This is a genomic window from Thermus sp. FJN-A (genome assembly GCF_054655095.1).
On the sequence record NZ_BAAHSC010000169.1, the window covers coordinates 1 to 107,390 of the forward strand.

Sequence of the window (107,390 nt, forward strand, 5' to 3'; positions counted from 1 at the left end):
AACGAGCGTGACAAGTCCCGCGGGGACAGCCTCTCCCGTGAGCTCAAGAGGGCTCAGGGGTCCCTGTCCCTGCTCTCAAGCCTTCAGGGCTCGCCGGGCGGCCGGGACGGGTTTACCGGGGGAAGGAAACGTCCCGGTACCAACGCCTGGAGGGTCCTGAGGGTAGGCCTCTTCCTTCCCCTCCTTGGGAAGACGGTGCCCCGTGACCTCTCCCCGTTGAAGGTCTTCCTTCACCTGGGAGCGTGGGAGGGGTGGAAGCCAGGCCTAGGTCCTCCTCCTGGTGGAGGGCTGGAGTGCGCTAGTGTGCGCTCTGTTTGACCAGGCAAGGACTAGTAACGGGCCAGAAGCTTAAAGGTTTCCAGATTTTTCTGAAGGATCTCCCGCATAAGGTCTTGCGCTTCCCTTTCTTGTAGGCCCTTCTTCTGCTGAAGGGGGAGCTTTCTTGCCTTCTTCTTGCTCTTGGCTTCCTTCATCGGGGTTTAGTATAGCACGACTTGGAGTCGGCCAGCTTCCCGGTATGGCGGGGCAGGTTAGGGCTTGGAGGGTTGGTTGGGGAGGAGATGATTTGCACAAGCCTGTTAAATCGTGATAAATCTCACTTGCGCCTGCCAAACCCATAGACCAGCTCATCCCCCTTCCGCACCACCAAGAGCAACGCCGCCCGGCCCAGGCTGTCCTTGAGCACGTACTTGGTGCGCACCTCCCCGTCCACCACCTTCTCCTCCTGGCCCTCTACGAAGTAGCCGGCGGCGGCGAAGGCGGTGAGCACCTGTTGCACGAAGGCGGCGTGGAGGCGGCTTGCGATCCCCTTGGCGGCGAAGGCCTCGAGGGCGTACCCCTTGGCCTCAGGGAAGCGGAGGAGGAGGGGGTCGGGGCTCCTGGCCCGGTAGCTTCCCGCGGGCAGGCGCACCGCCGGGTCCAGGCTCGAGGCCAGGGCCACCGCCCCGGTCACCTCCACCAGGGTCTGGGCGAACCCGCCGCCGGCGAGCACGGCCAGGGCCAACCACAAGGCCTTGAGCTTTTTCATAGAGATCATCTTACTACCCTTCCCTTCGCCCCGTTGCCCCCAAAACCCCCCAGACCCTCTTGCCGGGGCCCCCATGCGGGCCTGCGTCGGCATGGGGTGGTATTAGCCCACCAGGAGGTCCCGTGCCCGGAGGGCCAGGTGGATGCGGGCCAGGACCTCGGGGCGGGCCAGCGGCCCCAGCTTGGCCTCAATGCGCTTCAGGCGGTAGCGCAGGGTGTTGGGGTGGACGTGAAGGGCGGCGGCCGCCGCCTCCACCTGGCCCGAGGCCATGTAGACCTCCAGGGTCTTGAGGAGCTTGGGGGGGAGGGGCAGGTAGCGTTCCACCAAGGCCTTCAGGTCCTCCGGGGACTGCTGCAGGAGGACGAAGGCCACGGGGTCAAGGCCCGTAAAGGACAAGGCCTCCCCGGGGCGGGCCGCCTTGAGGGCGATGAGGGCCTCCCGGTAGGCCTCCTGCACCTCGCCCCCCGCGTGCACCGCCGAGTACCCCAGCCGGCTCCCCGGGGGAAGGGCTTCCAGGAGGGATTTAGCCTCCTTTTGGGGGCTGTGCACCTGCCACATGGCCGCCACCCGGTTCCCCCGCACCGCGAGGAGGTAGGGGACCCCCAGCCGATCCAGGTAGGTGCCGACCCGGCGCCAGAGCTCCAGGGTGGCCTCCCGCCTCCGCTCCTCCGCCAGGCGGTGGCGGCCCGGCACCTCCGGGGGCTCCACCAGGGCCAAGACCCACTCCACCCCCTCGGTGAAGCCGAAGGCGAAGAGGCGTTCCGGCTCGGCCTCGCCCAGGATGAGCCCCTCCAGAAGCGCCCCGCCCAGGGACTCCTCCCGCATCCTCTCCAGGGAGCGTTCCAGGGCCCGCACCTTCAGGAGGCGGGCCGCCACCTCCAGAAGCCCCCGGGCCTGGCGGAGGGTTTCCTCGTCCCCGTAGGCCACCAAGACCCCCGTCCCCGCCTCCAAGGCGAGCCAGCCCCGGCCCTCCCCGGCCTCCTTGGGGTGCTGCGGGGGAACGGGGCCGGCGAAGCCCAGAACCTCCCCCCAGGGGGCCACCCGGGCCAGGGCCAGGCCGGTGGCCTGGTAGAGGACCTCCAGGAAGGGGCGCTCGGGAAGCCTCAGGAAGAGGTCCAGTAGCCCCGCAAGCCCCAGGCCGGGACCCAGGGCGAAGAGGCGCAGGGCGATGGCCTTGGCCAGCTCCTCGCGCCGTAGCCAGGGGGGGTAGAGGGCCACCCCCAGGCCCTCCTGGCGGGCGAAGGCCTCCACCTCCGGGTCAGGGGCGGAGAGGAGGAAGCCGCTCGCGGTGCGGTAGCGCCAGAGGTTGCCCTCGGGGCGGAAGAGGAGGAGGGCCCCCTCCAGGGGGAGGAGAGGCCTGGCCTCCTCCAGCAGGTAGAGGACGGGGCGGGGGGAGGGGACCCGGACCTCGAGGCCAAGCCCCTGGGCCAGGGCCGAGAAGGCGTTGGAGCTTTGGGCAAAATCCTGCGGAAGCATCGTTTTGTTTTACAATAAACCCCCGGCAGGCCGGAGGCAAGGAGGGAGGGTTTGTAGCTTAGAACAAAGAAAGGCCATCTTTTGGTATAGCCCACGCTTGCCCCCTGGCCCCCCGGGGGCCATCCTGGAGGCGAAAGGAGCAGCATGTTCCGCGGGTCCATTCCTCCCTTACCCACGCCTTTTCTGCGGGGCCAGTTGGACGAGGAGGCCCTGAGGCGCCTGGTGGAGCGGGCCATCCAGGGAGGCTCCCACGGGCTGAGCGTGGGGGGCACCACGGGCGAGCCCGGCACCCAGACCCTGGAGGAGCGCAAGCGCGCCATAGAGGTGGTCCTGGACCAGGCGGCGGGCCGGGTGCCCGTGATCCCGGGGACCGGGGCGCTTCGCCTGGAGGAGACCCTGGAGCTCACCCGCTTCGCCAAGGAGGCGGGGGCGCAAGGGGCTTTGGTCATCGTCCCCTACTACGTGAAGCCCAACCAGGAGGGGCTTTACCGCTACTTCGCCGAGGTGGCGCGCGCCGTCCCCGACTTCCCCCTCCTCATCTACAACATCCCGGGACGGGCCGGGGTGGAGATCGCCCCCAAGACCGTGGGGCGCCTGAGGCGGGACTTCCCCAACATCGTGGGTCTGAAGCACTCCTCCAAGGACCTGGAGTACCTCTCCCACCTCTTTTTGGAGGCGGGGCGGGACTTTTTGGTCTTCTGCGGCCTGGAAAGCCTCACCCTTCCCATGATGAGCCTGGGGGCGGTGGGGACCATCGCCGCCACCGCCAACTGGCTCCCCAAGGAGGTGGCCCTCCTCTGCGAAAGGGCGTTGGCGGGGGACTACGGGGGGGCGCGGGAGATGCACTTCTACCTCCTCGAGGCCAACGAGGCCATCTTCTGGGACACGAACCCCATTCCCCTGAAGACCGTGCTCTCCTGGATGGGGCTATTGGCGAAGGAGTGGCGGCCCCCCTTGGGCCCCACCACCCCGGAGGTGGAGGAAAGGCTTAGGCGCATGGCCGAGCGCTACGGCCTCATCCCCAAGGAGGCGGCGTGAAGCTCGCCCGCTTTCTCGCCAAGGGCAGGGCGCACCAGGGGGTCTACAGGGACGGCCTCCTCCTGGACGAGGCGGGGGAGGCCCACAGGCCCGAGGACGTCACCTGGCTCCTCCCCTTCACCCCGGGGAAGATCCTGGGGGTGGCCCTGAACTACCAAGGCCACGCGGAGGAGCTTGGCCTAGCGCGCCCCGAGGAGCCCGCCCTCTTCTGGAAACCCAACACGAGCCTCCTCCCCCACAAGGGGGTGGTCCTCTACCCCAAGGGGGCCCGGTTCGTCCACTACGAGGTGGAGCTCGCGGTGGTGGTGGGGCGGCCCATGAAGCGGGTGAAGGCCAAGGACGCCTTGGACTACGTGCTCGGCTACACCATCGCCAACGACCTGGTGGCCCGGGATTACGTAACCAACACCTTCCGCCCCCCCATAAGGGCCAAGGGGCGGGACACCTTCCTCCCCTTGGGGCCCTTCCTCGTGGTGGGGGAGGTAGAAGACCCCCAGGACCTTTGGCTTCGGGCCTACGTGAACGGGGAGCTCAGGCAGGAGGGGCACACCTCGGGGATGCTCTACTCCGTGGCCGAGCTTCTGGAGTTTATTTCCGAGTTCATGACCCTGGAGCCCTACGACGTGCTCCTCACCGGCACCCCTAAGGGCATCAGCCAGGTCTTCCCGGGGGACGTGATGCGTTTGGAAATCCAAGGCCTCGGCGCCCTGGAGAACCCCATAGAGGAGGAAGCATGAGGTACGCGGACCAGGTGGCCGGAATTCCCTGGGAAAGGATCGAGGAGATCCGGCAGCGCCTCAAGGAAAAGCCCGCCCTCCACTTCATCGCCGGGGAGTTTTCCCCCTCGGAAAGCGGAGAGACCTTCCCCTCCCTGGACCCCGCCACGAACGAGGTCTTGGGCCATGCGGCGAGGGGCGGGCCCAAGGAGGTGGACCGCGCGGCCAAGGCGGCCCACGAGGCCTTCCAAAGGTGGAGCCGCACCAAGGCCAAGGAGAGGAAGCGCTACCTCTTAAGGATCGCCGAGCTCATTGAAAAGCATGCCGACGAGCTTGCCGTGATGGAGTGCCTGGACGCGGGGCAGGTCTTAAGGATCGTGCGGGCCCAGGTGGCCCGGGCGGCGGAGAACTTCGCCTTCTACGCGGAGTACGCCGAGCACGCCATGGAGGACCGCACCTTACCCGTGGACCGGGACTGGCTCTACTACACCGTGCGGGTCCCCGCGGGCCCCGTGGGCATCATCACCCCCTGGAACGCCCCCCTCATGCTTTCCACCTGGCGCATCGCCCCCGCCCTCGCCTTCGGGAACACCGTGGTGCTGAAGCCCGCGGAGTGGAGCCCCTTCACCGCCACGAAGCTCGCGGAGATCCTCCAGGAGGCGGACCTGCCCCCTGGGGTCTTCAACCTGGTCCAGGGCTTCGGGGAGGAGGCGGGGGCGGCCCTGGTGGCCCACCCCCTCGTCCCCCTCCTCACCCTCACCGGGGAGACGGAGACGGGAAAGATCGTGATGCGAAACGCCGCGGACCACCTCAAGCGCCTCTCCCCGGAGCTCGGCGGCAAAAGCCCCGCCCTGGTCTTCGCCGACGCCGATTTGGATAGGGCCCTGGACGCCGTGGTCTTCCAGATCTTCTCCTTCAACGGGGAGAGGTGCACGGCAAGCTCCAGGCTCCTCGTGGAGGAGAAGATCTTTGAGGACTTCGTGGGGAAGGTGGCGGAAAGGGCCAGGGCCATCCGGGTGGGCCACCCCCTGGACCCCGAGACCGAGGTGGGGCCCCTGATCCACCCCGAGCACCTCCAAAGGGTCCTGGGCTACATCGAGGCGGGGAAGCGGGAAGGGGCGAGGCTCCTCGTGGGCGGGGAGCGGGCCAAGGTTTCCTTCCGGGGGGAGGACCTCTCCCGGGGGAACTACCTCCTTCCCACGGTCTTCGTGGGGGAGAACCACATGAAAATCGCCCAGGAGGAGATCTTCGGGCCCGTTCTCGTGGCCATCCCCTTCAAGGACGAGGAAGACGCCCTCAGGAAGGCGAACGACACCAAGTACGGCCTCGCCGCCTACGTCTTCACCCGGGACCTGGAAAGGGCCCACAGGCTCGCCTTGGAGCTCGAGGCGGGGATGGTCTACCTGAATAGCCACAACGTCCGCCACCTGCCCACGCCCTTCGGCGGGGTGAAGGGAAGCGGGGACCGGAGGGAGGGCGGCACCTACGCCCTGGACTTCTACACCGACCTCAAGACCGTGGCCCTCCCCCTCCGCTCCCCGCACGTGCCCAAGTTTGGGAAATAGGAGGTGCCCGATGGCAAGGACCGGAGCGGAGTACATCGAGGCCTTGAAGACGCGTCCCCCCAACCTCTGGTACAAGGGGGAGAAGGTGGAAGACCCCACCACCCATCCGGTCTTCCGGGGGATCGTGCGCACCATGGCCGCCCTCTACGACCTGCAGCACGACCCCCGCTACCGGGAGGCCCTCACCTACGAGGAGGAGGGGAAGCGGCACGGGATGAGCTTCCTCATCCCCAAGACCAAGGAGGACCTGAAGCGAAGGGGAAGGGCCTACAAGCTCTGGGCCGACCAGAACCTGGGGATGATGGGCCGGAGCCCCGACTACCTGAACGCCGTGGTCATGGCCTACGCGGCGAGCGCCCCCTACTTCGGGGAGTTCGCCGAGAACGTCCGGAACTACTACCGCTACCTCCGGGACCAGGACCTCGCCACCACCCACGCCCTCACCAACCCCCAGGTGAACCGGGCCAAGCCCCCTTCCGCCCAGCCCGACCCCTACATCCCCGTGGGGGTGGTGAAGCAGACGGAGAAGGGCATCGTGGTCCGGGGGGCCCGGATGACCGCCACCTTTCCCCTGGCGGACGAGGTCCTCATCTTCCCCTCCACCCTCCTCAAGGAGGGCCCTGGGGCGGAGAAGTACGCCATCGCCTTCGCCCTGCCCACCTCCACCCCCGGGCTCCACTTCGTCTGCCGGGAGGGCCTGGTGGGGGGGGAGAGCCCCTTCGACTACCCCCTCTCCAGCCGCCTGGAGGAGATGGACTGCCTGGTGATCTTTGACGACGTCCTCGTTCCCTGGGAGAGGGTCTTCATCCTGGGGAGCGTGGAGCTCTGCAACAACGCCTACGCGGCCACGGGGGCCCTGAACCACATGGCCCACCAGGTGGTGGTCCTGAAGACGGCGAAGACGGAGGCCTTCCTGGGGGTGGCCGCCCTCATGGCCGAGGGCATCGGGGCGGACGCCTACGCCCACGTGCAGGAGAAGATCGCGGAGATCATCGTCTACCTCGAGGCCATGAAGGCCTTCTGGACAAGGGCGGAGGAGGAGGCCAAGGCGAACGCCTACGGCCTCTTGGTCCCGGACCGGGGGGCCTTGGACGGGGCCAGGAACCTCTACCCGAGGCTCTACCCCAGGCTCCGGGAGATCCTGGAGCAGATCGGGGCTTCCGGCCTCATCACCCTGCCCTCGGAGAAGGACTTCAGAGGGCCTCTTGCCCCCCTCTTGGAGAAGCACCTGCAGGGGGCCACCCTGGAGGCCAAGGAGCGGGTGGCCCTCTTCCGCCTGGCCTGGGACATGACCCTTTCGGGGTTTGGGGCCAGGCAGGAGCTCTACGAGCGCTTCTTCTTCGGCGACCCCGTGCGCATGTACCAGACCCTCTACGGGGTCTACGACAAGGAGCCCTACAAGGAGCGCATACGGGGCTACCTGAAGGAGGCCCTGCGGGTCTTCGCGGAGGTGGAGGCGTGAGGGAGGAGAAGGCCCTCTTTAAGGAGGCCATGAGCCGCTTCGCCGCCGGGGTCACGGTGGTCGCCGCCCGCCACGGGGAGGAGGAAAGGGGGATGACCGCCACCGCCTTCATGTCCCTGAGCCTCGAGCCCCCCCTGGTGGCCCTGGGCATCGCCGAGGGGACCAGGCTCCTGCCCCTTTTGGCGCGGGCGGGAAGCTTCAGCGTGAGCCTCCTCCGGGAGGGGCAGGAGGCGGTCTCCGAGCACTTCGCCGGGAGGCCCAAGGAAGGGGTAGGCCTGGTGGAGGGGAGGGTGGCGGGGGCCCTGGCGGTCCTCAGGTGCCGGGTGGAGGCCATGCACCCCCACGGCGATCACCGCTTGGTGGTGGGCCGGGTGGAGGCGGTGGAGCTGGGGGAGATGGGAGGGCCCTTGCTGTACTTCGCCCGTGGCTACAGGAGGCTGGTATGGCCATCGTGAGGGTGGGGTTCATAGAGCTTTGGGTGCGGGACCTGGAGCGGAGCCTGGAGTTCTACCAGGGGCTTTTGGGCTTCCGCCTGGAGCGGCGCGAGGGGAAGACCGCCTACCTGCGGGGGTACGAGGAGCTGGAGTGGAGCCTCAAGCTCACCCAGGCGGAGGGGGCGGCGGTGCGGACCCTGGGCTTTAAGGTGGACGCCGAGGCAGGCCTGGAGCAGGCCCTGACCTGGGCCCGGCAGGAAGGCCTTCCCCACCGGCTGGAGTCCGATTGGGGGAGGCCGCGGGTGCTCAGGGTGCAGGACCCCTTCGGCTACCCCTTGGCCTTTTACTTTGCGGCCGAGAAGCTCCCCCGCGTCCTACAGGACTACCACGAGTACCGGGGTCCAGGGGTTTTGCGCCTAGACCACGTGAACGTCTTTTCCCCGGTGGTGGGGGAGGCCACCCGGTACTACCGGGAATACCTGGGCTTCCGCCTCACCGAGTACACGGAGGACGACCAGGGAAGGCTCTGGGCCAGCTGGCTCCACCGCAAGGGGAACGTGCACGACATCGCCTTCACCAACGGGGAGGGGCCCAGGCTCCACCACTTCGCCTACTGGCTCCCCGACCCCCTCGCCGTGCTGAGGGCGGCGGACATCCTGGCGGGGGCGAGGCGCACGGACCAGATAGAGCGGGGCCCCGGGCGGCACGGGATCTCCAACGCCATGTTCCTCTACCTACGGGACCCCGACGGCCACCGCATAGAGCTCTACACCTCCGACTACCTCACCGTGGACCCCGACCTGCCCCCGGTGCGCTGGAGCCTCAACGACCCCCGCCGCCAGACCCTCTGGGGGCACCGCACGCCCAGGAGCTGGTTCCTGGAGGGGAGCCTCCTTCTGGACCTCGAGGACCGCCCTGTGCCCACCCGGCCCTCGGCCCTCGAGGGGATTCCCGAGCACGTGATCTAGGGGCTTGGCGCCCGGTTCCACCCCGGGCCTTGACGGGACAAAGGTCCCTCCCTAGACTGGAAGGCGAACCGAACGGCCGTTAGTTAGACCCGATCCGGGTCCATCCCGGTGGGAAAAGGAGGTAGAGCATGAAGCGTTGGTTGGCGATGGCGTTGGTGCTGGGCCTGGCAGCCTCGGCCCAGGAGGTGCTGAAGGTGGGCGTGGTGGTCTCGGCCACGGGGCCCGCCGCTTCCTTAGGCATCCCCGAGCGGAACACCTTCCTCATGCTCCAGGAGACCCTGGACCGCACCAGGGGGGTGGCGGGCCGGAAGGTGCAGTTCGTCATCCTGGACGATGCCTCGGACACCACCCAGGCGGTGCGGAACACCAGGAGACTCGTGGAGGAAGGGGTGGTGGCCGTCATCGGCACCACCACCACCCCGGCCTCCTTGGGCATGATCCCCGTGGTGGCCGAGGCCAAGGTGCCCATGATCTCCCTGGCGGCCAGCAAGGACATCATCCACCCCGTGGACGCCCAGCGCTTCTGGGTCTTCAAGACCCCCCAGACCGAGGAGCTCATGGCCCGGGCCATCGTGGCGGACATGGTGGCCAGGGGAGTGAAGACCGTGGGCTACATCGGCTTCAACGACGCCTACGGGGAGGGCTGGGCCCGCTTCTTCGAGGCCGAGGCCAAGGCCAAGGGCCTGCAGGTGGTGGCGAGCGAGCGCTACGCCCGCACGGACACCAGCGTCACCGGCCAGGCCTTGAGGATCATCGCCCGCAGGCCCGACGCGGTCCTCATCGGGGCGAGCGGCACCCCGGCGGTCCTTCCCCAGCGCACCCTGAAGGAGCGGGGCTACGCGGGCCTCATCTACCAGACCCACGGGGTGGCCAACCCCGACTTCCTCCGGGTGGGCGGCAGGGACGTGGAGGGCACCCTCCTCCCCGCGGGGCCCATCCTGGTGGCCGAGCAGCTTCCCTCCGCCTACCCCACCAAGCGGGTGGCCCTGGACTACATCCAGCGCTACGAGGCCAAGTACGGCATCGGCAGCTACTCCACCTTCGGGGCCCACGCCTGGGACGCTTGGCTCATCCTGCGCCCCGCCCTGGAGCGGGCCCTGAGGCGGGCCGATCCCGCCAAGGACTTGGCCGCCTTCCGCGCCGCCCTTCGGGACGAGATTGAGGCCACCAAGGGCGTGGTGGGCACCCACGGCGTCTTCACCTTCAGCAAGGAGGACCACCTGGGCCTCCGCTTTGAGGACGCGGCGGTGATGGTGCGGGTGGAAGGGGGCCGCTGGAAGCTGGAACGCACCTTCCGATAAGCCATGGACGCCACCATCCTCGGCTTCCTCCTCCTGGACGGGCTGCAGAACGGGGTCGTCTACGGCCTCCTGGCCCTCTCCTTGGTCCTGGTCTTCGCCGTGACCCGGGTCATCCTGGTGCCCATCGGGGAACTCTTGATGTTCGCTCCCCTTTCCCTAGTGTGGCTCCTCTCCGGCAAGCTCCCCGGCACCCTCTGGCTGGCCTTGGCCCTGGGGGTGGCCTGGGCCTTCCTGGCCCGGGGGCGGGGGGCCGCCCTGCCCCTCCTGGGGGGGCTTGGCCTTCTTTTCCTCTTCCTTCTGGCCCTGCGGATGCCCCCGCTGGCCCACTTGGCCGCGGTGTCCCTGGTGGTCTACCTGGGGGTGGCCACCTACCGGGTCTTCTTCCAGCCCATGCGGGAGGCCACGGTCCTGGCCTTCCTCATCATGGCCGTGGGCCTGCACGTGGCCTACCAGGGGCTTGGGCTCGTCTTCTTCGGTCCGGAGCAGTTCCGCCCCGAGCCCCTCCTGAAGGGGGAGGTGCTTTTGGGCCTTTCCTGGCAGGGGGTCTTGGTGATCGCCTTTGCCCTGGTGAGCGTTTTGGGCCTCTACCTGTTCTTCCGCCTCTCCCTCTTCGGCAAGGCCCTCCTGGCGGCGGCGGAGAACCGGCTTGGGGCCAGGCTCTCGGGGATCCCGCCCCAGGAAGCGGGGATGGTGGCCTTCGGCATCGCCAGTTTTCTGGCGGCCCTTTCCGGCCTCCTCCTGGCCCCCCTGATCAACGCCGCCTACTTCATGGGCTTCATGCTGGGCCTGAAGGGGTTCGTGGCCGCCATCCTGGGGGGGCTCATGAGCTACCCGGTGGCCCTCCTGGGGGCCTTGCTGGTGGGCCTCTTTGAGAGCTTCGCCAGCTTCTACGCCAGCGCCTACAAGGAGGCCTTGGTCTTCCTGCTCCTGGTGCCCGCCCTCTTCTACCAGAGCTTCAAGGTGCGGACGGTGGAGGAGTGATGCGCTACCTCTGGTTTGGCCTGCTCTTGCTCCCCTTGGCCCTCTCGCCCTTCCCCTTCTACCTGACCCTCCTCAACTTCTTCGCCCTCTCGGCCATGGTGGCCCTGTCCCTGTACGTGCTCACGGGCCTGGCGGGGATGACCAGCTTCGCCCAGGCGGCCTTCATGGGGATGGGGGCCTACGCCACCGCCCTCCTCACGGTGAGGGCGGGGCTTTCCCCCTGGTTCGGCCTGGCGGCGGGGCTCGCCCTTTCCCTGCTCCTGGCCCTGGTCCTGGGCGCGCTCACCGTGCGCCTCAAGGGGCACTTCCTTCCCCTCTCCACCATCGCCTGGCAGGTGGCCCTCTACATCCTGGCGGGGAACCTGGTGGGGCTCACCGGGGGGCACACGGGGCTCACGGACCTCCCGGCCCTGAGCCTTCTGGGCCTCCCCCTGGACACGGGTTTCCGCTACGCCCTCTTCTCCCTGGGCCTTTTGGTCCTCCTCATCCTCACCCTTTACAACCTGCGGCAAAGCCGCCTGGGGAGGGCCCTTTTGGCCATGCGGGGGGACGCTTTGGCCGCGGCCAGCTTTGGGGTGGACCCGGCGCGGCTGCGCCTGCAGGCCTTCCTCCTCTCCGGGGCCATCGCTGGGCTTGCCGGGTTCCTCTACGCCCACTTCCTCCGCTTCGTGAACCCCACCCCCTTCTCCCTGGAGGCCTCCATCAAGTACCTGGTGATGGCCGTGGCCGGGGGCGTGGGGACGATCCCCGGGGTGGTGCTGGGGGCGGCCTTCTTCACCGGCCTGGAGGACTGGCTGAAGGACCTCCTCCCCTTGCTTTTGGGCCGGCAGGGCAACTACGAGACCATCGGCTACGGCCTGGTCCTGGCCCTGATCCTCATCCTGGCGCCCCAGGGCCTTTGGCCCCTTTGGGAGAAGCGGCTTCCCCGGGGGGCCTTGCGCCTGCCCCGGGCGGAGCCCCTGCCCCGGAAGGCCCCGGAGGGCCGGCGGGGCGAGGTGGTGTTGGCGGCGGAGGGGCTCAAGAAGGCCTTCGGGGGGCTCCTTGCCGTGAACAGCGTCTCCTTCCAACTAAGGCGGGGGGAGATCCTGGCCCTCATCGGCCCCAACGGGGCGGGCAAGACCACCACCTTCAACCTCATCACCGGGGCCATCCCCCCGGACGGGGGCCGGGTGTGGCTTTTGGGGCGGGAGGTCACCGGCCTTCCCCCCCAGCGCATCCACCCCCTGGGCCTGGGGCGTACCTTCCAGCACCCCCACCTCTTCCCCCAGCTCACCGTGTTGGAGAACGCCGCCCTGGGCACCTACGGCCGGACCCGGTCCGGGCTCTTGCGGACCCTTCTGGGCCTGCACCGGGAGGAGGAGGAGAGGGCCCTCGCCAGCGCCTACCAGGCCCTGAGGCGCGTGGGCCTGGAGGGCCTGGCCTTGGAGCGGGCCGAGGGGTTGCCGGTGGGGCAGCAAAGGCTTTTGGAGATCGCCAGGCTCCTGGCCTCGGGGGCGGAGGTGCTCCTTTTGGACGAGCCGGGGGCGGGGCTGAGGGCCCGGGAGAAGCGGGAGCTGGCCTCCCTCCTGCGCTCCTTGGCCCGGGAGGGGTACACCATCCTCATCGTGGACCACGACATGGACCTGATCATGGGGCTCGCGGACCGGGTGGTGGTGATGAACTACGGGGAGAAGATCGCCGAGGGGACGCCCGAGGAGGTGCAGAAGAACCCCCTGGTCCGGGCCGCCTACCTGGGGGAGGAGGCGGCGTGATGCTTCAGGTGGAGAGGCTCACCGTGCGCTACGGCCCCCTGGAGGCGGTCCGGGAGGTGGGCTTCGCCCTGAAGGAGGGGGAGGCCCTCACCCTCATCGGCCCCAACGGGGCGGGGAAGACCTCGGTCCTGAGGGGGCTTTTGGGGCTGGCTCGGGCCGAGGGCCGGGTGGTCCTGGAGGGGGAGGAGCTCAAGGCGCGAAGCCCGGAGGGGCTTCTGGAGCGGGGCCTGGTCCTGGTCCCCGAGGGCCGGGCCCTCTTCCCCGGCCTCTCCGTGGAGGACAACCTCCTCCTGGGAGGCTTCGCCCGCTACCGCCGGCGGGGCCACCTGCGGCCGGACCTGGAGCGGGTGTACGCCCTCTTCCCCCGGCTTTTGGAGAGGCGGCGGCAACCCGCGGGCACCCTCTCCGGGGGGGAGCAGCAAATGTTAGCCATCGGCCGGGCCCTCATGGCCCGGCCCCGGATCCTGCTTCTGGACGAGCCCTCCTTGGGCCTCGCCCCCCTGATGGTGCGGGAGATCTACCGCATCCTGGCCGAACTCAAGCGGGAGGGCACCACCCTGCTTCTGGTGGAGCAGAACGCCAAGGTGGCCCTCTCCTTGGCGGACCGGGGGCTGGTCCTCGAGGCGGGGGAGGTGGTCCTGGCGGGCCCGGCGGAGGCCCTGCGCCAGGACAGGCGGGTGGTGGAGGCCTACCTGGGCCTGGCCCGGGAGGTGGAGGAGGGATGAGGGACGCCTTCATGGAGGCCCTGGGCCTTTCCCTCCGCCACCTGGGCCCGGGGGAGGCGGTGGTGGCGGGGGTGGTGGGGGAGGCCCACCTGAACCTGCACGGCACCGCCCACGGGGGCTTTCTCTACGCCCTGGCGGACAGCGCCTTCGCCCTGGCCAGCAACTCCCGGGGGCCCGCCGTGGCCCTCTCCTGCCGCATGGACTACTTCCGGCCCCTTAGGGCGGGGGCGCGGGTGGAGGCCCGGGCTAAGGAGGTCAGCCTCTCTCGGCGCACGGCCACCTACCAGGTGGAGGTGGTCTCCGAGGGCAGGCTCGTGGCCCTTTTCACGGGAACGGTCTTTCGCTTGGGAGGTGAGGGGGATGATGTACCAGCCGGAACTGGAAACCCTGCCCAGGGAGAAGCTTAGGGCGCTTCAGGAAGGAAGGCTTCGCCGCGTGGTGGCCTACGTCTACGGGCGCGTTCCCTTCTACAGGAGGCTTCTGGACGAGGCCGGGGTGGACCCCAAGCGGTTTAGGGGCCTGGAGGACCTCCCCAGGCTCCCCTTCACCCGCAAGGACCACCTGCGGGAGAACTACCCCTTCGGCCTCTTCGCCGTGCCCCGGGAGGAGGTGGCCAGGATCCACGCCTCTAGCGGCACCACCGGCAAGCCCACCGTGGTGGGCTACACCAAGGGCGACCTCAAGGTCTTTGCCGAGGTGGTGGCCCGCTCCTTGGCCGCGGCCGGGGCGAGGCCCGGGATGATGCTCCACAATGCCTACGGCTACGGCCTCTTCACCGGGGGCCTCGGCCTCCACGGGGGGGCGGAGGCCTTGGGGATGACGGTGGTGCCGGTCTCCGGGGGGATGACGGAAAGGCAAGTCATGCTCATCCAGGACTTCCGCCCCCAGGTCATCTCCTGCACCCCCTCCTACGCCCAGACCCTGGCGGAGGAGTTCAAAAAGCGGGGGGTTTCCCCGGAGGCGCTCTCCTTGGAATACGCCGTCCTGGGCGCCGAGCCCTGGACCGAGGCCATAAGGAAGCAGGTGGACGAGGGGCTTGGGGTGAGGAGCACCAACATCTACGGCCTCTCCGAGATCATCGGCCCCGGCGTTTCCAACGAGTGCGTGGAGGAGCGCCAGGGAAGCCACGTCTGGGAGGACCACTTCCTCCCCGAGGTGGTGGACCCCGAAACCGGCGAGCCCCTCCCCGAAGGCCGGGTGGGGGTCTTGGTCTTCACCACCCTCAGCAAGGAGGCCATGCCCCTTCTCCGCTACTGGACGGGGGACCTCACTTACCTCACCTACGAGGCCTGCGCCTGCGGCCGCACCCACGCGCGCATGGGGCCCATCCTGGGCCGCACGGACGACATGCTCATCATCCGGGGGGTGAACGTCTACCCCACCCAGGTGGAGGCGGTCCTTCTGGGCATCCCGGAGGTGGAGCCCTACTACCAGATCGTGGTGCGGCGGGAGGGCACCCTGGATGAGGCCGAGCTCAAGGTGGAGGTCGCGGAGGCCTTCTTCCGGGAGATCGGCCAAAAGGCCCTATCCGACGAGGTGATTGAGGCGGACCACCGCCTGCACGCCCTGAGAGAGAAGGTGGCCCGCAAGGTCAAGGACACCATCGGGGTCAGCCTCAAGGTCACCCTCCTCCTCCCGGGGGAGGCCCCGCGGAGCGAGGGGGGGAAGCTGAGGCGCGTCCTGGACCTGAGGAAAGCCTAGCCATGCGCCCCATTCCCCCCGGGTTCCAGGCCGTCTTTGAGACGGTGGTCACGGAGGCCATGACCGTGGACTTCGAGGAGCTGGGCCCCGTGCACCCCGTCTACGCCACCTACTGGATGGCCAAGCACATGGAGCTGGCGGGCCGGAAGATCATCCTGCCCTTTTTGGAGGAGGGGGAGGAGGGGATCGGGAGCTACGTGGAGGTGCGGCACCTGGCCTCGGCCCTTCCCGGGATGCGGGTCAGGATCGTGGCCCGCCACGAGCGCACCGAGGGCAACCGGGTCCACGCCAGCATGGAGGCCTTCAACGAGCTGGGCGACCTGATCGGGCGGGGGCGCACGGAGCAGGTGATCCTCCCTAAGGCCAAGGTGGAGGCCCTCTTCCGGCGGCTCAAGGAGCGCTGGCAGGCCCGGCGTTAAAGGCGCAGGGGCCTGCCCGCCACCAGGAGGTAGACCTCCTCGGCCTCCTGGGCCAGGCGGGCGTTGACCTGGCCCAGGAGGTCGCGGTAGCGCCGGGCCAGGGGGTTTGGGGGGACGATGCCCAGGCCCACCTCGTTGGAGACCGCGATCACCCGCTTGCCGCTCTCCCTGACCGCGGCCAAAAACCGCTCCACCTCCAAGAGGGGGTCCAGGCCCCGCTCCAGGAGGTTGGCCACCCAGAGGGTGAGGCAGTCCACCACCACCGTGGGGTGGCGGGCCCGGGCCAGGGCCCCCGGCAGGTCCAGGGGCTCTTCCAGGGTCTCCCAGGTGGGGGGGCGCTCCTTTTGGTGGCGGGCGATGCGCAGGGCCATCTCCTCGTCCCGGGCCTCGGCGGTGGCGATGAGGGTGGCGAAGGGGCCCGCCATCCTTTGGGCCTGATGGCTCTTGCCGCTTTTCGCCCCCCCCAGGAGGAGGACGAGGCCGGGGGGAGGGGCGGGGTCTGGGGCCTTGGGGTCCCCTGCGGGGAAGGCCCTCCCCGTAAGCCCCAGGGCGCGATGCAGGGTCTTGAGGTCCAGGTGGCTCTCGAGGGCGTCCGCCAGGGCCTCCAGGCCCTCCTCCAGGCCCTTGGCCTCCCGGCCGAAGAGGGCCCGCTGCACCCCCGGGTCTTCCAGAAGGCCGTGGACCCAGGTGGCGAGGAGGGGGCCTTCCTGGTGGAGGAGGGGGAGCCCCTGGCCGTGGTGGATCTCGTAGCCCTCGGCGGCGAGGCCGTTCAGCCTGGCCCAGAAGCCCTGAAGCCCGGAAAAGCGCACCCTGGCCCGCCGCACCGTCTTCTCCCGGGCCATGCGGACTTGGAAGGGGAGGAGGCCGAAGCCGGGGAAAAGGCCCTTTTCCTCCACCCCCTCCTCGTCCAGGAGGGCTTCGGAAAGCATCTCCGCCCCGCCGCAGACGGCGAGGGCGGGCTTGCCCGCTTCCAGGTGCCCCTGGATCACGGGGAGAAAGGCCCGAAGCCAGGGAAGGTCCCGCGCCGGAAGGCGGCTTCCCGGGAGGATGAGGAGCCACGCCCCTTCCGCCTCCTCCGGGGTGGTGGCGTAGACGGGCCGGGCGACCTCGGAAAGGGGCCAGAACTCGTCCAGGTTGGCCGCGTGGGGGTAGCGGAGGATGGCCACCTTGGGGCCCTCCCCACCCCTTAGGCGGTGGCGGAACCCGTCCTCCTCGGGGAGGGTGAGGGGGAGCATGGGGAGGGTGCCCAGGACCGGAACCCCCGTCCAGCCCTCGAGGAGGCCGTGGGCGGGGCGGAGGAGGGAGAAGTCCCCCCGGAACTTGTTGAGGACCAGGCCCGTAAGCCGCTTCCGGTGTTCGCCCAGGAGGGCCCAGGTGCCGTAGATGGCGGCCAAAGCCCCGCCCTGGTCCACGTCCGCCACCAGGAGGGCCTTGGCCTCTGCCCACTCCGCCACCTTTAGGTTCGGGAGGTCGGGCCAGAGGTTCCGCTCCACCGGGCTTCCCGCCCCCTCCAGCACCAGGAGGTCGTACTCGGCGAGAAGCCCTTCCAGGGCCTCCCGCACGGGGGCCTCGAGGAGAGGCCTCCTCTCCTGCCAGGGGAGCCGGGAAAGCCCTGGGTCCACCTTCCCCCACACCACCACCTGGGCTCCCTCCTCCCCGAAGGGCTTCACCAGGACGGGGTTCATCCGCACCTCGGCCTCCACCCCGGCCGCCACCGCCTGGAGCCACTGGGCGCTCGCCACCTCCCCCCCCGCCACCACCCGGGCGTGGTTCGCCATGTTCTGGGCCTTGAAGGGGGCCACCTTCAGGCCCAGGCGGCGGAAGTGGCGAAGAAGGCCCGCCGTGAGGAGGCTTTTCCCCACCCCGCTCCCCGTGCCCCAGACGGCGAGGGCCTTAGCCCTTCCCAAGGCGCACCTCCACGGCCTTCAGGATCGCCTGGGCGTCCTCCAGGGCCTTCTTGGCCTCCTCCTCCGTGTACGCCTCCTTGGGCGTGAGCCCGGGGAGGGCGTCGGGGTAGCGGGTGGGGATGTAGAGCTTGTCCAGGGCCAGGGCCTGGGGCAGAAGGGGGTGGAAAGCGGGGGCTTCCTCCGGGGGGAGGTCCCGGAGGAGCCGGGCGAGGCTGTGGCCCCAGGGGTCCAGGCCCAGGGCGATCCAGAGGGCTTTCAGGGCCTTTTCCCCGGCCTGCTGGGCGAGGAAGGCGGCCTGGGCGTACTTGCCCCTCTCCAGGAGGGCTTTCCCCGCCTCCCAGTCGTCCCAGGCCTGGGCGAGCCAGCGCTGGGCCTCAAGCCGGCGCTTTTCCACGCTCATAGAGGGGTTTCGCCTCCAATAGCACCCCCTTGAGGAAGGGGAGATCCCGGCGCTCTTGGAACTCCTCAGGGGTGAGGACGATGGCCTCCACAGGGAGGGGGGCGTCCTGGAGGAGCTCCAGGACAAGGCCGATGCGCTCAAGGGGAGGAAGGGGGGTGCGGGCCACCACCAGGAGGTCCAGGTCCGACCGCCGGTCCGCCGTCCCCCGGGCCAGGGAGCCGAAGAGGTAGAGGGCCTCCAGGTCCAGGGCCGCCCGTAGCCGCCCCAGGGCCTCCTCCAGGTAGCGGGCAAGCTCCGGGGTCATGCCCTGAGTTTACCCGCAAGGACCTCCTCCAGGGCGAGGAGGAGGGCCCTTATGGCCTCCTCCCTCTGGGCCGAGAGCCTGAGCCACTCGGGGAGGCCGAAGCTGGTGGCGTCCCGCACCCGGATGCCCCTTTCCCTCAAGGCCCTCGCCACCGCCGTGGCCCTTCCCACCCGCACCAGGAGGAAGTTGGCGGGGCTTTCCCGGACCTCGAGGCCCATCCCCCTTAAGCCCCCGGCGAGAAGGCGCCTCAGGCGGAAAAGCTCCCTTTTGCTCCCCTCGAGCCACGCCTGGGCCTCGGGGTCCAGGTGGCCCAGGAGGAGGGCCTCCCCGTGCACGGAGACCGGCCAAGAGGGGGCCAGGTGCTGCAAGGGGGTGAGGTCCAGGGGGGCCACCAGGTAGCCCGCCCGCACCCCGGTGAGGCCGTGGGCCTTGTTGGGGCTGTGGAGGCGCCAGGCCTTCTCCGGCAAGGGGATGGGGGCCTCCAGGAGGTCGTGGTAGGCCAGGTCCAGGACCAAGGCCCCGCCCGCGCGCCTGGCCGCCTCCTCCAGGAAGGGGTAGACCTCCCCCGTGGGGTTGTTGGGGACGCAGAGGAAGGCCAGGGTGCTCCGGGGCAGGAGGCGCAGGAACTCCTCGGGGCTTCCCGCCTCCCAAAGGGGCATGTCCAGGGCCCGCGCCGCCCGGGCGTACTCCCCGAAGGTGGGGGGGAGGAGGAGGATGGGGCCCCGCAGGAAGTTCCAGCGGGCCAGGCGGTGGATGAGCTCGCTGGTGCCGGTGCCCACCGCCACCTGTTCCGGGGCCACCCCATGGGCCTGGGCCAGGGCCTGCCGCACCTTGCGGTAGAGGGGGTCGGGGTAGCGGCTGGGGTCCGCCCGCCGGATGGATTCCAGGACCACGGGGTTCGGGCCCAGGGCGTTGGCGTTGGTGGAAAAGTCGTATAGGGGTTCCGGCCCCCCGTCGGCCCCCCCGTGGATGGGCCTCAAGGCATCGTCCCACATGCCCTTTAGCTTAGCCGCCCCCGCTCCGCCCCTTTGGGCGGGAGGCAGGGATTTCGGCCTTCCTCCCCCGCACCAGCCAGGCGGCCCAGGCCATGCCCGCGGTGAGGCAGAGGCTGGTGGCGGCGAAGGCCAGGCCGTGGTGGGGGAGAAGGGCGTGGAAGAGGGCCAGAAGGCCCCCGGCCAGGGCGCTGCCCACGGCCTGGCCCAGGGCGCGGGCCACGGAGAGGGCGCCCGAGGCCAGCCCCTCGAGGCCTCCCGGGGCCAAGGAGAGGACCTGGGCGTTGTTGGCGGCCTGGAAGAGGGCCCGCCCCACCCCCAGGAGGAGGAGCCCCAGAAAAGCCCCCCAGATGGGGTGCCAGAGGGGGAGAAGGGCGAAGCCCACCCCCGCCCCCACCAGGAGATAGGCTCCCTTCAGGGCCATCCGGGTGTAGCCCAGCCGGTCCGCGGCCCGGCCCGCCCAGGCCCCCAGGAGGAGGAGCTCTAGGGGACCGATGAGGAGGAGCCCGCCGATGGCCCCGGGGGAGAGGCCCACCGCCCCCAGGTGGAAGGCCAAGGCCACGGTGGTGCCCAGGGTGTGGAGGAAGTACAAGGAGGTGGCCAGAAGGGCCTTTAAGAAGCCCGGGGTCCTGAGCAGGTGGCCCAGGGTGCCCGCCTGTCGGGGAAGCCCGGGAAGGCTACCCGACAGGAAGAGGGCCAGGATCCCTGCGGGCAAGGGCAAGAGGAAGACGTAGCGGGGGCCCCAGGTGGCGGCAAGCCCCCCGAGGGCCGGGCCTAGGAGAGTGCCGGTGGCCACGGTGCTGGCCACCATGCCCATGGCGTAGCCCCGGGCCTTGGGGAAGGCGCTGGCGGCCAGGCCCGGTACCAGGCCCACCACCATGGCCGTGGCGATCCCCTGGAGGAGGCGGAGGAGAAGGAGGAGGGGGAGGCTCTCCGCCAGGGCCAGGGCGATGGCGGAGGCGGCGTGGAGGAGAAGCCCCGTCCGGAAGAGGCAAAGGGCTCCCAGGCGGCCCGCGAGCCAGGCCACGGGCAAGTAGGCCGCCGCCGCGCCCAAAAGCCCCGCGGACAGCACCCCCTGGGCCATATCCGGCCCCACCCCGTGCGTGCGGGCCAGGAGGGGAAGGGCGGGGGCCAGGCTGCTTTCGCTCAGCGTGCCCAGGAGGACCCCGGAGAGGAGGGCGAGGAGCCGGGTGTCCACAGGATGAGCCTATACCCGAACGGTGTAGACTTCCCGGGCCTACACTTTTCCACGCTTCCACGCCGTGGAAAAAAATGGCCCCATGCAAACCCAGGTCTTTCTCCTGGCTGAAGCCAAGGGGTTATCCCGGGAACTCCTGGGGGGAAAGGGGTTTGGCCTCGTGGCCATGCAGGAGGCGGGGCTTCCCGTACCCCCGGCGCTCGTCGTCACCACCGAGGCCTGCCGCCGCTACCTACGGGAAGGGCGGGTTCCGGGCCTTTGGGAGGAGGTAGGGGCTAAGCTCGCCGCCCTCGAGGGCCTAACGGGCAAGCGCTTTGGCCAAGGGGAGGGGAGCACCCCTCCCCTCCTCGTTTCCGTGCGGAGCGGGGCCCCGGTCTCCATGCCCGGCATGATGGACACCATCCTCAACCTGGGCCTCACCCTGGAGGGGGTGGAGGCCCTCTCCCGGGCCACCGCTAACCCCCGCTTTGCCTGGGACAGCTTCCGCAGGCTGCTCGCCATGTACGGGGAGGTGGTCTTGGGGGAGCGGGCGGAGGCCTTTGAGGGGATGCTTTCCGCCTTGAAGGAGGAGAGGCGGGCGGCCACGGACGCCGACCTTGGGCCTGAAGACCTGGAGGAGCTCGCCTTCCGCTACCTCCGCCACCTGGAGGCCCGGGGCACCCCCTTCCCCATGGACCCCTGGGCCCAGCTTTGGGGGGCCATAGAGGCCGTTTTCAAAAGCTGGCTGAACCCCAGGGCCAAGACCTACCGCCGCATCTACGGCATCCCCGAGGACCTGGGCACGGCGGTGGTGGTCCAGGCCATGGTCTTCGGCAACCTGGGGGAGGACTCGGGCACCGGGGTGGGCTTCACCCGCAACCCGGCCACCGGGGAGAAGGGCCTTTACGGGGAGTACCTGAGGAACGCCCAAGGGGAGGACGTGGTGGCGGGGATCCGCACCCCCGAGCCCCTAGAGCGCCTCAAGGACTACGCCCCCGAGCTCTACCGGGAACTCCTGCAGGTGGCCGAAAGGCTGGAGCGGCACTTCCGCGACATGCAGGACTTTGAGTTCACCGTGGAGCGGGGGAGGCTCTATCTTCTTCAGACCCGCTCCGGGAAGCGTACGGCCCAGGCGGCGGTGAAGATCGCCGTGGAGATGGCGGAAGAGGGACTGATCAGCCGGGAGGAGGCGGTGCTTCGGGTGGAGGCCAACAGCCTCCCCGGCCTCCTCCGCCCCGCCGTGGACCGGGAGAGGGCCCCGAAGCCCTTCCTCAAGGGACTTCCCGCAAGCCCGGGGGCCGCGGTGGGTCACGCTGCCTTTTCCAACGAGGCGGTGGAGCGCTTCCACGCCCAGGGGCTCCCCGCCATCCTGGTGCGCCCCGAGACCACCCCGGAGGACATCACCGGCATGTACCTGGCCCAGGGCATCCTCACCGCCAGGGGGGGGCTCACCTCCCACGCGGCGGTGGTGGCCCGGGGCCTGGGGGTTCCCGCCGTGGTGGGGGCCGAGGCCATGAGGGTCCATGCGGAAGAGGGCCGGGCGGTGGTGGACGGACTTGAGGTCCGGGAGGGCGACCTCCTCACCCTGGACGGGAGCACGGGGGAGGTTTACCTGGGCGAGGTGCCCCTGGTGGAGGGGGCGGGCGAGGCCCTTTTGGGGAAGCTCCTTTCCTGGGCGGAGCCCTATAGGCGCCTGGGGGTTAGGGCCAACGCCGACACCCCGGAGGATGCCCGAAGGGCCCGGGACTTCGGGGCGGAGGGCATCGGGCTATGCCGCACGGAGCACATGTTCTTCCAGGAGGAGCGCCTGCCCTGGGTGCGCCGCCTCATCCTGGCGGAAACCCCCGAGGAGGAAAGGGAGGCCCTGGAGCGGCTCTTCCGGTTCCAGAGGGAGGACTTCAAGGGGATCCTCCTGGCCATGGACGGCCTTCCCGTGACCGTGCGCCTTTTGGACCCGCCCCTCCACGAGTTCCTTCCCCCCGTGGAGGAGCTCGCCCGCCGGGCCGAGGAGGGGGACGAGGAGGCAAGGCGCCTTCTCAAGCGGGCGGAGGCCCTACGGGAGGCGAACCCCATGCTGGGCTTCCGGGGCATCCGGCTTCTCCTCCTGAGGCCCGCCGTCTTCCGCATGCAGCTTAGGGCCCTTCTGGAGGCGGCCAGGGAGCTCAAGGAGGCGGGGTACGACCCCAGGCCTGAGGTGATGGTCCCCCTGGTGGCCGACCCCAAGGAGGTGGAAAGGGCGAGGGCCCTTGCCGAGGAACTCTTTCAGGAGTACGGCCCCATCCCCTTCGGCACCATGGTGGAAACCCCCCGGGCCGCCCTCCTCGCCGCCGAGATCGCCCCCCTGGTGGACTTCTTCAGCTTCGGCACCAACGACCTCACCCAGATGGCCTTCGGCCTCTCCCGGGACGACGCCGGCAAGTTCCTGCCCCGATACGTGGAGGAGGGGCTTTTCCCCTTTGACCCCACGGAGCGCCTGGACGAGAAGGGGGTGGGGCGGCTTCTCCGCCTGGCGGTGGAGGAGGGGAAGAAGGCGAATCCCAGGCTCAAGCTCGGGCTTTGCGGGGAGCACGGGGGGGAGGCGGGAAGCGTCCGCTTTGTGGCGGACCTTTTGGACTACACCTCGGCGAGCCCCTTCAGGGTCCTGACCGCAAGGCTCGCGGCGGCCCAGGCGGGGATGCGGGCCTCGAGGGTGCCTATGGGATGAGGCATTGGGCTTTTTCGGGCCCGCTCCCACCCCCCGGCCTGCGTCAGGGCCCGAAGGGGTGAGGCCCTGTGCTTACCACACCAGGACCACTTTGGGCTCCCCCACCCTGCCCTGCAAGAGGGCTTGAAAAGCTTCCTGGACCTGCTCTGCTGGCCAGAGGCGGACCAAGCTATCCGGCAATGCACCTAGATGCCCTATGGCCTCGGCGAACTCCTCTTGGGTGAAGAGGTAGCTTCCCAGCACGGTACGCTCTCCTAGGACGAGGTCTTGGAGGTTTAGGGGCGCCTCCTGGCCTGCAAGGCCCAGGACCACGACCCGCCCGCCTGGGGCAGTGGCCCTCAGGGCCTGGGCCAGAGATTCCCCTGTCCCCACCGTGTCCAATACCAAAGGGAATGTCTGGGCAGGGAGTTCATCCCCATAGCTCGCGGCGCGCTCCACCAGGCCCATGGTTTCAAGGGCCCGGGCCCGGAGCGCATTCGGCTCCACCAGGAGTACCCGGGCGCCCTTGTTGGTTAAGATCCAGGCCAGCAAGGCGCCGATAGACCCGCCTCCTAGGAGCAGGACCTCCTCCCCTGGGAGGAGGCCAGCCCGGTTCACCGCGTGGAGGGCCACCGCCAAGGGCTCGGCCAGGGCCCCTTTCCAGGGAGGCAGGTGGGAGGGTAGGGGATAAAGCTGGGCTTCGGGCATACGGATCCAGGGGGCCAGTCCCCCAGGCAGGTGGAAGCCCAGATGGAGCCGGTGAGGGCACAGGTGGGGCCTGCCTGCCCGGCACTGCGGACAATGGCCGCATGGGATAGCCGGATGCACCGCCACCGCCTGGCCCAGGAGGTGGGGCGGGCCCTCCTCCACCACCCCCGCGACCTCATGCCCCAGGATGAGGGGTGGCCGCCAGCGTGCCCGCATGGAGGGACTCCCCGTGTAGACCCCCAGATCGCTTCCACAGATTCCGGTGGCCACCACCCGCAGAAGAAGGCCACGACCTTCGGGGATTGGCTTTTCCTGCCAGGCCAGCTGGCCGTAATCCGTGAGCACCCAGGCCCGCGTCACTTTTCCTCCAGGAGGCTTCGGAGCCCTTCCAGTTTGCGGGCCTGCTTGAGCCTGAGCCAGAGCATCCCTCCTAGGAGGAGGAGGTTGGCTAGGGCCAGCAATACCGCGACGGGCCGCTCAAAGAAGCTTAGGAGGTTCCAGTGGGTCTTGATCATGCTCACCATCAGGTGCTGCTCCAAGAGGGGGCCCAAGACTAGGCCTAACACCACCTGGCCTAAGGGAAACCCGCCCAGCCGAAGGAGGAGCCCTAAGGCTCCCAGTAGGGCCAGCATGTAGAGGTCAAAGGGGTTGTTATTGATAGCGTAGGCACCGATCAGGGAGAGGCCGGCGATAAGCCCCAGGAGGACTCCTCGGGAAAGTCTTAGGGCAAGCCCCGCCAGGAGGGCTCCCAGGTAACCCACCAAGGGCATGATGGCGGCGCTCGCCACCAGGAAGACCAGGTAGATCTCCACCACCAGGTTCAGGTTCTTGCTGAAGAGTTCCGGCCCAGGGCGGATGCCCAAGGTAAGGAAGAGACCCAGGATGATAGCGGTAAGGGTGTCACCTGGAATGCCCAGGGAAAGCGCAGGGATCCAGGTGCCAGCCACGGCGGCGTTGTTGGCCGAGGTGCCCGCCAGCACCACCTGCTCCTTGGTTCCCCGGGAAAGGCGCTTAAGGTTGCTGGAGATCCAGGCGGCAAAGTCCGAGCCGGCGCCGGGCAGGAAGCCGATAAAGGTGCCCAACAGGGCGGAGCGGAGAAACAGCCAGCGCTCCCGGAAGGCGAGGCGGAGAGGCTCCAGGAAAAAGGAACTGGCCGAGGCCTCGAGGCCGAGCGTCCCTGGGTGGGGCCGGGGCGCTGAACCTTGCACGAGCTGATAGAGCACCTCGCTAAGGCCGAAAAGGCCGATGAGGGCCACGATAAAGTTGATGCCTCCCAGGAGGTTTACGTTGCCGAAGGTGAAACGGGGATGGCCCAGGGCGGGGTCGTAGCCAATGGTGGCGAGGAGCATCCCCAAAGCGAAGGCCACAAGCCCTTTGAGAAGCTTTGGGGAGGCCAAGATCCCGCTGATCACCCCAAGGAGGACCAGCCAGAAGTACTCAAAGGATGAGAACTGGCGGGCCACCAAGGCCGTGCCTAGGGAGCCTAGGACCAAAAGAACCGTACCTACCAGGCTTCCCAGGGCGGAGGCGATGGCGGAGATGCCAAGGGCGTAGGCGGGGCCCTGCTCGCGGCCTAGATCGTGAATTTCCTCGGTGTAGGCCGCCGAGGCTGGGGTTCCGGGAATCCGCGCCATGACTGCCCCTATGTCCCCGGCGAAGATGGCGGTAGCTGTTAGGCTCACGATGGCGGCGAGGCTTACCTCGGGGGGCAGGAAGAGGGCAAAGGGGATGAAGAGGCTCAGGGCCAGGGTAACCGTGAGCCCCGGCATGGCACCGAATACCGCCCCGTAAAGGCCACCAAAGACCATGGCCAAGAGGACGTCTGGCGAAAAAAGGCTCATGCTGGGACCCCCAGGAGACGCACGAACACCATATAGGCCAGGAACCAGGTAAAGAGAGCCACCAGGAGGCTCCGTAGAAGGGACTCCTGCGCCAAGAAGGCTCCCAGGCCTGCAGCCAGGGCGGCGGTGGGAGCGAGGCCTAGACGGGACACCAAGGTAGGGGCTACTAGGAAGAGGAGGAGAAGGACAAGGCCCTGACCCCATCCCGCCAGGCCCTCCCGGCGCTTGCCGGGTTTGGTCAAGAGGAGCTCCCCGGCCCCGGCGAAGAGCAGGACCACCCCCAGTAGCCTCGGAAAGAGCTCAGGCCCGGGGCCCTGGGCCTGGGGTAGGCCGAAGCTCAGACCTAGGGCCGCAGCTCCCAAAGCAAGGGCGAGAAGGGCCACCACCCGTTCCCAGGCCATTGGTGCCCCGCCCTCAGAACTTGAGGCCCAGCTCTTGGACTACCCGGTTCATGGCCTGAGTCCTTTCCTGGAGAAAGGCCAGGCTTTGCTTCCGATCCAGGTGCCGGATTACCAGGCTGGCATTCTGCATGAAGCGTACGAACTCGGGGTCCTGGACAGCCTGGGCGAAGGCCTTGTCCAGAACGTCAATCACCGAGGGCAGGGTAAACTTGGGGGCCGCCGCCATGAGGAAGGAAGCGAACGTCCAGTCAATCCCCAGCTCCTTGAGGGTAGGGATTTCTGGGAAGGCAGGAAAGCGGTGATCGGTCATAAAGGCTAGATAGCGAGCTTCCCCGGCGCGAACCAAGCTGGCGGCTTCCCCTATGGCCACAAAGGCCACGTGTATTCCTCCGGCAATCAGCTCTTGGAGGGCGGCTGCTGCGCCTTGGGTGGGGATCCAAGGCAGGGCTTCATCCTTAAGGCCGATGGCTCGCAGAAAGCCAAGGCGGGCGAAATCGTAGGAGCCCCACTTGGCTGTCCCCGAGGCCTTGTAGCGGCCAGGATTGCGTTTGAGGTCCTCCACAAACTCCTGCAGGCTACGCCAGGGGGCATCCTTGCGCACCACGATGCTTACCGGATTAAGCACCAGCAGGGAGATGGGGGAAAACAGATCCGCGCTGATCTTGGTCTGGGCCACCCAGGGGGGCAGGACCACTTCCAGAGTAATGATGCCAATGGTGTAGCCATCGGGACGGGCCTGGGCGATAGCCCCGTGGCCCACCGCTCCCCCGCCTCCGGTACGGTTTACCACTTGAACCGGAGCCTTCAGAATCCTTTCCAGGGTGGGGGCCAAGGCTCTAGCGGTCAAGTCAGTGCTTCCTCCCGGGGACCAGGGGACGATGAGGGTAATGGGCCTCGAGGGGTACCGTTGGGCCCAGGTGGACCCCAAAAACATAGCTCCTAGGCTGGCTCCCAGCCACCTGGTAAACTTCCGCCTATCCCTCCGCATCCTCTTGCCTCCTTTCTTGGTGGAGCTAGCTTACCACCTCAAAGCCTTTGCGTCCACAGCTCCTTTCTGGGTTATGGGAAGCCCAGGTGGGAAGTTGCATCCCTGGCTCTTAGGCGTGTATGCTCGAACCGTATCCGGAGGTGGCTTGTGAGACGCTGGGGTTGGGTGGCGGTCGTTTTAGGTTTGGCCTGGGCCCAGAAGCCGCAGGTGTTAATAGGAACGGGAGGCGTGGGTGGGGTTTACTTTTACTACGGCACTGCGGTGGCGGAGATCCTGACCAGAAGCGGGGTTGTTCAGGCTCAGGCCATGCAGTCTGGAGGTTCTATAGAAAACCTCATGCTCCTTAGGGACCGCACGGATGCGGCTCGGGGTACATATTACTGTGGCACCGTGCTCCCGGATGCTGCTCTTATGGCCTATCAAGGGGAGGAGCGCTTTCAGGCTAAGCCTGTTCCTGTGCGTATCCTCTTCACTATGTATCCCAATTACTTCCACGTGGTAACCACGGAGGACCGGGGAATCCGGGTACTCCAAGACTTGAAGGGCAAGCGCGTGTCCACAGAAGTGGCTGGAGGCATCATCGAATACGAGGCCCGCACCCTGATGGCCGCGGCCATCCCGGGCTTTGACCCGCGGGTTCACTTCGCCAAGTGGGAGCGAGTTCGTGTGGCGGAGAGCGCTCAGATGCTTTCCGAGGGCAACCTGGATGCGTTTTTCTGGTCTGGCGGCCTTCCCACAGGGAGCATTCTGGAGCTTTCGGCGAGTTTGGCTCGCAAGGGAAAGAGGCTTTTCCTCGTTCCCCTGCCTCGGGAGAGTACTCCGGTCCAGGTGCTTATGCGCCGCTTCCCCGGAGTGGTTGACACAGGGATAATCCCAAAGGGTACATACAATACCCGCTACGATACGCCCACCCTCACCTTCTGGAACGTCTTTGTGTGTCCCGCCAGCCTTCCGGAGGATACCGCTTACAACATGGTTAGAGCGGTTTTTGAAAATTTGCCCAGCCTTCACTCGGCCGTAGCCCCGGCCCGGGATACCACCCTGGAGAACGCGGTGCGTTCCCGGGGCGGTAAAGTTCCCTACCACGAGGGGGCCGTGCGCTATTTCCGAGAGCGGGGGGCGTGGCGCTAAAAGGCCCTAACCTCCACCCCGGCTTCCTCCAGCGCCCTTCGCACCGCTCTCGCCACCTCGGGGGCCTTGGGGTTGTCCCCGTGAATGCAGAGGGTCTCGGCCCGCACCGCCACCTCGCCCCCGTCCAAGGCCTCCACCTTGCCCTCGAGGACCATGCGCAAAGCCCTCCGGGCCGCCTCCTCGGGGTCGGTGATCCAAGAGCCCCGCATGGAGCGGGGAGCGAGCGCGCCGTCTCGCAGGTAGGCCCTTTCGGGGAAGGCCTCCAGGACCACCCTTAGCCCCGCCTTCCGGGCCTCTTCCTCGTACACCGTACCCGGGAGGACCACGAGGGGAAGCCCCGGGTCAAAGGCCTTCACCGCCAGGGCGATGGCCCTTGCCGTCTCCCGGTCCCGGCAGGCCTTGAGGTAGAGGGCCCCGTGGGGCTTCACGTGGTGGAGCCGCAGGCCCTCCGCTCGCAAAAAGCCCTGGAGGGCCCCGATCTGGTAGAGGACGTCCGCATAGACCTCCTCGGGGCTTAGGGCCATCTCCCGCCGGCCAAAGCCCACCAGGTCGGGGAAGCCGGGGTGGGCCCCCACCGCCACCCCGTGGGCCTTGGCCAGGCGCACCGCCTCCAGGATGCGGCTTGGGCTTCCCCCGTGAAAGCCGCAGGCCAGGTTGACCGAGGTCACCAAGGGGAAGACCTCCCGGTCGTGCCCGTAGGTGAAGGCCCCGTAGGACTCGCCGGCGTCCGCGTTCAGGTCTACCGTCATGCAACCCCCCTTCTGATCACAGCTTAAGCGCCACCTGGGTCCCGTGGGGCAGGATCACTTCCAGCCGGGCCTCGCCCTCGGGGACAAAACGGCCGCCCTCCCGGCGCAAGGGGACATCGTGGCCCGGAAAGAGTCTGGGGAAGCTCCAAAGGCGCTCCCGGCTCTTGAGGGCCGCCTCCGGGTCCAAGCAAGGGGGCGCCGGGGGACCCTCGAGGTCAAAGCGGCTCTTCACGGCATCACTTACCAAAGCGCCCACCCCTTCCACGGCGAGGCCCAGAAGCCCTGGGGTGTGGCCGGGGAGGTGGAGGAGCGCAAGCCCCTTCTCCACAAGGCCCCCCGGGACGGCCCTAAGCCGGGGGAGGACCTTGGGCAGGTGGGCGAGGCAGGCGGGGTCCAGCCTGGGGTCCTTGGCCACCCGCTCGGCGTGATGGAGTTCCGCCTCGTGGACGTAGACCTCGGCCCAAGGGAAGAGATCGGCGTTGGCCGCGTGGTCGTAGTGGAGGTGGCTTAGGACCACCGAAGCCACGTCCAACGGGGAGAAGCCCAAGGCCTCGAGGCGGCCGTAGAGCCCTTCCCGCTCCCCAAAGCCCAGGGTGTCGTAGAGCAGGAGGCGGCGGCCCACCACCAGGTAGGCGCCGGAAAGCCCCAGGTAGCCCCGGTGGCTTCTGCCCGGAAAACCGGTGTGGACGGGGACCACCTTCATCCTACCCCCCCGTCATCGTCCGGGGAAGCCAGGTGGCCATGCCGGGGAAGGCCAAGAGGAGGGCCACCATGAGGAGGAGCACCCCCATGAAGGGCAGGGCGTAGCGGGCGATGTGGAAGAGGTCCTCCCCGGTGAGAGACTGGATGACGAAGAGGTTGAAGCCCACGGGGGGCGTGATCTGGGCCAGCTCCACCATGATGACCAGGTACACCCCGAACCAGAGGGGGTCCACCCCGATGGCCTTGGCCACGGGCAGGATGACGCTGATGGTGAGGACCACGATGGAGATGCCGTCCAAGAACCAGCCCAGGACGGTGTAGACCAGGGTTAGGAAAAGGATGAGGAGCAGGGGGGTGATCCCCGCTTCCACCGCCCAGGCGGCCAGGGCCCTGGGAATGCCGGTGAAGCCCATGGCCAAGGTGAGCACCCCGGCCCCCGCCAGGATGAGGCCGATCATGCTGGTGGTGCGCACCGCCCCGAGGAGGCTTTGGCGGAAGGTATCCGGGGAAAGCTCCCGGTTTAGGGCGGCGAGGAGAAGGGCCCCCGCCACCCCGATGGCCGCCGCCTCCGTGGGGGTGGCCACCCCCAGGTAGATGGAGCCCAGGACCAAGAGGATCAGGAAGAGGACGGGAAAGACGCCGAGCAGGCTCTTCAGGGTTTCCCCGAGGGGCTTAGGGGGTTCCTGGGGGAGTTCACCCCGGTGGGCCAGGGCAAGGAGGGCCAGGAGGAGCATGAAGAGCAGGGTGAGGACCACCCCCGGCACCACCCCGGCCATGAAGAGCCGGGCCACGGAGACCTCGGCCATCACCCCGTAGACGATCATGATGACGCTGGGGGGGATGAGGAAGCCCAAGGTGCCCGCCCCCGCCAAGGAGCCCAGGGCCAAGGGCTTGGGGTAACCCCGGCGCAGGAGTTCGGGTAGGGTGAAGCGGCCCACGGTGGCGGTGGTGGCCGCCGAGGAGCCGATGACCGCGGCAAAAAGGGCGCTGGCCACCACGTTCACGTGGAGGAGCCCCCCGGGCAGGCGGGAGAGAAGGGGGCTTAAGCCTTGGAAAAGCCCCTGGGCCAGCCGGGAGCGGTAGAGGATCTCCCCCATCCAGACGAAGAGGGGCAGGGCGGCCAGGCTCCAGCCCGAGGTGCTGGTCCAAAGGGCGGTGGCCAGGTTGGGCCCCGGAGGGGCGGAGGTGAGGAAGGCGAGGCCGAAGAGGCCCACGAGGAGGAGGGCCAGGCCCACGTAGACCCCGAGGATGAGGAGCAGGAAGAGGCAGAGGACCAGGAGGAGGCCCGCCTCCAGGAAGCTCACGGCGCCACCCCCTTCAGGGCCCGGAGGAAGGCCTCGAGGAGGGCCAGGGCGAAGAAGGTGAGGCCCAGGGCCAGGAAGCTTTGGGGAAGCCAGAGGGGAAGGGGCAGGAGCCCCGGGGCCAGGTCGCCGAAGCGGTAGGTTTCCCCCACCCTAAGCCAGGCCTGAAGGCCCGCGTAAAGGGCGGTCAGGAGGCCAAGGCCAAGGCTCAGGGCCTCGGCCACGCGCCTCGGTCCCGGGGGAAGCCGCCTGAGGAGGAGCCCCACCCGGATGTGCCCCCCTGCCCGCAAGGTGGGGGCCAGGCCCAGGAAGATGAGCCCGGCGGTGGCGAAGCCCGCCATCTCCAGGGCGGAGGGCACCACGAAGCCCAGGTACCGCCCCGCCACCTGGGCCAGGATGACCAGGAGGATGAAGAGGCCCATGAGGGCGGCGAGGAGTTCGGCCAGGCGGAAGGCCACCCCCAGGGCCTTTTCCCAGAGGCTCATCGCCCGAGGTAGCGGCGGTAGACCTGGACCCCCGTGGCCCCCACCTGCCGCTGCCACTCCAGGATCATGGTCTGGCCCACCTTCTTGAGGTCGGCCATGAGGGCGGCCGAGGGCCTGGCCACCTGCATGCCCCGGGCCGCGAGGGTCTGGAGGGCCCTCTCCTCCTGCTCCTGGCTCAGGCGCCAGCCCCGCTCCTCGGCCCGCCTGGCCGCCTGGAGGAGCGCCTCCCGGTCCTGAGGGGAGAGGCTTTCAAAGGCCCGGCGCCCCACCACCACCATGTTCTTGGGAATCCAGGCCTTGAGGTCGTAGAAGTGGCGGGCGAAGTCCCAGGCCTGGCTGTCCACCCCGGTGACGGGGGAGGTGATCATGGCCTCCACGATGCCCGTGGCGAAGGCCTGGGGGATGTCCGCGGCCTCCACCTGGACCGGGTTCATGCCGAGGAGCTCCGCCAGCCGGGCGGTTGCGGGGTTATAGGCCCGGAAGCGCATGCCCTTGAGGTCCTGGGCGGTGTTCACCGGCCGCTTGGTGTACAGGCCCTGGGGGGGCCAGGGCACGGCGTAGAGGAAGGCCACGCCCCTCTGGGCCAGCCACTTCTCCACCTCGGGCCGCTGGGCCTGGTAAAGCCTCCGCGCCTCCTCGTAGCTGGTGGCCACGAAGGGGATGGAGTCCAGGTTGAAGAGGGGGTTCTCGTTGGCCAGCAAGGACATGAGAACCTCCCCTAGCTGCACCTGCCCGTTCCGCACCGCGGGCAGGATCTGCGGGTGGGGGAAGAGGGAACCCCCGGGGTGGACGGTGATCTTGACCCTGCCCCCCGTGGCCTCCTCCACCTCCTTGGCAAACTGCAGGATGTTCTGCGTGTGGAAGTTGGCCGGGGGATAAGGGGTGGCCATGTTCCAGGTCTGGGCCTGGGCCGCGCCCCAAAGCAAAAGGAACCCCAGGAAGAGCTTACGCATAAGCATTCACCTCCGGGTAACATCTTAACGCTTGGGCACCCGGTCCACGAACTCGTTGGTGTAGGTGCGCTTGAGGTCTATCCGGGCCTGGGCCACCTTGGGGTCAAAGGCCGAGAGGACCGTGAGGGGCCTTAAGGGCGCGGTGTCGCTGAACCGCCCTGTGGGGGAGAAGGACTCCAGGGAGTTGCGGAGCACCTTCAGGTAGAGGTCCCGGTCTCCCAGGAAGTACTCCTCGGGCAACACGGCGGCGATCTCCTGGGGGCTCTTTCCCTGCATCCAGCGGAGCCCGCGCACCATGGCGTTCACCAGGCGCTGGGCCGTGTCGGGGTTTTTCTCCAGCCAGGCCCTTGTGGTGTAGAGGACCGCCGCCGGGTACTCCCCGCCCAGAACCTCCCGGGTGCCCTTGGTGGAGCGGGTGTCCGCCAAGACCTTGATCAGGCCCCGTTCCTCCAGAAGGGTGATGGCGGGCTCCACGTTGGAGATGGCGTCCACCTGCTTGTTCTGCACCGCCGCCACCGCCTGGGCCCCCACGGAAACCCCGATGGCGGAGACGTCCGTGGGCTTGAGGCCGCTTTTCACCAGGAGGTAGTTCAGGAAGAAGTGCGTGGAGCTCCCGGGGGCGGTGACGCCCACCTTGCGCCCCTTTAAGTCGGCCACGCTCCTCACCTGGTCCGCCAGGTCCGAGCGCACCCCCAACACGATGGCGGGGTAGCGCCCCACCTCCACGAAGGCTACGATGTCCCGGCCCTGGGCCTGCATCTGGATGGTGTGGTCGTAGTAGCCCATGACCACCTCCACGCTTCCCCCCACCAGGGCCTGCAGGGCCCGGCTCCCCGCCTGGAGGTCCTGGATCACCACGTCCAGGCCCTCATCCTTGAAGTAGCCCAGGCGCTCCACCACGGTGAGGGGCAGGTAGACCACCGCGGTCTTTCCCCCCACGCCCAGGACCACGCGCTTTTGCGCCAAGCCGAAAGCCAGAAGGAGAACCAGGAGCCACACCCAAACGCGTTTCATCCCTCACCTCCCTCCGCCCTGGGCCGCCAGACGAGGAGCCGCTTTTCCGCCTGGCCCACCAGGGCGTCTAGGACCAGCACGAAGACCATGAGGACCACCATGCCCGCAAACACCCCCGTGGTGTCGAAGACTCCCTCCGCCTGGGCGATGAGGTAGCCGAGGCCCGCGGCGCTTCCCAGGTACTCCCCCACCACCGCCCCGATGACGGCGAAGCCGATGGAGGTCCTTAGCGAGCTGAAGATCCAGCTCGCCGCCGCGGGGAGGTAAACGTGGCGGAGGAGGTGGCCGGACCCCGCGCCCAGAAGCCTGGCGTTTTGCAGTACCACGGGGCTCACCTCCTTGACCCCCTGGTAGGTGTTGAAGAAGGCCACGAAGAAGACCAGGGTGATCCCCAGGGCCACCTTGGAGAGGAGGCCGAGGCCGAACCAGAGGGTGAAGATGGGGGCGAGGACCACCCTCGGGATGGCGTTCAGGGCCTTGATGTAGGGGTCCAGGACCGCCGCGGCCCCCGGGGCCAGGGCGAGCCACAGCCCCAAGGCCACCCCGAAGAGGGTGCCGAAGGCGAAGGCCAGGAGCATCTCCACCGTGGTCACGTAGAGGTGGGGGTAGATCTCCCCGGTGGCGAACCAGCGGAAGACCCTCTGGAAGATGTCCGAGGGCACGGAGAAGAAAAAGGGGTCAATGCGGCCCGTCCTCGAGGCCCACTCCCAGAGGACCAGGAAGGCCACCAGGAGCCCCACCTGGTAGACCCTGAGCCTAAGCCCCCGCATGGGCCCGCATCACCTCCCCCCGGAGGAGCTCCCAGATCTCCCGGTGAAGCCGCAAGAACTCCGCCGTAAGCCGGATTTCCGCCACGTCGCGGGGCCTGGGGAGGGGGATGGGGAAGTCCCCGATGGGCCTAGAGCGGGGCCCTGCGGACATCACCACCACCCGGTCGGCCAGGGCGATGGCCTCCTCCAGGTCATGGGTCACGAAGACCACGGTCTTCCGGTCCTCCTGCCAGAGCCTTAGGAGCTCGTTCTCCATGAGTTGCCGGGTCTGCACGTCCAGGGCGGAGAAGGGCTCGTCCATGAGGAGGAGCCTGGGGCCGGCGATGAGCACCTGGGCCAGGCCCACCCGCTTGCGCATTCCACCGGAAAGCTGGTGGGGGTAGTGGCGGGGGAAGCGGCCGAGGCCCACCTTTTCCAGCCAGGCCTGGGCCCTGGCCCGCGCCTCCGGCCAGGAGGTCCCGCGGAAGACCAGGGGAAGGGCCACGTTGTCCAGGGCGGTCTTCCAGGGCAGGATGGCGTCCTGCTGGAAAAGGTAGCCCGCCACGGGGTTGAGGCCCCGGAGGGGCTTCCCCTCCAGAAGCACCTCCCCCTGGCTTGGGGCGAGGAGGCCTGCGGCCACGTTCAAGAGGGTGCTCTTGCCGCAGCCCGTGGGCCCCACCAGGCTCACGAAGGCACCCTCCGCCACCTTAAGGTTCACCCCCTCCACGGCCACGTAGTCCCCGAAGGCCACGGACACGTTCCGGTACTCCAGGAAGCTTGCTTGGCTCATGCGTAGTACTCGGGGTTGGGTTTGGCGCCTATGGCGTTCAAGAGGCGGTTGGTGAAGTGGAACATGGCCGCCACCTCTGCGGCCTCGAGGATGGCCTCGTCGGAAAGGCCTACCCGCCGCAGGGGCTCCAGGTCCTTTTCCGTCATCTCGTGGGGGCGGTGGGTGACCTGGAGGGCGAAGTCCACCAGGGCCTTCATCCGCTCGGGCATCTCGGCCCGGCGGGGATTGGCGGCCAGGACCTCGGGGAGGACCGCATCCCCGGTTAGGTCCTTTAGGTACTTCTTGTGGCTTGCCGTACAGTACTCGCAGCGGTTCTCCCCGCTGATGGCGATGGCCATAGCCTCCTTTTCCTCCCGCGCCAGGAGGCCCTCCCCCCGCATGAGGGTGTCGTAGTAGCGGAACCAGAGGAGAAAGCGGGGGCTCAGGGCCAAGATCCGGGCCACGTTGGGCACGAAGCCCATCTTTTCTCGGAATTGGGCGAAAAGCGCCTGCACCTCCTCGGATAGCTCCGCCTCCTCCGGCACCCGGAGCCAGGAGATCACCATACCGCCACCGCCCGCACCGGGCCCCCCGAGGCCCCCTTGTGCTTGGGTCCTCCCACGAAGACGAGGGCGCCCGCGGGCGGCACCTGGGCCAGGTTGGCCAGGTTCTCCAGGCCGTACTTGCCCGCCCCCAGGAGGGTCACGTGGGCCCTGAAGTCCTTGGAGGGGCCGAAGTCCAGGGAGAGGGTGTCCACCCCCACCCCCACGATCTCCCGCTCCTGCACCAGGAACGCCGCCGCCTCCGGGGAAAAGCCCGGGAAGTGAAGGGTGCCGGAAGCGTCCTGGTTCAGAAAGGCCTTGGGATCCTGCCAGCGGGCCTCCCAACCGGAATGCATGGCCACCAGGGCCCCCTTGGGCAGGCGGCCATACTGGCGTTCGTAGGCCAGGAGGTCGTCCACCGTCACCTGGGCATCGGGGTCCTTGGCGGCCTTCTCGTGGATGTGGATCACCGCCAGGGGGGCGATAAGGCTCGCCACGGGGAGTTTTTCCGCGGTGAGGCCGGCTTCCGCGAAGTGGGCAGGGGCGTCCATGTGGGTGCCGGAGTGCTCCCAGAGGTCCAGGCGGTTCCCGTAGTAGCCGTTTTGCCGCACGGTGACCAAGGTGGTGATCCGCATGGGCTCGGCCCCGGGGAAGAGGGGGATCCCGGGGCCGAGCTCGTGGGTGAGGTCCACCGCCCGGCTGAAGGCCTTGCCGGGTACCTGGCCTTGGCCGAGGGCGGCCCCGGCCAGGGCCACGAGGCCCGAGGCCAGAAAGCTCCTGCGGGAAACGGAACGGGCCACGGTCTCCATCACCAGGGGGGCGCACATGTTGACCTCCTTGTCGGGGACAAGCTACCACGTCCCCGCATAACTTTGCAAGCCTAGCGCCGCGGGTCCAGGCGGTCCCGGAGGCCGTCCCCCAGGAGGTTGAAGCCCAAGACCGCCAGGGAGAGGGCGAGCCCCGGCACCAGGGCGGGCCAGGGGGAGAGGGGGAGGAAGCTCTGCGCCTCCCGGAGCATCCGTCCGAGGCTGGGCTCTGGCGGCTGGGTTCCCAGGCCCAGGTAGGAGAGGGCGGCCTCGGCCAGGAGGGCGGCGGCAAAGGCCAGGCTCGCCTGGACCAAGAGGGGGCCCAGGAGGTTGGGGAGGAGGTGGCGGAGGACCACCCGGGAAGGGGAAGCCCCGAGGGCCAGGGCCGCCTCCACGAAGGGGGCCCCCTTCAGGCCCATGGCCCCGGCCCGGGCCACCCGGAAGAAGGCGGGGACCAGGGAGAGCCCCACGGCCAGCATGCTGCTCACCGCCCCGGGGCCCATGAGGGCGGCGAAGAGGAGGGCGAGGAGGAGCCCGGGAAGGGCGTAGAGAGTTTCCATGAAAAGGCTTAAGGCCCCGTCCCAAAGCCCCCCCAGGTACCCGGCCAAAAGGCCCAGGGCTACCCCCAGGGAAAAGCCGACCCCTACGGCGAGGCTCCCCACCAGGAGGGCGTTTTTCGCCCCGTGGAGCACCCGGGCGAGGAGGTCCCGGCCCAAAGGGTCGGTCCCCAGGGGATGGGCGGGGGAGGGGGGGCTTAGGCGGTGGAGGAAGTCCGGGGCGTTGGGGTCCACGGGGTAGACGAGGGCGAGGAGGGCCATGGCCAGAAAGAGGCCCGCCAGGAAGGCTCCCACGCGGAGGCTCGGGCTACGCATACTCTACCCTCGGGTCCAAGAAGCCGTAGAGGAGGTCCACCGCCAGGTTGAAGAGGACGATGAGGGCCGCCATGACCAGGACCAGGCCCTGGAGCAGGGGGTAGTCGCGGGCCTCCAGGGCGGTGAGGGCCAGGCTCCCGAGCCCGGGCAGGGCGAAGACCGCCTCCACCACCACCGCCCCCGTGAGAAGAAACCCGCCCTCGAGGCCCAAGACGGTGACCAAAGGAAGGCTTGCGGGCCTCAGGGCGTGCTTGAGGAGAACCCACCCCTCCGGCACCCCCTTGGCCCGGGCGGTGCGGATGTAGTCCTGGCTCATGACCTCCAGGAGGCTCCCCCGGGCCATGCGGAAGAGGATGGCCGCCCGGGAGAGGGCCAGGGTCAGGGCGGGGAGGAGGAGGTGGCGGAGGGCCTCCAGGGGCTCCTTAAACCCGGGGAAGCCGCTGGCCGGGAGGAGGGGAAGATGCACCGCCAGGGCGTAGAGGAGGACCACCCCCAGGAAAAAGGTGGGCACCGACTGCAAGAAGGCCATGAGGCCGCTTAGGGCGAGGTCCACCGGGGCGGAGCGCACCGCCCAAAGGGCCAGGGGCAAGGCGAAGAGGAGCGCCCCCCCGAGCCCCAGGAGGACCAGGGCTAAGGTGAGGGGGAGCCTTTCCCCCACCAGGTCGGCCACGGGCTTCCCGTAGCGGATGGACTCCCCCAGGTCCAGGCGCAAGGCCCCCGAGAGCCAGTGCCCGTAGCGCTCCAGGGGGGGCTTGTCCAGGCCCAGGGAGCGTTCCAGGGCCGAGCGGGCCTCGGGGGAGGCCTCGAGGCCCAGGATGGCCTGCACCGGATCCCCAGGAAGGAAGAGGAGGAAGGCGAAGACCAGGCTGGAGGCGAGCCATAGGGTGAGGAGGGCCAGGAGGAGCCGCCTTAGGAGGAAGCCTCGCATCTAACGGCCCAAGTAGACCCGGGTCACGTTGAGGCTCGGGGTGGGCTGGTTCTGCCACCAGCCCATCACCTCCTTCCGCATGGCGGCGAGGTAGGGGGCGTTCATCACCCAGAGGTTCACCGCGTCCTGGGCCAGGAGGCGCTGCATCTCCTTCATGATCTCGCAGGCCTTCTTCGGGTCTGGGGTGCGCAGGTATTGGGTGTAGAGCTCCCGGAACCTGGGGGAGTCGTAGCGGAAGTAGTAGCCCGGGTTGGCGTAGATGCCGATGTCGTGGGGTTCGGAGTGGCCGATGATGGTCATCTGGTAGTCCGCCCCCCTAAAGACCCGGGAGAGCCAGGTGGCCCACTCCACCACCTCCAGCCGGGCCTGGACGCCGATCTGGGAGAGCTGGGCGGCGATGGCCTCCCCGAGCCGCCTCTCGTAAGGGTAAGGGGCGGCCAGGGTGAAGGTGAAGCGCAAGGGGTTGCCGGGCCCATACCCCGCTTCTTGCAATAGGGCCCGGGCCCGGTTGGGGTCGTAGGGGTAGAGGCCCGAGAGGTCCACGTAGCAGCTTTCCCCGGGGGAGCGGTGGCTGCCGATGGGGGTGCCGTAGCCCAGCATCACCCCCTCCACCAGGGCCTTTTTGTCCACCGCGTGCTGGATGGCCCGGCGCACCCGGAGGTCGTTGAAGGGGGGGCGGCTGTTGTTCATGCCCACGGTGATCTCGGTGGTGGTGAAGCCCGTGACCACCTTGAAGCCTGGGTCCCTCTGGAGCACCAGGGCGTTTTCCGGACTCACCCCTAGGCCGATCACCTGGATGTCCCCGGCCCGCAGGGCGGCGAGCTGGGCGTTTTGGTCGGGGAGGAAGCGGAAGAAGACCCGGTCCAGGTAGGGGAGGCCGGGCTCGTAGTAGCCGTCAAACCGCTCCAGCCTCACCCCCACGCCCCTCTCCCAGGCCACGAAGCGGAAGGGCCCGGTGCCGATGGGGTGGGTTTTCTGCTCCTCTACCCGCCCCTTGGGCCCGATCACCGAGTCGGGCCGGGCCAGGTTGAAGAGGAAGTCCTGGTTCGGCTGGCGCAGGCGGAAGACCACGGTGTAGGGGTCCTTGGCCTCCACGCTCTGGATGTCCCGGTAGTACTCGGGGTGGGTGTGGCCGGACCTGGGGTCGCGGGCGCGGTTGAACTTGAAGACTACGTCCTCGGCGGTGAAGGGGCTACCGTTGTGGAAGCGCACCCCCCGGCGCAGGTAGAAGGTCCAGGTGAGGCTGGAGGGGCTTCCCTGCCAGCGCTCCGCCAAGGCGGGGACGATCTCCCCCTTCTCGTTGAACTTCACCAGCCCCTGGAGGACGTTGTCGTAAAGCATTCGCGGGATCTCCTGGCTGGTGGAGGCCGTGGGGTCAAGGACCGGGGGCTCGGCCAGGATGGCCACCCTAAGCTCCCCGCCCCGGGTCTGGGCCAGGCCAGGGGTGAGGCTCAGGGCCACAAGGAGCGTCAGGACCAACCGCTTGCCCATGGGAAACCTCCTTATTTCTCCATAGTAAACCGGCGGGGGGGCCAAGCCCTCACGCCAGGTACAGCGCCGCCAGGGCGGCGTAGACCCGGGCCGCCAAGACCACCTCTCCCAGGTCCACCCACTCGTCCGCCTGGTGGGGGAGGGTCTTCCGGCCGGGGCCCATCACCACCACGGGAAGCCCGGCCCAGGCCCTTAGGAAGGTGCCGTCCGTGGCTCCCGGTACCCCGCCGTGCCGCACGGGTTGGCCCAGGAGCCTCAGGGCCTCCTCCGCCGCCTGGACCAGGGGATCCTCCTTGGGGGTGGCCACGGGGGGGCGGTCCTCCAGGACCTCCGCCCTGACCCCGGCGAGGGCGGCGACCTCCGCCACGAGGCCCGCGTGGTCCATCCCCGGGGTGGTGCGCACGTCCAGGGCCAGCTCCGCCTCGGCGGGGATCACGTTGAGCTGGCCCTCGCCTGCGGTGGCCAGGAAGCGAGTGGGCGTGAGGAAGGGAGGGCCCAGGTAAGGGTGGGAAAAGGTTGCCTGGAGCCTTTCTTCTAGATCCCGGAGCGCCCCCACGAAACGGGCCGCCTTGGGGATGGGGTTCTCCCCGGCGTAGGGCATGGCCCCGTGGGCCATCTTCCCGGGGAAGCGAAGCCTGAGGCGGAGGGCCCCCTTCTGCCAGAGGCAGACCTCCATCTCCTCGGGTTCGGCCACCAAGGCCCCCCGGAAGCCCTGGGCGAGGCCCGCCCTCACGAAGGCCTTGACCCCCAGCATCATCCCCTCCTCGTCCGCCAGGGCGGCGAGCCTTAGGGGGCGGGGAAGCCGGCCGAAGGCCCGTTTCACGGCGAGGAGGGCTCCCACCAGGGCGGCGAGCCCCCCCTTCATGTCGCAGGCGCCCCGGCCGTAAAGCCGCCCCCCTTCCACCACGCCCCCATAGGGCGGGTAGCGCCACAGGGCCTCGTCCCCCGGGGTCACCACGTCCGTGTGCCCCTCCAGGAGGAGCCCCCCTTCCCCCTCCCCCAGGTCCGCCACCAGGTTGGGCCTTCCCGGGGCCGCCTCCTGGCGGAAGGGCTTAAGGCCCCGCTCCCTTAGGTACGCCTCCAGGAAGGCCACGACCCCTTCCTCGCCCGGGCCTGGGTAGTGGCTTGGAATCCGCACCAAGGCCTGCAGGAGGTCCACCACCTCCTTCTCCTCCACCGCCTCCGCCGCCAAAAGGGCCCGGCTCACCCCATCGCCCCCTTTCCTTCGGGTGCCCCCTAGTGGCCGCCTTGGGCAAGTCCCCTCGCCCCCCGTGCCCAGGCTTCCCCCTTGGGCCCATTCTTCCCCTTTCTGGCCAGGCGGGGCAAGCCCCGGGCCACAGGGCTTAGAATGGGGGAGATCGCCTATGGAATACAGGAGGCTCTTAGAGCTCGGGGGACAGGTGGCTTTGGTGGTGGGGGCGGCCTCGGGGATCGGCAGGGCTTCCGCGGAGGCCCTGGCCGCCTTCGGGGCCAAGGTGGTGCTGGCCGACCGGGACGAGGGGGGCCTGGAGGAGGCGTTGCGGGCCATCCGCGCCCAAGGGGGGGTGGCGGAGGCCCACCCCTTGGACCTCGCGGAGAAAGGGGCGGCGGAGGCCTTGGTGGCGGAGGTGCACCGGACCCACGGCCGCTTGGACACCCTGGTTTCCACCCCGGCCATCAACGTGCGCAAGCCCCTCTTGGACTACAGCGACGAGGAGGTGGACCGGGTGGTGGACCTGAACCTCAAGGGCACCCTCCGGCTCCTGCGGGCGGGCGGACGGGTGATGCGGGCGCAGAGAGGGGGTAGTCTCATCGCCTTTGCCTCCATCCGGGCCCTGGTGGTGGAGCCGGGCCAGGGCGTCTACGCGGCCACCAAGGCGGGCATCCTGCAGCTCATGCGGGCCCTAGCGGCGGAGCTCGGCCCCTACGGGGTGCGGGCCAACGCCGTGGCCCCTGGCCCCATAGAGACACCCCTCACCGCCCCCATCAAGGCGCGGCCGGAATGGTACCGGGCGTACGCGGAGAAGACTGCCCTCCTGCGCTGGGGCAGGCCGGAGGAGGTGGCCATGGCCGTGGTCTTCCTGGCTTCCCCCGCTTCCAGCTACGTCACGGGCACCCTCTTTCTGGTGGACGGGGGCTGGACCGCGGTGGACGGGCGGTTTACGCCGCCCCTCTAAGGCCCTGCTGGGACCGTTGGCCGGGAGGACGGTGTTGACCGGGGCCGGGGAGGTCCCGTAGGCTGGAGCGGAAAGGGGGAAGCTTATGAAGCGGTGGCTCTTGTGGGTGTTGGCCTTCTTGGGTTTGGCTTGGGCCCAGGACCGGACGCAGGTCCTGGTCTATGGGGGGGATTGGACGGACCTCATCACCCTGGACCCGCAGGTGGTCTACGAGTTCAGCGGGGTGATGATCGCGGACAACCTCTACGAGACCCTGGTGCGCTTTGAGGGCAACGACCTCGCCACCTTGCGCCCGGGCTTGGCGGAGAGCTGGAAGGTGGAGAGGGGGGCCGCCGACTGGATCCTCACCTTTAAGCTGCGCCGGGGAAGCAAGTTCTCCACCGGGCGGGAGGTGACGGCCAAGGACGTGGTCTTCAGCTTTGAGCGGGCCCTGGCCCTAAAGGGCCCCGGGTCCTTCCTCTTCACCGAGATCGCCCAGCTCAAGCCCGGGGCCACCAAGGCCCTGGACCCCTACACGGTGGAGGTGCGCATCCCCAAGACGGCCTCGCCCCAGTCCTTCCTCTCCATCCTCACCTTCACCATCGGGGGCATCGTGGACTCGGAGGAGGTCCAGAAGAACGCCAAGGGGGGAGACTTCGGCAAGGATTTCCTCACCAACAACTCCGCGGGGTCTGGCCCCTACCGCCTGGTGCGTTGGGACCGGGGCAACCAGGTGATCCTCGAGGCCAACCCCCACGCCCGGGTGAAGCCCAAGATCCCCCGGGTGGTGCTGCGCTACATCCAGGAGCCCGCGGTGCTCCGCACGGCCCTGGAATCCGGGGAGATTGACGTGGCCGAGGGGCTTACCCCCGAGGGCCTGAAGGCCATCGCCAACAACCCGCGTTTCAAGGTGGTGCGGGCGGAGACCCTGCGCCTCCAGTACCTGGGTATGAGCCTGAAGCAGGGGAGCCCCTTCGCCCATCCCAAGGTCCGGGAGGCGGTGCGGTATGCGGTGAACCAGGACGAGCTCATCCAGGGGCTTCTCCAGGGGAACGCGGTGAAGATCCAGACCTTCATCCCCAAGGGCTTGCTGGGCCACAACCCCATCACCCCCTACCGGTACGATCCCGCCCGGGCCAAGAGGCTTCTGGCGGAGGCGGGGTACCCCCAGGGCCTGGAGTTCGAGCTCCTCACCAGCACCGGCATCTGCGGTGGGGGGGTGCCCTGCCCCGACGTGGCCGCCAAGCTCCAGGCTGACATGGCCAAGGCGGGGCTTAGGGCCAGGATCCGGGCCATCGCCAACGCCGAGGTGCTCAACATCTACCGGGCCCAGAACCACCAGATGGTCCTGGCGGGCTGGAGCCCCGACTTCCCCGACCCCGACGGCAACGCCACCCCCTGGGCGGACTACGCCGCCCGCTCCTTGGCCTGGCGCAACAGCTACAACGATGAGGTGGCCGCCAAGCTGGCCCGGCAGGCGGCCCTCGAGGCCGACCCCGAGAAGCGCAAGGCCCTCTACAAGGTGCTCACGGAAAAGGTTCTCCGGGAGGGCCCCTACGTGGTCCTCTACCAGCCCGCCCTCCCCATCGGCCTCTCGGCTAAGGTGGAGGGCTTCCTGAAGAACCCCATGATGTCGGTACCCCTTTGGCAGGTGAGCAAGCAGCCCTAGCCCCTTGGGGTATAGTGAGGCCCGTGGCCGGAGGCGGCGGGCCTTTTCTATGGGCGCCTATATCCTGAGAAGGCTCTTCATGGTGCTCTTCGTGGGGGTGGGCATCACCTTCATCACCTTCCTCATCGCCCAGGTCATCCCCATTGACCCGGCGGCGGCGGCCCTGGGAGAAAACGCCCGGGAGGAGCAGATCCGGGAGTTCCGGGAGCGCTATGGCCTGGACAAGCCCGTCCTCGTCCAGTACGCCCTCTACTTGGGGCGGCTTTTGCAGCTGGACCTGGGGCGTTCCCTGCGCACCGGGAGGCCCGTGGCCGAGGACCTCAAGGAGTTCTTCCCGGCCACCTTGGAACTGGCCCTGGCCGCCTTTGTGGTGGCGGTCCTTCTGGGCCTCCCTGCCGGGGTCTGGGCGGCCCTCCGGCAGAACCGCTTGCCCGACCTCCTGGTCCGCCTGATGGCCCTCCTCTTGGGCTCCACCCCCGTCTTCTTCCTGGCCATCCTGCTCCTGGACCTGTTCCACCGCAGGCTCGGGCTTCTGCCCGGCCCCGGGCGGTTGGACCCCTACCTCATCCCCCCACCCCCCGTTACGGGCCTCACCACCCTGGATGCCCTCCTGGCCGGGGACTGTGGCGCCTTTCAGGATGCCCTCTCCCACCTTCTCCTTCCCGCCTTTGTGCTGGGCTCGGCCTCCGCGGCCCTTCTGGCCCGCATGGTGCGGGCGGCCATGCTGGAGGTCCTGTCCCAGGACTACGTGCGCACCGCCTGGGCCAAGGGCCTCTCCGAGGGCCAGGTGATCCTGCGCCACGCCCTGAAGAACGCGGCCCTTCCTGTCCTCACCCTCTTGGGGAGCCTTATGGGGGGGTTGCTCTCGGGGGCGGTGCTTACGGAGACCATCTTCTCCTGGCCCGGCCTCGGCCGCTACGTGACCCAGTCCGCCACCAGCCTGGACTTCCCCGCGGTCATGGGGGTTACCCTCCTGGTGGGGGTGGTCTACTCCCTCCTGAACCTGGTGGTGGACCTGCTTTACGCCCTCTTGGATCCGAGGATCCGGTATGCGTAAGCTCCTGCGCCGCTTCTTTCGCAACCCCGGGGCGGTCTTGGGCCTTGGCCTCCTCGGCCTGCTCCTCCTTCTGGCCCTGTGGGGCCCGGCCGTGGCGGGGGACCCCCTGGAGCAAGACCTTTCCCAGCGGCTGAGGCCTCCGGGGCCCGGGCACCCCCTGGGCACCGACCAACTCGGCCGGGATGTCTGGGCCCGGGTGGTGCACGGGGCCAGGATCAGCCTTGGGGTAGGCTTCGGCGTGGTCCTCTTGGCGGGCCTCCTGGGCACGGCGGTGGGCCTTTTGGCGGGCGGGCTTGGCGGAAGGTGGGACAACCTCCTCATGCGCCTCACCGACGTCTTCTTCGCTTTCCCCTCCCTCATCTTGGCCATGGCCATCGCCGCCGCCTTGGGTCCCAACCTGACCAACACCATCTTGGCGGTGGCCCTGGTCACCTGGCCCATCTACGCCCGGCTGGTGCGGGCCCAGGTGCTGGCCCTGAGGGAGCGGGAGTTCGTGGAGGCGGCCCGGGCCTTGGGGGTGGGGGAGGGGAGGATCCTCCTCCGGCACCTTTTGCCGAACGCCCTCACCCCCGTTCTGGTCCAGGCCAGCTACGAGGTGGGGGCGGCCATCCTCACCGCGGCGGGGCTCTCCTTCATCGGCTTCGGGGCCCAGCCCCCCACCCCGGAGTGGGGGGCCATGGTGGCGGAAACCCGCAACTACATGGCCGAGGCCCCTTGGGCGGCCTCGGCCCCTGCGGTGGGCATCCTTATCACGGTGCTGGCCTTCAACCTCCTGGGGGACGGGCTTAGGGACGTGCTTGACCCCAGGGGGCGCTAGGGCGGCCTAACGTTCCTTTAGCTCTACCTTGATGGCGTAGTAGCGCCCCTCCGCGTCCGTGGCGCCGGGGTCGTAGGCCACCTCCACATAATCCCCCACCTTCAGCTCGCTGAAGGCGAGGGGGCCGTCCGGGTCGTCCCGCTTGAGCAGGGTGTTGGCGTCCGCGAAAAAGCCCAGGGCGCCGAGGGCGAAGGTCTGGGCCTCCACGTTGATGGCGGTGATCTCCCCCTCGGCCTCGGCCTTGGGCGGGCGGGTCCTGGGGTACTTCACCTTCACCAGCTGGGCGTGGAGGAGGGTGGGGTCCCCGGCGTCCAGCTGGCCTTTGGCCTCCACGTAAGCCCCTTCCGTCAGGGTTCCCACCACCGTGGCCTCGGCGTAGTCCACGGTGTAGCCGAGAAGCAGGAAGGTCTTGGCCCCTTGGTCCAGGGCCTGGAGGGGTCCTTCCAGCTCCAGGCGCCTCGAGGCCCCGTGCTCGCTCTGGCCCGGGGTCTTGAAGGCCACCTTCCTGGCCAGGATGGTGGTGCCGGAGAGGGTGCCCTTCACCTCTACCCAGGCCCCTTCCTTAGGGGTTCCCGTCACCTGGGCTTGGGCGTAGTCCACGGTGTAGCCCCCGAGGAGGAAGGTCTTGGCCTCCGTGTCCAGAAGGGTGGCCCGGCCTTCCAGCTCCACCTCAGGGGTGGCGGCGCGGTAGCGCTCTATGTAGGTGGCCAGGACGCGCGTCCCGTCCGCCGTGCCGTGAACCTCCACCAGGTCGCCCACCGCCAGGTCGGAGAAGCCCAGGGTGCGGTACGAGTCCCCCGCCTTCTCGTAGATGCGGGTGTTGGCGTCCGTCTGGACCGTATGGCCCAGGACCTGGAGGGTGCCAGCCCCTGGGTCCAGGGCGGCGATGGGACCCTTAAGCTCCACCCGGACCTCGAGGCTTTGCACCTGGACGCGGGGGCCCAGGTCCTTTCCCTCCACCCGCACCACCATGCCGGGAAGCAGGTTCCCCGCGAACGCCTCGCCCTCCTTGGTCAGGGTGGCGCTTGTGGTGTCCAACGCCTTCCCCAGCAGGGTGGGCTTTGCCGCCGTCCCGCCCAGGACGCCCACCGCCTGAAAGTCCTGGCCCGCCTGGGGGGCCATCTGGCAGGCGGCCAGGAGAAGGAGCCCGCCCCAGAACAGCGCGAGTCGCTTACCCATGCTTCACCTCCGGGGCCAGGCTACCCCTCGCGCGTAAACAAAGCGTAAACGCCCCTGGCCTACCCCCGGAGGAGGCCGAAGAGGGGCCAGTGCTCCGGCAAGAGTTCGGGGTGCCACTGCACGCCCAAAAACAGGGGGTGCCCTTCCAGGGCCACCGCCTCCACCAGGCCGTCCGGGGCCACGGCCAGGGGCTTTAGCCCCCGGCCCAGGACCTTGAGGCCCTGGTGGTGGTAGGAGTTCACCGGGAGGACCTCTTGGGGGAAGAGCCGGGAGAGGGGGCTATCCCCCAGGAGCCGCACCCCGTGGGCCAGGTGAGGGGGTGGGGTCTTCTGGCCATGGGCCACCTGGGTGAAGCCCTGGGCCTCGAGGTCCTGGTAGAGGGTGCCGCCCAGGGCCACGTTCATCACCTGGATGCCGCGGCAGATGCCCAGGGTGGGCAGGCCCTTCTCCGCGGCATAGCGGGCCAGAAAGAGCTCGTGGGCGTCCCGCTCCGGACTCACCTCCCCCAGGCGGGGGTGGGGGTCTTCCCCGTAGAGGGCGGGATCCACGTCCCCACCCCCCGGCAAAAGCAGCCCGTCCAGGTGGGGCAGGATCCGCTCCAGGGCCTCGGGGTCTTGCGGGGGCAGGAGCACGTGGGCCAGGCCCTGGGAGGCCAGGGCCTCCAGGTAGAAGGCCAGGAGGCCCCAGAACCTCCCGGGCATGAGGCCCTGGTTTTGGCGGTACTGGGTGGCCACGCCGATGAGGCGCATGGAAGCATGCTATACCACCTGGGGCAAGGCGGCGCCTTCCGCGGGCCCATCCTCTAGGATGGTCTGGGGACGGTGTGTATGCCACCTGCGGGCCGCTTCTTTCTCAGTCTGGCGCTCTTCCTGCTTGGGCTTTGGGCCTTGGGCCGCCTCTACGCCTTGCTCCTCTGGGTCTTCTTGGCCTTCACCCTGGCGGCCGCCTTGGATCCCTTGGTGGGCCTCTTCCGGCGGCGCTTGCCCCACCCCTCGGCGGTCCTCGTGGCCTACCTCTTGGTCTTCGGCACCGTGGGCCTGGGCTTGTACCTGGCGGCCCCCCTCCTCCTGGCCCAGTTCCACCACCTGAGCGGGCTGCTCCCCCAGGTCCTGGACTGGTTGGAGGGCAACCTGGGGCTATCGGTGGCGGGGTTGGCCCCCTCCCTGGCCTCCTCGGCCCGGGTGGCGGGGGACCTGCTCCTCCGGATGGCGGCCACCGCCTCCGAGCTCACCCTGGCCCTGGTCTTGGCGGTGATGATCAGCCTCGAGCCCCACCTGGTGGCCCGCGTGGCCCCTTACCTGCCGGGAAGCGGGTGGGCAGAGGTGCTGGAAGGCACCTGGCAGCGCATGGGATACTGGGCCCGGGCCCAGTTCCTCATCGCCCTCTCCTTCGCCCTCCTCTTCGGGGGTTGGCTTCTCGTCCTGGGCGTTCCCAGCCCCTTCGCCCTGGGGGTCTTGGGGGGGGTGCTGGAGGTGGTCCCCCTTGTGGGGGGCATCGTCACCGCCACCCTGGCGGCCTTGGTGGCCCTCTCCGCCCAGGGGCCCCTGGTGGCCCTCCTGGTCTTGGCGGGGTACGGGGGCATCGCCCTCCTGGAGGGAAAGGTCCTCATCCCCTACATCTACGGCCGTACCGTGGGCTTCCACCCCGCCCTGGTTCTTTTGGCCATCTTCGCCTTCGGCAAGCTCTTCGGCTTCTTGGGCATCTTCCTGGCGGTACCCATGACCATTCTGGGGGCGGGGATCCTGCAACACTGGCGGCGCTAGCCCCCCACGTGGACGAAGGGCCGCTTGCTCCGGTCGGGCTCCGTCCGTCGCAGGATCTCGTGGGTGAGGGTGGGGACGTCCCCCTCCCCGGAGAGGAGGAAGTCCAGGGCCGACTGCAGGGGCCCCTCCTCCGACCACTCGAAGTAGATGTGGGGCCGCCGTCCAGTGCGGTTTCTCAGGTACAGGAGGAAGGCGGCCAGGGTATTGGGGGTGGCGGCTCCCAGGATGCGAAAGACCCGGGCGTGGGGGTGGTCCACGCCCCAGACCCGGGCTATGGCGGAGAACTCCGAGGGGTCCTGCACGAAGACCTCCACGAAGTGGACGGGGTCTTTAGGGGGGATGTGGGTGGCCTCGCGGATGCGGGCCTCCTTCTCCCAGTACACGGCAAGCCCTCCCCGCTCCGGGCGGTGGGCCACCAGGCGGATGGGCGCCTCCTGGTCCTTGAGCTCTTCCACAAAGCGCTCGGCCATCTCATCCAGCTGGAACCCCTCCACCCGAAGCTCAAAGGAGCGCAGGGCGCGGGAAAGAAGGGAGAAGAAGAGCGTGGCGGCGATGAAGAAGGAGGCGATCTTCACCCCATCCGGACGCTCCAGCACGTTGGCCACGAGCACGTAGCCGAAGACGGGAAGAAGAAGGCGGTAGTAGGCGGCTTCGGGCCGCCTTTCCCGCTCGGCCAGGAGCGCTGCCGCCAGGGCGGCGGAGGTCATGACCACCAGGACGCCCGTGGCGTAGGCCGCGGCCTGGGCCTCCACCCGGGCGCGGAAGGCCAGGGTGAGGGCGAAGGCGACCCCGGTGAGGAAGAGGACCATGGGCCTCTGCTTTCTTGCCCACTCGGGGGCCATGCCGAAGCGGGGAAGGTACCTGGGGACGATGGTGAGGAGGCCGGCCATGGCGCTGGCCCCCGCGAACCAGAGGATGACGATGGAAAAGAGGTCGTAAACGCTCCCGAAGGCCTCGCCCAGGTAGCGGTGGGCCAGGTAGCTGATGGCCCGGCCGGAGACCTCCTCGCTCCGCCAAATCTCCGCGGGGATGAGGAGGGTGGTGGCGAACCCGGCGCCCAACAGGAAGGCCCCCATGATCAGGGCCGCGGCGAGGAGGAGGCGGCGGGTACCCCGGATGCGGCCCAGGGGCCGCTCCGGCGTATCCCCAGGCCGGCCCCGGATCAAGGGCATCACCGCCACCCCCGTCTCGTAGCCGGAAAGCCCCAGGGCCAGCTTGGGAAAGGCCAGGAGGACGGCGAGGACCAGGCCCACGGGGTTGGGCTGGCTGGAGGCCACCTTTTCCCACCAGCCCTGGAGGTGCTCCGGGCGCACGTGGGGCAAGGAGGCGAGGAGGACCCCCGCGTTGAGGCCGAGGTAGCCCAGGGTGATGGGCACCGCCAGGCCGATGGCCTCGCGGAAACCGAGATAAAAGACGAAGCCCAAAAGCCCGATGAGGAACAGGGTGAGGCCCACCTGGTGCCCCTGGAGCCAGCCGGGGACCAGCGGGTTGCCGAGAAGGTGAACGGCGGCGTCGGCGGCGGACAGGGTGATGGTGATCACGAAGTCCGTGGCCATGAAGCCCAGGACCACCAGCACCAAGAGCTTGCCCCGCCAGCCGGGGAGCAGGCGGGTGAGGAGGCCGATGGAGCCTTCCCCGTGGGGGCTTTCCTCCGCCACCCGGCGGTAGACGGGGTAGACGGCCAGGAAGGCGAAGAGGACCAGGGCCAGGTTGGCCAAGGGGGAAAGGATTCCCGCCGCCAGGAGGGCGATGCCCGGCTGATAGCCCAAGGAGGAGAAGAGGTCCACCCCCGTCAGGCAGAGGACCTGCCACCAGGCGTAGCGTCCTTCCTCGGGATGGCTTGGGGGCTTCATAGGGCGAGGGCCAGGGCTTGCGGCGCCACGATAGGAGAATATACACCCGATCCCGGGGGCAAGGGGTGGCCGGCTAGGGCCTCGAGGGGGAGAGGATCCGGCCCCGCTCGTCGTAGGCGAGCAGGCCCGCGTATCGGCCCCACTCCAGGATCACCGCCAGGACCCTCCTGGCCTCGGGCTCCGGCAGGTGGTCCTTAAGCCAGGCCAGGACCCGCTCTTCCGGGAGCCTCCGCCGCTCCAGGAGGAGGTGGTGCAGCCGGGCCATGAGGGGAACCTGGCGCAGGAGGTGCTCGGCGAACATCACCTTGCGCTCCCCAGGGTCCGCCTCGGTCCAGGCCTGGCCCGCGGGGGTGAGCTCCACGTCGCCCCGCTCCACCCGGGCGAAGCCCAGGAGCTCCAAGGCCTCCAGGAGGGGGAAGAGGTCGTCCACCTCCAGGCCCTCCGCCTCGGCCAGGACCGGCAGGTCCGTCCGTCCCCCCAGCCTGGCGATGGCCTCGGCCAGGCTGACGAGGGCCCCCACCCGGGCGTCGGGCAGACGCAGGATCTCCTCTTCCAGGCGGCGCTCCACCGCCTCCTTAAGGGTCAGGGCCTCGTAGACCTGGTCCACCAGGGCGCGGAACCGGGGGTCGCCGGGGTCCCGGGGATGGGCCAGGGGGATGGGGATTTCCTGTCCGATGCGGGCGGGGCTTCCCTGGAGGATGAGGGTCCGGTCCGCCATGGCCACGGCCTCCTCGATGTTGTGGGTCACCATGAGGACCGCCCGGGTGGAGAGGTGGCCCGCCAGCCAGAGGTCCAGGAAGTCCCCCCGGAGCCCCTCGGCGGTGAGGGGGTCCAGGGCGGAAAAGGCCTCGTCCAGCAAGAGGAGCTCGGGTTCCACCACCAGGGCCCGGGCAAACCCCACCCGCTGCCGCATGCCCCCGGAGAGCTCCTTGGGGAGGGCCTCCTCAAACCCCCTGAGCCCGATGAGGGCGATGGCCTCCCGGGCCCGGCTTAGGCGCACCTCCCGCCGCACCCCGCGGGCCTCGAGGCCCAGGGCCACGTTCTCCAGCACGGTGAGCCAGGGGAAGAGGGCGAAGGTTTGGAAGACCATGGCCATCCCGTCCACCGGCCCCTCCACCCGCTTCCCCTTGAAGCGCACCTCCCCCGCATCCGGTGGGACCAGGCCCGCCAGGATGCGCAAGAGGGTGCTCTTCCCGCCCCCCGAGCGTCCCAGCAGGGCCACGATCTCCCCTTCCTTGAGGGCCAGGTCCACCCCGCGCAACACCGGGTAGGCTTGGAAGCTCTTGGCCACGCCCTTAGCCACCAGCAGCATCCCCTTCCTCCCTACAGCCGGAACCGCTCCTCGGCCAGGCGGTAGAGCCTGCGCCACAGGAGGCGGTTCAGGGCCAAGACGTACAGGCTCATGACCGATATCCCCAGGAGGAGGTGGGGGCCCTGGCCCTCCTCCAGAGTCCAGCGGGCGATGTAGCTCCCCAGGCCCGTGGCCTGCCAGGTGGTGCCTCCCCACTGCACCACCTCGGCCACGATGGCCGCATTCCAGGTGCCCCCGCTGGCGGTGAGGAGGCCGGTCACCAGGTAGGGAAAGGTCCCGGGAAGGAGGAGCCTTCGCCACAGGGGAAATCCCCGGAGCCCCAGGCTCCTCGCGGCCTCCTTCAGGTCCTCGGGCAAGGCCATGCTGCCCGCCACCGCGTTGAAGAGGATGTACCACTGGGTACCCAGGGCCATGAGGAAGGCGGAGGAAACCTCCAGGGAGAGGTGGTGGTGGAGGAGCCCATAGGCCAGGGGGGGGTAGAGGAGGTTGGCGGGGAAGGCGGCCAGGACCTGCAGAAGGGCCTGCACCCTTTGGGCGAGGCCGGGCCTTAAGCCGAGGAGGATGCCCACCGGTACCCAGACCACGGCGGCCAGGGCCAGCACGCCCAGCACGCGGAGAAGGGTGAAGAAACCCAGGAGGAAGACCTTGGCCACCTCCCCCAGGCCCAGGGGTTGCACCTGTTGCCAGAGGGCCCAGGCCCCCGCCCCGCCCAGGAGGAGCAGGGGAAAGGCCAGGGGCCAGAGGGGGAGGACGAGGGGCTTAGGGGGGAGGCGGCGCTCGCCGGCGAGGAGGGCCTCGAGGGCCAGGGTGAAGAGGGTACCCGTGGCCCGGCGGAAGACCTGGCTCCGGCTCAGAATGTGCAGGACCCAGCTCTTGGGGGGCTCGGGGCCCGGGCGCTCCTCGTACTTGAAGCGTTGGCTCCAGGCCACCAGAGGGCGGAAGAGGAGCTGGTCGTAGAGGAGGATGACCAGGAGCATGCCGAACGCGGCCAGGAGGATCGCCTGGCCGTCCCTCTGGGCGATGGCCGTGGCCAGGTACGAGCCGATGCCGGGGAGTTCCACCTGGGTCTTGCCCACGGCGATGGCCTCCGAGGCCACCACGAAGAACCATCCCCCCGACATGGACATCATGCCGTTCCACACCAGGCCCGGCAGGGCAAAGGGGAGCTCTAAGCGCAAGAACCTCTGCCAGGGGGTGAGGCGGTACAGGGCCGCCACCTCCTCCAGGTCCTTGGGGAGGGTCTTCAGGGACTGGTAGAAGCTGAAGGCCATGTTCCAGGCCTGGGAGGTGAACACCGCAAAGATGGCCGCCAGCTCAAAGCCCAGGGCCCTCCCGGGAAACAAGGCGGCGAAGGCCCCGGCCGTGGCGGCCAGAAATCCCAGGATGGGCACCGATTGGAGGATATCCAGGAGAGACACCAAAAAAGGCTCCCCCCGGGTCTTGGCCGCCAGGGGTGCGTAGACCAGGGTAAAGGCGAGGGACAAGAGGAGGGCCACCCCCATGCGGAAGGCGGTCCGCAGGGCGTACTCGGGAAGGTGATGCGGGTCCAGGGATAGCCCCGCAGGGGGAAGGGGGGCGGCGGTCTCCCGGGAGGCCTCCAGAAAAAGCGCCAGGAGGACCAGGGTGAAGGTCAAAGCCAGGAGATCGTAGCGGTTGGGTTTTTCCGGGAGTTGCACCACCCGCACGGGCGCCACCTCCGAGGGCCGCCTTATCGGCCAGGACCCCTTCGTTCCGGAAGCGGGCCCCCGGCCTCCCCCAATGCTAGGCCCTTTGGCACGGGCCTTCAATCCACTGGGGGGTGCCCAGGCTGCTTCCCCGCTAGGGGACTCCGTGAAGGAGAAGGCCGAACCCGTACCCCGTGGCCGCGGCCAGAAGGAGTCCCGCCCCGTAGCCCAGGCCTCCCACGAGCCAGAGGGCCTTCCGCGTGTCCTGGGCCCTCGGGGAAGGGGCCCCGGGGTTGAGGGCGTAGGCTTCCCGCTTCCTCAGGCGGACCCCGAGCCTTAGGGCCAGGGCGGCCATGGGAAAGCCCGCGTTCGGGGAAGGGGTCTTGCGGGCTTCCCGGAGGAGCCTCCTCCAAAGCCTTGGGGGACAGAGGAGAAGCCCGGTGAGCCGGGCTGGAAGCAGGTTCAAGAGGTCGTCCGCCCGGGCGGCGAAGGTGCCCCTCGCCCCGTGCTCCGGGTAGCCCCACATGGCGTCCGCGGTGTTAGCGTAGCGGTAGAGAATGGCCCCCCCAAGGCCGAAGAGGGCGTAGTAGAGGAGGGGGGCGAGGAGGCTATCCGAGAGGTTCTCCGCCAGGCTCTCTAGGGCCGCTTCCCGTACCTCCTCCTGGGAAAGCCCTTCCGTCTTCCGGCTCACGATCCGGGATAGGCGCCTCCTCCCGGCCTCCAGACTCTCCGCCAAGGCCCGCTCCACCCCGTGGACCTCCGCGAGGAGCATCCTCAGGCTGAAGAGGGGCTTGAGGAGGAGGCCCAGGACCACCCACCCCCAGGCCAAGGGCCTCAGGAGGAGGTCCAGGAGAAAGGCGGGCAGGGCGAAGAGGAGGGCCCCCAAAGCCCAGTAGAAGGCCCCGGACGGGAAGCCCCGGACCCTCCTCCAGGCCCAGGCGAGGTACCGCCCCATCCAGACCACGGGGTGGAACCTCGAGGGGGGCTCCCCGAAGAGGGCGTCCAGGAGGAGGGCGAGGAGGAGGCTCACGGGAAGCGCTCAGAATAGCGGGGAAGGGGCCCTCCCCGCCGCCAGCCCGCCCGCCGCAAAAGGGGCTCCTCCGGCCAGGCCCGGGGGTAGCCCAGGCAGAGGTAGGCCAAGAGCCGATAACCCGGCGGAGCCCCCAAAAGCCTCTCCACCTCTCCCGGGTCCAGGATGCTCACCCACCCCACCCCGATCCCCTCGGCCCGGGCGGCGATCCAGAGGTTGCCCATGGCCAGGACCACGGAGTAGGCGAGGGTCTCGGGCATGGTGTGGTGGCCGAGGCTTTCCGGGACGGGCCTCTGGAAGACCGCTAGGTGAAGGGGGGCCTCGAGGAGGCCCTCGAGGCGCAGGCGGTCGTAGACCCGCCGCTCCTTTTCCCCGAAGAGCCCCCTTTCCCTGGCCCGGGCCCTCTGGTGGGAAGCGAAGACCTTCTCCTTGGTCGCCCTTTCCCGGATCTCCACGAGGGCCCAGGGCTGGGTGAGGCCCACGCTGGGGGCGGCGTGGAAAGCCCGGTAGAGCCTTTCCAGGGCCTCCTCCGGAATGGGGTCCGGCCGAAAATGGCGGATGTCCCGCCGGGTGAGGAGGGCGCGGTAGACGGCCTCCCTTTCCGCCTCGCTAAAGGCCCAAGAGCTCGCCATAAAGCCCCACCACCTCCCCCACCACCAGAAGGGCCGGGGAGGGAAGCCCTTCCCCTAGGCCCGGGAGGTCTTCCACCCGGCCAAGCCGCACCGCCTCCCCCGGCCAGCCCACCCGGGCGAGGAGGGCGAGGGGGGTTTCCGGAGGGAAGTGCTCCAAAAGCCTTTCCTTGAGCCCCGCCAGGGCGTGGAGGGGCATGAGGAGGACCAGGGTGTCCGCCCGGGGGAGGGGAAGGCCAGGGGCGTGCCCCGTGGCCACGGCGAAGCTCCGGGCGAGCCCCCGGTGGGTGAGGGGGAGGCCCAGGGCGGAGAGGGCCCCCACGGCGCTCGTCACCCCGGGAACCACCTCAAAGGGGATGCCCGCCCGCCTTAAGGCCAGGGCCTCCTCCCCCCCGCGCCCGAAGACCATGGGGTCCCCCCCCTTGAGCCGGGCCACCACCCGCCCCTCCCGGGCCAGGGCGATGAGCCTCGCCGTGATGGCCTCCTGGGGGGTCTTCGCCCCGTAGCCCTCCTTGCCCACAGGGAGGAGATCCCCCTTGGTCAAGGCGAGGATTCCCGGGTGGACCAGGCGGTCGTGGAGGACCACCTGGGCCTCCTGCAGGACCCTCAGGGCCTTCAGGGTGAGGTGCTCCGGCCCCCCGAACCCCGCCCCCACCAGGTAGACCTTGCCCCTCATCGCCTCCTCGGAAAGAGACGGTGGAGCCGGTGGTGGAGGCTGTCCAGGTCCTGGTAGAGGGCCTCGGCCTCCGCCCTCAAAGCCCGTAGCCGCCCCTCCACGGCCTCCACCGCCAGGAGAAGCCCCCGCCAGTAGGGCTCCTCGGGCTCTTTAGCCGCCTTTTCCTCCAAGTGGAGGAGGGCCTCCTTTAGGGCCGCCTCCAGGGCGGGGAGGGTCTTGGCCGCGGCGAGGCGCCCAAGCTCGGGCCTTTCCCCGAGCACGGGGGCAAGCTCCTCCCGCTCGTGGAGGAGGTCGTGGACCTCCTTTTCCAAAAGTTCCCCAACCGCAATCCTTAGGGCCGAAAGCTCGTGGCACGCCATCTAGATCACCTCCAAAAGCTTTTCCCGATAGACCTCTCCCTCCTCCAGGTGGACCTTCCGCAAGGGAAGCGCGTCCTCTGGGGCGATCCCGCCGTAGACCACCCCCTCGGGGTAGGCGATGAGGACGGGCCCCTTGCCGCAGCGGCCCAAGCAGGGGGTGGGAGTGAGCTGGACCAGGGGCCCCAGATCCTTCAGGACCTCCTCTAGGGTCCGCAGAAGGGGATGGGCCCCCGCCTCCCGGCAGGCCTCCCCCGTGCAGAGGAGGAGGTGGGTGAAGGGCCCGTGGGGGTGGCGGCCCGGGGCGAAGAGGGCGTGGCGGAGGGCCCTTAGCCCCGCGATCTGGGCCTCGCGCCTGGGGGCGAAGCGCCCCACGGGGAAGCGGAAGCGGCAGGTGTCGCAAGGGGCGTACCCCCCTTCCAGGGCCTCGCGGTAGCGGCCCTCGAGGGCCTCGAGGAGGGCAGGATGGCCCATGAGGGGGGGGAGGACCTCCAGGTCCAGCCCCGCCACCCGGCCCCGAAGCCTCTCCTCCACCACCCCCCGGAAGAAGAGGTGGGGGAGAAGGTAGACCCTCCTCGGCCTCAAGGCGGCAAGGCGCAGAAGGGCCTCCCTGGGCGTGGGCCTCGCCTTGGCGGCGTAGGCGGGGACCGTGGGCACCCCGGTTTTTTCCTCTATGAGCCGGGCCAGGGCCGCTCCCTCCGCGTTCGCCCCGGGGTCGGTGCCGCCCCTCAGGACCAGGACCGCCCCGTCCGCGGAAGTGGCCCCCTTGCGCTTAAGCCGCTCCGCCCAAAGGGCCACCAGGGCGGGGTGAGGGCCTAAGGGCCTCGCCAGGAGGAAGCGGGCCTCCGGATAGCGGGCCCTGGCCGCCTCCAGGGCCAGGGGGAGGTCCGCCTTCAGGTGCCCCGCCCCGAGAAGGAGGAGGGGGAGGACCACCCCGCCCCCCCGCCGGCCCAGCTCCAGGGCGCCTTCCAGGAGGGTGGGGCTTTGGTACTCGATGAAGCCCAAAAGCACCTCCTCCCCAAGCCGCCTTTCCAGCCCCTTCCTGAGCCCCTGGGCCAGGGCCTGGGCCCTGGGGTCGGGGGAGCCGTGGGCGGCGAGGAGGATCACGGCAGGGCCTCCTCGGGGACCTGCAAAGGGAGGACCCCCAAGGCCAGGGTGAGGTTCCCCCGCTTCGTCTTCTCCACGAGAAGCCTCGCCCCTTCCGCCAGGACCGAAGCCTCCGCCACCCCCCATAGCCCCGTGTGGCGGAAGACGGCCTCGGAGGGGTTGGGGACCCTCTGGGCGTTCAGGACCTCCTTGGGGTGAAAGCGCAAGGGGAGGCCCATCTCCTCGGCGAAGGCCAAAAGCCCCGGCTCGTCCCGCTTGAGCTCCGCGGTGGCGAGCACCCTTAGGCTTTCCCGGGCGAAGCCCCCTTCCTCCAGGAAGGCGAAGACCTCCCGCCGGATCTCCTCCAGGGGGGTCCCCCAGTTGCACCCGATTCCCAGAACCAGGGCGGGGGGGTGGGCGAAGAGGGCGGGGACGGGGAGGGGGAAGGCCTTGCGCACGGTGAAGAGGACCATCCCCTCCACCCCTTCCCCCCGGGGGGCCGCGAGCACCCGCACCATGGGGTAGCGGCCCAAGGGGCTTAGGTCCACGCAGTCCGAGTAAAACCCCACGGGCCTCCCGTCCACCAGGAGGGCAGAGACCTCCTTAAGGGGCTTCCAGTCGGGGACCCGGGCCCCCAGGGCCTTCGCCAGGAGGTCGGGGGCGGGGGCGTTTAGGCTGTCCGTTCCCGTGGTGAGGACGGCCTCACCCCCTAGGGCCTCGGCGAGGTGGCGGGCTAAGGGGTTCGCCCCGCCCAGGTGCCCGGCGAGGAGGGGGACGAAGTAGCGCCCCTTGAGGTCCACCACCAAGACGGCGGGGTCCACCCGTTTGTCCAGGAGGAGGGGGGCGATGGCCCGGAGGACGATCCCCGCGGCCATGACGAAGACGTGGCCGTCGTGGAGGGGCCAGGTCTTGAGGAGGAGTTCCTTGATCGGCTCCTCAAAGTAGACCGCCCCCTCCGAGAGGCCCCTGTACTTGGCCGCGGCGTAGAGGGCGCTCCCGGGGAGGGTCTTGTGGATCCTCTCCGCCACGGCAAGCCCGGGGAGGGTCAGGGTGTAAACGGCGACCCTTTCGGGGCGCAAGGGCCCAAGCTCAGGCATCCCGCCTCCTTAGGGAAAGCCCTGGGGTTTCCCCGGGGAGGGCTTCCTTGGTGTCCAGGTCGTACTTCAGGGCGTAGCCCCTCGGGGTGAGGAAGGTTCCCTCGTAAAAGCGGCTTTGGCTGTTGCCGATGACCACCGTGGTGAGCATGCCCGCCTCCGCCTCCCTAAGCCCCTCCAGGGTGGTGAGGGTGATCTCCTGCCTTTTCCGGTAGGCGCTCTTCACCAGGGCGGCCGGGGTCTCCTTGGGGCGGTAGGCCAGGAGGATCTCGGCGCTTCGCCGAAGCTGCCAGTCCCGCCTTTTGCTTTGGGGGTTGTAGAGGACCACCACGAAGTCCCCCTGCCCCGCGGCGTGAAGCCGCTTCTCAATGAGGGGCCAGGGGGTGAGGAGGTCGGAGAGGCTGAGAAGGCAGGTGTCGTGGGCGAGGGGACTTCCGAGAAGGCTCGCCACGGCGTTGGCCGCCGTAACCCCCGGGACCACCTCCAGGACCACCTCCTTCCCCTCCAGGGCGAACCGCCCGGGAAGGCCCACGCCCCCGTCCACCCGCCTTAGGCCCCGCTCCTCCATGAGCTCCAAGACGGGGGCCGCCATCCCGTAGACCCCGGGGTCCCCCCCGGAGACCAGGGCCACCTTCTGGCCGGAAAGGGCCCGCTCCAGAGCCTCCTCCGCCCGGTCCAGCTCCTCCGTCATCCCCTTCTTGACCACCTCCTTGCCCGCAAGGAGCCCCATCTCCTCCAGGAGCTTGATGTAGGTGCTGTAGCCGATGACCACCTCCGCCCCTTCCAAGGCCTCCCGGGCCCTCTGGGTAAGCCCCCCGAGGTTCCCAGGGCCCATGCCCACCAAAAAGAGCGCGCCCATCCCTCACCTCCGGTAGCGGTGTTTAAAGCTAGGGTCGTAAAGCCGGCTTCTTGCCCCCTTCGCCCTCAAGGCCTCCCCCACCAGGTAGACCGTGGTGTCCCGGGGAGGGAGGTGGGCGAGGCCCTTGAGGTCCGTAAGCCCCACCTCCTCCCCCGCCTGGCCCACCCTGTGGCCGTAGAGCACCGGGGTGTCCCCGGGAAGCCCCGCCTCTAGGAGCTCCCGGGAAAGCCTCTTGGGGTGCATCCCCGAGAGGTAGACGGCAAGGGTAAGGCCCTTGCGGGCAAGAGCCTTCGGGTCCTGCCCCTCGGGCACGGGGGTGCGCACCCCAAGCCGGGTGAAGGCCACCGCCTGGGCCACCTCCGGGACGGTGAGGGCAAGGCCCGCCCTGGCGGCTAGGGCGAAGGCCGCCGTGACCCCGGGCACCACCTCCACCCCCACCCCTAAGGCCTCCAGGGCCTCCTTCTCCTCCAGAAGCGTCCCGTATAGCCCCGGGTCCCCCGAGTGGAGCCGGACCACCACCCCTCCCTTCCGCGCCTCCGCGGCCAGGGTCCCCACGATCTCCTCCAGGACCATCCCCTTGGAATCCCGAAGCTCCGCCCGCGGGGCGAGCCCCCGCAGCGCCGCCTCGGGGAAGAGGCTTCCCGTGTAGAGGACGAAGTGGGCCTCCCCTAAGAGCCTTGCCCCCTTCACCGTGAGGAGCTCCGGGTCCCCAGGCCCCCCGCCCACCACGTGCACCCTAGGCCTCATCCCCCCTCCGCCACAGCCCCACCAGGGTCCAGTAGTCCTGCCTTTGGGCCGCCCCCAGGGGCAGGACCTTCTCCCCGGGCATCCCAAGCCGCAGGAAGGCCCACCCCTCCCAGCCGGGGAAGGCCTCCCTCAGGGCCCCGAGGTGCTTGGCCTTGTAGACGAAGACCGCCCGGAAGCGTCCCAGGCCCTCGGGGTCCGGGGGCCTCAGGCCCGCCACCACGGCGAAGCCCTCCTCCCCCATGGCCAAGGGCTTTAGGACCCGGGCTGCCGCCAGCTGGTGGGCGCTGATCCCGGGGACGGCTTCCACCTCCACCCCCTCCAGGTGGGGGAGGAGGTTCACGGGGGAGGCGTAGAGGAGGCTGTCCCCGAGAACCAGGTACCCCCCTTCCCCGTAACGGGAAAGGGCCTCCCGAAGTCTCCTCGCCGCCTCCTCCTTCGCCCTCCTGGCCTTTTCGGGGTCCCCCCCGGTGAAGAGGGGGAGGGGGAGGAGGGGCTTGCCCTCGGGGAGGAAGGGCTTGGCGATCCCCAGGGCGAGGGGCTCCCTCCCTTCCTCCTGCGGGTAGAAGAGCACGGGAAGCTCCTGGATGAGCCTTAGCGCCTTCAGGGTGAGGAGCTCGGGGTCGCCGGGGCCCAGGCCGATCAGGTAGAGCTTCATGCCCCCTCCTTGGTCACGGCGAGGAGGGTGATGGGGTTGTGCGCCTCGAGGCGGTGGTAACGGGCGAGGGGCACCACCCGGCTCGCCTGGACCTGGAAGCCCTCCAGGGGGAGTCCCGTTCCCTTCAGGAAGCCGTAGGCCGCGAGGAGGTTCTCCAGGGTGATGGCCGCCACCACGAGCCTCCCCCCGGGCCTTAGGGCTTCCAGGCTCACTTGGAGGACGGCCTCGAGCTCCCCCCCACTTCCCCCCACGAAGACGGCGTGGGGGGCGGGGAGGCCCTGAAGGGCCTTTGGGGCCTCCCCCTTGACCAGGACGAGGTTAAAGGCCCCGAAGCGGCGGGCGTTCTCCTCAATGTGGGGCCAGGACTCGGGGTTCTTCTCCACCGCGTAGACCTCCCCCCAGGGGGCGAGCCTCGCCGCCTCGATCCCCACGCTTCCCGTCCCGGCCCCGATGTCCCAGAGCACCCCGTCCGGGGGAAGGCCGAGGAGGCCCAGGGCGAGGAGGCGGACCTCCCGCTTGGTGATGAGCCCCTTCCTGGGCATCCTTTGCTCAAAGGCCTCGTCGGGGAAGAAGCCGAGGCGGGGGGGAAGGGGCCTTTTGGCCTCCAGGATGAGGACGTTGGGATCCAGGAAGCCTTCTTGGGCCACCTCCTTGAGGCTAGCGAAGCTTCGCACCCTTTCGCCCTCCTCCCCAAGCCGCTCCGCCACATGGGCCCGGGCGTCCACGCCCATCTCCAGGAGGGCCCGGGCGATCCGCGCCGGGGTGTGCTCGGGGTCGGTGTAGACCACGGCGAGGGGGGAGAGGCTGATTTCCAAAAGCACCCCGCCCAAAGGCCTCCCGTGGAGGGAAAAGAAGCGGGCCTGGTCCCAGGGGAGCCTAAGCCTCGCGAAGGCCTCCTGGAAGGCGGTGGGGGCGGGATGGACCTCGGCCTCGGGGAAGCGCTCCAGGACCCTTTTGCCGATCCCGTAGAAGAGGGGGTCTCCCGAAGCCAAGAAGGCCACCTTCTTCCCCGCCTTCACCCTTTCTGCTGCCAGGTCCAAGAGGGCCTCCAGGGGGCCCTGGACGGGCACCTTCTCCCCGGGGTGCTCGGGGAAGTGGGCGAGGTGGCGCCTGCCGCCGATCAAGACCTCCGCCTCCTCCAGGCGCCTTAAGGCCTCTAGGCTCAGGCCCTCCCGGCCCCTCGCGCCCATCCCGATCACGTAGACCATCTACCCCTCCCTGTGGGCTTTGGAGGTGTCCACCCCCCCGTCCGCCGCCAGGCGGATCAGGGCGTGGAGGGCGGCCACCACCAGGGGGCTTCCCCCCTTCCGCCCCTCCGTCACGATCCAGGGCACCGGGGCCTCCATGAGGGCCCGCTTGGCCTCCAGGACGTTCACGAACCCCACGGGCATCCCCAGGACCAGGGCAGGCCTCGCCCCCTTCCGGATGGCCTCCACCAGGGCGAGGAGGAAGGTGGGGGCGTTTCCCACCCCCACGATGGCCCCGTCCAAGAGCCCCTTCTCCCAGGCGTAGGCCACCGCGGCCTCGGCCCGGGTGCCCCCCGCCGCCTTGGCCCTTTCCACCACCTCGGGGTGGGCGAGGAGCTCCACCACCTCGTTGCCGAAGAGCCTGAGCCTTTCTGGGTTCAGGCCGCAGGCGATCATCCGGGCGTCCGCCAGAATCTGCGCTCCCCTCTGGATGGCCTTTAGCCCGGCCTCCACCGCCCCTTCGCTAAAGCGGGTGAGCGCCTTGTACTCAAAATCGGCGGTGGCGTGGATCATCCGGCGCACCACGGGCCACTCCAGGGGGGAAAAGCCGTGGGGCCCCGCTTCCTCGTCCACGATGCGGAAGCTCTCCTCCTCGATGGCCCGCCCCTTTTCCGTCATCTGGTGGGCGGGGTTTTTCTGCGCCTTGATCAGATCATCCACGGTACACCTCCCTATCGGGCCAGGCGGCGAGGCACCGGCCCTGGTCGAAGTCCGTGAGGGCCACGCTCACGAAGGGCCTTTCCCCGATGTAGGCCTGGAGCTTTTCCTGGGCGAGGCGTACGAGGTTCACGAAGAAGAGCTCCAGCCCTTCCTCCAGGGCGAGCTCCAGGAAGCGCCGGGCGGTGGCCGCCCCCTCCGCCTCCTTGAGGGCCCTCTGGCTTGCCCCCGCCCCCTTGAGGAGGGAAAGGAGAAGGTAGAGGTTCACCTCGCCCCCGGCCGCGTGGGTCATGGTCTTGCCGTCGGCCATCTTGGAGATCTTCCCAATCATCCCCACGATGCGCACCACCTCTATCCCCACCTTCCTGGCGGCCTTAAGCACGTCCCCCACGAAGTCCCCCATCTCGATGAAGGCCATCTCCGGGAGGTGGGGGAGGAGCCTTTGGGCGAAGCGCTCGCTCTTGCCCCCCGTGGTGGCGACGATCTCTAAAAGGCCGTTTGCCTGCGCCACCCCCACCGCCTGGACCACGCTCATGCGGAAGGCGCTGGTGGAGTAGGGCTTCACCACCCCCGTGGTCCCCAGGACGGAAAGCCCCCCGAGGATCCCGAGCCTAGGGTTTAAGGTCTTCTTGGCGAGCCCCTCCCCCCCGGGGATGGCGATGGTGATGGCCAAGGGCCGTTCCGTCACCTCCCGCACCGCCTCAAAGATCATCCGCCTGGGCACGGGGTTGATGGCGGGCTCCCCCACGGGCACCCCAAGCCCTGGCTTGGTCACCACCCCCACCCCCTCGCCCCCTTCCAGGCGGTCTTCGCTGGCGAAGCGCACAAAGGCCTGGATCTCCGCCCCGTGGGTCACGTCGGGGTCGTCCCCGGCGTCCTTGATCATCCCCACCAGGACCCCATCCGCCTTCCGCTCCAGCCGATGCACCCGGAAAGGTTGCCGCCACCCCGCGGGAAGCCAGATGTCCACCACCTCCGGGGTTTCCCCAAGGAGGGCGAGGGCCGCGGCCTTGGCCGCGGCGGCGGCGTTCGCCCCCGTGGTGAAGCCGATGCGGCTTCCCTTCTTGTCCCGGGGCGGGGGGTAGGGGTGGCTCATGCGGGCCTCAGGGCGTAGAGCCTCAGGGAGACGAGGAGGCCGAAGAGGCCGAGGCCCAAGGGCAGGGCAAAGGCCTCGAGGTCCACCCCCCCAAGCTCTCCCAGGGCCAAGAGGAGGGCCACGGCCACCACCGCCCAGCCCAGAACCCGGCTCGCCCTCTCCGCCCTGAGGGAGTCTTGGGCCAGGTTCTGGAGGCGGCTTGCCAGAAGCCCGTCCACCCCGTCCACGAGGAGCATCCCCAGGGTGAAGAGGGCCCCGAGGCGCCAGGGGGAAAGCTCCGCGGAAAGGGCCAGGGCGGAGAGCTGGCTTGCCGTCTCAAACCCGAGGCCAAAGAGGAGGCCGAGGAGGAGGGGGTTTAAGAGGGGAAGCCCCCCCGGAGGGGCTAGGGGGGCGGGCCGCAGGAGCCGGTGGAGGTTCAGGGCCGCCACCAGGAGGAGGAGGAAGGCGGGGAGGTGGAGGGCCTCGAGGTCCACCCGCTTTAGGAGGGCCGCCGCAGGGAAGGCGAGGAGGGTGACGATGGCCCCGTGCCCCAGGGCGAAGAAGACCCCGTTAAGGGGTGAGGGCCTTACCCGGGAAAGCCCGTCCACCGCCGCCAGGTGGTCGGGGTCCACCCCGTGGCGCATCCCCAGGGCCACGGCCAAGAGCTCGAGGCCCGTCACGGGGCACCTTCCTTTGCGGGAGCAAGAACCGGAGCCTTAAGCCGGAAACCGAGGTCTTTTCCCATGCTTGCCTCCTTTCGCCCCTGCTCGGGGGCAGGTGAGGCGCGCGCCGGGGCGGGTATTCGGGCTTCCGGCCAAGACGCTAGGCCTATCGCTTTGGGCCGGTTACCGTTGCGGCACAGCGCCGGACTTTCACCGGTCTTCCCCCTTTGCCGCCCCAGGACATCCGGGCCCTAGGGCACCCCGGCCGCTCTCGCCCGTGTTTTACCCCTTCTCTCCCTCCCCGTCAAGGGAGGGGCGGGCGAGCACCTTCTTGGGCCAGTCCACCACCACCGCGCTTCCCGGGGGCACGAGGCCGTCCTCCCCCAAGGCCCTGAGAACCGCCCGGACCACTCCCCCGTGGGTGAAGAGGAGGGCGGGGGCCCCTAGCCCTTCCAGGAAGCGGAAGACCCGCTCCTGAAAGGCGGAAAGGCTCTCCCCCCCAGGGGGATGGAAGCCCTGGAAGCGGAGGAGGGCCTCCTTGTGGAGGGGGTCCAGGGTCTCCCAAAGGGCCCCCTCCAGCGCCCCGAAGTGAATCTCCCGGAGCTCCCTGGCCAGAAGGGGCGTGTACCCCGCGAGCGCCGCCGTCTCCCTGGCCCGGAGGAGGTCGGAGCTGTAGGCGGGAAGGGGAGGGAGGAGCCCCTTGAGCCTTCGCGCCTGGGCCCTCCCCTCCTCGGTGAGGGGGAGGTCCGTCCAGCCCAAAAGCCTTCCCTCCCGGTTCCAAAGGGTCTCCCCGTGGCGCACGAGCCAAAGCTCCATGTCCCAAGGTATACTCCTCCGCGGGATGGACGCGGAAGTCTTGCGAGAGGCCGAGGTCCGGATGACCAGGCTCACCAAGCCCCCCCGCTCCCTGGGCCACCTGGAGGAGGTGGCCCTGCGCCTGGCGGGGATCCAGGGGCGGGTGAAGCCGGAGCTTGGCCGGGGCGCGGTGGTGGTGGCCGCCGCCGACCACGGGGTGGTGGCCGAGGGGGTCTCCGCCTACCCCCAGGAGGTCACCCACGCCATGGTCCTGAACTTTCTCGGAGGCGGGGCGGCTATCAACCAGTTCGCCCGGGTGGCGGACTGCGAGGTCTACGTGTTGGACGTGGGGGTCATCGGGGCGCTCCCCGACCACCCCAGGCTCCTCAAGGCCAAGGTGCGCCCCGGCACGGGAAACCTTGCCCGAGGGCCCGCTCTCTCCCTGGAGGAGGCCCAAAGGGCCCTGGAGGCGGGCAGGGAGGCGGCGAGACGGGCCATCTCGGAGGGGGCCACGATCCTCGCCGCCGGGGACATGGGCATCGGCAACACCACCGCGGCGGCCGCCCTCACCGCCGCCCTCTTGGGCCTTCCCCCGGAGGCCGTGGTGGGCCGGGGGACGGGGGTGGGGGAGGAGGGGCTTAGGCGGAAGCGGGAGGCCGTGGCCAGGGCCCTCGCCCGCCTCCGGCCCAATATGGACCCCTTGGCGGTGGCCGCGGAGGTGGGGGGGCTCGAGCTCCTCGCCATCGCCGGGGTCTACCTGGAGGGGTACGAGGCGGGCCTTCCCTTGGTGCTGGACGGCTTCCCCGTGACGAGCGGGGCGCTTTTGGCCTGGAGGCTGCTGCCCGAAATCCGGGGCCACTTCTTCGCGGGCCACCTCTCCCGGGAGCCGGGGCACCGCCTGGCCCTTCAGGCCCTGGGCCTGAGGCCCCTTTTGGACCTGGACCTGGCCCTAGGGGAGGGGACGGGGGCGGTCCTCGCCATGCCCCTCCTCCGGGCCGCGGCCCGCATCCTCCACATGGCCACCTTTGCCGAGGCGGGGGTGCCCGAGGGGGGCTAGGCGTGCGCCCCCTGCGCCTGGCCTTCGCCCTTCTCACCGTCTTCCCCCTGGCCCCCAAGGAGGCCACCCCGGAGGATTTCCGCCGGGCCGCCCTTTTCTTCCCCCTGGTGGGCTATGCCCTGGGGGCTTGGCTCGCCCTCCTTTCCCTCCTCCCCCTCCCCGCCGGCCTAAAGGGGGCTCTCCTCCTCGCCCTCCTCCTCGGCCTCACGGGGTTTTTGCACCTGGACGGCCTCCTGGACACCGCCGATGCCCTCCTGGGCGCCAAGCCCAGGGAGAGGCGGCTGGCCATCCTCAAGGACCCCCACCTGGGGGCCTTCGCCTTCGGGGTAGGAGGGGTTTACCTCCTCCTCCTCGGGCAGGCCCTGGCCCTGGTGCAAGACCCCCTTTTCCTCCTCCTCTTCCCCGGGTTCGCCCGTTTCGCCGTGCTGCCCCTCCTCTCCCGCTACCCCCTGCTCCACCCTGGGATGGCGGGCCTCATCCGGGGGGCGCCCTGGCACCTCCCCTTGGCCCTGGCCCTCCCCTTTCCCCTCCTCTACCCCGCCCCCGCCCTCCTGGCCTTCCTGGTCGCCTGGGGGGTGGCGCGGCTCGCCTTCCTCCGCCTTGGGGGCCTGAGCGGGGACGTGCTCGGGGCCATGATCGCCTTTTGCGAGCTGGCCTCCCTGGTAAGCTATGCCCTGTGGAGGAGCCTGGGCGGCTGAAGCCTTACGAGAGGCCCCAAGGGGAGAGGCGGGGGCTTCTCCTGGTGTACACCGGGGACGGGAAGGGCAAGAGCACCGCCGCCTTCGGCCTCGCCCTAAGGGCCCATGGGAGGGGGCTTAAGGTGCGGATCTTCCAGTTTCTGAAGCACGAGACCGCCCGCTTCGGGGAGCACCGGGCTCTGGGCCTTTTGGGCATCCCCATCGAGGGCCTGGGGGATGGGTTTACCTGGAGGAGCCGGGACCTCGCCCGCTCGGCCGGGCTGGCCCAGGAGGGCTGGCTTAGGGCCAAGGAGGCCCTCCTCTCCGGGGCCTACGACCTCGTGATCCTGGACGAGGCCACCTACCCCCTGCGCTACGGCTGGATTTCCCTGGAGGAGTTCCTGGACACCCTGCGCGCCCGGCCCGCCCACGTGCACGTGGTGGTGACGGGAAGGGGGGCCCCCGAGGCGCTTTTGCACCTGGCGGACACGGTGACGGAGATGCGGAAGGTTAAGCACGCCTTTGACCAGGGCGTGCCCGCCCAGAGGGGGATAGAGCACTGATGCGCCTCCTCCTCGCCGCTCCCCACTCGGGCGCCGGCAAGACCACGGTCTCCCTGGCCCTCCTCTTGGCCCTGAAGGAGCAGGGCCTAAGGGTCCAGCCCTTCAAGGTGGGCCCCGACTACATTGACCCCACTCACCTCGAGGCCGCCGCCGGGCGGAAGCCCTACAACCTGGACGGGTTTTTCCTGGACGGGGAGGGGCTCCTCGCCCTCTTCCGCCACGGGGCGAGGGGGGCGGACTTCGCCCTGATTGAAGGGGTCATGGGCCTTTTTGACGGCAAGGACCCCTTGGGGCGGGTGGGCTCCACCGCCCAGGTGGCGAGGCTCCTTAAGGCCCCCGTGGCCCTGGTGGTGGACGCCCAAGGCATGGCGGGCTCCATCGCTCCCCTGGCCCAGGGCTTTGCCGCCCACGACCCCGGGGTGCGGGTGGTGGGGGTCTTCGCCAACCGGGTGGGCTCAGAGCGGCACGCAAGGATCCTCCGGGAGGCCCTCGAGGCGGTGGGCCTTCCCCTCTTGGGCTGGCTCCCCCAGGACCCCGCCCTCGCCCTCCCCGAGCGCCACCTGGGCCTGGTCCTGGCCGGGGAGGCGGCCCCGCCCCTGGAGGCCCTGCGCCGGGCCTTCCGGGTGGATCTGGAGGCCCTCCTGGCCCTGGCCGCCTCCGCCCCGCCCCTCCCTGAGGCCAGGCCCTTCCTGCCGGAGAAGCGCCCCGCGCGGGTGCGGGTGGCCTACGCGTGGGACCGGGCCTTTTCCTTCTACTACCCGGAGGGCCTGGAGCTTTTGGAGGCCTTGGGGGCGGAGCTCGTTCCCTTTAGCCCCCTCGAGGACGAAGCCCTCCCCGAGGCCCATGCCCTCCTCCTGGGGGGCGGTTACCCCGAGCTTTTCGCCGAGCGCCTTGCGGAGAACCGGGCCATGCGGGAGGCCCTCCGCCGCTTTCCTGGGCCCATTGTGGCCGAGTGCGGCGGCTACATGTACCTCTCCCAGGGCCTTTGGGTGGGGGAGCGGTTCTTCCCCATGGTGGGCCTGGTTCCGGGGGAGGCCCGGATGGGGGAGAGGCCGGTCCTCGGCTACCGGGAGGTGGAGGCGGTGCGGGATAACCCCCTGGCGCAAAGGGGAGAGGTCTTCAGGGGGCACGAGTTTCACTACGCCCACCTTTCCCCTTCCCCAAGCCCCGCCTGGCGCCGCCTGGGGGGAAGCGAGATGGAAGGGCACACGGACGGGCGGGTCCTCGGGAGCTTCGTCCACCTCTACCTGCCCGCCAAGCCCCAAGGGGCCTTGCGCCTCTTGGCCCTGGCCAGGAGAAAAGGGCTTCGCCTGGGTTAGGGCGTTCGTGAAAGGCCCTTTGCGGTTCGCCAGGGTCTTGTACAGGCGGGTTTAAACCCCTTGCCGCAGGATGGGTACGAGCTCGGGGCGGACGAGCTCGGGAGGCGGGCTTTTCCCTTCCCGGAGAAGGGCCCGGACCTTGGTCATGCTGATGGAGAGGCGTCCTTCCCTGTGCTCCTCGGGACAGGTCCTCTCCGAGGCCATGCCCCCGCAAAGGGAGCAGTGGAAGACCGCCCCCACCCTGACGACCTCGATCCCCAAGGGGGGAAGCTGGTCGAAGATGCGGTGGGCGGCGTAGGGGTCGTAGAAACCCCCCACCCCGGCGTGGTCCCGGCCCACCAGAAAGTGGGTGGCCCCGAAGTTCCTGCGCACCAGGGCGTGAAAGACCGCCTCCTTGGGCCCGGCGTAGCGCATGGGGGTGGCGAGGCCGAAGAGGGCCACCCGCTCCTGAGGAAGGAAGCTCGCGATCAGGGCCTGGTAGGCCTCTACGATGACCCCCGTGGGGAAGTCGTCTTCCTTCTTGGCTCCCAAAATAGGGTGGACCAGGACCCCGTCCGCGAGCTCCAGGCCGAGCCTTATCAGGTACTCGTGGGCCCGGTGGGGGGCGTTTCGCGTCTGGAAGGCCACCACCTTTTTCCAGCCCCGTTCCCGGAAGAAGGCCCGTACCTCCTCCGGACTCTTTTCCAGGGGACCCCTGGCCCTAGGCTTGAGCACCTCCACCTTGCCCCCCAGGGCAAAGGGGCCTTTGGCGTAGAGCTTGGCCACCCCGGGATGGGCCTCGCTTTCCGTGCCGAAGACGACCCGGGCGAGCACCCTTAGGTCCAGCCCGTAGGCCTCGGCCACGTGGAGGAGGGCGACCCGCTCACCCCCATGCAGAAGGGCCACGGTGTCCCCGGGCCCCACCTTGGGCCTTTCCCGGAACTGGAGGAGGACGGGGATGGTCCAGACTTCCCCCGTGGGGAGGCGCATCTCGTGGGCCACGGAGAGGGCCTCCTCCCGGGTCATGAAGCCCTTTACGGGGAAGAAGGCTCCTGTGGCCAGGTTCTCCAGGTCCAGCCTCTCGTCCTCGCCGATCGCCAAAGTGGGAAGGCTTTCTACCACGGCTCACCTCCCAGGACCAAAGCCGCTGTGGGCTCCTCGGCCTCGGCAAAGAGGCGCACCACCTCGCCCAGGATCCAGAGGGCGGGGGCCTCCACCGCCACCTTCCCCTCGGCCACCTCCTTGAGGGAGGCTAGGACGCGGCGCTCCTTGGGGGTGGAGACCCGTTCCACGAAGAGGATGGGTTCCAGGGGATTGCGCCCCAGGCGGAGGAGTTCCTTGGCGATCCAGACCCTCCGCTTCACCCCCATGAGGACCACCAGGGTGGGCGCCTGGGCGAAGGGGCGAAGGTCGGGGTAGCCGCCTCCCTCCAGGAGGCCGGTGACCACGGCAAACCCGTGGGCGAGGCCCCGGTGGGTGAGGGGAAGCCTGGAGGCGAGGAGGCTCGTCACCCCGGGGACCACCTCCACGGGGACGCCGTGCCGGAGGAGGAAAACCACCTCCTCCCCGCCCCTCCCGAAGACCATGGGGTCCCCTCCTTTGAGGCGCACCACGAAGGGGTAGGCCCGGGCATAGCGGAGGAGGAGGCGGTGGATCACCTCTTGTTTTGCGCTTTCCCCTTCTTCCTTGCCCACGTAGACCTTTTCACCCGGGATAAGATCCAGGATGCGCCCGTCCACCAGGCGGTCGTGGAGGACCACGGGGGCCTCCTTGAGGAGGCGGTAGGCCTTGAGGGTGAGGAGCTCGGGGTTTCCCGGGCCTGCCCCCACCAAATAGACCCTACCCATGGGCTACCCCCCGGTAGATGAGTTGGCTTCCGATAAAGAGGAGCCAAAGGAGGAGGGCTACCCGCAGGGGCTTTTTGGGAAGCCAGGTGGCGAAGAGGGCCCCGAGAAGCCCCCCCGCTACCCCGCCCGAGGCCAGGGCGAGGAGGAGACCCGGGTCCACCTGGCCGAAGTAGAGGTGGACCCCGCCCCCCAAGAGGGCGAGGGCGAGGCCGAAGAGGAGGTCGGTGCCCACCGCCTTCTGGGGGGAAAGCCGGGTGGCGTAGAGGAGGAGGAGCGTCCCCAAGGCCCCGGCCCCGGCGGAGGAGAAGCCCACCTCGAGGCCGATCCCGAAGGCCGCAGGCGGCAGCAGGCCTGGTCTCTTCTTTCCTTGGGGTAGCCCCTTAAGGCTCCGCCAGAGCCCAAGCCCCGCCGAGAGGACCACGGTGAGGCCCACGAGGAGGAGAACCAAATCCTTGGCCCCTTTGAGCTGGGCGAGGAGGAGGCTTCCTAGAAGCACCCCCGGGATCCCGCCTAAAAGAAGGCGGAAAAGCGCCTTGGGGTCCACCTGCCCCCTTAGGAGGTAGACCCCCCCGGCGGGGACCTTCACCAGGAAGCCGAAAAGGAGGGCGGTGCCCACCGCCACCTCCGGGGGAAGCCCCAGGGCGAGGATGAGGAGGGGCGCGGTGACCGTCCCCGCCCCCACCCCCGTGACCCCGATGGCGAAGGCGATGAAGAAGCCTAGCAGAAAGGCCATCTACCCCTCCTTGCCGTGCAGGTGGATGCCGCACTCCAGCTTGCTCTTCCCCGCCCAGCGGCCCGAGCGGGGGTCCGAGGGGTCCAGAGGCTTCGCCGTGCAGGGAGCGCAGCCGATGGAGAGGTAGCCCTCCTCGTAGAGGGGAAGGTAGGGGAGGTCCTGCACGGCCAGGTAGGCGAAGACCTCCTTAAATGTCCAGTCGTAAAGGGGGTTTACCTTCTTCAGGCGGTGGCCCGAGGGGAGGCGGGCTTCCTCGATGGACTTAAGGTCCCTCCGGGTGGGGGACTGTTCCCGCCTGAGCCCCGTGAACCAGGTGTCGTGGGCCTCCAGCGCGGCGAAGAGGGGCTTTACCTTGCGGATCTCGCAGCACCGGCCGGGGTCGGTTTCGTAGAGCTTTCCGTAAAGCCTCTCCTGCTCCTCCCGGGAGAGGCTTGGGGTGAGGTTCACCAGGCGGAAGCCGAGCCTCTTTTGCATCTCGTCCCGGTAGGCGTAGACCTCAGGGAAGTGATAGCCCGTGTCCAGGAAGAGGACGGGGAGGTCGGGCTTTTCCCCTAGGAGCAGGTGGAGGACCACCACGTCCTCCGCCTGGAAGCTGCACGTGAAGCAGGGGGCTTTGCTTTGGGCGAGGGCTTCCCGTATGAGGTCCTTCGCCGCCTTTACCTTGTCCACGCTTCCACCTCCTTTAGGGCCTCCTCGGCCTTGGCCACCGCTTTGGGGAGGCCCTCCTTGGGGTCCAGGTCCAGTGCCTCCAGGGCCTGGTCCACGATCCGGTACCAGAGGCGCTTCCTTTCCTCAAAGCTCGGGATTTGGGCGATCCTGGGCCTCAAGGTCCTTAGGAAGGCCACGAGCTCCCCGTAGGCTTCGGGGAAAAGCCCCGCCAGGCGCTCCTTGAGCCTTACAGCGAGGGCGGGGGCGGCCCCCGAGGTGGAAAGAGCCACCAAAAGCTCCCCGCGCCTAAGGACGGCGGGGAGGATGGCGCTGGCGTTCTGGGGGTCGTCCACGGCCACGAGGAAGACCCGCTTCCTTTCCGCCTCCTCCTTGACCTTGGGGTGGATGGCCTTGTCCTCGGGGTGGCTTATGACCAGGAAGAAGCCCTCTAGGTCTCCCTCCCGGTAGCCCCGGGGGATCCAGCGGATCCTCCCTTGGGCCGCGAGGCCCTCCAGCCCGAACCGGTTCTCCTCGGCGAGGACGGTGACTTGGGCCTCCGCCTCGAGGAGAGCCATAAGCTTCATGGAGGTCTCGGGTCCCCCGCCGATGAGGAGGACAGAGCGGCCCCTCAGGTCCAGCATCAGGGGGAAGTAGGCCATGCCACCTCCTTTTGCAGGGCCTGCTTGAAGCCCTGGAGCATGCTGCCCAGGCGCTCGGTCTCGTCCACGTAGAAGGGCTTAACCCCCCACTCCCTTAAGGCGTCGGCGGTGACCCGGCCCACGGCCAGGGCCTTGACCCGGGTGGAGAGGGCCTCCCTGAGGGCCAGAGGGTCCTTCGCCCCCTCAAAGAGGAACTCCACCTGGATGGCGGCCACGAAGGCGAGGGCGTCCACCTCCCCTGCAAGGACGGCCACCTCGAGGCGGCGGACCCCCTCGAGGTCCGGGAGGTGGCGGTAGGGCATGAGGGGGAGGACCCGGTAGCCCCTTTCCGCCAGGGCGTTTTCCAGAAGGGGAAGGGGCTTGCCGTAAAGCTGGAGGGCGGCTTTGCCCCCGCCTTGGGGAAGGAGGGGGAGGAGGCTTTTGGAGGTGCCGTCCCCCACGGCGTGGGGGGGAAGGCCGAGCTCCCTTAGGGTGCGGGCGGCCTTGGCGCCTCGGGCCAAGCGGAAGGCCCCTTCCAAGGGCTTTCTAAGGTCTAGGCCCAGGGCCTTTCCCGCCTCGAGGAGGTCTTTTACCCCCACCCCGGTGGTAGCCACAAAGAGGTCCACCCCTTGGGCAAGCGCCCGCAGGTGGTCCCGGTACTCGGGGACGGGGACCTTTTCCGTGGCCTGGACGGGGAAGAGGAGGGGGGTGAAGCCGAGCTTTTCCGCCAGGGCCTTAAACTCCTCTTTGCGCCTTAGGCCGGCGTAGGCGAGGCGCATGGCCTCCTCCCTAAACGGCGCACTCCCCGCGCCCAAGCTGCACGCTGAAGGCCTCCCCTTCGGCCCCCAGGTCCTGGTAGAACTCGGGAGCTTCCTCGTAAGGGGGGACCTCCTGGAGGTCCTGGAGGAGGGGCTTGAAGGAGGCCGCCCCCACCCGGTCCAGGTAGGCCTGGAAGCTTTCCCCGTTTTGCCGCTCTGCCTCGTAGCGCTTCAGGATCCTCTCCACCGCCTCGGGGACCCGGCGGGCGGGGATCCTGCCCACCACCTGGCCGAAGCGAGCCTCCCCCTCCCGGGTGCGCCCGCCCAGGAGGAGGACGTAGTGGGGCACCTCCCTTTCCCCTACCTTGCGGCTTGAGCCGTAGAAGCCGATGTCGGCGATGTGGTGCTGGCCGCAGGAGTTGGGGCAGCCGGAGATCTTGAGGCTGATGGCCTTCACCCCGGGGTCCTGGGCCAGGGGGAGGCCGGCGAGGTGGGCCTCCAGGGCCTGGGCGAGCCCCCGGGAGCGGGTGATGGCCAGGTTGCAGGTGTCGGCCCCCGGGCAGCGGGTGATGTCCAGGAGGGTGTGGGCCTCGGGCCAGGCGAGCCCCGCCTCTAAAAGGGCCTCGTAAAGCCCCCCTAACGCCTCCTCGGGGACGAAGCGGAGGAGGAGGTTCTGGCTGATGGCGCTCCGGACCTCGGCGGCGTAGGTCTCGGCGATCTCCGCCAGGGCCCTAAGCCCCTCCGGGGTGATGTCCCCCAAGGGGAGGCGGACGATGGCGGTGTAGAAGCCCTCCTGCTTCTGCTTGAAGAGGTTGGTGCGCCGCCAGGCGTCAAACCCCGGGGCGAAGGAGAAGGGCTTTTGGGGCGGGTTGGGAAGCCTCGGGGGTTCGGGTTCTTGGGGAGGGGCCCAGGCCCTTAGGTCCTCCCCGGTGGCGGTGAGCTTCACGATGCGCCTTTCCTCCCGCACCGCCTCCCGGAAGGCGGCGATGCCCCACTTCTTCACCAGGAACTTGAGCCGCGCCTGGGTCAGGACCTTGCGGTTCCCGTAGCGGTCAAAGAGGCGGATGATGGCCAGCATGGTGGGGAGGAGGTCCTCCTCGGGGGTGAAGGGCTCCAAGAGCTCGGCGCTCATGGGGGCGGCCCCCAGGCCCCCCCCCACGTAGATGCGGAAGCCCCGCTTCCCCCCTTCCAGGGCCGCCACCACCCCGATGTCGTGGATGGGGGTGCGGGCGTGGTCCGTGGCGCACCCCTCAAAGGCCACCTTGAACTTGCGGGGGAGGTTCTGCCCCACGGGGTGGCGGAGGAAGTAACGGTAGGCCCTCTCGGCGTAGGGGGTGACGTCAAAGGGCTCCTCGGGGGAGACCCCGGCGTAGGGGCAGCAGGTGATGGCCCGGATGGAGTGGCCGCAGGCCTCCCGGGTGGTGAGGCCCACGGCGTTCACCGCCCTTAGGACCTTGGGCACGTCCCGGCGGTGGACGTGGTGGAGCTGGACCGCCTGGCGGGTGGTCACGTGGGCCAGGCGGTTTTCCGCATAGCGCTCGGCCACATCCGCCAGGACCCTAAGGCCTTCCGGGGTGATCCGCCCCACGGGGAGCTTGATGCGGATCATGTGGTGCTCGGGGCGTCCCCGGATGCCGTAGATGCCGTTCTTGAGGCGGTAGACCCGGAAGTCCTCGGGGTCTTCCTCCCCGGCCTCGAGGCGGGCGATCATGGCCTCCAGGTACCGGATCTCCGCCTCCGCCGCCGGGTCCAGGGGCGTGCCGCTTGCCCTGTCCACAGGCTCTGCCATCCCTCACCTCCGACCCCCGGGGACCGGGGGTTGGAGGGGATGGTATACCATTGAGCCTATGAAAGTCAAGGGTATGAGGCACCCTGGTCCCGGGCCTTCCGGGCGAGGCCGAGGCTGGGGGCGGGAAGGCCCAGGGCGGCCACGACCACCACGCCCAGGTGGAGGCTCCAGAGGAGGCTCGCTAGGGCTAGGTAGGGGCGCATGGGTTCTCCTCCAGTGTAGCCCGTGTTCCCTTTCCTGGGTGGGTGCGTGCTATAGTGGAGGGGCAGGCTAGGGGTGCCCCAATGGAGGGGCTGAGAGCTGGGTTCATCCCAGCAACCCTTGGAACCTGATCCGGGTAATGCCGGCGGAGGGAAGCCTATGCGGAAGACCCCAACCCCCCAAAACCCAACCCCCTTGGGCCGCGTGGGCCTTTCCCGCTGGCCTTAAGGGGGTGAAAGGTTGCTTGGAAGGCTCTACTTGGTGGTGACCCCAAGGCCCGGCTGGTCCTTTGCGGAGACCCTGGAGCGCACGGAAAGGGCCTTGGCGGGCGGCGTGGAGGTCTTGCAGCTTCGGGCCAAGGACTGGGAGGCGCGGCCCACCCTGGCGCTCGGGGAAAGGATGCTCGCCCTCGCCCGGCGCTACGGGGTGCCCTTCTTCCTGAACGACCGCCCCGACCTCGCCGCCCTCCTGGGGGCGGACGGGGTCCACCTAGGGCAGAACGACCTCACGCCCTTGGAGGCGCGGCGCTTCTTTGGGGGGAGGGTGGGCCGCTCCACCCACGCCCCGGAGCAGGCTCTGCGGGCCCTAGAGGAGGGGGTGGACTACCTCTCCGTGGGCCCCGTGTGGGAGACCCCCACGAAGCCGGGCAGGCCCGCGGCGGGGCTCGCTTACGTGCGCTGGGCGGCGGAAAACCTCGGGGAAAAGCCCTGGTACGCCATCGGGGGGATTGACCTCGCCAACCTGGACCGGGTTTTGGAGGCCGGGGCGAGGCGCATCGTGGTGGTCCGGGCCATCCTGGACGCCCCTGACCCCGGGAAGGCGGCCAGGGATTTTCGGGAGAGGCTTTATGGTGTGGCTTAACGGGGAGCCCAAGCCCTTGGAGGGAAGGACCCTCAAGGAGGTCTTAGAGGAGCTCGGCGTGGAGCTTAAAAGGGTCGCCATCCTCCTCAACGAGGAGGCCTTCTCGGGCCTCGAGGCCCCGGACCGGGTCCTGAAGGACGGGGACGTGGTGGAGGTGGTGGCCCTGATGCAGGGAGGCTAGATGGACACCTGGAAGGTGGGTCCCATAGAGCTTAAAAGCCGCCTCATCCTGGGGTCTGGGAAGTACAAGGACTTCGGGGTGATGCGGGAGGCCCTGGCCGCCGCGGGGGCCGAGGTGGTGACGGTTTCCGTGAGGCGGGTGGAGCTCAAGGCCCCGGGGCACGTGGGGCTTTTGGAGGCTTTGCAGGGGGTTAGGCTTCTCCCCAACACCGCCGGGGCCAAAACGGCCGAGGAGGCGGTGCGCCTCGCCCGGCTGGGCCGCCTCCTCACCGGGGAGCGGTGGGTGAAGCTGGAGGTCATCCCCGACCCCACCTACCTCCTCCCCGACCCCCTGGAGACCCTGAGGGCGGCGGAGCTTCTCATCCAGGAGGGTTTCCTCGTTCTCCCCTACATGGGGCCGGACCTGGTCCTGGCCAAAAGGCTCGCCGCCCTGGGCACGGCCACGGTCATGCCCCTTGCCGCCCCCATCGGCTCGGGCTGGGGGGTGAGGACGAGGGCCCTTTTGGAACTCTTCGCCCGGGAGAAGGCCTCCTTGCCCCCTGTGGTGGTGGACGCGGGGCTTGGCCTCCCCTCCCACGCGGCGGAGGTGATGGAGCTCGGCCTGGACGCGGTCTTGGTGAACACCGCCATCGCCGAGGCCAAAGACCCCCCGGCCATGGCCGCGGCCTTCCGGCTTGCGGTGGAGGCGGGGCGGAAGGCCTATCTGGCAGGGCCCATGCGGCCTAGGGAGACGGCGAGCCCCTCGAGCCCGGTGGAAGGGGTGCCTTTTACCCCGACCGGGCTTGCGCCCGGTCGGGGGCCCCAGGAGTGAGGAAGGGCCATGAGGGCGGACGTGGCCGTGGTGGGGGCCGGGATCATCGGGGCCCTCGCCGCCTACGAGCTCGCCAAGCGGGGGGTGGCGGTCCTCCTGCTGGATGCGGAGAAGGAGGGGGCTGCCACCCGGGCGAGCGCGGGGATGCTCGCCCCTTACCCCGAGGGGCTCTCTGGGGAGGTTTTAGAGGCGGCCCTCTTCGGCCTGCAGTACTACCCGGACCTCCTGGAGGAGCTCAAGGCCCGGGGGCTGGAGGTGGAGGCGGGCTTTTCCGGCACCCAGGTGGTGGCCCTTTCCCACGGAGAAGGGGAGGTTTGGGGGGCCCAGGAGCCCTTGTCCTACCCGGTGCGGGGGGGAAGGGGTGCCCGCACCTTTCCCGGGGGGTACGTCCACCCGCAGGTCCTCCGCGAAGCCCTCCTCAGGGTCTTCCAGGCCCTTGGCGGGGAGTACCTGAGGGCCGAGGTGGAGGGGGTGAAGGGGGGAAGGGTCTACTGGGGGGAAGGGGTCCTTAAGGCCCGCTTCGTCCTCCTCTGTGTGGGGGCCTGGGGGGAGCGGTTTGGCCTAAGGGTTAGGCCCCTTAAGGGGGAGGCGTTGCTCCTAGAGGGCGAGGCCCCGCCCGGGCCCCTCTTCGCCGGAGAAGGGTACCTCCTGCCCCGGGAGGGTGGGGTCTACGTGGGGGCCACAGAGAGGGAGGGCTGGGAGGAGGGGGTGGACCTCTTCGGCCTCAGGTGGCTTGCGGACTACGCCCACGAGCGCTTTCCCTCCCTGGAAGGGGCCCGCTTTAGGGGGGTGGTCTGGGGGTATAGGCCTGTGGGGGAGCTTTTCGTGGGCGAGGTGGAAGAAGGCGTGTACGCGGCGGTGGGGCACGGGAGGAACGGGGTCCTCCTGGCCCCTTGGACGGCAAAGAGGCTCTTAAAGCTTTTGGGGGTGGAAGGATGACGCAGCTTGAGGCGGCGAGGAAAGGGAAGATCACCGAGGAGATGGCCTACGTGGCCGAGAAGGAAGGGGTTTCCCCCGAGTTCGTGCGGGGAGGGGTGGCGGCAGGCCGGATCGTCATCCCCAGGAACCCGAACCACGTGACCCTCACCGACTTCAAGGGGATCGGGGAGGGCCTTTCCGTGAAGGTGAACGCCAACCTGGGCACCTCCTACGACTACGTGGACGTGGAGGAGGAGGTGGAGAAGGCCAGGGTGGCCATCCGATACGGGGCGGACACCGTCATGGACCTCTCCACCGGAGGGGACCTCAAGGAGGTCCGCAGGCGCATCCTGGAGGTGGCCACCGTCCCCTTGGGAACCGTGCCCATCTACGAGGCGGAGTTTAGGGCGGCTAAGCGCAAGAACTTCTTTGACATGTCCGCGGACGAGCTCTTCCAGGTGATCGAGGAGCACGGAAAGGAAGGGGTGGATTACATCACGGTGCACGTGGGGGTGACCCTCAAGAACCTCGAGGTCTACCGGCATAGCTCCCGCACCACGGGCATCGTGAGCCGGGGCGGCGGGCTCATGGCTGCCTGGATGCTCCACCGCGGTGAGGAAAACCCCCTCTACGCCCGCTTTGACGACCTCTTGGACATCGCCCGCACCTACGATATGACCCTCTCCCTGGGGGATGGCCTGAGGCCGGGCTCCCTCGCCGACAGCACCGACCGGGCCCAGATCGCAGAGCTTTTGACCATCGGGGAGCTCGTGGAAAGGGCTAGAAGGGCCGGGGTCCAGGCCATGGTGGAAGGTCCCGGGCACATCCCCCTAAACGAGGTGGCCGCCAACGTCCAGATCCAGAAGAAGCTCACCGGGCATGCGCCCTTCTACATCCTGGGAATGCTCCCCGTGGACACTGCCGCCGGGTTTGACCACATCGCCGGGGCCATCGGGGGGGCCTTGGCGGGGTGGTGGGGTGCGGACATGCTCTGCTACCTGACCCCGGCGGAGCACCTGGGCCTGCCCACGCCCGAGCACGTGAAGCAAGGGGTGATCGCCTTTAAAATCGCCGCCCACGCCGCCGACGTGGCCCGGGGGAACAGAAAGGCCCTGGAGAGGAACCGGAGGATGTCCGAGGCCCGCTACCGCCTGGACTGGGAGCGCCAGTTCGCCCTCGCCCTCTTCCCCGAGGAGGCCAGGCGCCTCAAGGAGGAACGGGGCTCCAAGACCAAGGCCTGCAGCATGTGCGGCCCCTTCTGCCCCATGAACCTGGTGGAGGCGGTGCTGAAGGGAGGGGCCCGCATGGAGCTTCCTGTAACCTGAGGCCATGGATCCCATCGCCCGTCTGGAACGCCTGCCCTTGGGCAGGCCCCACTACCGCCTCCTCCTGCTTCTGGGGTTCGGCTGGGCCCTGGACGCCATGGACGTGGGGCTCATCAGCTTCACCCTGCCCGCCCTTTCCCGGGAGTTCGGCCTAAGCCCCGTCCAGGCGGGGCTTTTGGGGAGCGTGGGGCTTTTGGGGATGCTCTTCGGGGCCCTCCTCGGGGGAAGGCTCGCCGACCGGTTCGGCCGGAAGGCGGTGGTGGGGTACAGCCTCTTCCTGGCTGGCCTGGGGAGCTTCCTCACCGCCCTCGCCCCAAGCCTCCCCTGGATCTTCGTTTTCCGCTTCCTCACGGGGCTTGGCCTCGGGGCGGAGCTTCCCGTGGCGGCAAGCCTCATGGGGGAGTTTAGCCCAAAGACCCACCGGGGCCGGATGGTGGTGCTCCTCGAGGCCTTCTGGGCCGTGGGGTGGCTCCTCGCCGCCCTCATGGGCTACCTCCTGGTCCCTTCCTTGGGCTGGCGGGGGGCCTTCCTCGCCGGGGCCCTTCCCGCCCTTTACGCCGCCTACCTGAGGCTTTCCCTCCCCGAGTCCCCCCGCTGGCTCGTGGCCCGGGGGCGGGTGGGGGAGGCCGAGGCCCTGGTGGCCGCTTGGGAAAAGAACCTCCCCGGCCCCCTGCCAGAGCCCACCCCCATCCCCACCCCTCCGCCCAAGCCCCTGCCCTACACCGCCCTCTTCCGGAGGCCCCTCTTGCGGCGCACCGTTTTCCTCGCCCTCGCCTGGTTCGCCCTGAACGCCGGGTACTACGGGGCCTTCATCTGGCTTCCCTCCCTCCTCGTGGCCCAGGGGTACACCCTGGTGCGCTCCCTGGAGTACGTCCTTCTCATCACCCTGGCCCAGGTGCCGGGTTACCTCGCGGCGGCCTTCCTGGTGGAGCGCTTGGGGCGGAGGCCGGTGCTGGTGGGCTTTTTGGCCCTCTCAGCCCTCTTCGCCTTCCTCCTTTCCCAGGCGGGAGGCCCTGGGGAGGTGCTCCTTTATGGGAGCCTCCTCTCCTTCTTCAACCTGGGGGCCTGGGGGGCTATTTACGCCTACACCCCGGAGCTTTTCCCCACGGCCCTTAGGGGAAGCGGGGCGGGCCTGGTGGCGGCGGTGGGCCGGGTGGGGGGGATTCTGGCCCCCTACGCCACCGGGGTCCTCCTCCCCCTTTTGGGCCCCGGCGGGGTCTTGGCCCTCCACGGGGGGCTCCTCTTTCTCGCCGGGGCCTTCGCCTTCGGCGTGGGGGAGGAGACCCGGGGGAAGCCCTTGGAGGAAGGATGAGGGTGGCCCTCACCATTGCGGGCTCGGACTCGGGGGGCGGGGCCGGGGTGCAGGCGGACCTCAAGGTCTTCCTCCGCTTCGGGGTCTACGGGGCGAGCGCCCTCACCCTCATCACCGCCCAGAACACCCTGGGGGTGCAGCGGGTGCACCTCCTCCCCCCCGAGGTGGTCTACGCCCAGATCCAAAGCGTGGCCGAGGACTTCCCCCTGCATGCCGCCAAGACCGGGGCCTTGGGGGATGCGGCCATCGTGGAGGCGGTGGCCGAGGCGGTGAGGCGCTTCGGGGTCCGGCCCTTGGTGGTGGACCCGGTGATGGTGGCGAAAAGCGGGGACCCCCTCCTCGCCCCGGAGGCGGCGGCCGCCCTCAAGGAGAGGCTTTTCCCCTTGGCGGACCTCGTCACCCCGAACCGCCTCGAGGCCGAAGCCTTCCTGGGTCGCCCCATCCGCACCCTTGAGGAGGCGGAGGAGGCCGCCAAGGCCCTCCTCGCCCTAGGCCCCAAGGCCGTCCTCCTCAAGGGGGGGCATCTGGAGGGGGAAAAGGCGGTGGACCTTTTAGCCACCCGGGGAGGGGTCTTGCGCTTCTCCGCCCCCCGGGTCCACACCCGGAACACCCACGGCACCGGCTGCACCCTCTCCGCCGCCATCGCCGCCCTCCTCGCCAAGGGAAGGCCCCTCGAGGAGGCGGTGGCCGAGGCCAAGGCCTACCTCACCCGGGCCCTTCAGGGGGCGCCCTCCCTGGGCCAGGGCCACGGGCCCTTGAACCACTGGGCCTAAGGGCGGGCCCCGCCGGAGGCCGGTTGCCGTACGGCTAAGGGACAAGCGCCTGGCTCACCCGGCCTTAAGCCCCTTCAGGACCAGGTCAAAGTAGAACCGGGCCACCGCCTCGGCCCCCATGGGCCCCCCGGGCTGGAACCAGCGGACCATCCAGTTCAGCATGCCCAGGATGCCCCGGCCCACCAGGGCGGGGTCCAGGGGGCGGAAAACCCCGGCCTCCATCCCCCGCTTCAGGAGAAAGCGCAGGCGCTCCTCGTAGCGGTCGCGCAGGGCCACGATCCGCGCCCGCCTTTCCCCGGAGAGGCTGGAGAGGCCCTGGAGCATGGCCACGAAGAAGGGCCGGTTTTCTTCAAAGTAGCGGGCGTGGGCCTCCATGTGGCGAAGGAGGGCCGCTTCGGGATCGGGCAGGGTTGCTGCCCCGCTTGTGGCCTCCAGGAGGCCCTCGAGGGCCCGCAGGCTGATGGCGAAGAGGACCTCCTCCTTGCTGCGGAAGTGGTGGTAAAGGGCAGCCTTGGAAAGCCCCAGGGCCTGGGCCAGGTCCTGGACGCTGGTGGCCTCGTAGCCCTTCTCCGTGAAGAGCTTGGCGGCTTCTTCCAGGATGCGGTCCTTGGTGGCGGTCACCATGGCTCACCGACCGGTCGGTAGGGCCACCATACCCCTCGGGGATCCCGGCGTCAAGGGGTTTCCCCCCTTGGCCTTGCCAAGGGGGTTGCCCGTGTGGAAACATGGAAACGAAAGGAGGCGCTTATGAAGGTCACCTTGAGCGTCCTCAAGGCGGACATCGGGTCCGTGGGGGGACACACCCTGCCGAGCGGGGCCGTGTTGCGGCGGGTGAGGGAGGTGGTCCAGGAGGCGGTGGGGAGCCTTCTCCTGGACGCCTACGTGTTTCATATCGGCGACGACATCGTCTTGCTCCTTTCCCACAGGCATGGTCCGGGAAACCCGGAGGTTCACGGGCTGGCCTGGAAGGCCTTCCGGGAAGGCACGGAGGTGGCCAAGGCCGAGGGCCTTTACGGGGCGGGGCAGGACCTTTTGAAGGACGCCTTCACGGGCAACCTCCACGGCCTGGGACCGCAGGTGGCGGAGATGGAGTTTGAGGAACGCCCGGCGGAGCCCTTTATGGTCTTGGCCGCGGACAAGACGGAACCGGGGGCCTTCAACCTCCCCCTCTACCTGGCCTTCGCCGACCCCATGTACTCCTCGGGGCTCCTCCTCTCCCCGGATCTGCGGCCCGGATTCCGTTTCCAGATCATGGACTTGGCCCAGACGGAGCGGGACAGCTACATCGTCCTAGATGCCCCCGAGCGGCTTTACGACATCGCCGCGCTCCTGCGGGACTCCCACCGCTTCGGCATCGCCTCCATTTGGTCCCGTAGGTACGGGGAGGTGGCGGCGGTGGTGAGCACCACCAGGTTGCGCAACATCGCCGGGCGGTACGTGGGCAAGGACGACCCGGTGGCCCTTGTGCGCACCCAGAAGATCTTCCCCGCCACCGAGGAGTTTGGCCCCCCCTTCGCCCTGGCTCCGTTCGTGGCCGGGGACACCCGGGGGAGCCATCACCTGCCCCTCATGCCCGTGCGGGCCAACACCCCCGCCTCCACCTTTTTCTGCGTGCCCATGGTTTGCGGCCTGGCCTTCTCCCTGAAGGAGGGGCGTTTTTCCGAACCGGTGGACCTGTTCGCGGACCCGGTGTGGGATGCGGTGCGGGCCAGGGTGGTGGAGAAGGCCCAGGGGAGCGTTTTATCACGAGCAAGTTTAATCGTGATAACAAGCACATAACCCCACCCCTCCTCCCAAACCCCTACCGCAACCCGTAGAGTAAAGCCCGTGGACCTTACCCTTTACCCCTATGTTTCGCGGCGCTCCGTGGTCTTGGGCCGGCGGGGTGCGGTGGCCACGAGCCAACCCCTGGCGGCCCTGGCGGGGATGGAGATGCTCTTAAAGGGGGGAAGCGCGGTGGATGCGGCCATTGCCATGGCCGCGTGCCTCACGGTGGTGGAGCCCACTTCCAACGGCATCGGGGGGGACCTCTTTGCCCAGGTTTGGGACGGGAGGCTGTGGGGCCTGAACGCCTCGGGCAAGAGCCCCTTGGCCCTTACCCCCGAGCGGGTTCCCGAGTCGGGGATGCCTCCGAGGGGCTGGCTTGCCGTCACGGTTCCTGGGGCCGTCTCGGGGTGGCGGGCCTTGCACGAGCGCTGGGGGAGGCTTCCCTTCGCCGAGGTTCTTTCCCCGGCCATCCGGTATGCGGAGGAGGGCTACCCGGTGGGGCCGGAGACGGCGCGGGCCTGGCGGCGGGCGGAGGGGATCTACCTGGCCTTGGAGGGCCCGGAGTTCAAGGCCTTTCGGGAGGTCTTCTTTCCCGGGGGGAGGGCGCCGAGGGCGGGGGAGGTGTGGCGCAGCCCTGGGCACGCCAAGACCCTCAAGGAGATCGCCGAAACCTACGGGGAAAGCCTCTACCGGGGTTCCTTGGCCGAGGCCCTGGTCCGCTTCAGCGCGGAGACCGGGGGTCTCCTCACCCGGGAAGACCTGGCCGCCCACACCCCGGAGTGGGTGGAGCCCTTGTCCCTCACCTACCGGGGGCTCACGGTGCACGAGCTTCCCCCGAACGGTCAGGGAATCGCCGCCCTCCTGGCCCTGGCCCTCCTGGAGGGATTTGACCTGAGGCCGGACGACCCCCTGAGCTACCACCTCCAGATAGAGGCCATGCGCCTGGCCCTCGCCGACGCCTTCCGCTTCGTGGCCGACCCCCGGTTCCTGGAGGTGCCCCCCGAGGCCCTGCTCGCCCCGGGGTACGTGGCGGAGCGGCGCCGGCTCATCGGGGAGCGGGCCCTGCCCCAGGTCCTCCCTGGCCTGAGGCCGGAGGGGACGGTGTACCTGGCGGCGGCGGACGGGGAGGTGATGGTCTCCCTCATCCAGTCCAACTACCAGGGTTTCGGCTCGGGGATCCTGGTGCCGGGGACGGGCATCGCCCTGCAGAACCGGGGCCTGGGCTTTTCCCTGGAGGCGGGGCACCCGAACCGGGTGGGTCCTGGGAAGCGGCCTTACCACACCATCATCCCCGGTTTCTTGACCCGGGAGGGGAGGCCCGTGGGCCCCTTCGGGGTCATGGGGGGCTTTATGCAACCCCAGGGGCACGTGCAGGTGGTCCTGGGCCTCACGGACTTCGGGCTGAACCCCCAGGCGGCCCTGGACCGTCCCCGCTGGCAGGTGGTGCCGGGCCGGGGAGGGGACGAGGTGCTGCTGGAGCCGGGGGTACCCCAGGCCACGGCCCTTTTCCTGAAGGACCTGGGGCACCGGGTGCGCTACGAGGTGGAACACGGGCTTTTCGGGCGGGGCCAGGCGGTTTTGCGGCGGGGGGAGGCCCTGGTGGCCGCCTCCGACCCCAGGGCCGAGGGGCTGGCCCTGGCCTGGTGAACCCACCCCTGGCCTCAGGAGGCCACGGCCTGGACCAGGAGGAGGAGGTTAAGGGCCAAAACCAAAAGGGCCCCGGTCCAGGCCAGGAGGCGAAGCCACCCGGGGGCCACCAGGGGCCCCATGGTGCGAGCCTCGCCCACCAGGCGCACCAGGGGGAAGAGGGTAAAGGGGAGCTGGAAGGAGAGGACCACCTGGGAGAGGACGATGAGGGCCATGGGGGAGGCATGGAGGGTCAGGGCGAGGGAGGCGGGAAGGACCGCCAAAAGCCGGGTAACGAGGCGGACCCGGGCCGGGTTCGCCCGGGCCTGGGTGAACCCCTCCACCACCACCTGGGCCGCCAAGGTGCCGGTGGTGGTGCTGGAAAGCCCGCTGGCCAGGAGGGCCACCCCGAAGGCCAGGGCAGCCAGGGGCCCCAGAAGGGGGCCCAGGGTGTGGTAGGCTTCCGCCAGGTCAGCGATGACTAGGCCATGCCGGTGGAAGACGGTGGCCGCCACCACCAGGATGGCCGCGTTCACCAGCCAGGCCCCGGATAGGGCCAAGACCGTGTCCAGGAGCAAAAACCGGTAGACCCGCTTCCCCGCCTCCCCCAGACGGGTCTTGACCTGGGCGGAGTGCAAAAAGAGGTTGTGGGGCATCACCGTGGCCCCCAGGATGCCCAGGGCCACGTAGAGGGCCCCCGGGTCGGCCAGGGCGGGGCTAGGGAGGAAGAGGTGCCCGAGGAGCTCGCCGAACCCCGGCCGCGCCAAGGCCACCTCCACCACGTAGGCCAGGCCGATGATCCCCACCAAAAGGCTGATGGCAAGCTCCAGCACCCGGAAGCCAAAGCGCTCCAGGTAGAGGATGAGAAAGACGTCCAAAACTGTGAGCCAGGCGGCCAAAACCAGGGGGAGCCCGAGGAGCAGGTTCAGGGCCACGGCCATGCCCATGAACTCCGCCAGGTCCGTGGCCACCATGGCCAGGAAGGCGGTGAGGAAGAGCAAGCGCCCAAAGCCCCCCCGGTAGCGGGCCCGCATGTGCTCGGCCAGGTCCTTTCCCGTGGCCACCCCAAGCCGAACCGCCAGGGCCTGGAACAGGACGGCCATGGCGCTGGCCAGGGTAACCACGAAGAGGAGGGCAAGGCCGTAGCGGCTTCCCGCCTCGAGGCTGGTGGCCCAGTTCCCCGGGTCCATGTAGCCCACGGAGACCAGGAACCCGGGGCCGAGGTACCACCACCAGGGGCGGGATTTAGGGAATCCTAATAACGCCACGCCCTCAGGATACACCCTGGGCCAAAGGGTGCAAGGCTTCAGCTCCCCTTCAGCGGAAGGGTTAGACTGAAGGCCTGGAGGTGGAGCATGCGCAAGCTGGGGATCGCCGCGTTGGCGTTGCTCTTCGGCCTGGCCTTAGGGCAGGGCGGACAAGCCCTGTACGGGCAGTACTGCTCAAGCTGCCACCAGGCGAACGGACAGGGCCTCCCGGGCGCCTTCCCGCCCTTGGCAGGGCACGTGCAGGAGATCCTGGCCAAGAAGGAGGGGCGGACCTATTTGCTCAACGTGGTGCTCTTTGGGCTCCAGGGGGAGATCCGGGTCAAGGGGCAGGTCTACAACGGGTCCATGCCCGCCTGGGAGGCCCAGCTCAAGGATGACCAGGTGGCGGCCATCCTGAACTTCTTGGCCAGCGCCTTCGGGAACAAGCCGCCCGCCGGGTTCAAGCCCTACACCCCCGAGGAGGTGAAGAAGGAGCGGGCCAAGAAGCTCACTCCCCAGAAGGTCTACGCCTTGAGGCAGGCCCTGAAGCTCTGATGCCGGAGCGGCTTCTCCTCTTGGAAGACGACCTGGACCTGGGGAAAGCCGTAGCCCAGGCCCTGGAGGAACACGGTTTTCAGGTCAGTTGGGCGAGCTCCCAGGAGGAGGCTTGGGAGCTTTTATGGAAGCTTCCCTTCCGGGCCTTGATCCTGGACGTCCGCCTGCCGGGAGGCGAGGAGGCGGGTTTCCAGTTAGCCGCGTCGTTACGGGAAAGCGGTTTTACCCAGCCCATCCTCTTCCTTACCGCCAAGGATGCCTTGGACGACCGCCTCCAGGGCCTGGAGCTGGGGGAAGACTACCTGACGAAACCCTTCGCCCTGCCCGAGCTGATCGCCCGTATCCGGGCCCTCCTCAGGAGGGGTGAGGTGCGTCCCAGAAGGGTAGAGGTGGCGGGGGTGGTCCTCGAGGTGGAGGCCCACCGGGTGGCCCGGGCAGGCATGCCCGTCAGCCTGACCGCCAAGGAGTACCAGGTGCTGGAACTTCTCATGCTCAACCCCGGCCGGGTCTTCTCCAAAGAGGAGATCCTGGAGCGGGTATGGGGTCCGGGCTATGAGGGCGAGTCCAACCTGGTGGAGGTTTACGTGAAGAACCTGCGAAGGAAGCTGGGGGAAGGCCTCATCGAGACGGTGCGAGGCCTGGGCTACCGCGTTCCCGGATGAGCCTGCGTACCCGCCTGGCCCTGATCGCGGCGCTTCTGGCCCTGGGTGGGCTGGGCCTTGGCCTCTGGTTTTCCAGCCTCTTGCTCACCCGTCTGGCCCTGGCCGAGGTGGACCGCGCCCTGCACCTGCAGGCCAACGTGCTGCTGGAAGCGGCCCTGGCCCAGCCCGACCGCCAGGTGCCCCCTGAGGTGGAGCAGGAGGTTTTGGGAGGGGATTTCCCCGCCGCCGCCTGGCTCTACGGAGAGGGGGTGCTCCTCTGGTCGGGGGGTCTCTCGTCGCCCCCGCGGATCCTGGCCACCGCCCAAGCGGGAAGGCCTTTTAGTCTGGGGGGTTGGCGGGCCTACGCCGTGCAACGGGGGGCTTACCGCCTGGTGGTGGCCCAACCCCTGGGGGTGGCGGACCGCCTGGCCTTGCTCTACCTGCGCTTTGGCCTACCCCTCGTCCTCCTGGTGGGTTTCGCCACCGGGGTCCTGGCCTACTTCCTGGTGGGCCTGGCCCTGGCCCCCCTCCGGCGCCTGGCGGAAGGGGCTTTGCGCTTTAGGGTGCTGGAACCTCCGGACGGCCGGGACGAGGTGGCCAGGCTTGCCCAGGCCTTTGCCCGTCTGCTCTCCACCCTGAAGGAGGAACGGGAGCGGGAACGGGCTTTTTTAGCCCTGGCCAGTCATGAGCTCAGAACCCCCATCGCCGCCTTCCGGGTGGGCCTGGAGCGGCTCCTCAAGGCCCCCTCTTTGGACCGGGAGACCCTGGGCCGGCTCAAGGTGCAGGCGGAACGCCTGGAAGCCCTGGCGGAAAACCTCTTGGCCCTCTCCCGCGCCCAAGCCCAGGACCTGCGCCCGGCGGAACTGGACCTGGCCCACCTTGCCGGGGTGGTCTTCGACCGCTTTCAGCCCCTGGCGGTGGCCCGGGGGCGGGAGATCCTGCTGGAGGCCGAGCCAGTGCGGGCCCTGGCCGATCCCCTGCTTCTGGAACGGGCCTTGAACAACCTGGTGCACAATGCCCTGGTCCACGGCCGGGGGACGGTGGTCTTAAGGGTAGGGGAAGAGGAGGGCCGGCCCTTCCTCGAGGTGGGCGACGAGGGGGCCGGACCGCCGCCCCGCGCCCAGGAAGGCCTCGGCTTGCGGGTGGTCCGCCAGGTGGCGGAGGCCCTGGGGGCAGGGCTTTCCTTTTCTAAGGCAACGGGCTTCCGCGTGCGCCTTGCCTTCAGGTCCCCTTCAGCCACCTCCCTTTCAATGGACCCTGGAGCGAAGGCTCCGGAGGTGAGCGGATGAAACGGATGCTCGGGTTCCTTTTGGTTTCGGCCCTGGCCCTGGCGGCGCCCCTGGGGGGCGGGCTCAAGGTCTCCAGCGTCTTCCCGCCCCGGTCCTTGCCCGCGACCACGGTCCTGCTCCTGGAAGATGCCAAGGGCCTTGTGGTGTGGCAGACGGGCAAGGGGATGCTCCCCGAGGCGGCCGAGCTCGCCAAGGTCGCCTACGTGGTCTTCGCCCTGCCCCAGGGGAAGAGCTACCGCTATGCGGTGGTGGGTAAGGCCATGAGCCTCGAGGCCCTGCAGGTCCGCATCGGCAGGGGCACGTACACCCTGGTCCGCCTGCTCAAGGACCGCCACCTGGCCCTGAGCAAGGATGGCCGCCTGGTGGCCGTTTCCGGGAAGGCCGCCACGGCCCACGCTCCCAAGAAACCGTGAAGGCCCCGCTGGTTTAGGGGAACGACCCCTTCACGGCGCAGGGCGAGGATAGGGGAAGGCCAGAGCCTCTGCCCAGCCTTTTGCCGGGGCCCCAGGCTGGCGCAGGCCAGCCTGGGGTGGCGTTACCAGGCCCGGAAACCCCCGGCCAGGGCGTAGAGGTAGACAAGGGCCGCCGCGTCCCAGGCCTGGGGGCGGCAGGCCACGGGATAGGGGACGGGGGGTAGGCCCTCTTCCCGGGGAAACCCCCCCACCAGCTCCGGGAGGCGGAGGTCGGGCTGGGAATGGGCCAGGTCCAGGAGGGCCTGGGCTACCCTTAACCCCTCCTCTTTGAGCCCGTAGCGGAAAAGCCCTCCGGCGAAGAGGGCGGTGTCGTGGGGCCAGACGGAACCGTTGTGGTAGGAGAGGGGGTTGTAGCGGGCCTCCCGGCTCCCCAGGGTGCGAAGCCCCCAGCCCGACCACATTTCCTCGGAGAAAAGGGTGGCCACCAGCTCGGTTAAACGCTCGCGGGGCACGGCTCCGGCCCAAAGCAGGTGGCCTGCGTCGGAAGCCTTCACCCGCAGGGGCTCCTTGTACCGGTCCAAGGCCAGGGCGTAGGTGGAGAGCTCGGGAAGCCAAAACCCCTCCTGGAGGCGTTGGAAAAGCTCTTGGGCCCGGGTCTTTTGCGCCTCGGCTTTCGCCTGCTCCCCCAGGGCCTGGTAAAAGGCGGCGGCGGCCCTATAGGCCGCGTAGGCGTAGCCCTGCACCTCGCTCACCGCCAGGGGGGGTTCGGCCAGGCGGCCATCCCGGTGGCTCATGGAGTCGTGGGAGTCTTTCCAGGACTGGACCACAAGCCCCGTGCCGCTCGGGGCAAACTCCAGGAGGCCGTCCCCGTCCAGGTCCGCCCGGTCCAACCAGCCCAGGGCCGCCTCCCAGTGGGGCCTGAGCTCCCGCACCAAGGAGAGGTCCCCGGTGAGGTCCAGGTAGCGGCCCAGGAGGACCAAAAAGAGGGGGGTAGCGTCCACGGTGCCGTAATAGCGGGCGAAGGGCACCCGGCCGGTGCGGGAAAGTTCCCCCAGGCGCACCTCGTGGAGGATCTTGCCGGGCTCCTCCTCCCGGAAAGGGTCCTGGACCACGCCCTGGCGCTTAGCCAGGTAGCGGAGAACAGCCCGGGCCACCTCCTTGCCCCAGGGCAGGAGCATGAAGGCGGTGAGGAGGCTGTCGCGGCCGAAGGGGGCGACAAACCAGGGAATGCCGGCGGCGGGAACGGGGCCTTCCGGGGTGGAAAGGAGGAGGGCCCTGAGGTCCCAAAGGGCCTGGCGCAGGGGGAGGAACCAGGGGCCATCCCCCAAGGGGAAGGCCGCCAGGAAGGACTCGTAACTGGGCAGGGTACCCGGGGCCTCGAGGGGGCTCTCCAGGCCCACCTCCAGGGCCCACACCACCTCCCCCCTCCCGGGCAGGCGAAGACGGTAGTAGCCCTCCCGGGGCAGGGCAGGGGAGAGGGTAACCCCCTGCTCCAGCCCGTCCTCCGCCCGGTGCCGGAGGCCCCGGGGCTCGGGGGGGGGCTGGTGCCACCCCCTTGCCTGGAATAAATCTACAAAGCTTGCCTCCACCTCCAGGCCCACCCGCACCTCCAAAGCCTCTCGGGAGAGGTTGCGGAAGGAGAGGCGGTCCACCACCTTCCCCCGGGCCACCACCAGCTCCCGCCTGAGGTGGACCTCCCCATCCGGCCCCGCGAAGCGGGCCCAGTCTTGCACCAGGCGGTCGGGTCTGGGGGAGCGGGATTGCAGGAGCCGGAGCCCTTCGGGCAACAGCAGGCGGTAGCGGGAGAGGAAACGGGTATCGTGGCGGTAGAACCCCTCCGCCCCATCCTCGGCAAAGCCCTGCTCGTTCAGGACCAGGTAGGTGTCGTCTTCCTTCAAGGGGAACATCCTTTACTCCTTCACCGCCCCCACGCTCACCCCTTCCACGAAGTAGCGCTGGAACACCGCAAAGAGGATGAGGACGGGGACCATGGAGAAAAACCCGCCCGCCAGGATCAGGCCCCAGTCGCCCACCTGGCCGTAGGCGCTGCGGAAGGAGAGGAGGCCGATGGGCAGGGTGTAGATGTCCCGGGGGCTCGTGAGGACCACGAAGGGCCAGAAGAACTCGTTCCAGGTCCCCTGGAAGGTGAGGATGGCCAGGGCACCCAAGGCCGGGGTAGACATGGGGAGGACGATGCGGAAAAGGGTCTGCAAGGGCGTGGCCCCGTCGATCAAGGCCGCTTCTTCCACCTCCCTGGGGATGGACTCAAAGAACTGCTTCATGATGAAGACGGCGCCGGCCCCCACCAGCCCGGAGAGAATGAGCCCCGTGTAGGTGTTGAGGAGGGTTTCCACCCCGAAGAGCCGGGATAGGCCGAAGATGCCGTCCCGGAGGACCAGGTAGTTGGAGATGAAGGTCACCTGGCCGGGGACCATCATGCTGAAGAGCATGAAGAGGAAGAGGGCCTGCCTGCCGGGAAAGCGCAGGCGGGCCAGGGCGTAGCCCGCCATGGCGGCGAAGGCCAGGGTGGTCCCCACCTTGACGAGGGCCAGGAAAAAGGAGTTCAGGGTCCAGCGCAGGAAGAGGCTTTCCCCGGTTTCCAGGCTCCGCGCTTCCCGGAAGGCCCGCACGTAGTTGTGGAAGACGTAACCCAGGAGGCCAGGGGTCACGTTGTCCCAGCTGGCCACCCTCCCCCGCCGCTCGAAGCGGGTGGGGTCCAGGGTGGCCCCCACCAGGACCACGCCCCGCGGGGCCTCCAGGTCCAGGGGCACCCGCTCCAGGTAAGGCCCCTCCCCCGGGTAGGCCAGGCGCAGGCGGTAGCGGAAAAGGGCCCCCTCCACCTCCCCCAGACGGGCCTCCCGGCGCTCCAGGAGGGTGGGGCCCTCGAGGCGCACGAAGTCCGCGGCGTACGGGGACTCAAAGACGGCCCCCATGCCCGCCCCGGGCTTCCGGCGGGGAATCTGGGCCTGGAGCTCGGGCTGAACCCCCCCGGGGCTGAAGTAGGCCACCTCCAGGACCACCTCCCTTCCCGGGCGCATTCCCCCGAGCCAGGGATCCCCACCCCCCTCCCGGCCCAGGCGCCAGGCGGCGGCCCAGTTCTTGGGGCTCACCTGGGCGAAGCGCAGGGCGAAGGGCCACTCCAACGGGTCGGCCTTCAGGCTGGCCAGGAAGCCCATGAGAAAGGGCCCCACGAAGAAAACCCCGAAGGCGAGGAGAAGGCCGTAGGCCCAGGCCACCCTGGCCCAGCGGCGGCGGGCCGCCTCCCTGGCCGTCACGCCGACCACCCCCGCTCCCCCACGCCGAAGCGCCGTTGCAGCAAGACGATGAGGAGGGTGAGCCCTGCCAGGAAGAGGGCCGCCGCCGAGGCCAGGCCCACCCGGGGGGATGCCCCCGAGGGGAAGACGTTGCCGTAAACGTAGTAGGCCAGGGTGATGGTGCTCTCCAGGGGGGCCCCGCCCGAACCGCCCACGAAGAGCACCTGGTCAAAGAGCTGCAGGGTGCCGATGAGGCCCATGGTGACCACCAGGAAGAGGACGGGGCGGAGCAGGGGAACGGTGATCCGGGTGAACATCACCCAAGGGCCGGCCCCGTCGATGGCGGCCGCCTCGTAGAGGGTCCGGGGGATCCCCTTGAGGCCCGCCAGGAAGATGACCATGAAGGTGGGGATGGTGGTGTAGGTGTTCATGAGCACGATGGCCCAAAGGGGGTAGGGGAGGCCCAGGAACGTGGCCCGGGTGGGGAGCCAGGGGATCTCCACCCGCACCTCGCGGGCGGGAAGGAGCCCTAGGGCCGCCAGCCCATAGGTCCCCAGCAGGGCCAGGAGGAAGGAAAGGGCGGCGAGGGCCGGGTCCAGGAAGGGAGCGGGAAGCCCCCTCCGCCTCTCCCAGGTCACCTGTGCCCCCTGGAAGCCCAGGAAGAGGAGCCCGAAGACCAGGAGGTGGGGCAGGTGGGCGAGGAGGAGGGAAAGCCCTTGGTTCACAAGGCCGGTGCGCTGGAAGAGCCACAAGAGAAGCAGGCTGGCCGCCGCGGTGGAGACCACCGAGGGCAGGTAGTAAAGGGTGCGGAAGAAGGTGATCCCCCTTAGGGGCTGGTTGAGGGCCACGGCCAGGAGGAGGGCCAGAAAGGTCTGCAGGCCGGTCACGATCAGGCTGTAGGCCAGGGTGTGCTTCAGGGCGGTGAGGAAGAGGGGTTCCTGGAAGAGGCGCAGGTAGTTGGCGAGCCCCACCCAGCGGGGCGGATCGAAGAGGTTGTAGTCGGTGAAGCTGAAGTAGACGGCCCGCAGGAAGGCGTAGAGGAAGAAGACTCCAAGGGTAAAGAGGAAGGGGAGGAGCAGGAAGAGGGCGTAGAGGCCCTCGAGGGTGCGCGCCTTAAACCGCATGGGGGCTCCTTGGGGGGCGGCCTGGGCCGCCCCCCTTGGGCTTACCTTCTACCCGTGAGCCGGTCCAGGGCGGCCTGGGCGTCCCGGAGCGCCTGGTCCACGCCCTTCTGGCCGGTCATCACCGCCAGCAAGGCATCGTTGATGGGCCGCATCCAGTCCCCCCCGTAGCCCAGGAACTTAAAGGGGTAGACCCTCCCGCCTTGCGCGGTAGAGCCCTGGAAGACGATGCGGTTCAGCTCAGGTTCCTTTCCGGGCCGCTGGAAGTAGGGGTTGTTGGCCAGGGCCCGGCGGCTGGGGATGGCGAGACCCCGTTCCAGCACCCACTGCTGGGCCTCGGGGGAGGTGAGGGCCTTGAGGACCTTGGCCGCGGCCTGCTTGTTCTTGCTGGCGGCGTTCATGCTCCAGGAAACCGTGAAGACGAAGTTGCCCCGCTGCTTGGTGACCGGGTCCAGGGGCAGGAAGGTGGTGCCGTAGCGCATGTTGGGGGCCTTGTCGCGGAGGAAGCCCGCGATCCAGGCTCCCTCGAGGGCCGTGGCCGCCTTTTCCCCACCGAAGCAGCCGCCGGTCCAGCCCTCGCCCAGATCCTGGGCGAACCGGGCTGCCCCGCGCCTGACCAGACCGGTATACCACTCGAAGGCCCGGCGGAAGTTCTGGTCCAAGACGGTGTGTCCCTTCTCGTCAAAGGGCTTCCAGCCCGTGGCGAAGGCGAAGGCCCCAAAGCGGGCGAAGTCGGCCACCACGCACAGGCCCGCCACGTCCTTCAGCTTGGCCTGCACCTGGCGGAGCTTGGCCTCAAAGGTCTCCCAGGTGTCCTGCTGGTGCGGGTAAGGGACCCCGGCCTCGTCGAACAAGTCCCGGTTGAACTGGAGGGCCAGGGTGTTGAAGTCCTTGGGGATGCCGTAGAGCCTCCCCTTGTAGGTGAAGGCCTGGATGAGGTTGGGCAGGAACTCCCCCACCTCCTGCCGGGTGAAGTAAGCGTCCAGGGGCTCAACCCTCCCCGTGGCGAAGAGGCTTTCCGACCAGAAGATGTCCACGTAGAAGAGGTCCGGCGCCGTCCCGGCGGAAAGGGCGTTGAAGAGCCACTGGGTATAGTCCCCCTCAATGGGCTCGTAGAGAACCCGGATGCCTTCCCGGTCCAGCTTGGGCTGGACCACCTCCTTCAGCAGACCGTTGACGATGGCAATGTCCGTACCGCCCCAGCCCGAGATGCGCACCTGGGTCTGGGCCAGGGCAAAGGCCAAAAGGGCAAAGACGGCGATCAAAAACCTGCGCATACCCACCTCCTTTAGCGAAACCAGAAGCCGTTGGCCCGATGCTCGAGTTTCGTCCTCCTATCCCACCCCCTTTCGGGCGCTGGTGCCCCGGGGCACCAGGTAAACCGGCACGCGCCGCCCCACGGGCGTGCCCCCCTGCATGGCCTCCTTGAGCAGGCGGACCGCCTCTTGGGCGATGGTGGGGATGTCCTGGTGCACGGTGGTGACCTTGCGCTCCAGGTCCGGCAGGTCGTCGTAGCCCACCAGGCTCACGTCCTCGGGCACCCTTAGGCCGAGGTCCTCGAGGGCCGCCCAGGCCCCCAGGGCCATCTCGTCGGAGGCGGCGAAGAGGGCGGTGAAGCGCAAGCCCTCCTCCCAGGCCCGCCGCACCGCCCGGTAGGCGGCGAGGGCTTCGAAGTTCCCGTCCAGGACCATCTCGGAACGGAAGGGGAGGCCGGCTTCCACGAGGGCCTTCTTGTACCCCAAAAGGCGGTCCCGCCCCGCCTGGTGGTGCAGGTGCCCGGTGATGAGGGCGATCTCCCGGTGGCCCAGCTCCAGGAGGTGCCGGGTGGCTTGGTAGCCCCCCTCCGTGTCGTCGGGGGCCACCCAGAACGCCCCGGGGTAGGTGCCGATGAGGACGAACGGCTCTCCTCTAGCCTGGAGGGCCTCGATCCGCGGGTCATGGTCATGGGCCCCCAGGAGGAGGTAGGCGCGGGCCTGGGCCAGGGGCAGGCCGCGGGGATCGGTGGGCACCTCGGTGACCCGCAACCCCTCGCGCCAAAGGGCCTCGGAGAGGGCTTCCAGGAGCAAGGCGAAGTAAGGGGTGTAGCGGCGCACCCCAGGGGCAAAGAGGAGGCCGATGGCCGTGGACTTTCCCACCAGTTCCCGGGCGGCAACGCTGGGCACGAAGCCCAAGGTCTTCACCGCCTCGAGCACCCGGGCGCGGGTGGAGGGGCTTACCCCCGGACGGCCATTGAGGGCCCGGCTTACGGTGCCTACGGAAACGTTTGCTACCCGGGCGATCTCTTTGATGGTAAGAGGCTTTTTCTTACCCATCGTAAACGTTTACGACCAAGCTACTCCTCCCCCGTGCCGGCTGTCAACCCCCTCCGCCGGGGGTGGGCCAGAATGGGGTCATGGAAAGCCACCTTCGCGAGGCCCTTGGGGACCCCTTGACCGTGTTCTTCACCCTGGCGCGGGTAGGGGTAGTTTACCTGGTCCTCCTGGGCTACCTCCGCCTGAGCGGGAAACGGGTTCTGGGGCAGATGACCCCTTTGGACCTCCTCACCCTGCTCCTCCTTTCCAACGTGGTGCAAAACGCCATGATCGGACCGGACAACAGCCTGGTCGGGGGGCTGCTAGGGGCCGGCGTGCTCCTCCTTCTGGACCGCGCCCTTTCCCAGAGTCCCCTAGGCCGGCGGATGGCGGGCGAACCCACCCTTCTCGTCCACGAGGGCCGGCCCATCCCCGAGCACCTGAAGCGGGAGGGGGTGGACCTCGAGGCGCTCATGGCCGCCCTGCGGGAGCACGGGATCCTTGACCTCAAAGACGTCCTGGCCGCGGTCCTGGAGGTGGACGGCACCATCAGCGTGATCCCCAGGGACCACCTGGTGCCCAAGCGGGTGCGCAAGGTGCGGTCCACCCGAAACCGCTAGGGGGCGTAAGGGGCGAAGAGCTCGTTCCTCCGGACAAAGGCTTCCATGAAGCGGCCCAGGAGCTCCATCTGGCTCCGGTGGGCCTTCAACGCTTGCAGTTTGACCTCCTCCTCCCCGGGGCTAAGGTCCAGGCGCCGCCAGGAGAGGTGGCGCCCGCGGGGTGGGGGCTCCAGGTAAAGCCCGGGGTGGAGACCCTTCGGCAAGGGCCATTCTGTGCCCCCGTGTACCACGTAGAAGTAGAGCCTTTCCAGGGCGCCCGCCTCCCCGAGGAGCCTCAGGGCCATGTACCCCGTGGCCCGGTGGTCGGGGTGGGCATCCTCAGGGGCCGGGGCCAGGACCAGGTGGGGAGAGACCTCCCGGAGGACCCGGCGGAGGTCGGTCTCCCAGGCCTCCCCCGTGTAGGGGGCCCCGGGGGACAGGGTTCCCGCGTACGCCACCCGGGAGAGAGCGGTGGCCCGGGAATGGTAAGGAGTATAGAAATGCTCTAAAAACATGGGAAGCAGGCCCCGGTCCGGGTACCCCAGGAAGTAGAGATGGCTCTCCGGCACCCCCAGGGCCCGGGCGGCGGCCCTGGCCTCGCCCTCGCGGCGCAGGGCCAAGCTGCGGAGGTCCTCAGGGCGGGGCCTCAGGGTGCGGTCCAGGAGGGCGGCGTCCCACTGGAAGCCGTCCCCCAGGGTCATCCAGGCCACGTAGACCTCACCGCCCGAGCGAAGCACCCTCTGGATGAGCCCGGCGCAGCAGAGGCTTTCGTCGTCCGGGTGGGGAGAAAGGACCAGGAGGCGGGTGCCTGGGGGCACGGGGAAAGAGGGGAGGGCCCCCACACGGGCGCGGTAGTAGAGGGCGTAGGCCTGCTGGGTGAACCAAGGGGCGTTAATGAGGACAAAGGAGAGGAGAGCTACGGCGAGGACAAGGTAAAGCACCGGCCACCTCATCCCTTCACCCTACCATTCAGGCAGACCCTCACCCGGGCACCCCCCAGGGGGCTTTCCTCCGCCCGGGCAAAACCCCCGTGCGCCTCGGCCACCCGCCGCACCAGGGCGAGGCCGAGCCCGCTCCCTTCCCCGGACGAGAATCTGCGGAAGGGCTTAAACACCTCTTCCCGCTTTTGTGGTGGAATCCCGGGGCCATCGTCCTCCACCACGAGGCAGGGGCCGGGCTCCAGGCGGACGGCTACCCGGGTCCTGGCGTGGCGGAAGGCGTTTTCCAGGAGGTTCCGCGCCAGCGCCCGAAGGAGGTCGGGGTCACCCCGGTGGGGGAGGGTGGGGGGGAGGTCCAGCTCCAGGGCCTTCCCTTCCTTGGGGAGGTCCTCCAAGGCCTCGAGGACCACGCCCACCAGGTCCAGGGGTTCCCGCCGGAGGGGGGCGTCCGCCCGGGCCAGGAGAAGGAGGCGTTCCGAGAGGTACTTCAAGTGCAGGGCCGCCTCCAGGGCCCGTTCCAGGGGACGCCGGGGCGGGGGGTCGGCCTCGAGGGCCTGCTCCAGCCTGCCGATGAGGGCGGTAAGCGGCGTGCGGAGCTCGTGGGCCGCATGGCGCACGAAGCGCTTCTCCGACTCCAGAAGCCGCTCCAGGGAGGCCAGGAGGAGGTTCTGCGCCCGGGCGAAGCGGCCCACCTCATCTAGGTTCCCGGGCTCGGGGAGCCGGGCCCTGGGGTCCGGGGCCTGGGCGAGTTCCAGGGCCCTCCGGGCCATGCGGCCCAAAGGCGCCAGGGCCCTGCCCGAGAGGAGGTAACCCAGGAGGAAGGCCAAGGCCAAGGCCCCTGAGAAGCCCAGGAAGAGGACGCGCTCCACCCGGTCCATGGCCCGGTCCGCCCACTCCAGGGAGCGGGCCGCCACCAGACGGTAGCCCTCTCCCGGAAGCACGCAATAGCGCACTTCCCCGTGGCTGAAGCAGCCAGCCTGGAGCCGGGGGGGCGGGGGAAAGACCGGTCCCTGCCGGGCCACCACCTGTCCGCCTACCACCAGGTAAAGGGCGAGGTCGGCGGGCAGGGCCCCCCGCTCCCCCTCCAGGCGAAAGCGGCCCTCCTCCTCGTTCACCAGGGGGTGGGCGAGGAGGAGGGCGTCCTGGAGCGTGGCGTCCAAGGCCCCGTAAAGGGCGGACCGCAGGGCGTAGCGCAGGAAGAGGCCAAGCCCCCCGAGGACGAGGCCCAGGAGGAGGACGTAGAAGAGGGTGAGGCGTAGGCGCAGGGTCATCCCACAAAGGTATAGCCGAGGCCCCGCTCGGTGCGGATGGCGTCCTCGGCCAGCTTCTTCCTCAGGCGGTACACGTAGACGTCCACCGCCTTGGGGTCCACCCCCTCCTCCCCGGCCCAGACCTTTTCCAGGAGCACCTCCCGGGGGTAGTGGCCCCCGGCGTTCAGGGCCAGAAAAGCCAAGAGGGCGAACTCCCGGCCCGAGAGCCTGGCCTCCTTCCCCATCCAATAGGCCCGCCTGCCCTCCAGGTCCAGGACGAGCCTCCCCCGCACCACCAGGTTGGTGGCCTCCCCGTGGGCCCGGCGGAGCAGCGCCCGCACCCTGGCCCGGAGCTCCTTAAGGTGGAAGGGCTTGACCAGGTAGTCGTCGGCCCCTCCCTCCAGGCCCTCCACCCGGTCCTCCACCTCCCCGCGGGCGGTGAGCATGAGGACGGGAAGGCGCCACTTTGGGCGCATCCGCCGTAGGAGGGTAAAGCCGTCCATGCCCGGCAACATCACGTCCAGGATGGCCAGATCATAGGGGAAGGCCTCGAGAAGCCCCAGCCCCTCCTCCGCGCTCGCCGCCCAGTCCACGGCGTATCCCTCGGCCTCCAGGGTCTCCTTCACCAGCTCCCCCACCTGGGGGTCATCCTCCACCAAGAGAAGCCGCATCCCGCCTTCCCAGGATAAGGCGCAGGCCCAAGAACCAGGCCGCGGTGAGGGCCCAGCCCGCCAGGACATCGGAGGGGTAGTGCACCTGGAGGTAGAGCCGGGAAAGGGCCACGAGGAAGGCCCAGGGAAGGCCCAGCCCCAGGGCCCAATGCGCCTTCCTCCCCTTTCCTTCCCACAGCCAGTAGAGCCCCAACACCAAGGCCAGGCTGGCCATGGTGTGCCCGGAGGGGAAGCTGAAGTCGTGCTCGGGGGCAAGCTGGGGGAAGAGGTGGGGGCGGGGGCGGGCGAAGAGGTACTTGCCGGTGAGGTTAAGGGCCTCGGCTCCCCCGAGGAGGAGGAGGAACCTGGGCCAGGAAAGCCCCCTCCTCCAGGCTCCGAGGAGCACGCCCGCCGCCACCAAGGTCAGGACGGGGAGGGAGGCGCTTTGGGTCAGGAGCCGGGCCAGGCCGTCCCAAAAGGGCGAGCGCAGGGCGTGGAACCACGTGAGGATGGGCCGGTCAAAGGAGAACCCCTCGTGGCGGTACACGTCTTCGGCGAGTTCCAGGAAGACGAAGAGGGCAAGGGCGAGCCCCCCGTAAAGCGCGAGGGGCTTTGCCCAAAGGGGAAGGGAGGGCTTGGGGGACATGGCTACTTCCCAGAGGAGCCCTCTCCACGGGCCACTTCCACGGGTCCGAGGGTCGGCCAGGCCCGGGCCATAGCCAGGCCGAGGGCGGGGAGGGGGAGGGATAGGGCTCGGTTCATAGGGACCTCCGTGAAGGGGGGCCCCGGGGAGGAGCCCCCCTTCGGTCTAAAGGGCTACTCGCCCTCCGTGCCCTCCACCTCGCCCGAGCCCTCGTGTTCCTCGTGGGCCGAGCCCCTGTCCTCCTCCTGCCCGTAGGCCTCCTGGTGGAGCACCTGGCCCGTGCCCGCGTCCACCTTCACCTCCTGGCCCGCAAGCACCACCTCCCACACCAGGTAGCCGTTTTCCACCCCGAGCTGGACCTTGGCGGGGGCGGCCTGGGTGTTAAGGGCCTTCTGGGCAATGGCCACGGCCTCCTGCTGGCTCACCTTGGCCAGGGAGAGGTAGGTCTGCGCCTCCTGGGCCTCGTCCCGGCCCTCCTGCACGGGGAAGCTCCCCTGGTAGCCGGGGCTTTGCGCCCCCTTCTGGACCTTGTCCGCCAGGCTGAACCCGAGGGCCGCGAGGGCCGTTACCGAAAGACCAACTGCCGCAAGCTTCTTCATGGCTTCCTCCTTCTGCCCCGGGGGCTTCCCCCTTGGGCGACTTTAGGATGGGCGGGGAAGGTAACACGAGGGTAAAAGGAGGGGCCCACCTGGGTAAGGGGCGATAGACCTTCGCGCGGGCTACACCCCGCCCGAGCGCGGGGCCCAGGTCCATCCCCCTAGGCCTAACCCTTTTTAGGTCCTTCTCCCCCGGGCTCTAGGGGCTTGGCCTCCTCCTTGGCCTCTTCCACGATGCCCTCCACGCTCCGCTTAAACTCCCGCACGGACTGGCCGAGGCCCCGGGCGAGCTCGGGGAGCTTCTTTGGGCCGAAGAGGAGGAGGGCTACCACCAGGATGGCAATGAGCTGGGCCGGGCTGTCAATCATAGCCTAAGTGTCTCTGGCCCACCTGAATCCAGGCTGAAGCCCCTGGCGCCGCTTTTCCCAGGCCTCGCGAGGCGCGCTACCAGGCGGTTTTGGCCTCCACCCGGCGCACGCACCGCTGCGGAGATCCCCAAGCGCCTAGCTTCCCCCCAGGCGTCCTAGCGTTAGCCCCACCAGGAAGACCAAGCCTCCACCCAGGATGACCTGGGCCACCGTCTGGACCAGGGGGCTTTGCATGAAGTGGTAGCGGATGTAGGCGATGGCGAGGAGTTCCAGCACCACCACGGCCGAGGCCAAGGCGAGGGCAACGCGGATGTGGGGAATCAGGAAGGGGAGGGTGTGGAACATCCCTCCGAGAAAGGTGGCCAGGCCCGTGACGCCGCCCCGAAGGACAGGGCTACCCCTGCCCGTCACCTTACCGTCGTCGGAAAGGGCCTCGGCCAGGCCCATGGAGAGCGCGGCCCCCAGGGCGGCGGCTACACCCACCAGGAAGGCATCGTGGGGATTCCGCGTGAGCCCGGCGGCGGCGAAGAGGGGGGCGAGGGTGGAGACGGAGCCGTCCATGAGGCCGAGGAGCCCGGGTTGAACCACTTGCAGGACAAACCGATGGTCCTCGTGGGTGGGCATGCGGGTTTCCATGGGCTCAGATTAGCGTGGGGGAACAATTAATGCAAGTAGTAACTACTTGTATTAAAGTACCCCCAAGAGGCTCAGCACCAGGACAAGAAGCACCCAGAGGGACACGCCCATGTAGAACCGGTCCCCTTCCAAGCCGAAGAGCAGGGCCGAGAGGGCTACCCGGGCCACGGGGGTGAGGATCAGAACCCATAGGCCAAGGGGCACGAGGGTCTCCAGATGGCCCCGGATAAGCTGCCGTACGAGGGGGATGGGAGCCCAGCCCGCGGATCCCAAGGGGGTACGGAGAAGCTCCTGGGCAGGCACGTCCCAATGGGCCGCCAGCACGCCCAATCCCCCCAGGAAAACCAGTAGGGCGGCCAGGAGGACGCCTCCCCGCAGGACCAGGCTGAGGAGGAGGGCCACCGTTACCCCCAGACCCCCTGGGCCAACATCTCAAGGCCCAGAAGGGCGATGACCCCGGTGAAGAGAAGCCTCAGCCCCGCCACCCGGGCCCCCGGGAGGATCCTGGCCCCGAGGAGGGCCCCCAGGAGGACCCCTAACATCACGGGGAAGGCCAGGTCCGGGTGGATGAACCCGTTCTTTAAATAGATCCCCGCGCTGGCCGCGGCGGTGACCCCGATCATGAAGTTGGAGGTGGTGGTGGACACCTTGTAGGGGAGGCCCATGACCCGATCCATGGCCAGGACCTTCACCGCCCCCGAGCCGATGCCCAAGAGCCCGGACAGGAGACCCGCAAGCCCCATGAGCGCCAACCCCGGCACGACCCGGTGGACCCGGTAAGGGATCGGGCCTCGAGGACCGGGATAGGTGCCCTCGAGGCGGAGGCGCAAGGCCAGGGGGTCGGAAGGCCGGGGGTCGGCCAGGCCCTCCTGCTCCAGTTTTCCCAGGCTGGTATAGGCGGCGTGAAGCAGGACCAGGCCGAAGACCCCCGCCACCACCCGATGGGGCAGAAGGGCGGTGAGGGTGGCCCCGGCCACCGCCCCCAGGGTGGTGGCCACCTCCAGGAGCATCCCCACCCGCAGGTTGGTGAAGCCCTCCCGCACGTAGGCTGCCGCCGCCCCGCTGCTGGTGGCGATCACCGACACCAGGGAGGCCCCCAGGGCCAGCTTCAGATCCACCCCGAAGAGGAGGGTGAGCAAGGGCACCAGGACCACCCCGCCCCCGAGGCCCGTCAAAGCCCCCACGAGCCCTGCCCCGAGGCTTCCCAGGAAGACCAGCAGGGCGAAGTCCAGGTAGTTCATGCCCCAAGCCTACCCCACCACGCCCACGGGTCCTGTGAAAGGCCCCGTCACCACTAGCTGACCCCCTTCCACCTTCACGGGAAGCAGGGGGAGGGGCCTCGGGGCTGGGCCCGCCACCACCCGGTCGTCGTACGCGTTGAACTCGCTTCCATGACAGGGGCACTGCAGGATCCCCCCCTGGTGCCATAGGCTCACGATGCACCCAAGGTGGGTGCAGACCGCCGAGTAGACCACCACCCCCTGGTCCGCGTGGCGGGCCACCTCGGGGGTGAGGCGGTTGGGGTCCAGGCGGAGCACGAGGAGCGTGTTCTTGGGGTCCCCGCTCCGCACCGTCCCGGTCTTGGGATCCATGGGATAGGCGAGAAGGGGTGGCCCTCCTAGGGGTAAGGCGGTGGGGTCCAGGGGCTCCCCCTGGGCGTGGCCGGTGGCGTGGACCAGGACGTCCCCCACCTGGGGAGGGAGGCGGTCTAGGTTGTGGCTCGGCTTGGGGACCAGGTCCTTGGCCACCAGCAGGGCCGAGAGCGTGGCGAAGCCGAGGCTGGTGCCCATGAGCGTGAGCACCAGCCGCCTTTCTCGCTTAAGCTTGGGGTCCTCCCGTTCCATGTCTTCCCGTTCCATGGCTACCGCCTCCCTATGGAATAATCCCGCCCTTCCCAGCGGTTCTCCTCGGGGAAGTAGAAGGTGAAGTCCAGACGCTCGTGCCCCTCGAGGTCCAAGAGCACCCCGTACAGCCCGAAGGGAAGGGGCTCGCTCTCCACCTCCCGTACGCCTTGCCAACCGTCAAACCCCATGTGGAGGACGAAGGGCCGCCTTTCCTCCACCAAAAGGCGCTCCCCCGGGGCCAAGGCCTGGAGGGGCACTTCCCGCCGGAAGTGGCGTACCTGGGGCTTAGACCTCCCCTCGAGGTAGCGGGCGGCCACCCGTCCCAGGCGTTCGGGGGGTGCCTTCCCCCGGGTCCAGGCCAGGTAGAGCTTCAGGTACTCGGCGTGGGCCCAGACAAGGGGCTGGGCGCTTCCCGTGGGCTTACCCGGGAAGAGGTTCCGCTCGGGGATGGGAGAGGCGTCCCACACCTGCTCCGGGATCAGCCCCCCTCGGCCCGTGCTCCCGGCCATGGAGGCCAGGTAAGGAAGAGGATCCTCCCCCAAGAGGAAGGCGGCCATCCCGCGTTCCCCGGTGAGAAGGGGCCAGGCGCGCCCCTTGCCGGTGCCGTCAAAGGGCCTACCATCCCCATGCTCCCCGTAGCCGTCCTCAGGGTAGCGGTGATAGAAAGCCCCCGTGGGGGTCGCCACCCGGAGAAGCGCGTCCGCAAGGCGTAGGGAGTCCTGGATCCGGGGGTCATGGGCCGGCCTCAAGCCCAGCCGGAGGAGCGCCAGGAACTCAAGCCCCACCAGGGCTGCGGGCTCCAGGCTCACCCCTACCCGGTTTTTCACCTCCACCCGCCCCCTCGGGCCCAGGGCCCCCGGAGGGGCAAGGCGCACGTAGTGGCCCCGGGTGCCGTGGGCTTGGTCCAGGGCGGTCCCCTCCACGTAGGTCCACTCCTCTATGCGGGCGTTCCAGCAGTCGGCGAGGGAGAGGGCATAGGCCGCCTCTTCTCCTTCCACGAGCCCGTAGAGGGCGGCCGCCGCCAGGGCAGCCACGGTGACCGCCAGGGTGAAGGGGGAAAGCCCCGGATTCTCCTCCCAGCGGTCCTGGGGGCTCACCGGTCCTTCGCGGGCCAGGAATCCCACGGCCCCCCGCACCATGGCCCGGGCGGCCTCCACGGGGAAGGCCCCGTTGAGCCCTCCCTGCTCCTTGAGCGCGGCCGCCAGGAGAACAGGGAGGGCAGCCTCGTCCAGCTGGATCCCCCCCCAGTAGGGCCTGCCGTCGGGGAAGAAGTTCTGGGGCCAGTGGCCGTCCTCCCCCTGGGTGGCCCGGAGGTAGGCGAGGGTCTTGCGGACCTCCTCCTGGCGCCCCAGGGCCAGTTGGGCGAAGGCTGCCTCCACCGCATCCCGGGTCCAGACCAGGTGGTAGCCGCCCGGGTCGTCCCGGGTGTTGCCCCAGGGCACGGAGAGGCTCGCCACCAGGGCTCCCGGATAGGTGCGGTCCTCGTGGGCCAGCAGCACCAGGAAGGAACGGCGGGCAAGGGCCTCCAGGCCCGGATCGGGGCCCTCTAGGTCCAGGCCCGCCAGGGCCGCTTGCCACAGGGCGCGCACCCGTTCCCGTGCCCGCTCTAACCCCTCGGCGAGGGCGCTTTTCGCCAGGGTTTTGGCGCCTTCCGGCGTGATGGCGAAGGCCAGGGCGAGCGTCCCCTTGGCCTCCCGCACCTCCCCCATCAGGGCCACATTCCCGTCCTCGGCCCTGGGGAAGGTCCAGGTCATGGCCCCGTTCTTGGCAAAGTCCTGCCAGCCATCGGAGAAGCCCACGTACCCGGCGCTCCCCCGGGCGAAGGGACCCACGAGGGCCAGGGCCTCCTCCCCCTTCTGGGCCAACAAAGCCCCCTCCTCTACCCAGGCGGTGTTGCCCCAGCCCGAACCCCCGAGGTGGGGGGCGAGGAGGGGGTAGAGGCGGAAGCCCTCCCCCTCGAGGCGGTAGCCGATGAGGAGGGCGTCCCGCGTGGGGTCGGGGACGAAGGCCAGGTGCAGGCGATAGCCTTCCCCCTCGTGCACCACCTCCACCAGGGGCAACGCGGGGTCCTCCTCCAGGACCCGGTACTGGGCTACCCGCTTTACCTCCCGCCAGAAACCCTCCCTGGCCACGATGAAGCCCAGATCGCGAACCTGGGGCCGGCCCACGCTGGGCCAGAAAACCTCGTTTAGGATGCCGTGCCCCAGGGTGAACCAGAGGCGGCTCGTCCCCAAGGCGGTGCCCACCCGGTCCTTATCGCTTGAGGCCCAGGTGGGGGGGATGCCGGGCTTTCCGAAGGCCTCCACGGCTCTACACCTCCTGATCGGTGATCAGGCGCACCCTGAGGGCCGCGATCTGCCCTGGGGGCAGGTCGTTGCCCGCCCTAAGGCGGCGCACCGCTTCCCGCTTGCCCTCGCCCAAGGCCAGGAAGAGCACCTCCTCCGCCGTGGAGAGGGCCCTTGGCGTCAGGGTGAGGCGCAGGGGAGGGGGCTTGGGGCTATCGCACACCACCTCCACGAGGCGGGGGCTGTCCAAAGCGGGGTGCCCGGGGAACAGGCTCGCCGTGTGCCCGTCCTCGCCCACCCCAAGCAGGGCGAAGCCGAAGGGGAGGAGGCCCTGCACCCGGGCCTCCATGCGCTCCCGGGCCTCCTCGGGGGGAAGCCCCAGGGGGAAGGGGAGGAGGTGGTCGGCCTGGGGACCCAGGGCCTCGGCCACCCGGGCGAGGTTGGTGCCCAGGTCCCCGGGGGGGAGCCAGCGCTCGTCGGAGAGGAGGAAGGCGGTCTTGAACCGAAGCCCCCGCAGGGCGCGATAGAGGGGAAGGGGTGTGGCACCACCCGCCAGCACCCCGGAGGCCGCGTGGGCCAGGCGGTCCAGGAGCCAGGCCAAGGCGGCCTCCAGGGCCTGCGCCCGGCTGGGGAAGACTTCAACGGTCATCGCCCCTCACCACCTCGTGGCCGCCGAAGGCGTGGCGGAGGGCGGCCAAGATCCGGTGGCGGAGCCGTGCCCGGTCCTGGCTCTCCACCCGCGCGAAGAAGGCCTGGGCGATGGCGGGAAGGCTCACCCGCCGCTCCAACGCCTCCCTCAGGGCCCAGCGGGCCTCGCCGGTCTCGGCGACGACGGGGGCGATGTCCTCCACCCCCTCGGCGAGGACCTCCGCCAGGAGGTCCAGGAGGAAACCGCGGACGATCGTTCCCTGCCTCCAGCCCGAGACCACCTTGGCCGGGTCCAGACCAAGCTCCCTGCCCGCAGCGAGAAGCTCCACCCCCTCGGCGTAGGCCTCCATGAGGCCGTACTCAATGGCGTTGTGCACCATCTTGGCGTAATGGCCGGCGCCGGGCCCCCCGGCGTGGACCAGGCCACCCCCTGCGGGGGCCAAGGCCAGCAGGTAGGGCCAGAAGGCCTCCACGTGGACCTGGTCACCCCCCACCATAAGCCCGTACCCTTCCACCTCCCCGCGCACGCCCCCGGAGACGCCCACGTCCACGAAGCCGATACCCCTTTGCGCCAGGGTCTGGCTGCGGCGGAGGCTGTCCTTGTAAAAGCTGTTGCCCCCATCGGCCACCCGGTCGCCCGGGCGCAAAAGGGGCATCAGGGCCTGCAAAACCCCCTCCACGGCCTCCTGGGGGACCATCAGCCAGAAGAGCCGGGGTGCCTCGGTGCCCTCCGCCAGGGCCTCGAGGCTTGCCCGTACCCAGACCCCCTCGGCCTCGGCCCGCTCCCGGGCCCCAGGGTCCTCGTCGAAGCCCACCACCTTCAGGCCCTGGCGGTGCCAACGCCGGGCCATGCCCAGGCCCATCCTCCCCAAGCCCACCAGCCGGATCATCCTGCACCTCCTAGGGGGAGCCAAGCGTGGCCGAATTCCAGGATTCCCTGGGCCGACTCCGGCCCCTCGCTCCCCTCGGGGTAGACCTCGGGTTCGCCCTCCCGCCAGGCCCTTAGCACCGGGTCCACGATGCTCCAGGCCGCCTCCACCTCCTCCTCTGAGGGGAAGTGGCTGAGGTCGCCGTGGAGCACGGCCAGGAGCTGTTCCTCATAGGCGGTGTGCTCCGGCGCCTTCTCGGGGCGAAAACGCAGCGTATGGGGCTCCAACCCATCGCCGCCGAGGGGCCTGCCGAAGAGGGTGAGGTCCAAGCCCACCTCGGGGCTTAGCCGGAAGACCAAGTAGCCGCGGCCCACGGCTCCGAAGCAGCCCGGGGGCACCGCCCGAAGGGCAAGGGCCACGTAGCCCCGGTCCCGGGCCAGGCGCTTGCCGCTCCGCAGGTAGAAGGGCACGCCCTGGAAGTGCCAGCTGTCCACGTAGAGCTTGACGGCCGCATAGGTCTCGGTGCGGCTTCCCTGGGCCGCCCCCTCCCTCCGGTAGCCCGCATACTGGCCGCGGGCAGCAAAGCCGTGGGCCCCCTCCGGGATGGGCCTCACTGCCCTCAGGATTTCCACCTTGCGGGCACGCAAAGCGGCCGCGTCCAACCGCGTGGGGGGCTCCATGGCCGTGAGGGCGAAGAGCTGCATCAGGTGGTTCTGGAGCATGTCCCTCAGGGCCCCCGCCTGGTCGTAGTAGGCGGCCCGCCCCTCGAGGCCCAGGGTTTCCGCATAGGTGATCTCCACCCATTCCACGTGGCAGCTCCGCCAAAGGGGCTCCAGGAAGCGGTTGCCGAAGCGGGTGGCCAGGAGGTTTTCCACCGCCCACTTCCCCAGGAAGTGGTCCATGCGGAAGATCTGCTCCTCGCGCCAGGAACGATGGAGGGCCTGGTTAAGGGCCTGGGCGGAGTGAAGGTCGGTGCCGAAGGGTTTTTCCACCACGA

The 107,390-nt window shown here is 69.2% G+C and carries 112 protein-coding genes, 1 pseudogene and 2 riboswitches (1 of these 115 running past the window's edge); of the genes and pseudogenes, 39 read left to right on the plus strand and 74 right to left on the minus strand.

What is annotated here, in order from left to right; all coding sequences use genetic code 11:
* Window positions 1–318: pseudogene (locus ACYQ0J_RS04285) on the plus strand (IS200/IS605 family accessory protein TnpB-related protein); the annotation flags it as partial.
* Between the two features lie 11 nt (window positions 319–329).
* On the opposite strand, the gene ACYQ0J_RS04290 reads toward ACYQ0J_RS04285, so the two are convergent.
* From ACYQ0J_RS04290 to ACYQ0J_RS04300, 3 genes are all read right to left on the minus strand, one after another.
* Window positions 330–473: a hypothetical protein gene (locus ACYQ0J_RS04290; protein WP_460170945.1), complete on the minus strand. Its 144-nt coding sequence runs from the start codon at window positions 471–473 to the stop codon at window positions 330–332.
* A gap of 122 nt (window positions 474–595) precedes the next feature.
* Window positions 596–1,027: a hypothetical protein gene (locus ACYQ0J_RS04295; RefSeq protein ID WP_460170946.1), complete on the minus strand. Its 432-nt coding sequence runs from the start codon at window positions 1,025–1,027 to the stop codon at window positions 596–598.
* A 102-nt stretch (window positions 1,028–1,129) separates the two neighbouring features.
* Complete coding sequence (locus ACYQ0J_RS04300) at window positions 1,130–2,503, minus strand: PucR family transcriptional regulator (RefSeq protein ID WP_460170947.1); 1,374 nt, start codon at window positions 2,501–2,503, stop codon at window positions 1,130–1,132.
* Between the two features lie 144 nt (window positions 2,504–2,647).
* Between ACYQ0J_RS04300 and hpaI the strand changes: the two genes are divergently transcribed.
* The 13 genes from hpaI to ACYQ0J_RS04365 all read left to right on the plus strand — a co-directional run bounded on the left by hpaI (window position 2,648) and on the right by ACYQ0J_RS04365 (window position 15,564).
* On the plus strand, window positions 2,648–3,541 hold the full coding sequence (gene hpaI, locus ACYQ0J_RS04305; RefSeq protein WP_460170948.1) for a 2,4-dihydroxyhept-2-ene-1,7-dioic acid aldolase: 894 nt from the start codon (window positions 2,648–2,650) through the stop codon (window positions 3,539–3,541).
* Window positions 3,538–4,278, plus strand: a complete 741-nt coding sequence (locus ACYQ0J_RS04310) for a fumarylacetoacetate hydrolase family protein (RefSeq protein ID WP_460170949.1) — start codon at window positions 3,538–3,540, stop codon at window positions 4,276–4,278. The genes hpaI and ACYQ0J_RS04310 overlap by 4 nt, the downstream gene beginning before the upstream one ends.
* A complete protein-coding gene (hpaE, locus tag ACYQ0J_RS04315) occupies window positions 4,275–5,822 on the plus strand; it encodes a 5-carboxymethyl-2-hydroxymuconate semialdehyde dehydrogenase (protein ID WP_460170950.1) in 1,548 nt (515 codons plus the stop codon). The genes ACYQ0J_RS04310 and hpaE overlap by 4 nt, the downstream gene beginning before the upstream one ends.
* Window positions 5,823–5,832: 10 nt before the next feature.
* Window positions 5,833–7,284 (plus strand): 4-hydroxyphenylacetate 3-monooxygenase, oxygenase component, encoded by a 1,452-nt coding sequence (gene hpaB, locus ACYQ0J_RS04320; RefSeq protein WP_460170951.1) that lies wholly within the window; start codon window positions 5,833–5,835, stop codon window positions 7,282–7,284.
* On the plus strand, window positions 7,281–7,739 hold the full coding sequence (gene hpaC, locus ACYQ0J_RS04325; RefSeq protein ID WP_460170952.1) for a 4-hydroxyphenylacetate 3-monooxygenase reductase subunit: 459 nt from the start codon (window positions 7,281–7,283) through the stop codon (window positions 7,737–7,739). The genes hpaB and hpaC overlap by 4 nt, the downstream gene beginning before the upstream one ends.
* Window positions 7,727–8,686, plus strand: coding sequence for a 3,4-dihydroxyphenylacetate 2,3-dioxygenase (gene hpaD, locus ACYQ0J_RS04330; protein ID WP_460170953.1), 960 nt, complete (start codon window positions 7,727–7,729; stop codon window positions 8,684–8,686). Before hpaC ends, hpaD begins: the two co-directional genes overlap by 13 nt.
* A gap of 128 nt (window positions 8,687–8,814) precedes the next feature.
* The gene (locus ACYQ0J_RS04335; RefSeq protein ID WP_460170954.1) at window positions 8,815–9,987 is read left to right on the plus strand and encodes an ABC transporter substrate-binding protein; all 1,173 of its coding nucleotides are present in this window, start codon (window positions 8,815–8,817) and stop codon (window positions 9,985–9,987) included.
* A 3-nt stretch (window positions 9,988–9,990) separates the two neighbouring features.
* The gene (locus ACYQ0J_RS04340) at window positions 9,991–10,968 is read left to right on the plus strand and encodes a branched-chain amino acid ABC transporter permease (protein WP_460170955.1); all 978 of its coding nucleotides are present in this window, start codon (window positions 9,991–9,993) and stop codon (window positions 10,966–10,968) included.
* Window positions 10,968–12,719, plus strand: coding sequence for a branched-chain amino acid ABC transporter ATP-binding protein/permease (locus ACYQ0J_RS04345; protein ID WP_460170956.1), 1,752 nt, complete (start codon window positions 10,968–10,970; stop codon window positions 12,717–12,719). The genes ACYQ0J_RS04340 and ACYQ0J_RS04345 overlap by 1 nt, the downstream gene beginning before the upstream one ends.
* Complete coding sequence (locus tag ACYQ0J_RS04350) at window positions 12,719–13,444, plus strand: ABC transporter ATP-binding protein (protein ID WP_460170957.1); 726 nt, start codon at window positions 12,719–12,721, stop codon at window positions 13,442–13,444. Before ACYQ0J_RS04345 ends, ACYQ0J_RS04350 begins: the two co-directional genes overlap by 1 nt.
* Complete coding sequence (gene paaI / locus ACYQ0J_RS04355; protein WP_460170958.1) at window positions 13,441–13,851, plus strand: hydroxyphenylacetyl-CoA thioesterase PaaI; 411 nt, start codon at window positions 13,441–13,443, stop codon at window positions 13,849–13,851. Before ACYQ0J_RS04350 ends, paaI begins: the two co-directional genes overlap by 4 nt.
* Window positions 13,808–15,145 carry a phenylacetate--CoA ligase family protein gene (locus tag ACYQ0J_RS04360; protein WP_460171142.1) on the plus strand — a complete coding sequence of 446 codons (1,338 nt, stop codon included), beginning with the start codon at window positions 13,808–13,810 and terminating at the stop codon, window positions 15,143–15,145. Before paaI ends, ACYQ0J_RS04360 begins: the two co-directional genes overlap by 44 nt.
* Before the next feature lie 2 nt (window positions 15,146–15,147).
* A complete protein-coding gene (locus ACYQ0J_RS04365; RefSeq protein ID WP_460170959.1) occupies window positions 15,148–15,564 on the plus strand; it encodes a thioesterase family protein in 417 nt (138 codons plus the stop codon).
* On the opposite strand, the gene ACYQ0J_RS04370 is transcribed toward ACYQ0J_RS04365, so the two are convergent.
* Genes ACYQ0J_RS04370 through ACYQ0J_RS04390 form a run of 5 tightly spaced genes read right to left on the minus strand, consistent with a single transcriptional unit; the run spans window position 15,561 to window position 20,365 of the window.
* A complete protein-coding gene (locus tag ACYQ0J_RS04370; protein WP_460170960.1) occupies window positions 15,561–17,471 on the minus strand; it encodes a cobyric acid synthase in 1,911 nt (636 codons plus the stop codon). The two genes, ACYQ0J_RS04365 and ACYQ0J_RS04370, sit on opposite strands and share 4 nt — an antisense overlap.
* Window positions 17,458–17,871, minus strand: coding sequence for a HEPN domain-containing protein (locus tag ACYQ0J_RS04375; RefSeq protein ID WP_460170961.1), 414 nt, complete (start codon window positions 17,869–17,871; stop codon window positions 17,458–17,460). Before ACYQ0J_RS04375 ends, ACYQ0J_RS04370 begins: the two co-directional genes overlap by 14 nt.
* Window positions 17,846–18,175: a nucleotidyltransferase domain-containing protein gene (locus tag ACYQ0J_RS04380; protein WP_460170962.1), complete on the minus strand. Its 330-nt coding sequence runs from the start codon at window positions 18,173–18,175 to the stop codon at window positions 17,846–17,848. The genes ACYQ0J_RS04375 and ACYQ0J_RS04380 overlap by 26 nt, the downstream gene beginning before the upstream one ends.
* A complete protein-coding gene (locus tag ACYQ0J_RS04385) occupies window positions 18,172–19,170 on the minus strand; it encodes a pyridoxal phosphate-dependent aminotransferase (RefSeq protein ID WP_460170963.1) in 999 nt (332 codons plus the stop codon). Before ACYQ0J_RS04385 ends, ACYQ0J_RS04380 begins: the two co-directional genes overlap by 4 nt.
* Before the next feature lie 10 nt (window positions 19,171–19,180).
* Window positions 19,181–20,365 (minus strand): MFS transporter, encoded by a 1,185-nt coding sequence (locus ACYQ0J_RS04390; RefSeq protein ID WP_460170964.1) that lies wholly within the window; start codon window positions 20,363–20,365, stop codon window positions 19,181–19,183.
* A gap of 82 nt (window positions 20,366–20,447) precedes the next feature.
* Here ACYQ0J_RS04390 and ppdK point away from each other — a divergent pair, with 82 nt between their 5' ends.
* Window positions 20,448–23,048 carry a pyruvate, phosphate dikinase gene (gene ppdK, locus ACYQ0J_RS04395; protein ID WP_460170965.1) on the plus strand — a complete coding sequence of 867 codons (2,601 nt, stop codon included), beginning with the start codon at window positions 20,448–20,450 and terminating at the stop codon, window positions 23,046–23,048.
* Window positions 23,049–23,120: 72 nt separating this feature from the next.
* Here ppdK and ACYQ0J_RS04400 read toward each other — a convergent pair whose 3' ends face one another.
* From ACYQ0J_RS04400 to ACYQ0J_RS04415, 4 genes are read right to left on the minus strand one after another with little or no spacing between them, the layout of a single operon-like run.
* Entirely contained in the window at window positions 23,121–24,095 is a 975-nt protein-coding gene (locus ACYQ0J_RS04400; protein ID WP_460170966.1) for a zinc-dependent alcohol dehydrogenase, read from the minus strand.
* Window positions 24,092–25,576: a tripartite tricarboxylate transporter permease gene (locus ACYQ0J_RS04405; protein ID WP_460170967.1), complete on the minus strand. Its 1,485-nt coding sequence runs from the start codon at window positions 25,574–25,576 to the stop codon at window positions 24,092–24,094. Before ACYQ0J_RS04405 ends, ACYQ0J_RS04400 begins: the two co-directional genes overlap by 4 nt.
* Window positions 25,573–25,977, minus strand: coding sequence for a tripartite tricarboxylate transporter TctB family protein (locus ACYQ0J_RS04410; RefSeq protein WP_460170968.1), 405 nt, complete (start codon window positions 25,975–25,977; stop codon window positions 25,573–25,575). Before ACYQ0J_RS04410 ends, ACYQ0J_RS04405 begins: the two co-directional genes overlap by 4 nt.
* Window positions 25,978–25,990: 13 nt before the next feature.
* On the minus strand, window positions 25,991–26,965 hold the full coding sequence (locus tag ACYQ0J_RS04415) for a tripartite tricarboxylate transporter substrate binding protein (RefSeq protein ID WP_460170969.1): 975 nt from the start codon (window positions 26,963–26,965) through the stop codon (window positions 25,991–25,993).
* Between the two features lie 165 nt (window positions 26,966–27,130).
* Here ACYQ0J_RS04415 and ACYQ0J_RS04420 point away from each other — a divergent pair, with 165 nt between their 5' ends.
* A complete protein-coding gene (locus ACYQ0J_RS04420) occupies window positions 27,131–28,096 on the plus strand; it encodes a TAXI family TRAP transporter solute-binding subunit (protein WP_460170970.1) in 966 nt (321 codons plus the stop codon).
* Here ACYQ0J_RS04420 and ACYQ0J_RS04425 read toward each other — a convergent pair.
* The 14 genes from ACYQ0J_RS04425 to ACYQ0J_RS04490 are packed head-to-tail and all read right to left on the minus strand — an operon-like array spanning window position 28,093 to window position 40,664.
* Complete coding sequence (locus ACYQ0J_RS04425) at window positions 28,093–28,845, minus strand: LamB/YcsF family protein (RefSeq protein ID WP_460170971.1); 753 nt, start codon at window positions 28,843–28,845, stop codon at window positions 28,093–28,095. The genes ACYQ0J_RS04420 and ACYQ0J_RS04425 overlap by 4 nt on opposite strands.
* Window positions 28,846–28,861: 16 nt before the next feature.
* On the minus strand, window positions 28,862–29,548 hold the full coding sequence (locus ACYQ0J_RS04430) for an MBL fold metallo-hydrolase (protein ID WP_460170972.1): 687 nt from the start codon (window positions 29,546–29,548) through the stop codon (window positions 28,862–28,864).
* A gap of 1 nt (window position 29,549) precedes the next feature.
* Complete coding sequence (locus tag ACYQ0J_RS04435) at window positions 29,550–30,851, minus strand: TRAP transporter large permease (protein ID WP_460170973.1); 1,302 nt, start codon at window positions 30,849–30,851, stop codon at window positions 29,550–29,552.
* Window positions 30,848–31,333 (minus strand): TRAP transporter small permease, encoded by a 486-nt coding sequence (locus ACYQ0J_RS04440; protein WP_460170974.1) that lies wholly within the window; start codon window positions 31,331–31,333, stop codon window positions 30,848–30,850. Before ACYQ0J_RS04440 ends, ACYQ0J_RS04435 begins: the two co-directional genes overlap by 4 nt.
* Complete coding sequence (locus tag ACYQ0J_RS04445; RefSeq protein WP_460170975.1) at window positions 31,330–32,286, minus strand: TRAP transporter substrate-binding protein; 957 nt, start codon at window positions 32,284–32,286, stop codon at window positions 31,330–31,332. The genes ACYQ0J_RS04440 and ACYQ0J_RS04445 overlap by 4 nt, the downstream gene beginning before the upstream one ends.
* A gap of 24 nt (window positions 32,287–32,310) precedes the next feature.
* Window positions 32,311–33,300, minus strand: coding sequence for an ABC transporter substrate-binding protein (locus ACYQ0J_RS04450; protein WP_460170976.1), 990 nt, complete (start codon window positions 33,298–33,300; stop codon window positions 32,311–32,313).
* Entirely contained in the window at window positions 33,297–34,070 is a 774-nt protein-coding gene (locus ACYQ0J_RS04455; RefSeq protein WP_460170977.1) for an ABC transporter permease, read from the minus strand. Before ACYQ0J_RS04455 ends, ACYQ0J_RS04450 begins: the two co-directional genes overlap by 4 nt.
* Complete coding sequence (locus ACYQ0J_RS04460) at window positions 34,057–34,839, minus strand: ABC transporter ATP-binding protein (RefSeq protein WP_460170978.1); 783 nt, start codon at window positions 34,837–34,839, stop codon at window positions 34,057–34,059. Before ACYQ0J_RS04460 ends, ACYQ0J_RS04455 begins: the two co-directional genes overlap by 14 nt.
* Window positions 34,836–35,384 (minus strand): peroxidase-related enzyme, encoded by a 549-nt coding sequence (locus ACYQ0J_RS04465; protein ID WP_460170979.1) that lies wholly within the window; start codon window positions 35,382–35,384, stop codon window positions 34,836–34,838. The genes ACYQ0J_RS04460 and ACYQ0J_RS04465 overlap by 4 nt, the downstream gene beginning before the upstream one ends.
* Window positions 35,378–36,187: a cyclase family protein gene (locus tag ACYQ0J_RS04470; RefSeq protein WP_460170980.1), complete on the minus strand. Its 810-nt coding sequence runs from the start codon at window positions 36,185–36,187 to the stop codon at window positions 35,378–35,380. The genes ACYQ0J_RS04465 and ACYQ0J_RS04470 overlap by 7 nt, the downstream gene beginning before the upstream one ends.
* A gap of 53 nt (window positions 36,188–36,240) precedes the next feature.
* On the minus strand, window positions 36,241–37,038 hold the full coding sequence (locus tag ACYQ0J_RS04475; RefSeq protein ID WP_460170981.1) for an ABC transporter permease: 798 nt from the start codon (window positions 37,036–37,038) through the stop codon (window positions 36,241–36,243).
* Window positions 37,031–37,966, minus strand: a complete 936-nt coding sequence (locus ACYQ0J_RS04480) for an ABC transporter permease (protein WP_460170982.1) — start codon at window positions 37,964–37,966, stop codon at window positions 37,031–37,033. Before ACYQ0J_RS04480 ends, ACYQ0J_RS04475 begins: the two co-directional genes overlap by 8 nt.
* Window positions 37,967–39,457: an ABC transporter substrate-binding protein gene (locus ACYQ0J_RS04485; RefSeq protein ID WP_460170983.1), complete on the minus strand. Its 1,491-nt coding sequence runs from the start codon at window positions 39,455–39,457 to the stop codon at window positions 37,967–37,969.
* A 49-nt stretch (window positions 39,458–39,506) separates the two neighbouring features.
* Complete coding sequence (locus tag ACYQ0J_RS04490; RefSeq protein WP_460170984.1) at window positions 39,507–40,664, minus strand: M20 family metallopeptidase; 1,158 nt, start codon at window positions 40,662–40,664, stop codon at window positions 39,507–39,509.
* A gap of 157 nt (window positions 40,665–40,821) precedes the next feature.
* Between ACYQ0J_RS04490 and ACYQ0J_RS04495 the strand changes: the two genes are divergently transcribed.
* From ACYQ0J_RS04495 to nikC, 4 genes are all read left to right on the plus strand, one after another.
* Window positions 40,822–41,613 carry an SDR family NAD(P)-dependent oxidoreductase gene (locus ACYQ0J_RS04495; protein ID WP_460170985.1) on the plus strand — a complete coding sequence of 264 codons (792 nt, stop codon included), beginning with the start codon at window positions 40,822–40,824 and terminating at the stop codon, window positions 41,611–41,613.
* Between the two features lie 85 nt (window positions 41,614–41,698).
* Window positions 41,699–43,261 carry an ABC transporter substrate-binding protein gene (locus ACYQ0J_RS04500; protein WP_460170986.1) on the plus strand — a complete coding sequence of 521 codons (1,563 nt, stop codon included), beginning with the start codon at window positions 41,699–41,701 and terminating at the stop codon, window positions 43,259–43,261.
* Window positions 43,262–43,310: 49 nt separating this feature from the next.
* A complete protein-coding gene (locus ACYQ0J_RS04505) occupies window positions 43,311–44,318 on the plus strand; it encodes an ABC transporter permease (RefSeq protein ID WP_460170987.1) in 1,008 nt (335 codons plus the stop codon).
* Window positions 44,311–45,135 carry a nickel transporter permease gene (nikC, locus tag ACYQ0J_RS04510; RefSeq protein ID WP_460170988.1) on the plus strand — a complete coding sequence of 275 codons (825 nt, stop codon included), beginning with the start codon at window positions 44,311–44,313 and terminating at the stop codon, window positions 45,133–45,135. The genes ACYQ0J_RS04505 and nikC overlap by 8 nt, the downstream gene beginning before the upstream one ends.
* Before the next feature lie 6 nt (window positions 45,136–45,141).
* Here the strand turns inward: nikC and ACYQ0J_RS04515 are convergent, their stop codons facing one another.
* The gene (locus ACYQ0J_RS04515) at window positions 45,142–46,314 is read right to left on the minus strand and encodes a DUF5666 domain-containing protein (protein ID WP_460170989.1); all 1,173 of its coding nucleotides are present in this window, start codon (window positions 46,312–46,314) and stop codon (window positions 45,142–45,144) included.
* 59 nt (window positions 46,315–46,373) lie between these two features.
* Complete coding sequence (locus ACYQ0J_RS04520; RefSeq protein WP_460170990.1) at window positions 46,374–47,063, minus strand: gamma-glutamyl-gamma-aminobutyrate hydrolase family protein; 690 nt, start codon at window positions 47,061–47,063, stop codon at window positions 46,374–46,376.
* A gap of 78 nt (window positions 47,064–47,141) precedes the next feature.
* Between ACYQ0J_RS04520 and ACYQ0J_RS04525 the strand changes: the two genes are divergently transcribed.
* Window positions 47,142–48,077, plus strand: coding sequence for an AI-2E family transporter (locus ACYQ0J_RS04525; RefSeq protein ID WP_460170991.1), 936 nt, complete (start codon window positions 47,142–47,144; stop codon window positions 48,075–48,077).
* On the opposite strand, the gene ACYQ0J_RS04530 is transcribed toward ACYQ0J_RS04525, so the two are convergent.
* The 17 genes from ACYQ0J_RS04530 to ACYQ0J_RS04610 form a co-directional block, all read right to left on the minus strand.
* Complete coding sequence (locus ACYQ0J_RS04530) at window positions 48,074–49,930, minus strand: APC family permease (RefSeq protein WP_460170992.1); 1,857 nt, start codon at window positions 49,928–49,930, stop codon at window positions 48,074–48,076. The two genes, ACYQ0J_RS04525 and ACYQ0J_RS04530, sit on opposite strands and share 4 nt — an antisense overlap.
* 73 nt (window positions 49,931–50,003) lie before the next feature.
* Complete coding sequence (locus ACYQ0J_RS04535) at window positions 50,004–51,242, minus strand: ABC transporter ATP-binding protein (RefSeq protein ID WP_460170993.1); 1,239 nt, start codon at window positions 51,240–51,242, stop codon at window positions 50,004–50,006.
* A gap of 11 nt (window positions 51,243–51,253) precedes the next feature.
* Window positions 51,254–52,927, minus strand: coding sequence for an ABC transporter permease (locus tag ACYQ0J_RS04540; RefSeq protein WP_460171143.1), 1,674 nt, complete (start codon window positions 52,925–52,927; stop codon window positions 51,254–51,256).
* Window positions 52,928–53,060: 133 nt separating this feature from the next.
* On the minus strand, window positions 53,061–53,936 hold the full coding sequence (gene cbiB / locus ACYQ0J_RS04545) for an adenosylcobinamide-phosphate synthase CbiB (RefSeq protein WP_460170994.1): 876 nt from the start codon (window positions 53,934–53,936) through the stop codon (window positions 53,061–53,063).
* A complete protein-coding gene (gene bluB / locus ACYQ0J_RS04550; protein ID WP_460170995.1) occupies window positions 53,933–54,568 on the minus strand; it encodes a 5,6-dimethylbenzimidazole synthase in 636 nt (211 codons plus the stop codon). Before bluB ends, cbiB begins: the two co-directional genes overlap by 4 nt.
* Window positions 54,546–55,241 (minus strand): uroporphyrinogen-III C-methyltransferase, encoded by a 696-nt coding sequence (gene cobA / locus ACYQ0J_RS04555; RefSeq protein WP_460170996.1) that lies wholly within the window; start codon window positions 55,239–55,241, stop codon window positions 54,546–54,548. Before cobA (ACYQ0J_RS04555) ends, bluB begins: the two co-directional genes overlap by 23 nt.
* Entirely contained in the window at window positions 55,238–55,600 is a 363-nt protein-coding gene (locus ACYQ0J_RS04560; protein ID WP_460170997.1) for a DUF3209 family protein, read from the minus strand. Before ACYQ0J_RS04560 ends, cobA (ACYQ0J_RS04555) begins: the two co-directional genes overlap by 4 nt.
* Complete coding sequence (locus ACYQ0J_RS04565) at window positions 55,601–56,704, minus strand: CbiX/SirB N-terminal domain-containing protein (protein WP_460170998.1); 1,104 nt, start codon at window positions 56,702–56,704, stop codon at window positions 55,601–55,603.
* The gene (locus ACYQ0J_RS04570) at window positions 56,701–57,780 is read right to left on the minus strand and encodes a cobalt-precorrin 5A hydrolase (protein WP_460170999.1); all 1,080 of its coding nucleotides are present in this window, start codon (window positions 57,778–57,780) and stop codon (window positions 56,701–56,703) included. The genes ACYQ0J_RS04565 and ACYQ0J_RS04570 overlap by 4 nt, the downstream gene beginning before the upstream one ends.
* A complete protein-coding gene (gene cobJ / locus ACYQ0J_RS04575) occupies window positions 57,773–58,636 on the minus strand; it encodes a precorrin-3B C(17)-methyltransferase (RefSeq protein WP_460171000.1) in 864 nt (287 codons plus the stop codon). The genes ACYQ0J_RS04570 and cobJ overlap by 8 nt, the downstream gene beginning before the upstream one ends.
* A 3-nt stretch (window positions 58,637–58,639) precedes the next feature.
* Complete coding sequence (locus ACYQ0J_RS04580) at window positions 58,640–59,383, minus strand: cobalt-precorrin-4/precorrin-4 C(11)-methyltransferase (RefSeq protein WP_460171001.1); 744 nt, start codon at window positions 59,381–59,383, stop codon at window positions 58,640–58,642.
* On the minus strand, window positions 59,373–60,038 hold the full coding sequence (locus ACYQ0J_RS04585) for a precorrin-2 C(20)-methyltransferase (protein ID WP_460171002.1): 666 nt from the start codon (window positions 60,036–60,038) through the stop codon (window positions 59,373–59,375). The genes ACYQ0J_RS04580 and ACYQ0J_RS04585 overlap by 11 nt, the downstream gene beginning before the upstream one ends.
* On the minus strand, window positions 60,035–61,246 hold the full coding sequence (gene cbiE, locus ACYQ0J_RS04590; RefSeq protein WP_460171003.1) for a precorrin-6y C5,15-methyltransferase (decarboxylating) subunit CbiE: 1,212 nt from the start codon (window positions 61,244–61,246) through the stop codon (window positions 60,035–60,037). Before cbiE ends, ACYQ0J_RS04585 begins: the two co-directional genes overlap by 4 nt.
* On the minus strand, window positions 61,247–61,945 hold the full coding sequence (locus ACYQ0J_RS04595) for a precorrin-8X methylmutase (RefSeq protein WP_460171004.1): 699 nt from the start codon (window positions 61,943–61,945) through the stop codon (window positions 61,247–61,249).
* On the minus strand, window positions 61,938–63,038 hold the full coding sequence (locus tag ACYQ0J_RS04600; protein ID WP_460171005.1) for a cobalt-precorrin-5B (C(1))-methyltransferase: 1,101 nt from the start codon (window positions 63,036–63,038) through the stop codon (window positions 61,938–61,940). Before ACYQ0J_RS04600 ends, ACYQ0J_RS04595 begins: the two co-directional genes overlap by 8 nt.
* Window positions 63,035–63,697 carry a HoxN/HupN/NixA family nickel/cobalt transporter gene (locus ACYQ0J_RS04605; protein ID WP_460171006.1) on the minus strand — a complete coding sequence of 221 codons (663 nt, stop codon included), beginning with the start codon at window positions 63,695–63,697 and terminating at the stop codon, window positions 63,035–63,037. Before ACYQ0J_RS04605 ends, ACYQ0J_RS04600 begins: the two co-directional genes overlap by 4 nt.
* 108 nt (window positions 63,698–63,805) lie before the next feature.
* A riboswitch (cobalamin riboswitch) is annotated at window positions 63,806–63,945 on the minus strand.
* A gap of 16 nt (window positions 63,946–63,961) precedes the next feature.
* The gene (locus ACYQ0J_RS04610; RefSeq protein ID WP_460171007.1) at window positions 63,962–64,495 is read right to left on the minus strand and encodes a histidine phosphatase family protein; all 534 of its coding nucleotides are present in this window, start codon (window positions 64,493–64,495) and stop codon (window positions 63,962–63,964) included.
* Window positions 64,496–64,520: 25 nt separating this feature from the next.
* Here ACYQ0J_RS04610 and cobT point away from each other — a divergent pair, with 25 nt between their 5' ends.
* Genes cobT through ACYQ0J_RS04630 form a run of 4 tightly spaced genes read left to right on the plus strand, consistent with a single transcriptional unit; the run spans window position 64,521 to window position 68,090 of the window.
* Window positions 64,521–65,531, plus strand: coding sequence for a nicotinate-nucleotide--dimethylbenzimidazole phosphoribosyltransferase (cobT, locus tag ACYQ0J_RS04615; protein WP_460171008.1), 1,011 nt, complete (start codon window positions 64,521–64,523; stop codon window positions 65,529–65,531).
* Between the two features lie 2 nt (window positions 65,532–65,533).
* Window positions 65,534–66,229 (plus strand): adenosylcobinamide-GDP ribazoletransferase, encoded by a 696-nt coding sequence (locus ACYQ0J_RS04620; protein WP_460171009.1) that lies wholly within the window; start codon window positions 65,534–65,536, stop codon window positions 66,227–66,229.
* Window positions 66,208–66,771 (plus strand): cob(I)yrinic acid a,c-diamide adenosyltransferase, encoded by a 564-nt coding sequence (cobO, locus tag ACYQ0J_RS04625; RefSeq protein ID WP_460171010.1) that lies wholly within the window; start codon window positions 66,208–66,210, stop codon window positions 66,769–66,771. The genes ACYQ0J_RS04620 and cobO overlap by 22 nt, the downstream gene beginning before the upstream one ends.
* On the plus strand, window positions 66,771–68,090 hold the full coding sequence (locus ACYQ0J_RS04630) for a cobyrinate a,c-diamide synthase (protein WP_460171011.1): 1,320 nt from the start codon (window positions 66,771–66,773) through the stop codon (window positions 68,088–68,090). The genes cobO and ACYQ0J_RS04630 overlap by 1 nt, the downstream gene beginning before the upstream one ends.
* Before the next feature lie 51 nt (window positions 68,091–68,141).
* Here ACYQ0J_RS04630 and ACYQ0J_RS04635 read toward each other — a convergent pair whose 3' ends face one another.
* The 8 genes from ACYQ0J_RS04635 to ACYQ0J_RS04670 form a co-directional block, all read right to left on the minus strand.
* Window positions 68,142–69,191 (minus strand): sulfate adenylyltransferase, encoded by a 1,050-nt coding sequence (locus tag ACYQ0J_RS04635; RefSeq protein ID WP_460171012.1) that lies wholly within the window; start codon window positions 69,189–69,191, stop codon window positions 68,142–68,144.
* Window positions 69,185–69,916, minus strand: coding sequence for a uroporphyrinogen-III C-methyltransferase (gene cobA / locus ACYQ0J_RS04640; protein WP_460171013.1), 732 nt, complete (start codon window positions 69,914–69,916; stop codon window positions 69,185–69,187). The genes ACYQ0J_RS04635 and cobA (ACYQ0J_RS04640) overlap by 7 nt, the downstream gene beginning before the upstream one ends.
* Entirely contained in the window at window positions 69,909–70,649 is a 741-nt protein-coding gene (locus ACYQ0J_RS04645) for a sulfite exporter TauE/SafE family protein (protein ID WP_460171014.1), read from the minus strand. The genes cobA (ACYQ0J_RS04640) and ACYQ0J_RS04645 overlap by 8 nt, the downstream gene beginning before the upstream one ends.
* Window positions 70,650–71,318, minus strand: a complete 669-nt coding sequence (locus tag ACYQ0J_RS04650) for a phosphoadenylyl-sulfate reductase (RefSeq protein ID WP_460171015.1) — start codon at window positions 71,316–71,318, stop codon at window positions 70,650–70,652.
* Entirely contained in the window at window positions 71,306–71,956 is a 651-nt protein-coding gene (locus ACYQ0J_RS04655; RefSeq protein ID WP_460171016.1) for a precorrin-2 dehydrogenase/sirohydrochlorin ferrochelatase family protein, read from the minus strand. The genes ACYQ0J_RS04650 and ACYQ0J_RS04655 overlap by 13 nt, the downstream gene beginning before the upstream one ends.
* On the minus strand, window positions 71,938–72,714 hold the full coding sequence (locus ACYQ0J_RS04660) for a uroporphyrinogen-III synthase (RefSeq protein WP_460171017.1): 777 nt from the start codon (window positions 72,712–72,714) through the stop codon (window positions 71,938–71,940). Before ACYQ0J_RS04660 ends, ACYQ0J_RS04655 begins: the two co-directional genes overlap by 19 nt.
* 10 nt (window positions 72,715–72,724) lie before the next feature.
* On the minus strand, window positions 72,725–74,482 hold the full coding sequence (locus tag ACYQ0J_RS04665; RefSeq protein ID WP_460171018.1) for a nitrite/sulfite reductase: 1,758 nt from the start codon (window positions 74,480–74,482) through the stop codon (window positions 72,725–72,727).
* Between the two features lie 65 nt (window positions 74,483–74,547).
* The gene (locus ACYQ0J_RS04670; RefSeq protein ID WP_460171019.1) at window positions 74,548–74,685 is read right to left on the minus strand and encodes a hypothetical protein; all 138 of its coding nucleotides are present in this window, start codon (window positions 74,683–74,685) and stop codon (window positions 74,548–74,550) included.
* A 59-nt stretch (window positions 74,686–74,744) separates the two neighbouring features.
* Window positions 74,745–74,854: riboswitch (TPP riboswitch) on the plus strand.
* Window positions 74,855–74,923: 69 nt separating this feature from the next.
* Here ACYQ0J_RS04670 and thiE point away from each other — a divergent pair.
* Genes thiE through thiD form a run of 7 tightly spaced genes read left to right on the plus strand, consistent with a single transcriptional unit; the run spans window position 74,924 to window position 80,863 of the window.
* Window positions 74,924–75,544: a thiamine phosphate synthase gene (thiE, locus tag ACYQ0J_RS04675; RefSeq protein WP_460171020.1), complete on the plus strand. Its 621-nt coding sequence runs from the start codon at window positions 74,924–74,926 to the stop codon at window positions 75,542–75,544.
* The gene (gene thiS / locus ACYQ0J_RS04680) at window positions 75,531–75,725 is read left to right on the plus strand and encodes a sulfur carrier protein ThiS (protein ID WP_460171021.1); all 195 of its coding nucleotides are present in this window, start codon (window positions 75,531–75,533) and stop codon (window positions 75,723–75,725) included. The genes thiE and thiS overlap by 14 nt, the downstream gene beginning before the upstream one ends.
* Window positions 75,726–76,535: a thiazole synthase gene (locus ACYQ0J_RS04685; RefSeq protein WP_460171022.1), complete on the plus strand. Its 810-nt coding sequence runs from the start codon at window positions 75,726–75,728 to the stop codon at window positions 76,533–76,535. It begins immediately after the preceding gene.
* 9 nt (window positions 76,536–76,544) lie between these two features.
* A complete protein-coding gene (locus ACYQ0J_RS04690; RefSeq protein ID WP_460171023.1) occupies window positions 76,545–77,474 on the plus strand; it encodes an NAD(P)/FAD-dependent oxidoreductase in 930 nt (309 codons plus the stop codon).
* Window positions 77,471–78,778 (plus strand): phosphomethylpyrimidine synthase ThiC, encoded by a 1,308-nt coding sequence (thiC, locus tag ACYQ0J_RS04695; protein WP_460171024.1) that lies wholly within the window; start codon window positions 77,471–77,473, stop codon window positions 78,776–78,778. The genes ACYQ0J_RS04690 and thiC overlap by 4 nt, the downstream gene beginning before the upstream one ends.
* A 4-nt stretch (window positions 78,779–78,782) precedes the next feature.
* Window positions 78,783–80,090: an MFS transporter gene (locus ACYQ0J_RS04700; protein ID WP_460171025.1), complete on the plus strand. Its 1,308-nt coding sequence runs from the start codon at window positions 78,783–78,785 to the stop codon at window positions 80,088–80,090.
* Window positions 80,087–80,863 carry a bifunctional hydroxymethylpyrimidine kinase/phosphomethylpyrimidine kinase gene (thiD, locus tag ACYQ0J_RS04705; RefSeq protein WP_460171026.1) on the plus strand — a complete coding sequence of 259 codons (777 nt, stop codon included), beginning with the start codon at window positions 80,087–80,089 and terminating at the stop codon, window positions 80,861–80,863. The genes ACYQ0J_RS04700 and thiD overlap by 4 nt, the downstream gene beginning before the upstream one ends.
* Window positions 80,864–80,917: 54 nt before the next feature.
* On the opposite strand, the gene ACYQ0J_RS04710 is transcribed toward thiD, so the two are convergent.
* Window positions 80,918–81,487, minus strand: coding sequence for a TetR/AcrR family transcriptional regulator (locus ACYQ0J_RS04710; protein WP_460171027.1), 570 nt, complete (start codon window positions 81,485–81,487; stop codon window positions 80,918–80,920).
* Between the two features lie 123 nt (window positions 81,488–81,610).
* Here ACYQ0J_RS04710 and fbp point away from each other — a divergent pair, with 123 nt between their 5' ends.
* Together fbp and ACYQ0J_RS04720 are read left to right on the plus strand one after the other, a co-directional pair.
* A complete protein-coding gene (gene fbp, locus ACYQ0J_RS04715; protein WP_460171028.1) occupies window positions 81,611–82,642 on the plus strand; it encodes a fructose-1,6-bisphosphate aldolase/phosphatase in 1,032 nt (343 codons plus the stop codon).
* Window positions 82,643–82,690: 48 nt separating this feature from the next.
* Window positions 82,691–84,277, plus strand: coding sequence for a gamma-glutamyltransferase family protein (locus ACYQ0J_RS04720; protein ID WP_460171029.1), 1,587 nt, complete (start codon window positions 82,691–82,693; stop codon window positions 84,275–84,277).
* Between the two features lie 14 nt (window positions 84,278–84,291).
* On the opposite strand, the gene ACYQ0J_RS04725 is transcribed toward ACYQ0J_RS04720, so the two are convergent.
* A complete protein-coding gene (locus ACYQ0J_RS04725) occupies window positions 84,292–85,524 on the minus strand; it encodes an Nramp family divalent metal transporter (protein ID WP_460171030.1) in 1,233 nt (410 codons plus the stop codon).
* A gap of 87 nt (window positions 85,525–85,611) precedes the next feature.
* On the opposite strand from ACYQ0J_RS04725, the gene ACYQ0J_RS04730 reads away from it, so the two are divergent.
* The 4 genes from ACYQ0J_RS04730 to ACYQ0J_RS04745 are packed head-to-tail and all read left to right on the plus strand — an operon-like array spanning window position 85,612 to window position 88,401.
* Window positions 85,612–86,058 (plus strand): c-type cytochrome, encoded by a 447-nt coding sequence (locus ACYQ0J_RS04730; protein WP_460171031.1) that lies wholly within the window; start codon window positions 85,612–85,614, stop codon window positions 86,056–86,058.
* Complete coding sequence (locus ACYQ0J_RS04735) at window positions 86,058–86,720, plus strand: response regulator transcription factor (protein ID WP_460171032.1); 663 nt, start codon at window positions 86,058–86,060, stop codon at window positions 86,718–86,720. Before ACYQ0J_RS04730 ends, ACYQ0J_RS04735 begins: the two co-directional genes overlap by 1 nt.
* Window positions 86,717–87,988, plus strand: coding sequence for a sensor histidine kinase (locus tag ACYQ0J_RS04740; RefSeq protein WP_460171033.1), 1,272 nt, complete (start codon window positions 86,717–86,719; stop codon window positions 87,986–87,988). The genes ACYQ0J_RS04735 and ACYQ0J_RS04740 overlap by 4 nt, the downstream gene beginning before the upstream one ends.
* Window positions 87,985–88,401: a hypothetical protein gene (locus tag ACYQ0J_RS04745; protein WP_460171034.1), complete on the plus strand. Its 417-nt coding sequence runs from the start codon at window positions 87,985–87,987 to the stop codon at window positions 88,399–88,401. Before ACYQ0J_RS04740 ends, ACYQ0J_RS04745 begins: the two co-directional genes overlap by 4 nt.
* Before the next feature lie 122 nt (window positions 88,402–88,523).
* Here the strand turns inward: ACYQ0J_RS04745 and ACYQ0J_RS04750 are convergent, their stop codons facing one another.
* Genes ACYQ0J_RS04750 through ACYQ0J_RS04770 form a run of 5 tightly spaced genes read right to left on the minus strand, consistent with a single transcriptional unit; the run spans window position 88,524 to window position 95,088 of the window.
* Window positions 88,524–90,308, minus strand: coding sequence for a glycogen debranching N-terminal domain-containing protein (locus ACYQ0J_RS04750; RefSeq protein ID WP_460171035.1), 1,785 nt, complete (start codon window positions 90,306–90,308; stop codon window positions 88,524–88,526).
* 3 nt (window positions 90,309–90,311) lie between these two features.
* Window positions 90,312–91,676, minus strand: coding sequence for a carbohydrate ABC transporter permease (locus ACYQ0J_RS04755; protein ID WP_460171144.1), 1,365 nt, complete (start codon window positions 91,674–91,676; stop codon window positions 90,312–90,314).
* On the minus strand, window positions 91,673–92,779 hold the full coding sequence (locus ACYQ0J_RS04760) for a carbohydrate ABC transporter permease (RefSeq protein ID WP_460171036.1): 1,107 nt from the start codon (window positions 92,777–92,779) through the stop codon (window positions 91,673–91,675). Before ACYQ0J_RS04760 ends, ACYQ0J_RS04755 begins: the two co-directional genes overlap by 4 nt.
* A gap of 41 nt (window positions 92,780–92,820) precedes the next feature.
* Window positions 92,821–94,053: an ABC transporter substrate-binding protein gene (locus tag ACYQ0J_RS04765; RefSeq protein WP_460171037.1), complete on the minus strand. Its 1,233-nt coding sequence runs from the start codon at window positions 94,051–94,053 to the stop codon at window positions 92,821–92,823.
* A gap of 57 nt (window positions 94,054–94,110) precedes the next feature.
* On the minus strand, window positions 94,111–95,088 hold the full coding sequence (locus ACYQ0J_RS04770) for a LacI family DNA-binding transcriptional regulator (RefSeq protein WP_460171038.1): 978 nt from the start codon (window positions 95,086–95,088) through the stop codon (window positions 94,111–94,113).
* A gap of 80 nt (window positions 95,089–95,168) precedes the next feature.
* Between ACYQ0J_RS04770 and ACYQ0J_RS04775 the strand changes: the two genes are divergently transcribed.
* On the plus strand, window positions 95,169–95,687 hold the full coding sequence (locus ACYQ0J_RS04775; RefSeq protein ID WP_460171039.1) for a DUF421 domain-containing protein: 519 nt from the start codon (window positions 95,169–95,171) through the stop codon (window positions 95,685–95,687).
* On the opposite strand, the gene ACYQ0J_RS04780 is transcribed toward ACYQ0J_RS04775, so the two are convergent.
* The 14 genes from ACYQ0J_RS04780 to ACYQ0J_RS04845 all read right to left on the minus strand — a co-directional run.
* The gene (locus ACYQ0J_RS04780) at window positions 95,684–96,619 is read right to left on the minus strand and encodes a PIG-L deacetylase family protein (RefSeq protein WP_460171040.1); all 936 of its coding nucleotides are present in this window, start codon (window positions 96,617–96,619) and stop codon (window positions 95,684–95,686) included. The genes ACYQ0J_RS04775 and ACYQ0J_RS04780 overlap by 4 nt on opposite strands.
* Window positions 96,616–97,875 carry a sensor histidine kinase gene (locus tag ACYQ0J_RS04785; RefSeq protein WP_460171041.1) on the minus strand — a complete coding sequence of 420 codons (1,260 nt, stop codon included), beginning with the start codon at window positions 97,873–97,875 and terminating at the stop codon, window positions 96,616–96,618. The genes ACYQ0J_RS04780 and ACYQ0J_RS04785 overlap by 4 nt, the downstream gene beginning before the upstream one ends.
* A complete protein-coding gene (locus tag ACYQ0J_RS04790) occupies window positions 97,872–98,525 on the minus strand; it encodes a response regulator transcription factor (protein WP_460171042.1) in 654 nt (217 codons plus the stop codon). The genes ACYQ0J_RS04785 and ACYQ0J_RS04790 overlap by 4 nt, the downstream gene beginning before the upstream one ends.
* A complete protein-coding gene (locus ACYQ0J_RS04795; RefSeq protein ID WP_460171043.1) occupies window positions 98,500–99,150 on the minus strand; it encodes a phosphatase PAP2 family protein in 651 nt (216 codons plus the stop codon). The genes ACYQ0J_RS04790 and ACYQ0J_RS04795 overlap by 26 nt, the downstream gene beginning before the upstream one ends.
* A gap of 170 nt (window positions 99,151–99,320) precedes the next feature.
* Window positions 99,321–99,746 carry a PepSY domain-containing protein gene (locus ACYQ0J_RS04800; RefSeq protein WP_460171044.1) on the minus strand — a complete coding sequence of 142 codons (426 nt, stop codon included), beginning with the start codon at window positions 99,744–99,746 and terminating at the stop codon, window positions 99,321–99,323.
* Between the two features lie 164 nt (window positions 99,747–99,910).
* Window positions 99,911–100,111 (minus strand): Sec-independent protein translocase subunit TatA/TatB, encoded by a 201-nt coding sequence (locus tag ACYQ0J_RS04805; RefSeq protein WP_460171045.1) that lies wholly within the window; start codon window positions 100,109–100,111, stop codon window positions 99,911–99,913.
* Between the two features lie 135 nt (window positions 100,112–100,246).
* Window positions 100,247–100,747: a VIT1/CCC1 transporter family protein gene (locus tag ACYQ0J_RS04810; RefSeq protein ID WP_460171046.1), complete on the minus strand. Its 501-nt coding sequence runs from the start codon at window positions 100,745–100,747 to the stop codon at window positions 100,247–100,249.
* A 51-nt stretch (window positions 100,748–100,798) separates the two neighbouring features.
* Window positions 100,799–101,149, minus strand: a complete 351-nt coding sequence (locus tag ACYQ0J_RS04815; RefSeq protein ID WP_460171047.1) for a DUF1634 domain-containing protein — start codon at window positions 101,147–101,149, stop codon at window positions 100,799–100,801.
* 2 nt (window positions 101,150–101,151) lie between these two features.
* Window positions 101,152–101,988 carry a sulfite exporter TauE/SafE family protein gene (locus ACYQ0J_RS04820; protein ID WP_460171048.1) on the minus strand — a complete coding sequence of 279 codons (837 nt, stop codon included), beginning with the start codon at window positions 101,986–101,988 and terminating at the stop codon, window positions 101,152–101,154.
* Between the two features lie 9 nt (window positions 101,989–101,997).
* The gene (locus ACYQ0J_RS04825) at window positions 101,998–102,606 is read right to left on the minus strand and encodes a Rieske (2Fe-2S) protein (protein ID WP_460171049.1); all 609 of its coding nucleotides are present in this window, start codon (window positions 102,604–102,606) and stop codon (window positions 101,998–102,000) included.
* A gap of 2 nt (window positions 102,607–102,608) precedes the next feature.
* Window positions 102,609–104,897, minus strand: coding sequence for a glycoside hydrolase family 15 protein (locus ACYQ0J_RS04830; protein WP_460171050.1), 2,289 nt, complete (start codon window positions 104,895–104,897; stop codon window positions 102,609–102,611).
* Window positions 104,898–104,901: 4 nt separating this feature from the next.
* Window positions 104,902–105,525, minus strand: a complete 624-nt coding sequence (locus ACYQ0J_RS04835; protein WP_460171051.1) for a 6-phosphogluconolactonase — start codon at window positions 105,523–105,525, stop codon at window positions 104,902–104,904.
* Window positions 105,515–106,414, minus strand: a complete 900-nt coding sequence (locus ACYQ0J_RS04840) for an NADP-dependent phosphogluconate dehydrogenase (RefSeq protein WP_460171052.1) — start codon at window positions 106,412–106,414, stop codon at window positions 105,515–105,517. Before ACYQ0J_RS04840 ends, ACYQ0J_RS04835 begins: the two co-directional genes overlap by 11 nt.
* Window positions 106,411–107,390: the 3' portion of a glucose-6-phosphate dehydrogenase (NADP(+)) gene (locus ACYQ0J_RS04845; RefSeq protein WP_460171053.1), read on the minus strand. 385 nt of this gene lie beyond the right edge of the window; only the last 980 of its 1,365 coding nucleotides appear in the window; the start codon falls outside the window, past its right edge; it ends in the stop codon at window positions 106,411–106,413. Before ACYQ0J_RS04845 ends, ACYQ0J_RS04840 begins: the two co-directional genes overlap by 4 nt.

Bases quoted from the DNA above. Each gene is read 5' to 3' on its own strand.
- ACYQ0J_RS04290 (WP_460170945.1), bottom strand. From the start codon at position 473: ATGAAGGAAGCCAAGAGCAAGAAGAAGGCAAGAAAGCTCCCCCTTCAG.
- ACYQ0J_RS04295 (WP_460170946.1), bottom strand. From the start codon at position 1,027: ATGAAAAAGCTCAAGGCCTTGTGGTTGGCCCTGGCCGTGCTCGCCGGC.
- ACYQ0J_RS04300 (WP_460170947.1), bottom strand. From the start codon at position 2,503: ATGCTTCCGCAGGATTTTGCCCAAAGCTCCAACGCCTTCTCGGCCCTG.
- hpaI (WP_460170948.1), top strand. From the start codon at position 2,648: ATGTTCCGCGGGTCCATTCCTCCCTTACCCACGCCTTTTCTGCGGGGC.
- hpaE (WP_460170950.1), top strand. From the start codon at position 4,275: ATGAGGTACGCGGACCAGGTGGCCGGAATTCCCTGGGAAAGGATCGAG.
- hpaB (WP_460170951.1), top strand. From the start codon at position 5,833: ATGGCAAGGACCGGAGCGGAGTACATCGAGGCCTTGAAGACGCGTCCC.
- hpaD (WP_460170953.1), top strand. From the start codon at position 7,727: ATGGCCATCGTGAGGGTGGGGTTCATAGAGCTTTGGGTGCGGGACCTG.
- ACYQ0J_RS04335 (WP_460170954.1), top strand. From the start codon at position 8,815: ATGAAGCGTTGGTTGGCGATGGCGTTGGTGCTGGGCCTGGCAGCCTCG.
- ACYQ0J_RS04340 (WP_460170955.1), top strand. From the start codon at position 9,991: ATGGACGCCACCATCCTCGGCTTCCTCCTCCTGGACGGGCTGCAGAAC.
- ACYQ0J_RS04345 (WP_460170956.1), top strand. From the start codon at position 10,968: ATGCGCTACCTCTGGTTTGGCCTGCTCTTGCTCCCCTTGGCCCTCTCG.
- ACYQ0J_RS04350 (WP_460170957.1), top strand. From the start codon at position 12,719: ATGCTTCAGGTGGAGAGGCTCACCGTGCGCTACGGCCCCCTGGAGGCG.
- paaI (WP_460170958.1), top strand. From the start codon at position 13,441: ATGAGGGACGCCTTCATGGAGGCCCTGGGCCTTTCCCTCCGCCACCTG.
- ACYQ0J_RS04360 (WP_460171142.1), top strand. From the start codon at position 13,808: ATGTACCAGCCGGAACTGGAAACCCTGCCCAGGGAGAAGCTTAGGGCG.
- ACYQ0J_RS04365 (WP_460170959.1), top strand. From the start codon at position 15,148: ATGCGCCCCATTCCCCCCGGGTTCCAGGCCGTCTTTGAGACGGTGGTC.
- ACYQ0J_RS04375 (WP_460170961.1), bottom strand. From the start codon at position 17,871: ATGAGCGTGGAAAAGCGCCGGCTTGAGGCCCAGCGCTGGCTCGCCCAG.
- ACYQ0J_RS04380 (WP_460170962.1), bottom strand. From the start codon at position 18,175: ATGACCCCGGAGCTTGCCCGCTACCTGGAGGAGGCCCTGGGGCGGCTA.
- ACYQ0J_RS04385 (WP_460170963.1), bottom strand. From the start codon at position 19,170: ATGTGGGACGATGCCTTGAGGCCCATCCACGGGGGGGCCGACGGGGGG.
- ppdK (WP_460170965.1), top strand. From the start codon at position 20,448: ATGCAAACCCAGGTCTTTCTCCTGGCTGAAGCCAAGGGGTTATCCCGG.
- ACYQ0J_RS04405 (WP_460170967.1), bottom strand. From the start codon at position 25,576: ATGAGCCTTTTTTCGCCAGACGTCCTCTTGGCCATGGTCTTTGGTGGC.
- ACYQ0J_RS04410 (WP_460170968.1), bottom strand. From the start codon at position 25,977: ATGGCCTGGGAACGGGTGGTGGCCCTTCTCGCCCTTGCTTTGGGAGCT.
- ACYQ0J_RS04415 (WP_460170969.1), bottom strand. From the start codon at position 26,965: ATGCGGAGGGATAGGCGGAAGTTTACCAGGTGGCTGGGAGCCAGCCTA.
- ACYQ0J_RS04425 (WP_460170971.1), bottom strand. From the start codon at position 28,845: ATGACGGTAGACCTGAACGCGGACGCCGGCGAGTCCTACGGGGCCTTC.
- ACYQ0J_RS04430 (WP_460170972.1), bottom strand. From the start codon at position 29,548: ATGAAGGTGGTCCCCGTCCACACCGGTTTTCCGGGCAGAAGCCACCGG.
- ACYQ0J_RS04440 (WP_460170974.1), bottom strand. From the start codon at position 31,333: ATGAGCCTCTGGGAAAAGGCCCTGGGGGTGGCCTTCCGCCTGGCCGAA.
- ACYQ0J_RS04445 (WP_460170975.1), bottom strand. From the start codon at position 32,286: ATGCGTAAGCTCTTCCTGGGGTTCCTTTTGCTTTGGGGCGCGGCCCAG.
- ACYQ0J_RS04450 (WP_460170976.1), bottom strand. From the start codon at position 33,300: ATGAAACGCGTTTGGGTGTGGCTCCTGGTTCTCCTTCTGGCTTTCGGC.
- ACYQ0J_RS04455 (WP_460170977.1), bottom strand. From the start codon at position 34,070: ATGCGGGGGCTTAGGCTCAGGGTCTACCAGGTGGGGCTCCTGGTGGCC.
- ACYQ0J_RS04460 (WP_460170978.1), bottom strand. From the start codon at position 34,839: ATGAGCCAAGCAAGCTTCCTGGAGTACCGGAACGTGTCCGTGGCCTTC.
- ACYQ0J_RS04465 (WP_460170979.1), bottom strand. From the start codon at position 35,384: ATGGTGATCTCCTGGCTCCGGGTGCCGGAGGAGGCGGAGCTATCCGAG.
- ACYQ0J_RS04470 (WP_460170980.1), bottom strand. From the start codon at position 36,187: ATGTGCGCCCCCCTGGTGATGGAGACCGTGGCCCGTTCCGTTTCCCGC.
- ACYQ0J_RS04475 (WP_460170981.1), bottom strand. From the start codon at position 37,038: ATGCGTAGCCCGAGCCTCCGCGTGGGAGCCTTCCTGGCGGGCCTCTTT.
- ACYQ0J_RS04480 (WP_460170982.1), bottom strand. From the start codon at position 37,966: ATGCGAGGCTTCCTCCTAAGGCGGCTCCTCCTGGCCCTCCTCACCCTA.
- ACYQ0J_RS04485 (WP_460170983.1), bottom strand. From the start codon at position 39,457: ATGGGCAAGCGGTTGGTCCTGACGCTCCTTGTGGCCCTGAGCCTCACC.
- ACYQ0J_RS04495 (WP_460170985.1), top strand. From the start codon at position 40,822: ATGGAATACAGGAGGCTCTTAGAGCTCGGGGGACAGGTGGCTTTGGTG.
- ACYQ0J_RS04500 (WP_460170986.1), top strand. From the start codon at position 41,699: ATGAAGCGGTGGCTCTTGTGGGTGTTGGCCTTCTTGGGTTTGGCTTGG.
- ACYQ0J_RS04505 (WP_460170987.1), top strand. From the start codon at position 43,311: ATGGGCGCCTATATCCTGAGAAGGCTCTTCATGGTGCTCTTCGTGGGG.
- nikC (WP_460170988.1), top strand. From the start codon at position 44,311: ATGCGTAAGCTCCTGCGCCGCTTCTTTCGCAACCCCGGGGCGGTCTTG.
- ACYQ0J_RS04515 (WP_460170989.1), bottom strand. From the start codon at position 46,314: ATGGGTAAGCGACTCGCGCTGTTCTGGGGCGGGCTCCTTCTCCTGGCC.
- ACYQ0J_RS04520 (WP_460170990.1), bottom strand. From the start codon at position 47,063: ATGCGCCTCATCGGCGTGGCCACCCAGTACCGCCAAAACCAGGGCCTC.
- ACYQ0J_RS04525 (WP_460170991.1), top strand. From the start codon at position 47,142: ATGCCACCTGCGGGCCGCTTCTTTCTCAGTCTGGCGCTCTTCCTGCTT.
- ACYQ0J_RS04530 (WP_460170992.1), bottom strand. From the start codon at position 49,930: ATGAAGCCCCCAAGCCATCCCGAGGAAGGACGCTACGCCTGGTGGCAG.
- ACYQ0J_RS04535 (WP_460170993.1), bottom strand. From the start codon at position 51,242: ATGCTGCTGGTGGCTAAGGGCGTGGCCAAGAGCTTCCAAGCCTACCCG.
- bluB (WP_460170995.1), bottom strand. From the start codon at position 54,568: ATGGCGAGCTCTTGGGCCTTTAGCGAGGCGGAAAGGGAGGCCGTCTAC.
- cobA (WP_460170996.1), bottom strand. From the start codon at position 55,241: ATGAGGGGCAAGGTCTACCTGGTGGGGGCGGGGTTCGGGGGGCCGGAG.
- ACYQ0J_RS04560 (WP_460170997.1), bottom strand. From the start codon at position 55,600: ATGGCGTGCCACGAGCTTTCGGCCCTAAGGATTGCGGTTGGGGAACTT.
- ACYQ0J_RS04570 (WP_460170999.1), bottom strand. From the start codon at position 57,780: ATGCCTGAGCTTGGGCCCTTGCGCCCCGAAAGGGTCGCCGTTTACACC.
- cobJ (WP_460171000.1), bottom strand. From the start codon at position 58,636: ATGGGCGCGCTCTTTTTGGTGGGCATGGGCCCTGGGAACCTCGGGGGG.
- ACYQ0J_RS04580 (WP_460171001.1), bottom strand. From the start codon at position 59,383: ATGAGGCCTAGGGTGCACGTGGTGGGCGGGGGGCCTGGGGACCCGGAG.
- ACYQ0J_RS04585 (WP_460171002.1), bottom strand. From the start codon at position 60,038: ATGAAGCTCTACCTGATCGGCCTGGGCCCCGGCGACCCCGAGCTCCTC.
- cbiE (WP_460171003.1), bottom strand. From the start codon at position 61,246: ATGGTCTACGTGATCGGGATGGGCGCGAGGGGCCGGGAGGGCCTGAGC.
- ACYQ0J_RS04600 (WP_460171005.1), bottom strand. From the start codon at position 63,038: ATGAGCCACCCCTACCCCCCGCCCCGGGACAAGAAGGGAAGCCGCATC.
- ACYQ0J_RS04610 (WP_460171007.1), bottom strand. From the start codon at position 64,495: ATGGAGCTTTGGCTCGTGCGCCACGGGGAGACCCTTTGGAACCGGGAG.
- cobT (WP_460171008.1), top strand. From the start codon at position 64,521: ATGGACGCGGAAGTCTTGCGAGAGGCCGAGGTCCGGATGACCAGGCTC.
- ACYQ0J_RS04630 (WP_460171011.1), top strand. From the start codon at position 66,771: ATGCGCCTCCTCCTCGCCGCTCCCCACTCGGGCGCCGGCAAGACCACG.
- cobA (WP_460171013.1), bottom strand. From the start codon at position 69,916: ATGGGTAGGGTCTATTTGGTGGGGGCAGGCCCGGGAAACCCCGAGCTC.
- ACYQ0J_RS04645 (WP_460171014.1), bottom strand. From the start codon at position 70,649: ATGGCCTTTCTGCTAGGCTTCTTCATCGCCTTCGCCATCGGGGTCACG.
- ACYQ0J_RS04655 (WP_460171016.1), bottom strand. From the start codon at position 71,956: ATGGCCTACTTCCCCCTGATGCTGGACCTGAGGGGCCGCTCTGTCCTC.
- ACYQ0J_RS04660 (WP_460171017.1), bottom strand. From the start codon at position 72,714: ATGCGCCTCGCCTACGCCGGCCTAAGGCGCAAAGAGGAGTTTAAGGCC.
- ACYQ0J_RS04665 (WP_460171018.1), bottom strand. From the start codon at position 74,482: ATGGCAGAGCCTGTGGACAGGGCAAGCGGCACGCCCCTGGACCCGGCG.
- ACYQ0J_RS04670 (WP_460171019.1), bottom strand. From the start codon at position 74,685: ATGCGCCCCTACCTAGCCCTAGCGAGCCTCCTCTGGAGCCTCCACCTG.
- thiS (WP_460171021.1), top strand. From the start codon at position 75,531: ATGGTGTGGCTTAACGGGGAGCCCAAGCCCTTGGAGGGAAGGACCCTC.
- ACYQ0J_RS04685 (WP_460171022.1), top strand. From the start codon at position 75,726: ATGGACACCTGGAAGGTGGGTCCCATAGAGCTTAAAAGCCGCCTCATC.
- ACYQ0J_RS04690 (WP_460171023.1), top strand. From the start codon at position 76,545: ATGAGGGCGGACGTGGCCGTGGTGGGGGCCGGGATCATCGGGGCCCTC.
- thiC (WP_460171024.1), top strand. From the start codon at position 77,471: ATGACGCAGCTTGAGGCGGCGAGGAAAGGGAAGATCACCGAGGAGATG.
- ACYQ0J_RS04700 (WP_460171025.1), top strand. From the start codon at position 78,783: ATGGATCCCATCGCCCGTCTGGAACGCCTGCCCTTGGGCAGGCCCCAC.
- thiD (WP_460171026.1), top strand. From the start codon at position 80,087: ATGAGGGTGGCCCTCACCATTGCGGGCTCGGACTCGGGGGGCGGGGCC.
- ACYQ0J_RS04710 (WP_460171027.1), bottom strand. From the start codon at position 81,487: ATGGTGACCGCCACCAAGGACCGCATCCTGGAAGAAGCCGCCAAGCTC.
- fbp (WP_460171028.1), top strand. From the start codon at position 81,611: ATGAAGGTCACCTTGAGCGTCCTCAAGGCGGACATCGGGTCCGTGGGG.
- ACYQ0J_RS04730 (WP_460171031.1), top strand. From the start codon at position 85,612: ATGCGCAAGCTGGGGATCGCCGCGTTGGCGTTGCTCTTCGGCCTGGCC.
- ACYQ0J_RS04735 (WP_460171032.1), top strand. From the start codon at position 86,058: ATGCCGGAGCGGCTTCTCCTCTTGGAAGACGACCTGGACCTGGGGAAA.
- ACYQ0J_RS04740 (WP_460171033.1), top strand. From the start codon at position 86,717: ATGAGCCTGCGTACCCGCCTGGCCCTGATCGCGGCGCTTCTGGCCCTG.
- ACYQ0J_RS04745 (WP_460171034.1), top strand. From the start codon at position 87,985: ATGAAACGGATGCTCGGGTTCCTTTTGGTTTCGGCCCTGGCCCTGGCG.
- ACYQ0J_RS04750 (WP_460171035.1), bottom strand. From the start codon at position 90,308: ATGTTCCCCTTGAAGGAAGACGACACCTACCTGGTCCTGAACGAGCAG.
- ACYQ0J_RS04760 (WP_460171036.1), bottom strand. From the start codon at position 92,779: ATGCGGTTTAAGGCGCGCACCCTCGAGGGCCTCTACGCCCTCTTCCTG.
- ACYQ0J_RS04765 (WP_460171037.1), bottom strand. From the start codon at position 94,053: ATGCGCAGGTTTTTGATCGCCGTCTTTGCCCTTTTGGCCTTTGCCCTG.
- ACYQ0J_RS04770 (WP_460171038.1), bottom strand. From the start codon at position 95,088: ATGGGTAAGAAAAAGCCTCTTACCATCAAAGAGATCGCCCGGGTAGCA.
- ACYQ0J_RS04775 (WP_460171039.1), top strand. From the start codon at position 95,169: ATGGAAAGCCACCTTCGCGAGGCCCTTGGGGACCCCTTGACCGTGTTC.
- ACYQ0J_RS04780 (WP_460171040.1), bottom strand. From the start codon at position 96,619: ATGAGGTGGCCGGTGCTTTACCTTGTCCTCGCCGTAGCTCTCCTCTCC.
- ACYQ0J_RS04785 (WP_460171041.1), bottom strand. From the start codon at position 97,875: ATGACCCTGCGCCTACGCCTCACCCTCTTCTACGTCCTCCTCCTGGGC.
- ACYQ0J_RS04790 (WP_460171042.1), bottom strand. From the start codon at position 98,525: ATGCGGCTTCTCTTGGTGGAGGATGACCCCCAGGTGGGGGAGCTGGTG.
- ACYQ0J_RS04795 (WP_460171043.1), bottom strand. From the start codon at position 99,150: ATGTCCCCCAAGCCCTCCCTTCCCCTTTGGGCAAAGCCCCTCGCGCTT.
- ACYQ0J_RS04800 (WP_460171044.1), bottom strand. From the start codon at position 99,746: ATGAAGAAGCTTGCGGCAGTTGGTCTTTCGGTAACGGCCCTCGCGGCC.
- ACYQ0J_RS04805 (WP_460171045.1), bottom strand. From the start codon at position 100,111: ATGATTGACAGCCCGGCCCAGCTCATTGCCATCCTGGTGGTAGCCCTC.
- ACYQ0J_RS04810 (WP_460171046.1), bottom strand. From the start codon at position 100,747: ATGGAAACCCGCATGCCCACCCACGAGGACCATCGGTTTGTCCTGCAA.
- ACYQ0J_RS04820 (WP_460171048.1), bottom strand. From the start codon at position 101,988: ATGAACTACCTGGACTTCGCCCTGCTGGTCTTCCTGGGAAGCCTCGGG.
- ACYQ0J_RS04825 (WP_460171049.1), bottom strand. From the start codon at position 102,606: ATGGAACGGGAAGACATGGAACGGGAGGACCCCAAGCTTAAGCGAGAA.
- ACYQ0J_RS04835 (WP_460171051.1), bottom strand. From the start codon at position 105,525: ATGACCGTTGAAGTCTTCCCCAGCCGGGCGCAGGCCCTGGAGGCCGCC.
- ACYQ0J_RS04840 (WP_460171052.1), bottom strand. From the start codon at position 106,414: ATGATCCGGCTGGTGGGCTTGGGGAGGATGGGCCTGGGCATGGCCCGG.